At 40.7% G+C, this 113841-nt stretch carries 121 protein-coding genes and 5 pseudogenes (2 of these 126 only partly in view); 94 read left to right on the top strand and 32 right to left on the bottom strand.

Translation table 11 applies throughout. From position 1 onward, the window contains the following. On the bottom strand, nucleotides 1-162 hold the 5' end (the start) of the coding sequence (locus QFZ72_RS19785) for a GNAT family N-acetyltransferase (protein ID WP_307436763.1). 393 nt of this gene lie to the left of the window's left edge; only the first 162 of its 555 coding nucleotides appear in the window; it begins with the start codon at nucleotides 160-162; its stop codon lies off the left edge, out of view. A 292-nt stretch (nucleotides 163-454) separates the two neighbouring features. Here QFZ72_RS19785 and QFZ72_RS19780 point away from each other — a divergent pair. The 3 genes and pseudogenes from QFZ72_RS19780 (at nucleotide 455) to QFZ72_RS19770 (ending at nucleotide 3383) form a co-directional block, all read left to right on the top strand. Beyond that, nucleotides 455-824 (top strand): annotated as a pseudogene (locus QFZ72_RS19780) (hypothetical protein). 23 nt (nucleotides 825-847) lie between these two features. Continuing rightward, a complete protein-coding gene (gene comJ, locus QFZ72_RS19775; RefSeq protein WP_307436762.1) occupies nucleotides 848-1261 on the top strand; it encodes a competence protein ComJ in 414 nt (137 codons plus the stop codon). Nucleotides 1262-1472: 211 nt separating this feature from the next. Next, the gene (locus tag QFZ72_RS19770; protein ID WP_307436760.1) at nucleotides 1473-3383 is read left to right on the top strand and encodes a heavy metal translocating P-type ATPase; all 1911 of its coding nucleotides are present in this window, start codon (nucleotides 1473-1475) and stop codon (nucleotides 3381-3383) included. A 33-nt stretch (nucleotides 3384-3416) separates the two neighbouring features. Here QFZ72_RS19770 and QFZ72_RS19765 read toward each other — a convergent pair whose 3' ends face one another. After that, nucleotides 3417-3620, bottom strand: coding sequence for a hypothetical protein (locus tag QFZ72_RS19765; RefSeq protein ID WP_307436756.1), 204 nt, complete (start codon nucleotides 3618-3620; stop codon nucleotides 3417-3419). Between the two features lie 596 nt (nucleotides 3621-4216). Here QFZ72_RS19765 and QFZ72_RS19760 point away from each other — a divergent pair. Further along, entirely contained in the window at nucleotides 4217-6367 is a 2151-nt protein-coding gene (locus tag QFZ72_RS19760; protein WP_307436753.1) for a GDYXXLXY domain-containing protein, read from the top strand. Between the two features lie 86 nt (nucleotides 6368-6453). Here QFZ72_RS19760 and QFZ72_RS19755 read toward each other — a convergent pair whose 3' ends face one another. After that, the gene (locus tag QFZ72_RS19755) at nucleotides 6454-6789 is read right to left on the bottom strand and encodes a DUF3243 domain-containing protein (protein WP_307436751.1); all 336 of its coding nucleotides are present in this window, start codon (nucleotides 6787-6789) and stop codon (nucleotides 6454-6456) included. 234 nt (nucleotides 6790-7023) lie between these two features. Further along, nucleotides 7024-8544 (bottom strand): phytoene desaturase family protein, encoded by a 1521-nt coding sequence (locus QFZ72_RS19750; protein WP_307436748.1) that lies wholly within the window; start codon nucleotides 8542-8544, stop codon nucleotides 7024-7026. A 452-nt stretch (nucleotides 8545-8996) separates the two neighbouring features. Here QFZ72_RS19750 and QFZ72_RS19745 point away from each other — a divergent pair, with 452 nt between their 5' ends. Both QFZ72_RS19745 and QFZ72_RS19740 read left to right on the top strand, forming a co-directional pair. Further along, nucleotides 8997-10100 (top strand): M24 family metallopeptidase, encoded by a 1104-nt coding sequence (locus QFZ72_RS19745; RefSeq protein WP_307436745.1) that lies wholly within the window; start codon nucleotides 8997-8999, stop codon nucleotides 10098-10100. Between the two features lie 92 nt (nucleotides 10101-10192). Beyond that, entirely contained in the window at nucleotides 10193-10984 is a 792-nt protein-coding gene (locus QFZ72_RS19740) for a thermonuclease family protein (protein ID WP_307436742.1), read from the top strand. Between the two features lie 255 nt (nucleotides 10985-11239). Here the strand turns inward: QFZ72_RS19740 and QFZ72_RS19735 are convergent, their stop codons facing one another. After that, nucleotides 11240-11383, bottom strand: a complete 144-nt coding sequence (locus tag QFZ72_RS19735; RefSeq protein ID WP_307436739.1) for a hypothetical protein — start codon at nucleotides 11381-11383, stop codon at nucleotides 11240-11242. 223 nt (nucleotides 11384-11606) lie between these two features. Here QFZ72_RS19735 and QFZ72_RS19730 point away from each other — a divergent pair, with 223 nt between their 5' ends. Next, nucleotides 11607-12488 carry a TVP38/TMEM64 family protein gene (locus tag QFZ72_RS19730; RefSeq protein ID WP_307436736.1) on the top strand — a complete coding sequence of 294 codons (882 nt, stop codon included), beginning with the start codon at nucleotides 11607-11609 and terminating at the stop codon, nucleotides 12486-12488. Nucleotides 12489-12798: 310 nt separating this feature from the next. Here QFZ72_RS19730 and QFZ72_RS19725 read toward each other — a convergent pair whose 3' ends face one another. Continuing rightward, complete coding sequence (locus tag QFZ72_RS19725) at nucleotides 12799-13269, bottom strand: hypothetical protein (protein WP_373464612.1); 471 nt, start codon at nucleotides 13267-13269, stop codon at nucleotides 12799-12801. A 180-nt stretch (nucleotides 13270-13449) separates the two neighbouring features. Between QFZ72_RS19725 and QFZ72_RS19720 the strand changes: the two genes are divergently transcribed. The 6 genes from QFZ72_RS19720 to QFZ72_RS29580 all read left to right on the top strand — a co-directional run bounded on the left by QFZ72_RS19720 (nucleotide 13450) and on the right by QFZ72_RS29580 (nucleotide 15756). After that, the gene (locus QFZ72_RS19720; RefSeq protein ID WP_373464611.1) at nucleotides 13450-13677 is read left to right on the top strand and encodes a DUF1659 domain-containing protein; all 228 of its coding nucleotides are present in this window, start codon (nucleotides 13450-13452) and stop codon (nucleotides 13675-13677) included. A 33-nt stretch (nucleotides 13678-13710) separates the two neighbouring features. After that, a complete protein-coding gene (locus QFZ72_RS19715; RefSeq protein ID WP_307436727.1) occupies nucleotides 13711-13929 on the top strand; it encodes a DUF2922 domain-containing protein in 219 nt (72 codons plus the stop codon). A 99-nt stretch (nucleotides 13930-14028) separates the two neighbouring features. Further along, a complete protein-coding gene (locus QFZ72_RS19710) occupies nucleotides 14029-14178 on the top strand; it encodes a YvrJ family protein (protein WP_307436724.1) in 150 nt (49 codons plus the stop codon). 47 nt (nucleotides 14179-14225) lie between these two features. Beyond that, a complete protein-coding gene (locus tag QFZ72_RS19705; protein ID WP_307436721.1) occupies nucleotides 14226-15089 on the top strand; it encodes a cation diffusion facilitator family transporter in 864 nt (287 codons plus the stop codon). Between the two features lie 144 nt (nucleotides 15090-15233). After that, nucleotides 15234-15488, top strand: a complete 255-nt coding sequence (locus tag QFZ72_RS19700; RefSeq protein ID WP_307436719.1) for a hypothetical protein — start codon at nucleotides 15234-15236, stop codon at nucleotides 15486-15488. Nucleotides 15489-15669: 181 nt separating this feature from the next. After that, entirely contained in the window at nucleotides 15670-15756 is an 87-nt protein-coding gene (locus QFZ72_RS29580) for a putative holin-like toxin (protein ID WP_373464708.1), read from the top strand. Nucleotides 15757-16006: 250 nt separating this feature from the next. Here the strand turns inward: QFZ72_RS29580 and QFZ72_RS19695 are convergent, their stop codons facing one another. Continuing rightward, complete coding sequence (locus tag QFZ72_RS19695; RefSeq protein ID WP_307436716.1) at nucleotides 16007-16141, bottom strand: hypothetical protein; 135 nt, start codon at nucleotides 16139-16141, stop codon at nucleotides 16007-16009. A gap of 185 nt (nucleotides 16142-16326) precedes the next feature. On the opposite strand from QFZ72_RS19695, the gene QFZ72_RS19690 reads away from it, so the two are divergent. The 3 genes from QFZ72_RS19690 to QFZ72_RS19680 are packed head-to-tail and all read left to right on the top strand — an operon-like array spanning nucleotide 16327 to nucleotide 18725. After that, the gene (locus QFZ72_RS19690) at nucleotides 16327-16632 is read left to right on the top strand and encodes a hypothetical protein (RefSeq protein WP_307436713.1); all 306 of its coding nucleotides are present in this window, start codon (nucleotides 16327-16329) and stop codon (nucleotides 16630-16632) included. Next, nucleotides 16629-17810: a sensor domain-containing diguanylate cyclase gene (locus tag QFZ72_RS19685; RefSeq protein WP_307436710.1), complete on the top strand. Its 1182-nt coding sequence runs from the start codon at nucleotides 16629-16631 to the stop codon at nucleotides 17808-17810. Before QFZ72_RS19690 ends, QFZ72_RS19685 begins: the two co-directional genes overlap by 4 nt. A 36-nt stretch (nucleotides 17811-17846) precedes the next feature. Then, the gene (locus QFZ72_RS19680) at nucleotides 17847-18725 is read left to right on the top strand and encodes a putative bifunctional diguanylate cyclase/phosphodiesterase (RefSeq protein ID WP_307436708.1); all 879 of its coding nucleotides are present in this window, start codon (nucleotides 17847-17849) and stop codon (nucleotides 18723-18725) included. A 233-nt stretch (nucleotides 18726-18958) separates the two neighbouring features. On the opposite strand, the gene QFZ72_RS19675 is transcribed toward QFZ72_RS19680, so the two are convergent. Further along, nucleotides 18959-19768, bottom strand: a complete 810-nt coding sequence (locus QFZ72_RS19675) for an HAD family hydrolase (protein WP_307436706.1) — start codon at nucleotides 19766-19768, stop codon at nucleotides 18959-18961. A gap of 174 nt (nucleotides 19769-19942) precedes the next feature. Further along, complete coding sequence (locus tag QFZ72_RS19670; protein WP_307436704.1) at nucleotides 19943-20362, bottom strand: hypothetical protein; 420 nt, start codon at nucleotides 20360-20362, stop codon at nucleotides 19943-19945. Between the two features lie 137 nt (nucleotides 20363-20499). Between QFZ72_RS19670 and QFZ72_RS19665 the strand changes: the two genes are divergently transcribed. From QFZ72_RS19665 to QFZ72_RS19605, 13 genes are all read left to right on the top strand, one after another. Continuing rightward, the gene (locus QFZ72_RS19665) at nucleotides 20500-20889 is read left to right on the top strand and encodes a DUF6843 domain-containing protein (RefSeq protein WP_307436701.1); all 390 of its coding nucleotides are present in this window, start codon (nucleotides 20500-20502) and stop codon (nucleotides 20887-20889) included. A 310-nt stretch (nucleotides 20890-21199) separates the two neighbouring features. Next, on the top strand, nucleotides 21200-22042 hold the full coding sequence (gene glcT / locus QFZ72_RS19660) for a glucose PTS transporter transcription antiterminator GlcT (protein WP_307436700.1): 843 nt from the start codon (nucleotides 21200-21202) through the stop codon (nucleotides 22040-22042). Between the two features lie 225 nt (nucleotides 22043-22267). After that, on the top strand, nucleotides 22268-24367 hold the full coding sequence (gene ptsG / locus QFZ72_RS19655; RefSeq protein WP_307436697.1) for a glucose-specific PTS transporter subunit IIBC: 2100 nt from the start codon (nucleotides 22268-22270) through the stop codon (nucleotides 24365-24367). A gap of 99 nt (nucleotides 24368-24466) precedes the next feature. Further along, nucleotides 24467-24733 (top strand): phosphocarrier protein HPr, encoded by a 267-nt coding sequence (locus QFZ72_RS19650; RefSeq protein ID WP_029281636.1) that lies wholly within the window; start codon nucleotides 24467-24469, stop codon nucleotides 24731-24733. Continuing rightward, nucleotides 24733-26448, top strand: a complete 1716-nt coding sequence (gene ptsP, locus QFZ72_RS19645; RefSeq protein WP_307436693.1) for a phosphoenolpyruvate--protein phosphotransferase — start codon at nucleotides 24733-24735, stop codon at nucleotides 26446-26448. The genes QFZ72_RS19650 and ptsP overlap by 1 nt, the downstream gene beginning before the upstream one ends. A 5-nt stretch (nucleotides 26449-26453) precedes the next feature. Beyond that, nucleotides 26454-26852, top strand: a complete 399-nt coding sequence (locus QFZ72_RS19640) for an ATP-binding protein (RefSeq protein ID WP_307436690.1) — start codon at nucleotides 26454-26456, stop codon at nucleotides 26850-26852. 38 nt (nucleotides 26853-26890) lie between these two features. Beyond that, nucleotides 26891-27133 (top strand): transcriptional regulator SplA domain-containing protein, encoded by a 243-nt coding sequence (locus QFZ72_RS19635; protein WP_307436688.1) that lies wholly within the window; start codon nucleotides 26891-26893, stop codon nucleotides 27131-27133. A 279-nt stretch (nucleotides 27134-27412) separates the two neighbouring features. Next, nucleotides 27413-28441, top strand: a complete 1029-nt coding sequence (gene splB / locus QFZ72_RS19630) for a spore photoproduct lyase (protein WP_307436686.1) — start codon at nucleotides 27413-27415, stop codon at nucleotides 28439-28441. Between the two features lie 110 nt (nucleotides 28442-28551). After that, the gene (locus QFZ72_RS19625; protein WP_307436684.1) at nucleotides 28552-29337 is read left to right on the top strand and encodes an SDR family oxidoreductase; all 786 of its coding nucleotides are present in this window, start codon (nucleotides 28552-28554) and stop codon (nucleotides 29335-29337) included. Between the two features lie 77 nt (nucleotides 29338-29414). Beyond that, complete coding sequence (locus tag QFZ72_RS19620) at nucleotides 29415-29888, top strand: hypothetical protein (RefSeq protein WP_307436683.1); 474 nt, start codon at nucleotides 29415-29417, stop codon at nucleotides 29886-29888. Beyond that, nucleotides 29885-30385: a hypothetical protein gene (locus QFZ72_RS19615; protein WP_307436680.1), complete on the top strand. Its 501-nt coding sequence runs from the start codon at nucleotides 29885-29887 to the stop codon at nucleotides 30383-30385. The genes QFZ72_RS19620 and QFZ72_RS19615 overlap by 4 nt, the downstream gene beginning before the upstream one ends. 185 nt (nucleotides 30386-30570) lie before the next feature. Further along, complete coding sequence (locus QFZ72_RS19610; RefSeq protein ID WP_307436678.1) at nucleotides 30571-31446, top strand: NAD(P)-dependent oxidoreductase; 876 nt, start codon at nucleotides 30571-30573, stop codon at nucleotides 31444-31446. Continuing rightward, nucleotides 31434-31904 (top strand): GNAT family N-acetyltransferase, encoded by a 471-nt coding sequence (locus tag QFZ72_RS19605; RefSeq protein ID WP_307436675.1) that lies wholly within the window; start codon nucleotides 31434-31436, stop codon nucleotides 31902-31904. The genes QFZ72_RS19610 and QFZ72_RS19605 overlap by 13 nt, the downstream gene beginning before the upstream one ends. Nucleotides 31905-31937: 33 nt before the next feature. Here QFZ72_RS19605 and QFZ72_RS19600 read toward each other — a convergent pair whose 3' ends face one another. Then, on the bottom strand, nucleotides 31938-32702 hold the full coding sequence (locus QFZ72_RS19600; RefSeq protein ID WP_307436672.1) for a CAP domain-containing protein: 765 nt from the start codon (nucleotides 32700-32702) through the stop codon (nucleotides 31938-31940). A 384-nt stretch (nucleotides 32703-33086) separates the two neighbouring features. Between QFZ72_RS19600 and QFZ72_RS19595 the strand changes: the two genes are divergently transcribed. The 4 genes from QFZ72_RS19595 (at nucleotide 33087) to QFZ72_RS19580 (ending at nucleotide 38384) form a co-directional block, all read left to right on the top strand. Continuing rightward, nucleotides 33087-35204, top strand: a complete 2118-nt coding sequence (locus QFZ72_RS19595; protein ID WP_307436669.1) for a peptidoglycan D,D-transpeptidase FtsI family protein — start codon at nucleotides 33087-33089, stop codon at nucleotides 35202-35204. Between the two features lie 189 nt (nucleotides 35205-35393). After that, entirely contained in the window at nucleotides 35394-36053 is a 660-nt protein-coding gene (locus QFZ72_RS19590) for a carboxymuconolactone decarboxylase family protein (protein WP_307436668.1), read from the top strand. Nucleotides 36054-36108: 55 nt separating this feature from the next. Further along, nucleotides 36109-36282, top strand: coding sequence for a hypothetical protein (locus QFZ72_RS19585; protein ID WP_307436665.1), 174 nt, complete (start codon nucleotides 36109-36111; stop codon nucleotides 36280-36282). A 275-nt stretch (nucleotides 36283-36557) separates the two neighbouring features. Next, complete coding sequence (locus QFZ72_RS19580; protein WP_307436662.1) at nucleotides 36558-38384, top strand: PAS domain S-box protein; 1827 nt, start codon at nucleotides 36558-36560, stop codon at nucleotides 38382-38384. A 68-nt stretch (nucleotides 38385-38452) separates the two neighbouring features. On the opposite strand, the gene QFZ72_RS19575 is transcribed toward QFZ72_RS19580, so the two are convergent. After that, entirely contained in the window at nucleotides 38453-39604 is a 1152-nt protein-coding gene (locus tag QFZ72_RS19575) for an aminotransferase A (protein WP_307436660.1), read from the bottom strand. Between the two features lie 146 nt (nucleotides 39605-39750). Between QFZ72_RS19575 and corA the strand changes: the two genes are divergently transcribed. The 3 genes from corA to QFZ72_RS19560 all read left to right on the top strand — a co-directional run bounded on the left by corA (nucleotide 39751) and on the right by QFZ72_RS19560 (nucleotide 41622). Next, on the top strand, nucleotides 39751-40722 hold the full coding sequence (gene corA / locus QFZ72_RS19570) for a magnesium/cobalt transporter CorA (RefSeq protein ID WP_307436657.1): 972 nt from the start codon (nucleotides 39751-39753) through the stop codon (nucleotides 40720-40722). A gap of 71 nt (nucleotides 40723-40793) precedes the next feature. Further along, nucleotides 40794-40994 carry a hypothetical protein gene (locus QFZ72_RS19565; protein ID WP_307436655.1) on the top strand — a complete coding sequence of 67 codons (201 nt, stop codon included), beginning with the start codon at nucleotides 40794-40796 and terminating at the stop codon, nucleotides 40992-40994. Nucleotides 40995-41067: 73 nt separating this feature from the next. Further along, the gene (locus tag QFZ72_RS19560; RefSeq protein WP_307436652.1) at nucleotides 41068-41622 is read left to right on the top strand and encodes a TIGR00725 family protein; all 555 of its coding nucleotides are present in this window, start codon (nucleotides 41068-41070) and stop codon (nucleotides 41620-41622) included. Nucleotides 41623-41904: 282 nt separating this feature from the next. On the opposite strand, the gene QFZ72_RS19555 is transcribed toward QFZ72_RS19560, so the two are convergent. The 3 genes from QFZ72_RS19555 to QFZ72_RS19545 form a co-directional block, all read right to left on the bottom strand. Continuing rightward, nucleotides 41905-42201, bottom strand: coding sequence for a transporter (locus QFZ72_RS19555; RefSeq protein ID WP_307439878.1), 297 nt, complete (start codon nucleotides 42199-42201; stop codon nucleotides 41905-41907). 270 nt (nucleotides 42202-42471) lie between these two features. Then, on the bottom strand, nucleotides 42472-42669 hold the full coding sequence (locus tag QFZ72_RS19550; RefSeq protein WP_307436649.1) for a hypothetical protein: 198 nt from the start codon (nucleotides 42667-42669) through the stop codon (nucleotides 42472-42474). Nucleotides 42670-42999: 330 nt separating this feature from the next. After that, a complete protein-coding gene (locus QFZ72_RS19545; protein ID WP_307436648.1) occupies nucleotides 43000-43557 on the bottom strand; it encodes a PadR family transcriptional regulator in 558 nt (185 codons plus the stop codon). A 218-nt stretch (nucleotides 43558-43775) separates the two neighbouring features. Between QFZ72_RS19545 and QFZ72_RS19540 the strand changes: the two genes are divergently transcribed. Both QFZ72_RS19540 and QFZ72_RS19535 read left to right on the top strand, forming a co-directional pair. After that, the gene (locus QFZ72_RS19540) at nucleotides 43776-45023 is read left to right on the top strand and encodes an ATP-binding protein (protein ID WP_307436645.1); all 1248 of its coding nucleotides are present in this window, start codon (nucleotides 43776-43778) and stop codon (nucleotides 45021-45023) included. A 50-nt stretch (nucleotides 45024-45073) separates the two neighbouring features. Continuing rightward, complete coding sequence (locus tag QFZ72_RS19535) at nucleotides 45074-45559, top strand: DinB family protein (protein ID WP_307436643.1); 486 nt, start codon at nucleotides 45074-45076, stop codon at nucleotides 45557-45559. A 271-nt stretch (nucleotides 45560-45830) separates the two neighbouring features. Here the strand turns inward: QFZ72_RS19535 and QFZ72_RS19530 are convergent, their stop codons facing one another. Then, on the bottom strand, nucleotides 45831-47117 hold the full coding sequence (locus QFZ72_RS19530; RefSeq protein WP_307436641.1) for an NCS2 family permease: 1287 nt from the start codon (nucleotides 47115-47117) through the stop codon (nucleotides 45831-45833). Nucleotides 47118-47351: 234 nt separating this feature from the next. Between QFZ72_RS19530 and QFZ72_RS19525 the strand changes: the two genes are divergently transcribed. The 3 genes from QFZ72_RS19525 to QFZ72_RS19515 all read left to right on the top strand — a co-directional run bounded on the left by QFZ72_RS19525 (nucleotide 47352) and on the right by QFZ72_RS19515 (nucleotide 50353). Next, nucleotides 47352-48671, top strand: coding sequence for an MFS transporter (locus QFZ72_RS19525; RefSeq protein WP_307436640.1), 1320 nt, complete (start codon nucleotides 47352-47354; stop codon nucleotides 48669-48671). A gap of 209 nt (nucleotides 48672-48880) precedes the next feature. Beyond that, nucleotides 48881-49783, top strand: coding sequence for a chemotaxis protein (locus QFZ72_RS19520; protein WP_307436637.1), 903 nt, complete (start codon nucleotides 48881-48883; stop codon nucleotides 49781-49783). 21 nt (nucleotides 49784-49804) lie between these two features. Then, the gene (locus QFZ72_RS19515; RefSeq protein ID WP_307436635.1) at nucleotides 49805-50353 is read left to right on the top strand and encodes an HD domain-containing protein; all 549 of its coding nucleotides are present in this window, start codon (nucleotides 49805-49807) and stop codon (nucleotides 50351-50353) included. A gap of 70 nt (nucleotides 50354-50423) precedes the next feature. Here the strand turns inward: QFZ72_RS19515 and QFZ72_RS19510 are convergent, their stop codons facing one another. The 4 genes from QFZ72_RS19510 to QFZ72_RS19495 all read right to left on the bottom strand — a co-directional run bounded on the left by QFZ72_RS19510 (nucleotide 50424) and on the right by QFZ72_RS19495 (nucleotide 54593). Then, on the bottom strand, nucleotides 50424-50894 hold the full coding sequence (locus QFZ72_RS19510) for a YkyB family protein (RefSeq protein WP_252204913.1): 471 nt from the start codon (nucleotides 50892-50894) through the stop codon (nucleotides 50424-50426). 168 nt (nucleotides 50895-51062) lie between these two features. Then, on the bottom strand, nucleotides 51063-52475 hold the full coding sequence (locus tag QFZ72_RS19505) for an HD domain-containing phosphohydrolase (RefSeq protein ID WP_307439876.1): 1413 nt from the start codon (nucleotides 52473-52475) through the stop codon (nucleotides 51063-51065). 225 nt (nucleotides 52476-52700) lie between these two features. Beyond that, complete coding sequence (locus QFZ72_RS19500; RefSeq protein WP_307436631.1) at nucleotides 52701-53996, bottom strand: MFS transporter; 1296 nt, start codon at nucleotides 53994-53996, stop codon at nucleotides 52701-52703. A 99-nt stretch (nucleotides 53997-54095) separates the two neighbouring features. Next, a complete protein-coding gene (locus tag QFZ72_RS19495; protein WP_307436628.1) occupies nucleotides 54096-54593 on the bottom strand; it encodes a L,D-transpeptidase family protein in 498 nt (165 codons plus the stop codon). A 190-nt stretch (nucleotides 54594-54783) separates the two neighbouring features. Between QFZ72_RS19495 and QFZ72_RS19490 the strand changes: the two genes are divergently transcribed. From QFZ72_RS19490 to QFZ72_RS19475, 3 genes and pseudogenes are all read left to right on the top strand, one after another. Then, nucleotides 54784-56271, top strand: coding sequence for a Ppx/GppA family phosphatase (locus QFZ72_RS19490; protein WP_307439873.1), 1488 nt, complete (start codon nucleotides 54784-54786; stop codon nucleotides 56269-56271). A gap of 221 nt (nucleotides 56272-56492) precedes the next feature. Beyond that, nucleotides 56493-58604: an RNA degradosome polyphosphate kinase gene (locus tag QFZ72_RS19485; RefSeq protein ID WP_307436625.1), complete on the top strand. Its 2112-nt coding sequence runs from the start codon at nucleotides 56493-56495 to the stop codon at nucleotides 58602-58604. A 67-nt stretch (nucleotides 58605-58671) separates the two neighbouring features. Then, nucleotides 58672-59435: pseudogene (locus QFZ72_RS19475) on the top strand (putative bifunctional diguanylate cyclase/phosphodiesterase). Nucleotides 59436-59464: 29 nt separating this feature from the next. On the opposite strand, the gene QFZ72_RS19470 reads toward QFZ72_RS19475, so the two are convergent. Continuing rightward, nucleotides 59465-60325: a metallophosphoesterase gene (locus tag QFZ72_RS19470; protein WP_307436615.1), complete on the bottom strand. Its 861-nt coding sequence runs from the start codon at nucleotides 60323-60325 to the stop codon at nucleotides 59465-59467. A 181-nt stretch (nucleotides 60326-60506) separates the two neighbouring features. Here QFZ72_RS19470 and fadH point away from each other — a divergent pair. From fadH to QFZ72_RS19450, 4 genes and pseudogenes are all read left to right on the top strand, one after another. After that, nucleotides 60507-61272 (top strand): annotated as a pseudogene (fadH, locus tag QFZ72_RS19465) (2,4-dienoyl-CoA reductase). Nucleotides 61273-61392: 120 nt separating this feature from the next. Continuing rightward, on the top strand, nucleotides 61393-62610 hold the full coding sequence (locus QFZ72_RS19460; RefSeq protein ID WP_307436614.1) for an EAL-associated domain-containing protein: 1218 nt from the start codon (nucleotides 61393-61395) through the stop codon (nucleotides 62608-62610). 102 nt (nucleotides 62611-62712) lie between these two features. Further along, nucleotides 62713-62952 (top strand): hypothetical protein, encoded by a 240-nt coding sequence (locus QFZ72_RS19455; RefSeq protein WP_307436612.1) that lies wholly within the window; start codon nucleotides 62713-62715, stop codon nucleotides 62950-62952. A gap of 201 nt (nucleotides 62953-63153) precedes the next feature. After that, nucleotides 63154-63837 (top strand): DUF3993 domain-containing protein, encoded by a 684-nt coding sequence (locus QFZ72_RS19450; RefSeq protein WP_307436610.1) that lies wholly within the window; start codon nucleotides 63154-63156, stop codon nucleotides 63835-63837. A gap of 203 nt (nucleotides 63838-64040) precedes the next feature. On the opposite strand, the gene QFZ72_RS19445 is transcribed toward QFZ72_RS19450, so the two are convergent. Together QFZ72_RS19445 and QFZ72_RS19440 are read right to left on the bottom strand one after the other, a co-directional pair. Further along, nucleotides 64041-64286 (bottom strand): glutaredoxin domain-containing protein, encoded by a 246-nt coding sequence (locus tag QFZ72_RS19445; RefSeq protein WP_307436607.1) that lies wholly within the window; start codon nucleotides 64284-64286, stop codon nucleotides 64041-64043. A 10-nt stretch (nucleotides 64287-64296) separates the two neighbouring features. Continuing rightward, nucleotides 64297-65265: an MBL fold metallo-hydrolase gene (locus QFZ72_RS19440; RefSeq protein WP_307436604.1), complete on the bottom strand. Its 969-nt coding sequence runs from the start codon at nucleotides 65263-65265 to the stop codon at nucleotides 64297-64299. 203 nt (nucleotides 65266-65468) lie between these two features. On the opposite strand from QFZ72_RS19440, the gene QFZ72_RS19435 reads away from it, so the two are divergent. The 6 genes from QFZ72_RS19435 to QFZ72_RS19410 all read left to right on the top strand — a co-directional run bounded on the left by QFZ72_RS19435 (nucleotide 65469) and on the right by QFZ72_RS19410 (nucleotide 69843). Beyond that, the gene (locus tag QFZ72_RS19435) at nucleotides 65469-65705 is read left to right on the top strand and encodes a YkuJ family protein (protein WP_101564785.1); all 237 of its coding nucleotides are present in this window, start codon (nucleotides 65469-65471) and stop codon (nucleotides 65703-65705) included. A gap of 14 nt (nucleotides 65706-65719) precedes the next feature. Then, nucleotides 65720-65869 carry a hypothetical protein gene (locus tag QFZ72_RS19430; RefSeq protein ID WP_307436598.1) on the top strand — a complete coding sequence of 50 codons (150 nt, stop codon included), beginning with the start codon at nucleotides 65720-65722 and terminating at the stop codon, nucleotides 65867-65869. A gap of 686 nt (nucleotides 65870-66555) precedes the next feature. Beyond that, nucleotides 66556-67074: a ribonuclease H-like YkuK family protein gene (locus tag QFZ72_RS19425; protein ID WP_252204927.1), complete on the top strand. Its 519-nt coding sequence runs from the start codon at nucleotides 66556-66558 to the stop codon at nucleotides 67072-67074. A gap of 74 nt (nucleotides 67075-67148) precedes the next feature. After that, nucleotides 67149-67340: an antirepressor AbbA gene (abbA, locus tag QFZ72_RS19420; RefSeq protein WP_307436595.1), complete on the top strand. Its 192-nt coding sequence runs from the start codon at nucleotides 67149-67151 to the stop codon at nucleotides 67338-67340. 469 nt (nucleotides 67341-67809) lie between these two features. Then, nucleotides 67810-68256 (top strand): cyclic-di-AMP-binding protein CbpB, encoded by a 447-nt coding sequence (gene cbpB, locus QFZ72_RS19415; RefSeq protein ID WP_307436592.1) that lies wholly within the window; start codon nucleotides 67810-67812, stop codon nucleotides 68254-68256. Nucleotides 68257-68328: 72 nt separating this feature from the next. Beyond that, nucleotides 68329-69843 (top strand): MDR family MFS transporter, encoded by a 1515-nt coding sequence (locus tag QFZ72_RS19410; RefSeq protein WP_307436590.1) that lies wholly within the window; start codon nucleotides 68329-68331, stop codon nucleotides 69841-69843. 23 nt (nucleotides 69844-69866) lie between these two features. Here the strand turns inward: QFZ72_RS19410 and QFZ72_RS19405 are convergent, their stop codons facing one another. Both QFZ72_RS19405 and QFZ72_RS19400 read right to left on the bottom strand, forming a co-directional pair. Further along, nucleotides 69867-70259, bottom strand: a complete 393-nt coding sequence (locus QFZ72_RS19405) for a VOC family protein (RefSeq protein WP_307436587.1) — start codon at nucleotides 70257-70259, stop codon at nucleotides 69867-69869. Next, nucleotides 70260-71003 (bottom strand): sulfite exporter TauE/SafE family protein, encoded by a 744-nt coding sequence (locus QFZ72_RS19400; RefSeq protein ID WP_307436583.1) that lies wholly within the window; start codon nucleotides 71001-71003, stop codon nucleotides 70260-70262. It abuts the gene before it with no gap. Between the two features lie 120 nt (nucleotides 71004-71123). Here QFZ72_RS19400 and QFZ72_RS19395 point away from each other — a divergent pair, with 120 nt between their 5' ends. From QFZ72_RS19395 to QFZ72_RS19365, 7 genes are all read left to right on the top strand, one after another. Next, nucleotides 71124-72002: a transcriptional regulator CcpC gene (locus QFZ72_RS19395; protein WP_307436579.1), complete on the top strand. Its 879-nt coding sequence runs from the start codon at nucleotides 71124-71126 to the stop codon at nucleotides 72000-72002. 117 nt (nucleotides 72003-72119) lie between these two features. After that, on the top strand, nucleotides 72120-72596 hold the full coding sequence (locus tag QFZ72_RS19390; protein WP_373464610.1) for a flavodoxin: 477 nt from the start codon (nucleotides 72120-72122) through the stop codon (nucleotides 72594-72596). Continuing rightward, complete coding sequence (locus QFZ72_RS19385) at nucleotides 72586-73482, top strand: exo-alpha-sialidase (RefSeq protein ID WP_307436574.1); 897 nt, start codon at nucleotides 72586-72588, stop codon at nucleotides 73480-73482. Before QFZ72_RS19390 ends, QFZ72_RS19385 begins: the two co-directional genes overlap by 11 nt. 17 nt (nucleotides 73483-73499) lie before the next feature. Further along, nucleotides 73500-73958, top strand: coding sequence for a flavodoxin (locus tag QFZ72_RS19380; RefSeq protein WP_307436572.1), 459 nt, complete (start codon nucleotides 73500-73502; stop codon nucleotides 73956-73958). A gap of 79 nt (nucleotides 73959-74037) precedes the next feature. Then, nucleotides 74038-74748, top strand: coding sequence for a 2,3,4,5-tetrahydropyridine-2,6-dicarboxylate N-acetyltransferase (gene dapD, locus QFZ72_RS19375; RefSeq protein ID WP_307436569.1), 711 nt, complete (start codon nucleotides 74038-74040; stop codon nucleotides 74746-74748). Nucleotides 74749-74819: 71 nt separating this feature from the next. Further along, nucleotides 74820-75947, top strand: coding sequence for an N-acetyldiaminopimelate deacetylase (locus tag QFZ72_RS19370; RefSeq protein ID WP_307436566.1), 1128 nt, complete (start codon nucleotides 74820-74822; stop codon nucleotides 75945-75947). Between the two features lie 56 nt (nucleotides 75948-76003). After that, nucleotides 76004-76246: a YkuS family protein gene (locus QFZ72_RS19365; RefSeq protein ID WP_307436563.1), complete on the top strand. Its 243-nt coding sequence runs from the start codon at nucleotides 76004-76006 to the stop codon at nucleotides 76244-76246. Nucleotides 76247-76414: 168 nt separating this feature from the next. Here the strand turns inward: QFZ72_RS19365 and QFZ72_RS19360 are convergent, their stop codons facing one another. Next, complete coding sequence (locus QFZ72_RS19360; protein WP_307439871.1) at nucleotides 76415-77227, bottom strand: mechanosensitive ion channel family protein; 813 nt, start codon at nucleotides 77225-77227, stop codon at nucleotides 76415-76417. A 376-nt stretch (nucleotides 77228-77603) separates the two neighbouring features. On the opposite strand from QFZ72_RS19360, the gene QFZ72_RS19355 reads away from it, so the two are divergent. Then, entirely contained in the window at nucleotides 77604-78146 is a 543-nt protein-coding gene (locus tag QFZ72_RS19355) for a peroxiredoxin (RefSeq protein ID WP_307436560.1), read from the top strand. Nucleotides 78147-78215: 69 nt separating this feature from the next. Next, nucleotides 78216-78671, top strand: coding sequence for a TlpA disulfide reductase family protein (locus QFZ72_RS19350; RefSeq protein WP_307436558.1), 456 nt, complete (start codon nucleotides 78216-78218; stop codon nucleotides 78669-78671). 312 nt (nucleotides 78672-78983) lie between these two features. Here the strand turns inward: QFZ72_RS19350 and QFZ72_RS19345 are convergent, their stop codons facing one another. Continuing rightward, the gene (locus tag QFZ72_RS19345) at nucleotides 78984-79976 is read right to left on the bottom strand and encodes an NAD(P)-dependent alcohol dehydrogenase (protein WP_307436555.1); all 993 of its coding nucleotides are present in this window, start codon (nucleotides 79974-79976) and stop codon (nucleotides 78984-78986) included. A 657-nt stretch (nucleotides 79977-80633) separates the two neighbouring features. On the opposite strand from QFZ72_RS19345, the gene cspD reads away from it, so the two are divergent. The 3 genes from cspD (at nucleotide 80634) to QFZ72_RS19330 (ending at nucleotide 82101) form a co-directional block, all read left to right on the top strand. Beyond that, on the top strand, nucleotides 80634-80837 hold the full coding sequence (cspD, locus tag QFZ72_RS19340; RefSeq protein WP_070878053.1) for a cold-shock protein CspD: 204 nt from the start codon (nucleotides 80634-80636) through the stop codon (nucleotides 80835-80837). A 154-nt stretch (nucleotides 80838-80991) separates the two neighbouring features. Next, complete coding sequence (locus tag QFZ72_RS19335) at nucleotides 80992-81609, top strand: acetate uptake transporter (protein WP_223441783.1); 618 nt, start codon at nucleotides 80992-80994, stop codon at nucleotides 81607-81609. A gap of 96 nt (nucleotides 81610-81705) precedes the next feature. Further along, nucleotides 81706-82101 carry a cytosolic protein gene (locus QFZ72_RS19330; RefSeq protein ID WP_307436549.1) on the top strand — a complete coding sequence of 132 codons (396 nt, stop codon included), beginning with the start codon at nucleotides 81706-81708 and terminating at the stop codon, nucleotides 82099-82101. Nucleotides 82102-82137: 36 nt separating this feature from the next. Here the strand turns inward: QFZ72_RS19330 and QFZ72_RS19325 are convergent, their stop codons facing one another. After that, a complete protein-coding gene (locus tag QFZ72_RS19325; RefSeq protein WP_307436546.1) occupies nucleotides 82138-82428 on the bottom strand; it encodes a DUF6509 family protein in 291 nt (96 codons plus the stop codon). Nucleotides 82429-82715: 287 nt separating this feature from the next. Here QFZ72_RS19325 and QFZ72_RS19320 point away from each other — a divergent pair, with 287 nt between their 5' ends. The 11 genes from QFZ72_RS19320 (at nucleotide 82716) to QFZ72_RS19270 (ending at nucleotide 96278) form a co-directional block, all read left to right on the top strand. Then, nucleotides 82716-83606, top strand: coding sequence for a nitrilase-related carbon-nitrogen hydrolase (locus tag QFZ72_RS19320; RefSeq protein WP_307436543.1), 891 nt, complete (start codon nucleotides 82716-82718; stop codon nucleotides 83604-83606). A 66-nt stretch (nucleotides 83607-83672) separates the two neighbouring features. Further along, nucleotides 83673-84989, top strand: coding sequence for an NAD(P)-dependent oxidoreductase (locus QFZ72_RS19315; RefSeq protein WP_307439869.1), 1317 nt, complete (start codon nucleotides 83673-83675; stop codon nucleotides 84987-84989). A 198-nt stretch (nucleotides 84990-85187) separates the two neighbouring features. Further along, nucleotides 85188-86474 (top strand): NAD-dependent dihydropyrimidine dehydrogenase subunit PreA, encoded by a 1287-nt coding sequence (preA, locus tag QFZ72_RS19310; RefSeq protein ID WP_307436539.1) that lies wholly within the window; start codon nucleotides 85188-85190, stop codon nucleotides 86472-86474. Nucleotides 86475-86492: 18 nt separating this feature from the next. Further along, entirely contained in the window at nucleotides 86493-87911 is a 1419-nt protein-coding gene (gene hydA / locus QFZ72_RS19305; RefSeq protein WP_307436536.1) for a dihydropyrimidinase, read from the top strand. A gap of 43 nt (nucleotides 87912-87954) precedes the next feature. Beyond that, nucleotides 87955-89430 (top strand): NCS1 family transporter, encoded by a 1476-nt coding sequence (locus QFZ72_RS19300; protein WP_307436532.1) that lies wholly within the window; start codon nucleotides 87955-87957, stop codon nucleotides 89428-89430. 15 nt (nucleotides 89431-89445) lie between these two features. Further along, nucleotides 89446-89661: a hypothetical protein gene (locus QFZ72_RS19295; protein ID WP_307436529.1), complete on the top strand. Its 216-nt coding sequence runs from the start codon at nucleotides 89446-89448 to the stop codon at nucleotides 89659-89661. A gap of 126 nt (nucleotides 89662-89787) precedes the next feature. After that, nucleotides 89788-91410 (top strand): PucR family transcriptional regulator, encoded by a 1623-nt coding sequence (locus QFZ72_RS19290; protein ID WP_307436527.1) that lies wholly within the window; start codon nucleotides 89788-89790, stop codon nucleotides 91408-91410. 579 nt (nucleotides 91411-91989) lie between these two features. Continuing rightward, entirely contained in the window at nucleotides 91990-93453 is a 1464-nt protein-coding gene (locus QFZ72_RS19285; RefSeq protein ID WP_307436524.1) for a CoA-acylating methylmalonate-semialdehyde dehydrogenase, read from the top strand. 18 nt (nucleotides 93454-93471) lie between these two features. After that, nucleotides 93472-94836 (top strand): aspartate aminotransferase family protein, encoded by a 1365-nt coding sequence (locus tag QFZ72_RS19280; protein ID WP_307436523.1) that lies wholly within the window; start codon nucleotides 93472-93474, stop codon nucleotides 94834-94836. Nucleotides 94837-94948: 112 nt separating this feature from the next. Next, on the top strand, nucleotides 94949-95704 hold the full coding sequence (locus tag QFZ72_RS19275) for a DeoR/GlpR family DNA-binding transcription regulator (RefSeq protein WP_252204952.1): 756 nt from the start codon (nucleotides 94949-94951) through the stop codon (nucleotides 95702-95704). A 13-nt stretch (nucleotides 95705-95717) separates the two neighbouring features. After that, nucleotides 95718-96278 carry a maltose acetyltransferase domain-containing protein gene (locus QFZ72_RS19270; RefSeq protein ID WP_307436520.1) on the top strand — a complete coding sequence of 187 codons (561 nt, stop codon included), beginning with the start codon at nucleotides 95718-95720 and terminating at the stop codon, nucleotides 96276-96278. A 46-nt stretch (nucleotides 96279-96324) separates the two neighbouring features. On the opposite strand, the gene QFZ72_RS19265 is transcribed toward QFZ72_RS19270, so the two are convergent. Continuing rightward, complete coding sequence (locus tag QFZ72_RS19265; RefSeq protein WP_307436519.1) at nucleotides 96325-96735, bottom strand: VOC family protein; 411 nt, start codon at nucleotides 96733-96735, stop codon at nucleotides 96325-96327. 284 nt (nucleotides 96736-97019) lie between these two features. Here QFZ72_RS19265 and QFZ72_RS19260 point away from each other — a divergent pair, with 284 nt between their 5' ends. From QFZ72_RS19260 to QFZ72_RS19210, 12 genes and pseudogenes are all read left to right on the top strand, one after another. Next, nucleotides 97020-97190: a DUF6440 family protein gene (locus tag QFZ72_RS19260; protein WP_307436516.1), complete on the top strand. Its 171-nt coding sequence runs from the start codon at nucleotides 97020-97022 to the stop codon at nucleotides 97188-97190. Between the two features lies 1 nt (nucleotide 97191). Continuing rightward, the gene (locus tag QFZ72_RS19255) at nucleotides 97192-97767 is read left to right on the top strand and encodes a GrpB family protein (protein WP_307436513.1); all 576 of its coding nucleotides are present in this window, start codon (nucleotides 97192-97194) and stop codon (nucleotides 97765-97767) included. Nucleotides 97768-97794: 27 nt separating this feature from the next. After that, a pseudogene (locus QFZ72_RS19250) lies at nucleotides 97795-98327 on the top strand (flavodoxin family protein). A 228-nt stretch (nucleotides 98328-98555) separates the two neighbouring features. Then, nucleotides 98556-100310 carry an ABC transporter ATP-binding protein gene (locus QFZ72_RS19245; protein ID WP_307436510.1) on the top strand — a complete coding sequence of 585 codons (1755 nt, stop codon included), beginning with the start codon at nucleotides 98556-98558 and terminating at the stop codon, nucleotides 100308-100310. A 9-nt stretch (nucleotides 100311-100319) separates the two neighbouring features. Continuing rightward, complete coding sequence (locus tag QFZ72_RS19240; RefSeq protein WP_307436507.1) at nucleotides 100320-102140, top strand: ABC transporter ATP-binding protein; 1821 nt, start codon at nucleotides 100320-100322, stop codon at nucleotides 102138-102140. Nucleotides 102141-102280: 140 nt separating this feature from the next. Beyond that, entirely contained in the window at nucleotides 102281-102988 is a 708-nt protein-coding gene (gene yknW / locus QFZ72_RS19235) for a YknW family membrane protein (protein WP_307436505.1), read from the top strand. Continuing rightward, nucleotides 102985-103308 (top strand): efflux RND transporter periplasmic adaptor subunit, encoded by a 324-nt coding sequence (locus tag QFZ72_RS29810; RefSeq protein WP_307436502.1) that lies wholly within the window; start codon nucleotides 102985-102987, stop codon nucleotides 103306-103308. Before yknW ends, QFZ72_RS29810 begins: the two co-directional genes overlap by 4 nt. Nucleotides 103309-103323: 15 nt before the next feature. Further along, the gene (locus tag QFZ72_RS29805; RefSeq protein ID WP_483862267.1) at nucleotides 103324-103455 is read left to right on the top strand and encodes a hypothetical protein; all 132 of its coding nucleotides are present in this window, start codon (nucleotides 103324-103326) and stop codon (nucleotides 103453-103455) included. Next, complete coding sequence (locus tag QFZ72_RS29800) at nucleotides 103413-103658, top strand: RND family efflux transporter (RefSeq protein ID WP_307436499.1); 246 nt, start codon at nucleotides 103413-103415, stop codon at nucleotides 103656-103658. Before QFZ72_RS29805 ends, QFZ72_RS29800 begins: the two co-directional genes overlap by 43 nt. Nucleotides 103659-103831: 173 nt before the next feature. After that, nucleotides 103832-104290, top strand: a pseudogene (locus QFZ72_RS19220) (ABC transporter permease); the annotation flags it as partial. 143 nt (nucleotides 104291-104433) lie between these two features. After that, nucleotides 104434-104571, top strand: coding sequence for a hypothetical protein (locus QFZ72_RS19215; RefSeq protein WP_307436495.1), 138 nt, complete (start codon nucleotides 104434-104436; stop codon nucleotides 104569-104571). Then, nucleotides 104572-105171 (top strand): YdcF family protein, encoded by a 600-nt coding sequence (locus QFZ72_RS19210; protein WP_307436492.1) that lies wholly within the window; start codon nucleotides 104572-104574, stop codon nucleotides 105169-105171. Nucleotides 105172-105254: 83 nt separating this feature from the next. On the opposite strand, the gene QFZ72_RS19205 is transcribed toward QFZ72_RS19210, so the two are convergent. After that, nucleotides 105255-105893 carry a LysE family transporter gene (locus tag QFZ72_RS19205; RefSeq protein WP_307436489.1) on the bottom strand — a complete coding sequence of 213 codons (639 nt, stop codon included), beginning with the start codon at nucleotides 105891-105893 and terminating at the stop codon, nucleotides 105255-105257. A 222-nt stretch (nucleotides 105894-106115) separates the two neighbouring features. Here QFZ72_RS19205 and lepB point away from each other — a divergent pair, with 222 nt between their 5' ends. After that, nucleotides 106116-106667 carry a signal peptidase I gene (lepB, locus tag QFZ72_RS19200; RefSeq protein ID WP_307436487.1) on the top strand — a complete coding sequence of 184 codons (552 nt, stop codon included), beginning with the start codon at nucleotides 106116-106118 and terminating at the stop codon, nucleotides 106665-106667. 68 nt (nucleotides 106668-106735) lie between these two features. Then, entirely contained in the window at nucleotides 106736-107674 is a 939-nt protein-coding gene (locus QFZ72_RS19195) for a DUF4349 domain-containing protein (RefSeq protein ID WP_307436484.1), read from the top strand. A 261-nt stretch (nucleotides 107675-107935) separates the two neighbouring features. Here the strand turns inward: QFZ72_RS19195 and QFZ72_RS19190 are convergent, their stop codons facing one another. Continuing rightward, nucleotides 107936-108196 carry a hypothetical protein gene (locus QFZ72_RS19190; protein WP_307436483.1) on the bottom strand — a complete coding sequence of 87 codons (261 nt, stop codon included), beginning with the start codon at nucleotides 108194-108196 and terminating at the stop codon, nucleotides 107936-107938. 196 nt (nucleotides 108197-108392) lie between these two features. On the opposite strand from QFZ72_RS19190, the gene QFZ72_RS19185 reads away from it, so the two are divergent. Beyond that, entirely contained in the window at nucleotides 108393-110012 is a 1620-nt protein-coding gene (locus QFZ72_RS19185) for an ABC-F family ATP-binding cassette domain-containing protein (protein WP_307436480.1), read from the top strand. Nucleotides 110013-110584: 572 nt separating this feature from the next. After that, nucleotides 110585-111499, top strand: coding sequence for a ketopantoate reductase family protein (locus QFZ72_RS19180; protein WP_307436478.1), 915 nt, complete (start codon nucleotides 110585-110587; stop codon nucleotides 111497-111499). A 40-nt stretch (nucleotides 111500-111539) separates the two neighbouring features. On the opposite strand, the gene QFZ72_RS19175 is transcribed toward QFZ72_RS19180, so the two are convergent. Next, a complete protein-coding gene (locus QFZ72_RS19175) occupies nucleotides 111540-112454 on the bottom strand; it encodes a CobW family GTP-binding protein (protein ID WP_307436476.1) in 915 nt (304 codons plus the stop codon). A gap of 273 nt (nucleotides 112455-112727) precedes the next feature. Here QFZ72_RS19175 and QFZ72_RS19170 point away from each other — a divergent pair, with 273 nt between their 5' ends. Beyond that, a complete protein-coding gene (locus QFZ72_RS19170; RefSeq protein ID WP_307436474.1) occupies nucleotides 112728-113588 on the top strand; it encodes a DegV family protein in 861 nt (286 codons plus the stop codon). A gap of 56 nt (nucleotides 113589-113644) precedes the next feature. Here the strand turns inward: QFZ72_RS19170 and QFZ72_RS19165 are convergent, their stop codons facing one another. Continuing rightward, nucleotides 113645-113841: the final stretch of an aminopeptidase gene (locus QFZ72_RS19165; RefSeq protein WP_307436471.1), read on the bottom strand. Its footprint extends 1033 nt past the window's final position; the window shows 197 of its 1230 coding nt (coding positions 1034-1230); its start codon lies off the right edge, out of view — the gene reads right to left on this strand; the stop codon is at nucleotides 113645-113647.

Here is a 113841-nt window from a genome sequence, read left to right as displayed (position 1 = left end):
TTTTTGTTTTTCAAAATCTTTTCTTGTCATTGTACCTACAGGGAAATAGGGGGCATCCCATTTTTTCCATTCAGGCTCTGCCTGTCCATATATAAACTCCCATAATAATGGGATATCCTCCGGTTTTAATCTTCTCAATGTCACTTTTTTCTCATGAAGCATCCTATAACCAACTCCTTTATTAAGACTTTCTATATCTTTTAATGGATTCCTTTTCCTTAATAGCTATTAAAAGTGAAGAGAACCATTTCTTTTGCTCTATACTGATTGAATTCTCTTTAAAGCATCAGGAATAAAAGATTTCTTCATCCATAAGTAGGGTGCCTATGAAACTAGATTTACAAAACTGACATTCAGTCTTAACAATCGTTTTAAATAGGCTTAAACTGCTCTTTTCAATCATGAATTATATTGAAGATGAAGGAAAAAAACACATTGGAGGATAAATTTAGGAATGGGAAAAATGGTAATTGGACTCATTCTTGTTATAATGGCACTCGCAGGTTTAATTGAGGGACAGGCTCCCGGGAAAGCTGCTGCTTATTCGGCCTATGATGAAATCTTATATTTTCCTATGGATAGGTATCCTGAAACATCATGTCAGTGACGCGATTGCTGCCGGGCATTCCGATGTGTGTACGATTGAACGTGATGGAGCAGAGGAGAGAAGGGAAGAAAGCCTTGCCGGAATCTCTGCTAAGACTGGATACGATCGTGATGAATGGCCGATGGCTATGTGCGAAGAAGGAGGAGCAGGTGCGTGGGTCGGCAATCAGCTCGAGGATTATCCTGACGGCACAAGGGTTTTATTTAACACTGACTGAATTTCGTGATGGAGTGTGAGTAAATGAAGGAAATAAAAAGAAAAGATGAAATTCTTGTATCCTATCAGCAAATAATCATTTCCAATATTGGCATCAGTCCTCCGCATTTTGAATGGTCGGTGCAGGATTATAAAAAAGGATATGCTGCCGATGAATATGCGGTTTCATTTGCTGCATTGTCCAATTCATCTGCAGAAATTCAAGTTGTACAAGATCAGCCCGAGCTGAATTCCAAACATGAATTTACATGCAAAGTACCGTTTCGAGTCGTAAATGGTGCTGTTGAAATCAAAAGTATTTTATCAAAAAAATCAGTCTATGAAATTTCGGCTGGAAACTACTATATAACCTTTTTGGCTATACCGCTTGAAGAAAAAACAAAAAATGGGCTTTACCGCGTCAAATATATATTCCAATTTTCAAAGGCTGGTTTATGATCAGTCTTTTTTTTGTGTTCTTATTGATAATAATTATTAAATAAAAATAATAATAATTTTTGATTGAGTTTTGTGTACGTTTTGGTATAATGAGACATATACTGATTCAACAAAGCGGATTTATAGTGGTTTGCTGCTGTTTATCAGCAGTATTTATATTTTTATAATGCTTAATGAAGATGATTATTTTTCTCAATTAGGGAGGTATACCATGCTTGTAAATGAAAATGCACTTCATCGTGAACATGATGAGAATACAAAATTTGATAGACTAAAAGAATACGGGGAATTGATTGCTGCCATTGTCTCTGGAATCCTTATTTTGATAGGATGGGCCATTCAAACAAATCAGGGGGACTCAGCTGCAGCTGTCGCTTTATTTATATCAGCTTTTTTAATCGGCGGATATGCGAAAGCAAAAGAAGGAATTGAGGAAACACTTGAAGAGAGAAAGCTGAATGTAGAATTGCTGATGGTCTTTGCAGCCATTGGTTCAGGAATCATTGGATATTGGATTGAAGGCGCCATTTTAATCTTTATTTTTGCATTAAGCGGGGCGCTTGAAACCTATACACTGAACAAAAGCCAGCGTGAGCTTTCGGCACTGATGGAGCTTCAGCCTGAGGAGGCTTCCCTGCTTAAAGATGGCAAAGAAATAAGAGTTCATGTCTCTTCGCTTGAGATTGGAGACTTGATTGCTGTAAGGCCAGGTGAACGAATTCCGACAGACGGTGAAATTGCATCTGGAACAACAAGTATTGATCAGGCAGCAATAACAGGTGAATCCATCCCTGTTGAGAAAAAGGCGGAGGACACTGTTTTCGCCGGCACAGTCAATATTAATGGTTCTATAACAGTAAAAGTAACAAAAAACAGCGATGAAACCCTTTTTCAAAAGATTATTAAGCTCGTTCAATCTGCTCAGTCAGAAAAGTCGCCCTCACAGCAATTTATTGAGAAGTTTGAAGGAACTTATGTAAAAGGTGTATTAATTGCCGTTGCATTGATGATGGTTTTGCCGCATTATCTGCTGGGGTGGAGCTTCAATGAGAGCTTCTACCGGGCGATGGTTCTGATGGTGGTGGCCTCACCATGCGCCCTGGTCGCATCCATAACGCCTGCGACTCTGTCAGCCATCTCTAATGGTGCAAGAAATGGCTTGCTATTCAAGGGCGGAGTTCATTTAGAGAGGTTAAGCAAGCTGAAGGTAATCGCTTTCGACAAAACAGGGACGCTCACAAAAGGGGAACCTGTTGTGACAGATGTGAAAATCAGCAAACATGCAGATGAAGCTGAAGTGTTCAGTGCGGTGCTGTCAATTGAAAAGCAGTCCAATCATCCGCTTGCAAAGGCGATCGTATGCTATATCGAAAAGAAATATCCCTCTCTTCATCCCGAAATGCTGGATATACAGGAGCAATCAGGTTTTGGTGTAACGGCCAAATGGAAGGGTGAAATGTGGAGTGTAGGAAAACCCGTCGCGGAAAATGAGGAAGAGAACGAGATGACGGCATTTGGCTTTGAGAGAGCACATGAGGGGAAAACCATTGTCTATGTGAAAAATGAGAGCGGGATCGCGGCCGTTCTGAGCCTTCAGGATGTGCTTAGAACGGATGCCGTTCAAGCGATTGATGAGCTCAAAAAAGCGGGAATTCACACGGTAATGCTGACAGGGGATAATGAGTCCACAGCACAATCCGTGGCAAGTGCTGCAAGAGTAGACCAATTTATTTCGGAATGCCTGCCTGATGATAAAGTGGCAGAAGTGAAGAAACTTAGGAAGAAGTACGGTCATACAGCAATGATCGGGGATGGCATTAATGATGCTCCAGCACTGGCTGCGGCGAGTGTCGGAATTGCCATGGGCGAAGGGACGGATGTTGCCCTTGAAACGGCGGATGTTGTCCTGATGAAAAATGATTTGACCAAACTGAAAAAAGCCATTGAAGTCTCTAGAAAAATGGATAAGATTGTGAAACAGAATATTATTTTCTCAATGTCAATCATTGCACTGCTGATTTGCTCGAATTTCCTGCAGGTGCTCGATTTGCCGCTTGGTGTAATCGGACATGAAGGAAGCACGATTCTTGTTATCCTGAATGGACTGCGGTTATTAAGATGAAAAAATGGACGAAAGGGATCTTTCGTCCATTTTCTATGTCGTTCTCTCCCCTGTGGATTCTTCATCAGGTCTTTTACTCACAATCACATAAGCTGCAGTAATACAAATGAAGCCTATGATCCACCCGATCAATGAGCTATAGTAAAACCAATCTGATAATTGAATAAAAATAAAAGGTGATGCAAAACCGATTATACATAAGATGAGGACTATATTTCGTTTCATTACTTTCAGCAATGCAAACATCTCCTTAAGTAGGTAAAGAACGGATTCCCATATTCATTATACCTAAAAAGAAAACACATGGAAAATCAAGATTTCCTTTTTTGGAAAAAAAGTGCAGCTTGGCGTTTAAGAGCTTTCTATTTCAAAATATGAAACCTGAATAGTGTCTGATAAATTTGAAATAGAGCCCGAAAAAAAGTGAAGTGTGCCCGAAATAAAGTTTGGAGTGCCCGATAAACAAAGATACGAAGGATAAAACCCGAAGAGTACCTGATAAAAATCCTTTTACCTCTTTTGTCACACGGTAATTAAAAAATTTCTTGGCGTTCAGAGAAAGGAGACCCCAAAAAATAAAAATAAAAATTTCACCTCATCAGTTCAGCTTAAATCCGCTGCTCATAAAATGGAATATAAGTAAGTTAATGGTGTGGAGGGGATGAAAACAAGCTTAAGGACGAATAAGATAAGCCTGTTCGAAAAAGAAGTCACTGCTTTCAAGGAAGAATCTCTTTTTTTATACCAGATAATAGGAATCGCCTATATGACTAGTAAAAAAATGATAAGATGAAAACAGCAATCAGTTCTTTAGGGAAAGTACGGTGATCATATTGAGCAAACTCATTCCGCTGGGGTATCTCAGTGCAATCATTTTTGTTTTATCGGGCATTCTTTATTTTTTTGCTTCCAATTGGAGCGGTTTTGAACGATTGGAAAAGGTGGGTCTTGCAATTGGTATGATGGTTTTATTTTACGGAGCAAGCTTTTTGAGCGGAAAGATTTTGTCCAATCGGGAGGCTCTCCCAAAATGGCTGCTTGTCGGCGGGGCAATCTCTTTCGGTGCTGCTGCAGCTTTGATCGGGCAAATATATAATTCGCATGCTGACAGTTATCTATTATTTTTCATCTGGATGGTGCCTTCGATTGCGCTCGCTGTTATTACGCGATATCAGCCGTTTACCATTCTTAGCTATGGGCTATTGCTGCTTTCATATTGGTTTTACATGTTTCCGACAAGTGTATCCATCAATCGTTCTGATTTTGAAGAATGGCTCATTTATCTTGGCATGGTCATCCTTAATGCCGCCATATTTGGCTTAGCTAATTTCTTAAAGCTAAAACCTCTGGAATATGCAGCTTTTACAGTCATTCATCTCTTTTTGATCATCATGTCATTTTACGAGGTGTTTGAACCTTATAGTTCCTGGATGAACATCGTGTACTTGTTTGTCATTATTCTTAGCTACTTCCTGTTTATGAAAAAAGACAGCTATCATACGCTGACAATTATTACGTTTGTGATGCTGGGCGTTTTTGCCCTTTCTAAATATGCAGAACTCAGCATAAGACTTGCCGATAAAATCGGACCATACAGCTTTTATTTGTTTTCCATTCTTGGGACACTGCTCTTTTTGGGAGGCGGTATTTACCTTGCAGTCCGTGTTGCGAGGATAGCGCCTGATGACTCGCTGATGTATAAAGTGTTTAAAAATATTCTGATTGTGATTATAACCTTCACTTCGTCTCTCTTGCTTTCGTTCAGCCTGGGCGGATTATTGTTCCTTATCTTTCAGTCAGAATATAGCCTTGCGGTGTTCAGTCTTCTATTCATAGGCACAGCCGTTTTTTGGAAAAAGCTCTATACAGCAGCACGGTACACATTATTTATTACAGGGATTTTAACAGCATTTGGAGTTCTTTTCATGCTTAATGCCGGCACAGCCATTCTCTTTATTGCGGTCAGTTTTGTGATGATCCTGATCGAACGGGAAAAATTTCTTCAGTTTCTCGCCTATTCTTTTATGCTTGCGAGCTTCATCAGTCTATTTTCTGTGCACTTACAATGGATGGAGCATTTCCGCCTTGTTTTAGCCCTCTTATCCATTGTTCAATTCTTGCAGATGCTAGTGCCAATTGATAGAGTGAGACAGCTGAGCAGCTTCTGCCTCTTTTACGGATTCCTGCTTCTTTATCCGGCCGCCTTCTGGGGTACAGATTGGCAGGAAACGCTTGTCTATCAGATTCTGTATTTTGGATTTAGCGCAGTCATGCTTGCCCATTATCATAAAAGAGATGGGCTTGTGAAGAGAAATATAACCTGGGTATTTTTTATCCTCTTTTTCATCGGCCTGTATTACGATTTTGCCTGGAAGCTGCTTCACAAATCGCTGACCTTCCTGCTCCTTGGCCTGCTGATTTTTGCAGCAGTGAGATTCGTTGATAAAGAAAAACCTGCAGGAGTAAAGGTTTTTACAAACAGAACCTGGGCTTTGATAGCAGTAGTTTTTACCCTTCAGCTTGCTTTTACAGGTTACCAGAGCTTTTTAAATGAAAAAGCGCTGGATAAAGGGAAAGTAGTTGTGCTTGAACTTGAACCGCTTGATCCAAGGTCAATGCTTCAGGGAGATTATGTACAGCTGAGATATGAAGCCGCAAGATACGAACCGGAAGATGGCGTTAAAACCGGATCTGTCATCACCGTTAAAGTGAAAAAAGACAGCAAGGGGATTTACAGGCCGACTGGAGAAACGGCAAAAGGAAGAGCAGCGGAAACTTTCAAAGAGCCTGAAGTGGATGAAGCCTATCTGACTGGAAAATACAATGGCTATGACGGCATCATTCTTGGAATCGAATCCTTTTTTGTAGAAGAGGGAACAGGGATGGAACTGGAACGACATGCAAAATATGCAAAAGTGATAGTCTCTGATGAAGGCAATGCACTGCTTGTAGATGTGAAAAGCGATTTATCTTCGCTGAAATAAAAAAAATCCATCCGCTGCTGGATGGATTTTTTCTATGAAATTAGAATTTTAGTATCTGTCTGCACTAAACAGGCAGCTCTGCTTTTCTAGTTTGATTCGTTCGTCAGTTTAACGAGCATATGTGCAAGAAAATGTCTTTCCTCATCATTGCCGACTTTCCAAAGTTCATTTAATAGATTCTCTTCGCTGTTGCGCGGTTCAACGTTATTAGCCAGATAGTTTGCGACTTTCTCAGCGCCTTTAGCAAGCATTTCATCGCTTAAACCTAAACGCTTGCCTGCTTCAACTTTTTCCCCTAAGTACGATTTGAACTCTTCGAAATCCCGAAGGATCGCTTCCATTTTCTCATTGTTCAAGGAATCTAGCTTCTTCTCAATCTTTTCTGTCTGAATGGATTCGTCTTTTACTTGATGGTTTGACATTTTTTCTTGCACCTCCTGATAAAGTTATTTGTTACATTCCCGTTCTGAGAGGAGGTAAACCTTTCCAAAGAGTTGAATGTGCTTTATGAAACGATTACCTGACCAGCCTTTCGGAAACTCAATACCGGAACAGTTAGTGAAGCGGGCATCATGTGTCGTTTCGTTCAGCTGAATTTCTTTTGTTTGGACGGAGGATGGATCATTAAGCAGGGTGAACTCCTTCTTTTGCAGTCATTATGATATTTCCTTATCTTCTTTAAAGTGTTTCAGTACCTTCTCATTTTCAGAAATTAAATCAGCTGTAAGCTGGCCAGACAGAGTAACCATTGGTACTCCGCCGCCCGGGTGGGTGGACCCTCCTACAAAATAAAGGTTTTCAAGCATGCTGCTTCTGCTCGGAATTTTGAATCCGCCATTTTTCTTGCGGTCGGCGGCAACACCGTAGATCGATCCTCCATTGGATCCGTACAGGCGCTCTAAATCATTAGGCGTAAAGGTGTATTCGAACTCGATATGGTTTCTTAAATCAGGAATTCCCATGCGCTCAAGCTTTGATAAGATGAGCTCGCGATATGTTTCCTTTCTGAATTCCCAGTTTTCTCCCTCTTTTAGAGGTGGAACATGAGTCAGCACAAACAGATTTTCTTTTCCTTCAGGAGCCTGTACTGAGTCTGATTTTGATGAGATGCCGACATACACAGTCGGATCATCAGCAAGCTTGCCTTCACCAAAAATCTGCTGAAACTCCTTCTCAGGACTTTCTGAGAAAAAGAAGTTGTGATGCGCAAGGTTATCATATGTCCGGTTGACGCCGAGCAGCAACACAAGACCTGATACAGTTGGTTCAAACTTTTGCAGCTCAGCTATTTTCTGGTGCGATTGGGGGTTTTCTTTTAAAAGAGTGCGATACGCAGGAATTGCCTCAAGATTGGATACAACAAGATCTGCTTCAAGAATTCTTCCATTCAGAAGCTCAACACCGGCAGCTTTTTTTCCTTTTGTGAGAATGCGCTCCACTTTTGTATTGAGCATGATTTCTGCCCCAAGCTCGTGAAGAAGTTTATTCATGGCAAGAGCAATTTTATACATGCCTCCCTCGACATAATGAACGCCAAGTCCAAGCTGCATATGCGTGAGCTGAGACAGGACAGCAGGTGCATGATAGGGGGAAGAGCCTATATACATAATCAGGAAGTTGAAGAGCTGCCTGATTTTTTTATTTTTAAAGTGTTTTCTGGTGACGCCATCCATTGATTTCAATGGTTCCATCTGCAGCAGTTCTTTCACACTGTGCAGGGAACGAAGATCGTTAAGTCCCGAAAGGCTTTTCTTGTAAAAGCTTTTCATGCTGTACTCATACATTTTACTGCAAGACTGCAAGTAATCAAAGAATCCGTTTGCATCTTCCTCTGAAACTTTCTTTAATTCCTCAAGCATAGCGGGCAAATCGCTTGTTAAATCAATCGTTGTTCCGTCTTCATAGAATGTTCTCCAGCCGGGCTCGACTCTTTTAATGGTGAGATAATCCGCAAGGGTGCGGCCAGCACTTTTAAACAATTTTTCAAGCACCCACGGCATCGTTAGGATGGAAGGTCCCGTATCAAACGTGTAGCCGAGTCCTCCGCGCATGTTTAATTTGCCGCCAACGCGCTCTCCTTTTTCAACAACTGTTACCTCATATCCGTCTGCGCAAAGTCTGATAGCTGCAGAGAGGCCACCCAATCCGCCTCCAATGATAATCACTTTTTTTTTCAAAAGAATGCCTCCTTATGAGATTTTCCATTCATGTCTAAACTGCTAAATAGGTGTACTCAGCAATCCATTCTGCCCTTTTGGATTTTTTCTATAATCAGAAAAGCGGAACCGTGATTTTATCAACTAAAACGGAAATCATTGATTGGAAACGCGTAAACCAGATGGAGAGATTTCTCCTTGAGACGAAAAGTGTGGAACATCTCACTGGCTGCAGCTGGTGCCTTGTTTATTCTTCTTTATTTAGAACACGCCTGCGGCAGACATGATTAATGTCCTGTACGCTTTTGCGTTTAAAATTCCGTTTATAATGATTCAGCGCTATAACCGCGTCAGGCAAAAGCAATCTGCAAAAAAAGACGGATTTTTCCGAAGAAGTCCATCAGCATTCTTTAAGTTCTGATAAATTTGGCGTATGATAGAGAGGACTTATGCAGATGAAGGAGAGAGAGTGCATGCAAAAAGAAAGATTAACGAAGCTTACTGACTGGCTGAAGCAGCAGGATACAGATGCTGCGTTTATTTCATCAACTGAAAACATTTTCTACTTAACAAACTTTCACACAAATCCCCATGAGAGATTAATGGGTTTATTTATTTTTAAAGAAAAAGAGCCGTTTTTTATTTGCCCTGGAATGGAAGTTTCACAGGCGAAAGCTGCAGGTTTTGACGGAGAAATTATCGGATATGCCGATCATGAAAATCCATGGGACAAAGTAAATGCAGCCATCGTAAAAAGAGGGCAGCAGGACGTTAAAAAAGCAGCTGTTGAAAAAGACCTTCTTTCTTTTGCCCGCGCTCTAGAGCTTCAAAACATTCTGACTGGGGCAGAACTTGTTTCAGCGGAGGAAATCATGAATCAATTGCGTCTGATCAAAGACGACAAAGAGCTTGAGATTTTAAAGCAGGCAGCAGAGCTTGCAGATTTTGGCGTTGAGGTAGGCGTTCATGCTCTGCAATCAGGCATCAGCGAAATGGACGTCCTTGCAAAAATTGAATATGAACTAAAACGAAAAGGTATTCGTGAAATGTCCTTTTCTACAATGGTTCTGTTCGGAGAAAAATCAGGACAGCCCCATGGCAATCCTGGCTTGACTGCATTAAAATCAGGGGACTTCGTTTTATTTGATCTTGGCGTCGTGCTTGATGGCTACTGCTCTGATATTACGCGTACGTTTGCGTATCAATCGATCAATGATAAGCAAAAAGAAATCTATGATACAGTGCTAAAAGCTCAATTAAAAGCGCTGGATGCAAGTAAACCAGGCACTAAAATCGGAGAATTGGATCAAATCGCACGGGATGTCATCTCTCATGCAGGCTACGGCGATTTCTTCCCGCATCGATTGGGACATGGCCTTGGCATTAGCGTGCACGAATTCCCGTCGATGAGCCATACGAATAATGACATGCTTCAAGAAGGCATGGTTTATACAATTGAACCAGGCATTTACATCCCTGAAATCGGCGGCGTCCGCATTGAAGATGACGTGTATATTACAAATATTGGGCATGAAACACTGACAAAGTTCCCGAAAGAGCTTCAGATCATCAAATAGTGAGAAAAATAAATAGAGCAGCATTGAATCAGACCGCACATTCGAGCTATCGTGCGGTTTGATTTTTTGATGAATAAAAGGGGAAAAAGAAAATGAAAAAATGGTTCCTGCTGATTTTAGCAGCCTTTATGTTAGCGGGATGTTCAGAAACAGCGAATGATGAGACACCTGCTGCTGAAACTGAAAAGAAGAATATATCCTCAAAAGATGTGAGTCCATCTGAGGAAGCAGTTCCGGCTGAATCCGAAATAGAAGCAGATTCTAAGAATGAGAATTTCATTCCTGCCAAGGTAGTCAGGGTCATCGACGGAGACACAGTCAAGGTCCTTGTAAATGGGAAAGAAGAGACGCTGCGCCTGCTGCTCGTTGACACACCGGAAACCGTTCATCCAAACAAACCTGTACAGCCGTATGGACCTGAAGCAAGCAGCTTTGCAAAAAGCACACTTTCTGGCAAAGAGGTGGAGCTTGAGCTTGATGTTGGAGAACGTGATAAATATGGAAGGCTCCTAGTCTATCTTCACGCTGACGGGAAGATGTTCAATAAACTTCTTATCGAAAAAGGACTTGCGCGTGTGGGGTATGTTTATGCCCCGAATACGAAGCATGTAGATGAGTTTTATGAGCTTCAAAAAGCTGCTCAGAAAAAGGAGATTGGCATCTGGAGCATAGAAAATTATGCCGCAGAGGACGAAGGCTTTAAGGATGCGGAAAAAAAATCAGAACAAACTGAAGCTTGCACAATCAAAGGGAATATTTCTTCATCAGGAGACAAGATTTATCATCTGCCTGAAGGACAATATTATGATGCAACAAAGGAAGAAGAAATGTTCTGTTCCGAGGATGAAGCGGCCAATGCGGGATACAGAGCCTCTAAAAGATAAAGCGGGAGATGATCCCGCTTTTTTTATATTATGCTGATTGGTGTTTAAACGGCTTTGGTTCATGTCTGCCGAATAAGTAGCCCTGAACAAAATCAATGCCGATATCCATTAATAACTCATTTATTCTTCTTTATTCACACTCTCGCCGAGAACTTGAATATTCAATTTGCACCCTAAGTTAATGACGTTTAAAAGGAAGTCCCTAATAGAGTGCGTATGATACCCTGAAACATGAAAAATCTGTGTTTTGGGTACTCAAAGAGTGCGTATGGTACCCGTGAAACACGCAAGTTTCTCACGGTTTTCATCGCAATCCGAAATATCATTCCGATCGGTTTTTACATAATCAGGATAAAATTCACGCAGAATTTCAAGTGTGGCAAAGCCTGCGGGTTTCATTTTTTTTCTTCCTCAATAAAGGTAAATGATTTATCAATGATCTTGCGAAGCAAGAAGACTAGAAACCAAATCACTTGCTGATTTGGTTTTTTTATACTGTTTCAGGAGAAATCTAAGCCTGAAGTCTTACTTTCAGTTAAACCCCAGGTGTGTTTTCTAATGAATCCTTTGCCATTAAACTTAATCATACAACTGAAATTTACTTAAAAGGAGATAGAATGCCGTGATTTTTGGAATGAAACTGTCTGAATTGTGGACGCATTTATTGATGGGCGCGTTTGCAGCCGTGTGCGTGTTTGTGTTTTTGCCATCGCTGCTGACAATTTATAAAGGCATATTTACAGCCATTTTAATAGTCATTCTGTCTATTAATCTTGTCTTGATTATCATGAAGAAAGCCGACTATTTAAAACTTACGAGGCTCGCCTTAGTGTACTTGAGCATTTTTCTGATTATAGTCTGTCTGATTTTTTATACAACAAAGTTTTTGGTTCTGACTGATGCAAACGGCATGGAGAGCGTTTTAGGCGGAAACACCCTCTTAGGCAAACTCCTTTTTCTCCTTATTTGTTTCCTCCAGCCAATCGTCCTGCCCTTGCCTGAAGCTGTAACGGTTCCTGCAGGCAGTGCAGTTTTTGGCTCATTTACCGCAGCTTATCTGAGTTTTTTCGGAATGATTTCCGGAATAGCTGTCATGTTCCTCATAGCTAGGATCGGCGGACAAAAACTTGTTTTAAAATTAGTAAAAGAAAAGCACTTGCGCAGCTACCAGGAGTATGCGGGAAAAAATGAAACGGCCATTCTTTTCCTCCTGTTCATTATCCCGATTCTTCCAGATGAAATCATTTGCCTTGGAGCGGGGATAGGCGGAGTTTCTTTCAGCAGATTTATCCTGATTGCTTCGCTATCAAAACTAATGACAGCCTCATCTCTATCCTATTCAGTCGAATTGGCCAAACACCTCTCCCTGACCGGACAGGAATTAATCCTGGCTGTGTCACTTGCTGCTGGTGGATTCATTATTTTATTAATAGGAGTAAAATGGATTTTAAACAAAAGAAAAAAGAACAGCAGCATTCTTTATGAGAAAAACGCTGAAAAATAGAGCGTTTTTTTGTGTGATGGGCCAATAACCAAAACGAGAAAAGCACATGCTTGTTCTGTTAATGAAGCCTGAACAGAACACATGTGCATGGTTTATTCTATATAATTAGTCGTTGTATGTAAATTAGTGCAGGTTATTTTGATTCCGCCCGTCTTGGGACACTTAAACAACGTAGGCCCTGCCTCTCATACGTCCTTGCGGTTCCAAGCCCGCGCCAGCTAGAGTAAGTGTAAATCTCAGATGTGCCCGAATCATTGCCTCTAAACTTTATTTACCCGATTTTCAGGTGTTAAAACGTCTGGTAAAGAGTTTATCTTTTTTGAATGGTGCGAACTCTCAAAATAATATATCGGATGAGAAATCCGGTCAGCAATCCTGGAATAAGGGAAAGCATCGGCAGCCAGATCGGTCCAAAGAGTACTCCGAACAGCTTGAGTTTTGGAGAGTACATTAACCCGACCGTGACAAAATAAGCCCCGAATACAAAAGGCAAAAAGGACAGGGGAGGAGCGGGACCATCTGCATTTTTGTATGCATCATACATCGCAAACATGTATATGCAAGGATAAAACATAAGCCATCCAAATTCGACCGTTTGAATGGCCGCATCAATTTTACCTAAGAAACTAAGCATGATGACCTGATTGAAATGACTATACGTATTAATCAGCAGTTCCAGTAATATAAACAGGATTCCTTTAATCAGCTGACGGTTCAGAAGCTGTCCAAACCCAGGGAATGCTATGCTCCACAACAGGACTTCTAGTTTACTTGTTTTCACATTCATACCTACCTATCAGGATTTGTGTGATTTCCATATGAACGAATCAATCTTATGTTATTTTTTGTAAAAATCCCGAAGAACATACTATAAATTTAAGGCATGCCAAACATACAGAAAAAAGTTCTGAATTTCTGCTACTTTAATGATCGCTTCCTTGTATAACGTATACGAAAGGAGGTGATCAGCTTGGCAGAAACAATCATTCTTGATTCACAGCTTCGCCTTGTATTCGATATGGGCATGGATGAAAAAGGAGAACAGGTATATAAATACAAGAATTACAACAATGTGAAAACATCAGCAACCGCTGAACAGCTGCTGCAGGCAGCATCCGCAATTACAGGTCTGCAAACACAAACCTTATCTCATGTAGAACGAAACGATTCTCATCAGGTAACAGCTTAATCACTAAAACATGCAGGAAAGGAGGGAATATAAATGGCGAAAACGCTGGAGCTTCAATTTTTAAATGAAGAGGGCAAGCAGGTGAAAATCAACATCGATTCTCCAAAAGAACCGATTGTTGAGAGTGATGTGTCAAATGCAATGGACCTTATCTTAGCTTCAAATGCTTTTACATCTCCGGGCGGAGACTTTATCAGCAAAAAAGGAGCACGTATCGTTGAAAGAAATTTAACAGATCTTACAATCGGATAAAGCAAATGAAGGTCAGATCTCCAATTGGGGGATCTGGCCTTTCATCTCTGAATGAAGAAGGAAAATGAACATAAAAACTGGAAAAGGAGGAAACCTATAATGGAACAGTGGATTCAATTAGTAAGTGAAGTCGGATTTCCGATCATGGTTACTCTCTTCCTGCTGCACAGGATTGAAAGCAAACTGGACACTCTGAATGCGTCTATTCAAATGCTCCCGAAGCAGTGGAAAAGTAATCAGTCAAACTAAACTTCTCTGCTTATGTAATGGATCTATAAAATGGGGAAGTGAAATTATTGGACGTTTATCAAGATTTAAAAAAAGGAGAACGCGGTGCCTGGCTGAGCATCGGTGCTTACATCCTTCTTGCAGCAGCCAAGCTTGGCATTGGCTATGTGTATTCTTCACAGGCCCTCCTTGCAGATGGTCTGAATAACGGATCAGATGTCATTGCATCAGCTGCCGTTTTAATCGGGCTGAAAATTTCTCAAAAGCCGCCTGACCTTGATCATCCCTACGGGCATTTTAAAGCAGAGGCCATTGCTGCCTTGGTTGCTTCATTTATAATCATGTCTGTCGGTATTCAGGTTTTGTTCGAAGGGTTTAAATCCATCATAGAGCCAAAGACAGAATCACCCAATTTGATCACTGCATGGGCAGCCATCATCAGTGCGATTATTATGTATGGGGTTTACCGATACAACAAATCATTGGCAAAAAAGATCAATTCCAAAGCACTGATTGCAGCAGCCCATGATAACCGCTCCGATGCCCTCGTAAGCGTAGGCGCTTTTGCAGGAATTGTCGCGTCTCAATTCGGCATAGCCTGGTTTGACACCGTTACGGCGATTACAATCGGATTCATTATTTGCAAAACGGCATGGGATATTTTCAAAGAAACAGCTCATTCCTTAACAGACGGTTTTGATGATCAGATGCTGAGGAACTTTAAAGCAACTGTTGAGTCAACGCCAGGAGTCGACAGGATCAAGGATATAAAAGCACGATACCTTGGAAGTAGTGTCCTTGTAGACGTAGTTATCGAGGTTCACGCAGGACTGAATGTAAGCGAGAGCCACGAAATTACAGATGAAGTGGAAAAAAGAATGGAAATAGAACATCGTATCTCGCATGTACATGTCCATATCGAACCATCCTGATGTAACAGATCAAGCTAAATGGCTTCCTAAACCGGAAGCCATTTTTTCTTTTAAAAAGTTCCAATAACTCGACATAATCATACAAAGGGGATCTGATTCAATTGGCGAAGTAATATATATGAGAAAAAAAAGGAGGGTATGAAAATGCCTGAGAAGGAAAAGGTCATGAAAATCAAAAAGTACAGTGATGATATTCTCCGGAAGGTGCTGCATGATGAATACGCCCCAGACGGTGATTCGTTAAAAAATGTGGTGGAGCTGCTTTCGCGATCTGTCTATGATTTATCTGAAATGTATCTAAATGATCAATGCAATCATGAAGAAACCCTCAAAGGCACATTGGCAAAAATGAAAATTGCATGTAATACTGTCGAACAAAACCGAGTTAAAACGACTTAACAAAGGACACCTTGAGTGTTCTTTTTTTATATTTAGAGCTTTGGCGGTCAAAGACAATAATTGTAGGAGAAATGGCTCAAAATACAAACGTATGTTCCTGTTTTGTTCGTTTAGTGATATAATGGACGGGCAGGTCAATCTTTAATGGATCAGTGTGAACCCCTAGGAAAGGGGGGATGGCATGTTGACAATCTTTGAAAGTTTAGTTGTAATGGTTTCTTTTGCTACGTTAATTGTGGCAGTGCTCGGCTTTGGGCAAAAAAAATAGACCTCGGCATAACAGAGAGGTCACAGTAAACCGTTTGCGTATTAAGCTGATCCGTTCTAGTGCTGCTTGACTGCTTTGGCTGTAGATGTGGCATCATCTGCAGCTTTACGGAATTAGTATATCATAAAAAGGCAGGGAAATACTTGTCATAAAATCGATTTTATAAAAAACGTCTTGAAATGAAGCCCAAGCTAAAAGAAAAAAGACGGTCAAAAGAACCGTCTTTTACTAGCTTACAAGTATGTAAACCTTATTTTTGTTTGTTCGCTTTTTGCTGATTCATTTCTTGAGAAAACTCAGTATCAGCTTGCTGGTTTTGCTGTTGTTGATTTTGCTGCTGCTGTTGCATGTTTTGCTGCTTGTTGTTTTGGTTGTTCTTGTTCATCGCTCATTCCTCCCTTCATGGAAATTTCCTTTCGTTCGATAGTCTGCATCAAACAGAGAATTTTTAAACATATATTTTGCTATTTTTTGTCATTGCACACAGAAGATAGTTTTTTAGAAAAAAATTGAAATCGCCCTTGAACATCTTAAGATTTGTTCGATATAAGAGATAAGGGGGAATTTTGATTGTTTAACTTGAATGCAGATTTGTTTTTGATGTTCCTTGTACTTATTCAATCGGTTATCAGTTATCATCTGACGCCGGTGTTCACAAATATATACAGTCGTAAAACTCAAGATAAACAGCCCACAATCATGATAATGCTTAGTTTAACCCTTGGATTCTTGTTCTGGCTGACTCACCTGCTAGCCATTTTTTCTGTTCATTTAAAGTATACAGTAGAGCAGCCGTTCCTTTACTTTCTGATTAGCTATGCAATTTGCAGTTTTGTCGCTTTTTCTCTATTAGAACTGGCGGAATCCCGCCTATGAGCTCAAAAAGTTATTTTGTTAAGGGATGCGGCATGTCACTTGGTATAGTTTTCGTTGATTTTATTGGGTATGCAATTTTATTTCAGGATAAAATTGAAGTGAAGCCGCTTTTGATCCTTTTTGCATTGCTGCTTTCTGCGGCTTTCAGCTTTTCCGCGCTAAGACTTTTATTGATCGCTTTAGAGGACGGCTTATTAAACCAGCGCCGCGCGAAATACTACCGCACAGCGGGAAGTATAATTGGCGGAATATCGCTTGCCGGCATTCCGTATGTTGCTATGACCTCCGTCCTTGACTATCAATTTGCAGACGGCGGACACTATCACTATTTAATTCCGTTTCTATTTGTCTTTTTATTAAATCTCATTCTCACATTTATCCCTGATCTTTACAGTCATACGATGATGAATGAACAATCGGAGCGGATTAATGAAAAAGAAGAGCGTTTCCGCTCTTTGTTTCATCATAGCCCGGATGGAGTGATATCAACTGATCTGCAGGGAGTCATCACTTCCGTTAACAAGGTAGCAGCAACGATGACTCAGCTGACGGAAAAGGATTTGATCGGGCTAAGTTTTTTAACCCTAATTAAAGAAGAGGGCCATCAAAAAGCTTTATTTTACTTTTCTGAAATTGTAAAAGGGTCCTTCAGCGAAAATGAGCTCTCTGTATCGCTGCAGGGGAAGAATGGAGATTCTCTAGATGTTTTAATTACGGCGGTGAGACAAGTAGTCAATCATAAGGTTATTGGTGTCTATTGCGTCGTGAAAGACATCACCGAAAGTAAAAAAGCTCAGAACCGCATCAATTATTTAGCCTTTCATGATGAACTGACAGGACTTCCAAATCGCAGATACTTCATTCAGAAGCTTTTAGAATTAAAATCAGGAACCCAGCCGTTTGCGATATTAAATCTTGATTTTGACCGCTTCAAACGTTTGAATGATTTATTCGGACATGCATTTGGGGACTTGGTGCTGGTGAAGATAGCAGAAAGACTTACATCCGTTCTCCCAGAAAGTTCAATTCTGTCCAGACTTGGCGGAGATGAGTTTAGCATCATATTGCTTTTGAATGAGATGGAGAAAGCAAATGAAACAGCAAATGATATTGTGCACCATTTCCGTTTTCCGATGAAAATCAGGGAAAATGACTGCCTAGTTACAACAAGCATTTGAATTGCCCATTTTCCTGCACACAGCCGGGACTCTGAAATGCTGATGAAATATGCAGATATTGCGATGTATGATGTGAAAATGAACGGCTCAAACAGTTACGGTATCTACAAGCCTGAAATGAATGATAAACTGATTGAAAAAATCAGGATCGAAAATGAATTGCGTAAAGCTCTTCAATATAAGGAACTCAGCGTTTATTTTCAGCCAAAGTTCAAGGAAAATCTGGCTACTGTCATAGGTGCAGAAGCCTTGGTCAGATGGAAGCATGCTGAACTTGGTTTTATTTCACCTGCAACTTTTATTCCGATTGCAGAAGAAACCGGTTTAATATTCGAGCTTGAACGGTTTGTCCTTGGAGAAGTTGCAGGCCATGTACAGGCATGGGAACGGCAAAACTTAAATTTCGGCAGAATTTCTATTAATATCTCACATCTGCATTTATATCAGGATGATTTGATTCAAACGATTGATGAAATCCTGTCTTCTTATCAAATTCATGCATCGAGTCTTGAGCTTGAAATAACAGAAACCGCTATGATGGATAATGAGCTGGAGGCGAATATGAAATTATCTATGCTCAGGAGCAGGGGAATTGAAATCAGCATGGATGACTTTGGAACCGGCTACAGCTCTTTAAGTTATTTGCAGAAACTCAGCATAGACCGGCTGAAAATTGATCAATCCTTTATAAGAGAAATGGAACAGCATAACGGTAACGAGGCGATTGTCTCAATGATTATCTCAATGGCCAATCATCTTGAGCTGAAAGTGATTGCTGAAGGGGTTGAAACAAAAACTCAAAAGGATCTTCTTGCTAAATTAGGATGCCTTGAATTTCAGGGATACCTGGGCGGAAAGCCGATTCCCGCAGAAGAATTTTCTGATATGTATTTATCAGGCAGTAAAGCCGTATAGGCATAAAGCAGAAAAAGGGCGAATAGATCGCCCTTTCAGGCTGTAGACAAAGTCGGCAGCTATTTTCTTTATCTAGATGAGGTTCAAGATATAGTATGATTTTTTTGAATAGATATCAATATATGCAAAATTCAAGAAACAAAAACCCCTTTTTCTTCAATAATTTCTCTAGAAAAGGGGTTTGTCTACACTCTGAAAGGGCGAATAGATCGCCATTTTTTGTCATGCTTAATTTAAACCTTTGAATGCAGCTGCATTTTATTCATTTCTGCTACTTTTTTAATGGCTTCACGAACAGTTGCTGCTGTGTAGGCAGCTTGCGCTTTCACTTCAGGAAGGGCATCTTCCATTGCAAAGCTGTTCGGGGTCATTTTAAACATGGGAATATCATTGAATGAATCACCGATGCAGGCAACCTCTTCAGGCTTAATTCCAAGGTGTTCAATAAGCATCTTTAGTGCGTTGCCCTTGCTTATGTTTTTAGGCATGACATCAAGACACTGCTTGTCAGATATGTATGTCTCGATTGTATCAGGATGTCTTTCCTGCAGCGTTTTCTGCAGATCGGAAATTGCTTCATATTCACCCAAAATAGAAATTTTAGAAGCCTTGACATCTTCTCCCAAGGCATTAAGGAGATTGACGTTCTCTTCTATTGGAGAGAACATTCTCGATTCAATACCTGTAATGACTTCATCTCGGCGTTCTGTATAATTTTTGCTGTAGTCTGCAATGATTGTGATAAAGTCTGTAGAACGAACTTGTTCAAACACTTCTTTAGCAATCACATTATCAAAGGTCAGTGCATGCAGAGATTCATCATTATCTGTATTGATAAAAGCTCCATTTTGACTGATGCGGTGGTACTTTTCACCAATCATCGTCAAAATTTCGCCAATCTCCACATCCATTCTGCCTGATGCTAAACATACATCCACACCATTTTCCTTTAATTCTTTAAGAGCGGCAATATCCTGCTCCGTCACCTTTTTTTCAAAACTTAATAATGTTCCATCAAGATCACTTACAAATAGTTTTATCATTTCTGATCTCCTCCTTGATGAATCTCTCTGCGGGCGGGGTTTTCCCTGACCTGTCTCATTATAGGGTTAGATACCCGCAGGTGCAATTGTTTCGACCGGGTCAGTTCGGGATTAGAGAAACCTAATCGGGCTTCGCCGGTGAGTGGCGAAGCCCGATGAACGGCAAAACATTTGCTACTGAATCCTAAGAGTCTGAATCAGATTCTTAGGATCGTATGACATTTCAAAAAATAATGGTTTGTTTTCGTCTGTAAACAAAATGAGTCTAGGAGAATCCTTCTTGCTGTAGACAATCATTCCTTCTGAAACGATGCCGTCATACCATTTGTTTTTCACTTTAAGAGACGCTGTAGGCTGTATTAATATCAAATACCCCTTCTTGGGCAGTGGATTCACTTTTACTGTGATTCCCTTCATTGACTCAATCGCCGTTTTAAGTTCATTTGTAAAATAAGCTGAAGAGGGAACATCTTTAACGACGTCGCCCGTTTCAACATCAATCACTTTGACGGACTTTATTTCTGCACTTCCTTCATTAATGGGCAAATTGAGAAAAAGGATCAGGAGACAGATACTTATTTTTATTATCTTCATATAAACACCTCATGCTTACTTTCCCCAATTATATGAAGTCATCATCTGGTATAAATTACAAGGCTGAATGTGAAACGGATAGATTCAGAACAATGGTTGATGCTAACGAATAACAATTGTGGATAGGAGGCATTTTGATGAGGACATTCATATTATTACTAACTGCTGTTTTGTTCCTTTCCGGGTGCAAGCAGCAGGATCAGTCTCAGCGTACATTTTTAATTCCTGAAGGCTATACCGGTTGGGTAACGGTTCATAACGATCCTTCTGCAGAAGAAAATGTAAAAGAGTACAATGTGAACAAAGAAGGTCATGCATCCGTGAATGAAAAAAATATCCATGATGGCTGGGCTGCGACAAACTATTTCTACTTGGATAAAGACGGGGACAGAAAAGAACTTTCTCCTGGAAAAATGATTCACGGGGCATCAAGCGGGGATGAAACAGGAAAAGATGGAGCAGCATATTTTTTTGTTGGAGATAAAAAGAAGTTCGAGACGACCGAATATGTTCCTGAAGATCGATAGTATTTCAGAAATCTTTAATTGGTGAATCACAGGTATTATTTTCTTTGTTCACAATATCGGGGAATGATTAAAAAACGTTTCAATTAATCTGGAGAGTACCCGAATGAATTTGAAAAGCCCGCGAATCAATGTTGAAACAGCCCGAATTAATTTTCAAATCGGGAAAATTCTATGGGGAATTCTAAATTAAGTAAGAATGTTTCTGACCGATCTACAAGTCTTTCAGTCGATCAGCATTTCGCAGTTGACGTAATCACATGCTATTATGTACGATATGAAGCATTGAGAGATAAAAGGAGCTGAGGATTTCGTGAAGGAGTCCTTTACAATAAAAAAGGTTTTAAATAATAATGTGCTTATTGCCGAGCATGATTCATACGAAGAGGTTGTTCTGATTGGAAAGGGTATAGGATTTGGCAAGAAACGCGGAGAAATGATGCAGGAGGATTCGTATGAGAAGATGTTTGTGCTTACGAATCAAAAAGAGCAGGAACAATTTAAGATGCTCCTTCCTTTTGTCGATGAAGACATGATTGAGGTTGTCAGCGATGTCATTCACTTTATAGCAGAGCGGGTGAAGCTGCCTTTAAATGAACATATTCATATCGCGCTGATTGATCATATTACATTTGCGATTAAACGGCTTCAAAAAGGGATGGACATTAAAAATCCGTTTCTGATTGAGACAAAAACGCTTTATCCGAATGAATTCTTAGTTGCTGAAGAAGTTATCCATATGATTAATGACAGGCTCAAAGTGAACTTGCCGGAAGGGGAAATTGGTTTTATTGCCCTTCATATCCATAGTGCCATCACAAATAAGCCGATTGCAGATGTGAACCAGTTTTCTCAGCTGATTAATCAATTGGTAGGAGTGATTGAAGACTCTATGAAAATAAAAGTGAATCATGAAAGCGTCAATTATCTGCGGCTTGTCCGCCACTTAAGATACACGATTGAAAGGGTTCTCTCAGGTGAAACGGTTGAAGAACCAGAAAAGTTTACTTTATTGTTGAAAAAAGAATATCCGCTATGCTACAATACATCTTGGAAAATGATAAAAGTGATGCAGCAATTTCTGAAAAAACCAGTCTATGAAGCTGAGGCTGTATATCTCACATTGCATTTATACCGTTTAACAAATAAAACTTAATGAGAAAAGTACCTTACGTGTTACTGATACGATCAGGCATGAGTGAACAAGTACGTGTTGAAACCGGCTAATAGGGGGAATATACCCTTTGTGCACGGTCGTCCTTGTTGCACCATGCTTTTTTTGTTGTTCTTTTTAGGTCTGAAATGTAAACGCTTGTAATTTGCTTTCATGTTTTTTTTGCTTGCTGCTTACACAAACTATTTTTACAAGGAGGTCAAACACATGTTTAAAAATTTATTTGGAGTACTCCAAAAAATTGGTAAAGCTCTTATGCTTCCAGTTGCGATTTTGCCTGCTGCAGGTATCCTGCTTGCATTCGGTAATGCGATGCAAAATCCGGAGCTCACTTCAAAAGTACCATTCTTAACAAATGAAATCGTTCAGCTTGTTGCAAAAGTAATGGAATCTTCTGGTGATATTGTCTTTGCAAATCTGCCGCTTCTATTTGCTGTCGGTGTAGCAATTGGCCTTGCCAATGGAGATGGGGTTGCAGGTCTTGCAGCGATCATCGGATACTTAATTATGAATGCAACAATGAGTGCTGTGCTGCTTCAAACAGGGAAAATTCCAAGCGATGCTGTAGAGCTTGCACAATTCTTCCAGCAGCTTCATCCTGAATATGCAAGAGTTCTCGGAATGCCAACCTTGCAGACCGGAGTCTTTGGCGGTATTATCGTCGGGGTTCTCGGTGCATACATGTACAACAAATTCTTTAAAATTGAATTGCCACAATACTTAGGTTTCTTTGCAGGAAAGCGCTTCGTTCCAATCATGACAGCTGTTTCTGCAGTTGCATTAGGGTTACTTATGCTATTTATCTGGCCGCCGGTTCAAAATGGATTAAACGCCTTCTCAACAGGGCTGCTTGAATCCAATAAAACATTAGCAGCGTTCATATTCGGTTTAATTGAACGTTCATTAATTCCTTTTGGTCTTCATCATATTTTCTACTCTCCTTTCTGGTATGAGTTTGGGAACTATACAACTCAAGCAGGAGAAATCGTCCGCGGAGATCAGCGTATCTTCATGGCTCAAATTAAAGACGGCGCAGAATTAACTGCAGGTACATTTATGACAGGTAAATTCCCATTCATGATGTTCGGTCTTCCTGCCGCTGCTCTTGCGATCTATCATGAAGCAAGACCTGAAAACAAAAAATTCGTTGCAGGTATCATGGGTTCAGCTGCTTTAACATCTTTCTTAACTGGGATTACAGAGCCGCTTGAATTCTCATTCTTATTCGTAGCACCTATTCTATTTGCAATCCATGCTGTCTTTGCTGGTCTGTCTTTCATGACGATGCAATTGCTTGATGTGAAAATCGGGATGACATTCTCAGGCGGAGTCATTGACTACTTCCTGTTCGGTATTCTTCCAAATAGAACCGATTGGTGGCTTGTTATTCCGGTAGGTTTAGTATTCTCTCTGATTTATTATTTCGGATTCCGTTTTGCGATCCGCAAGTTCAACCTTAAAACACCTGGACGCGAGGATGCTGAGGCAGAAACAGAAGATGATAAAGCAGGCGAAAATGCTGGAGATCTTCCATATAACATTCTTGAATCTTTAGGCGGAAGCTCAAATATCAAGCACCTGGACGCATGTATCACCCGCCTGCGTGTAACGGTTAATGATGTGAAAGCAGTCGATAAAAACCGCTTAAAACGTTTAGGAGCAGCAGGTGTCCTTGAAGTTGGAAACAACATTCAGGCAATCTACGGTCCTAAATCGGATAACCTGAAAACACAAATTCAAGACGTGATGTCAGGCAAAACGCCTCGCCCGGCAAAACCTGTTTCAGCTGAAAAAGAAGTGCAGGAGCAAGTTGAGGACGTTGTTGCAGGACCTCTTAAAAACGAGGTAAGCGAATTTTCATTTGTTTCTCCTTTAACAGGTGACATTCATCCAATCACTGAAGTGCCTGATCAAGTGTTCTCAGGAAAAATGATGGGTGATGGTTTTGCGATTACTCCTGCTGACGGCACGATCGTTTCACCGGTTGACGGCAAAATATTAAATGTATTCCCTACTAAGCACGCAATTGGCCTTGAATCAGAAAGCGGCAACGAGATTTTAATTCATGTCGGAATTGATACTGTGAACCTTAAAGGGGAAGGCTTCGAAGCATTTGTTAAAGAAGGTGACATTGTCACTAAAGGACAAAAACTGCTCCAAGTAGACTTGGAATTCGTTAAGCAAAATGCTCCTTCTATTATGACGCCGATTGTTTTCACAAATTTAAATGAAGGCGAATCAGTCGTAATTAAATCATCCGGCAGTGTGAAAGCAGGAGAAGAGAACATCATTTCTTTAGAAAAATAAAATGAATGAGGTCGCATCACTTGTCAATCATGTGATGCGGCTGTTATGATAAGATATTGTGTACTAGCTTTATTTAAATATGAAGGAGATTGATTAATTATGGCAGAGAAAACGTTTAAAGTAACAGCAGAATCAGGAATCCACGCACGTCCGGCTACAGTGCTTGTTCAAACAGCAAGCAAATTTGATGCAGATGTGAACTTAGCATATAACGGCAAAACAGTGAACTTAAAATCAATCATGGGTGTTATGTCTTTAGGTATCGCTAAAGATTCAGAAATCACGATTTCTGCAGCTGGTTCAGACGAAAACGATGCAATCGCAGCTCTTGAAGAAACAATGAAAAAAGAAGGCTTAGGCGAATAATGCTTGAATTAAAAGGGATTGGAGCTTCAGCTGGGATCGCGATTGCAAAAGCTTACCGCTTAGAAGAACCAGATCTGACAGTATCAAAAAAAGAAGTAGCAGATAAAAATGCTGAAGTCCTTCGTTTTGATGAAGCCATCCAAAAATCAAAATCAGAGCTTGTAAAAATTAAAGAGCATGCATTCAGAGAATTAGGTGCAGACAAAGCTGAAATTTTTGAAGCTCATATCTTAGTTTTAAGCGACCCAGAATTGCTTAACCCGGTTAAAGATAAAATCAGCAGTGAAGCAGTTAACGCTGAATTTGCAATGAAAGAAACGGCTGATATGTTTGTAAGTATGTTCGAGTCTATGGACAACGAATATATGAAAGAGCGTGCAGCTGATATCCGCGATGTTACGAAACGTGTGATCGGACACTTGCTTGGCGTTGAGATACCAAACCCGAGCATGATTTCTGAAGAAGTGATTATCATTGCAGAAGATTTAACACCTTCTGACACTGCACAGCTGAATCGTCAGTATGTTTTAGGTTTTACAACTGATATCGGCGGCAGAACATCCCATTCAGCCATCATGGCTCGTTCAATGGAGATCCCTGCAGTAGTTGGAACAAAAACAGCTACAGCTGACATCAAAAATGGCGACATCGTCATCGTTGATGGAATTGATGGAGATGTCATCGTAAATCCTTCTGAGGATGTAATTGCAGGCTTTGAAAAGAAAAAAGCTCAATACGAAGTGCAAAAAGCGGAGTGGGCGAAACTTGTAAATGAAGAAACGGTAACAAAAGACGGACAGCACGTTGAGCTTGCAGCCAATATTGGCACGCCTGATGATGTTCGCGGCGTTCTTGAGAACGGCGGAGAAGCAGTTGGTCTATACCGTACAGAATTCCTTTACATGGGACGCGATCAGCTTCCGACAGAAGATGAGCAGTTCGAAGCATATAAAGCTGTGCTTGAGCGCATGGAAGGCAAGCCGGTTGTTGTCCGCACCCTTGACATTGGCGGAGACAAAGAGCTTCCATACTTGAATCTTCCGAAAGAAATGAATCCATTCCTAGGTTTCCGTGCGATTCGTCTTTGCTTAGAAGAGCAGGATATTTTCCGCACTCAATTGCGTGCATTGCTTCGTGCAAGCACGTTCGGCAACTTGAAAATCATGTTCCCGATGATTGCGGTAGTGGACGAGTTCAGACAGGCTAAAGCCATTCTTTTAGAAGAAAAGCAAAAGCTTGTCAATGAAGGTGTTCAAGTTTCAGATCACATTGAAATTGGAATGATGGTTGAAATTCCTTCAACTGCTGTTCTTGCAGATCAATTTGCTAAAGATGTTGACTTCTTCAGCATCGGAACAAATGACCTGATTCAATACACAATGGCTGCTGACCGTATGAACGAGCGTGTTTCATACTTGTATCAGCCTTATAATCCTGCTATTCTTCGTCTTGTGACGCTTGTTATTGAAGCAGCTCACAAAGAAGGCAAATGGGTAGGAATGTGCGGAGAAATGGCTGGCGATCCGCTTGCGATTCCATTGCTTCTTGGTCTAGGACTTGATGAGTTCTCTATGAGTGCAACATCGATCCTTCCAGCACGTTCTCTTATTAAAAACCTTTCAAAAGAAGAAGCAGCAAGCTTCAAAGAAGAAATTCTTTCTATGAGCACAACAGATGGAGTTGTTGAGTTTGTGAAAGCGAAATTCAATCTTTAATTGAAATGAAAAAGACCTGCTTAAGCAGGTCTTTTTTTAAGTGCAAAGGGGAACTTCCCGCAGTTAAAGGGGATGAAAATCAGCTTAAACAGGTGCTGATCAATCTGTTGAAAAATGCGTTTGATGCCATGAATAAAGGCGGAAACATTATTGTGGACGCTCAAGCTAAAAATGACATCGTTATAATCACGATCGCAGATCAAGGGCCAGGCATTCCGGCTGATTTAATAAGCCAGGTTACGAAACCTTTCTTTACGACAAAAGAAAAAGGAACTGGTTTAGGCTTGGTCATAACGGAAAAAATCATCCGGCAGCATAATGGAAACATAACAATCACAAGCCAAATAGGCGAAGGAACAACGGTCATCATCTCTTTTCCTGTATCACATTCCTTAATAAGGTGAAACTAACATCATCAAGCGTAAAAGAAAGGTGATGAAAATTGGAAAAGAAAGACGTAAATGCAGGAGACAAGGTGTACGTCATCTACCGCAATCCGCATGCAGCAAATGTAGCCAATATCCAGCAGGCTGAAATCGTGGAGCATCCGAATCACCCTGGTGAAAACGCCCTATTTATTCATGATTCCTATCATTTATTAGATGAAGAGGACGCAATCTTCCCTTCTTATTCAGATGCAGAAGCGATGTACAATAAGCTGTTTGATTATGAACAATATGAGTAGAAAACTTCGCAGCTTGCTGGCTGCTTTTTTTTTTGAAAGTGCCTGTGTTGGGACACATTTGGAAAAACGGATTCGTCCAAAAACAAATCCGGACTTCTCGGGTGAATCTATATCTGTCTGGGCTTTTCATTGTGTCCAGCTTTACCTCCTAACTCCTCGGCCAGAACGGAGCTGAACAGTCGGTTCCGCTTTTCTATATAGGTAAATTTTAAAAAGGATATGAAGAATGCTGATAACAAAGGTTAAAGGTATACCGCTTTAGTTAAAGGAAGTGTATTCATGGTTAAACCATTTGTGCCGCAGCTTGTCTATATTGAGCCTAGAGCGCTTGAATATCCGCTTGGGATTGAGCTGAAAGAGAAATTTGAAAAAATGGGGCTTGAAATCAGAGAAACGACTTCACATAATCAAGTGAGAAATATACCGGGCAATAACCATCTGCAGCAGTACAGAAATGCAAAATCCACTCTTGTGGTAGGAGTTCGAAAAACACTGGACTTTGATTCTTCAAAACCATCTGCTGAATATGCGATACCGCTTGCAACAGGCTGTATGGGGCATTGTCATTACTGTTATCTGCAGACAACTATGGGCTCTAAACCTTATATTCGCACGTACGTGAATACAGAAGAAATCTTTCAGCGGGCACAGGAATATATGGATGAACGCTCACCGCAGATCACCCGTTTTGAAGCATCCTGTACGTCTGATATCGTCGGGATTGATCATTTAACCCATTCGCTAAAAAGAGCGATTGAATTCTTCGGGAATACGGATATGGGCCGATTGCGCTTTGTCACAAAGTTTCATCATGTGGATCATTTACTTCATGCAGATCATAAAGGAAAAACACGTTTTCGCTTCAGTATCAATGCTGATTTTGTGATTAAAAATTTTGAACCAGGCACATCGCCGCTGAATAAACGTTTAGAGGCAGCCGTCAAAGTAGCGGGGGCGGGATACCCGCTCGGATTTATTGTGGCGCCTATTTATATTCATGAAGGATGGCGGGAAGGGTATTACGAATTGTTTTCGAAACTTAATCGGCTTTTGCCTGAAGAATCACGGGATGATATCACATTTGAAATGATCCAGCACCGGTTTACAAAGCCTGCCAAGCGCTTCATTGAAAAAAACTATCCAAAATCAAAGCTCGAGATGAATGAAGATGACCGCCGCTACAAATGGGGAAGATACGGAATCGGCAAATATATTTATCAAAAAGATGAGGTAGCTGATTTAAGAGAAACACTTGAAACGTATATTGATGACTTCTTTCCAAATGCGAAGATTGAATACTTCACTTAGAAAACAAGGTGTGCAGCCCTTGTTTTTTCTATTTTCTGAATCCTTATTTAAGCAAAATACAAGTAAGACTGTTACTATAATAATGAGAAAAAATAAGGGGAGTGTTAGCTATGGAACTCGGATTAAAAGGAAAAGTGGCTCTAGTTGCAGCATCAAGTCAAGGATTAGGCAGAGCTATTGCTGAAGAGCTTGTAAAAGAAGGCGCCAACGTCATGATAACAAGCAGAAACCCTGATAAGCTACATAAAGTGAAAAATGAGCTTTCTGAAAAAGGTACTGGCCTCGTTGAATATAAAGCATGCGATTTATCAAATGCAGATGAGATCAGCCAGCTGGTGGAAGAAACGGTGAAACGTTTTGGAACAATTGATTTACTTGTGAATAATGCAGGCGGGCCCCCTTCAGGACTATTTGAGCAAATGAGTGATGAAGACTGGCAAAAATCGTTCGAGTTAAACCTTTTAAGTCATGTGCGTCTTATTCGATCTGTTATCCCCTATATGAGAGCCAAGGGAGGAAAAATTGTAAACATCGCCTCCTCCTCAGTAAAAGAACCAATACCAGGTTTGGTTTTATCAAATACGTTCCGTCTTGGAATTGTCGGTTTAACTAAAACACTGGCATCAGAACTTGCCCCTTATCAAATCTTGATCAACACAGTGGCACCGGGCAGAATTTCAACGGACAGAGTCGCTTCTCTAGATCAGGCAGCAGCAGATAAGAATGGCATCAGCGTCAGTGAGGTGGAAGAAGAAGTGAAGCGGAAAATTCCTGCAGGACGCTACGGGAAACCATCCGAGTTTGCTGCCTATGTTCTTTTCTTGCTCTCAGATGCCAACAGTTATATGACAGGGCAGACACATCTGGTTGACGGAGGAATGGTGAAATCTGTTTAATAAGTGTTAATTTGTATAGGATTTGCTGCCCGGAAGAAAACTAAATCAGATAATCCAATACTGAGGGTGGCATATATATGGCGGTCGTACTCGCTGTGATCTTTTTATGGCTTACAATACACTTGTACGTTTTCTTTCCAAAAAAAATGAATGGTCTTGAATCCATTTTTGTTTTTATGATTCTATCTATTGTAAATAACAGCTATTGTTCCGTCATTATGGAAAATCTGGAGTGGGCTAAAGCATATGAGACACCAACTGCACTGACGGTTATTATTTTGCAGAGAATTCTTATCATCCCCACACTTTTTCTTATGATTGTCCATGTTTATTTCAGGCTGAAGAAATCGATCGCAAAACTAATTCTGCTGTTCTTTTCTATTTCATTAATTTTCGCAATGGAAGAACTTTGCGCCTATTTTCAGATTATGAGTTATCTGGAGAATAGATGGCTGATACCAATTCTGCATTCGTCCTTTTTATACTTTTCCGGAGTCACTGCACTCATTGTGTTTCGCCCAATCTTAAAAAAGGGGGTCACAACACGATGATGGGCATGATGAACGAATTATATATTGTGATCACTCTTTTTACGGCACTCTGGATATCAGTAAAGCTTCCAAAAATATTTCCGCCTGCAATAACTTTGCTGATCTTTACTTTCAGCGCTTTTATAGCACTCACTGCGGATCATATTTTAGACCTTCCTCCTTATGATATTTATGATGTGAATGATTCTCCGGAATTTGAGGTTTGGGATTTTATTTATTACAGCATGTATGGTTTTTTTGGCAGCTTTTTTCTCTATCTTTACCAGCAATGGAGAATCAGGGGCATGATTACAATTGTTTATATAATCCTCTGGTCCATGTTTTCTGTTTTTTATGAATGGGTTGCTGTATTAGTCGGCATTTTTGATTTCAGCAAAGGCTATAAAATGGAATATTCCTTTCCGGTTTATCTGTTTATTCAAACTTTCTTTATCATTTTTTTTCATTTTGTATTGAAAGAATATGATAAGCTTAAAGAAAAGTCTTCCATCGTTTAGATGGCCTTTTGAGAAATGAATTAGTATAAAGTTTTGCACATTTATGGCAAGCGTAATCGCCCAGCTCTTCGGCCAGAACAAATCCGCAGGAAAAGTCAAACCCGGACTTTTCCGCCGGGTTCTTATCTGTCATGCCTGAGGTATACGGGCGCTTGCGCTTTTCTAGTAAGAAAGGAAGATGAAAAATGACTGGAGAAAAAGGTGTAATCGGTTTTATCGGGGTCGGAGTAATGGGGAAGAGTATGGCAGGGCATTTGCTCAAAGATGGTTACCCGGTTTTGGTTTATACAAGAACGAAAGAAAAGGCAGCTGAACTGATAGAGGCTGGTGCAGTTTGGATGGAGACGATTGAAGAGGTTGCATCCCAATCTGCCTATATTATTACAATGGTCGGCTATCCTTCTGATGTAGAAGATATTTATTTAAACGAAAAAGGTATTTTGAACTCTGCCAAGGAAGGTACATATGTAATAGATATGACTACTTCTAAGCCAAGTCTTGCAAAAGAAATCTATAAAGCAGCAAAGCAGCGTCATATCCATGCCTTGGATGCACCCGTTTCAGGCGGAGATGTAGGGGCAAGAGAAGCGAGATTATCCATTATGGCAGGCGGAGATCAGGAAGCATTTGACGCATGCATGCCGATTTTTTCTGTCATTGGACAAAATATAGTGTATCAGGGAGAAGCAGGAAGCGGTCAGCATACGAAAATGTGCAACCAGATTGCGATAGCAGCTGGCATGATTGGAGTCAGTGAAGCCATTGCTTATGCGGAACACGCTGGTCTCGATCCTGAAAATGTTTTAAAAAGCATTTCAGCAGGTGCAGCTGGCAGCTGGTCACTGAGCAATCTTGGTCCAAGAATGCTGAAAGAGGACTTTGAACCAGGCTTCTATGTAAAGCATTTCATAAAGGATATGGGCATTGCAATTGAGGAAGCTGACCATATGAAGATGGAGGTGCCAGGATTAACGTTAGCTCATTCACTCTACACAGAGCTTCAGAAAAAGGGTGAAGGTAACAGCGGTACACAGGCGCTGTTCAAGCTATGGAAATCGTAATCAGAAAGCTGCAGGACAATAGTGCAGCACCGATGGATCTCTTGCTCGAAGCAGATCCTTCCGAACAAAATGTAAATCAATATCTCAAAAAGGGGACCGTTTTTCTTGCGGAGCTTGAGAAGAATAAGGCAGGAGTTATGTTGCTGATGCCGATTTCGCCTGCATCTATGGAAATAATGAATCTTGCGGTGGATGTGAAATTCAGGGGAAAAGGAATAGCAAAAAAGCTTATTGCTCATGCTAAACAAGCCTGTGCGGATCAAAACATGGATTTCCTTGAGATTGGTACTGGAAACTCAAGCTTAGATCAGCTTGCCCTTTATCAAAAATGCGGATTTCGCATGCAGAAAATAATTGAGAATTACTTCATTGAACATTACCGGGAGCCCATTTTTGAAAATGGTATTCAGTGCATGGATATGGTCAGACTAATAATGAACATAAAAAAAGATAGCTAGAATATTCTAGCTATCTCGCAACTTGAAAACCTATTATTTACCGATGAACATTTGAGTCCAGTAGTTGCCTTCAGCTACATGGCCTACACCAATGTGAGTGAAGCTTGAGTTCATGATGTTTTTACGGTGGCCTTCAGAGTTCATCCATGCTTGTACTACTTCTTCAGGAGAAGCTTGTCCTTTAGCAATGTTTTCGCCAGCTGTGCTGTACTGAACGCCGAACTTCTTCATCATATCAAATGGAGATCCGTAAGTTGGGCTGTTGTGGTCAAAATAGTTCTTGCTTTGCATGTCTTTTGATTTTTCTTTAGCCACTTTGCTTAATTCTTCATCTAATTGAAGTGGTTTTAAGCCTTGCTTTTCACGCTCTGCATTTGTTAATTCAACAACTTTTTTCTCAAATTCACTTACAGCTGCCTGTGTTTGCTCTTGCTTTGGAGCTTCTTGATTAGAAGCTTCTGGCTTTGCAGGTGCTGCTGGTGCTGCTTCTTGTTTTGGAGCTTGTTGAGCTTCTGCTTGTTGCTCTTGCTGTGGTGCTGGAGCTGCTGCCTGACCTTGCTGTGCTTTAAATTGGCTTAATTGCTGCTCAATCATTTTTTGAAGCTCAGGATTGTTGATGTTCTTTAATAGATCCTGTGTTTGTGTTTGATTTAAATTGCAGTTTTGACCAGCAATTTGGTAAGCTTTGACCTGCATATTTGATTGCTGTGGAGCTGCTGCATCTGCTGATGGGCCCCCAGCATTAAATGTAAAAATAGTAGCTGCTGCCGCAACTGAAAGTACGATAGATTTCTTCATGAAAAAATTCCTCCTAAGAGTTTTTTTGGTGCCTCTCTTGCTACAACAACATCGTAACATACGATTTTCGTAACATATGAACCATTGCTTTCCATTGACAGAACACATTCTTTTAATCTATGAAGCTTACATTAAGTAAGCGTTAACAAACCTTTCGCATCACTAGTTTTATAGCGTAACAAATAAAATACTCCTCATTGGCTGCCATCAAAAAATCTTCCTATAAATATCCAGTTGTACTAACTTTTTCATTGAAATGTTTCTTGACAAAAATTTAACTCCCTTTTTTATGTAACAAGTATTACACAAGTGTTACAATAGAGTTTGAAATACGTTAAAATGATCTCATAACCAAGGATCGATTTTGAAAGGGGAATAAATTCGTTGACTGAGCCAAGTAATAGTCAAGCTGATCTGCGAAAATTGAAGAAAACGCGCTTAATCCGCATCAATGTTTTCTTTTTCTTTGTGTTTTTACTATTCGTAGCACTAATCATTCGGCTGGGTGTTGTTCAAATTGTTCAGGGTGAGGAATTTTCAAAAGAAGTCAGCCGCACTGAGTCAAACTATGCAAGCTTTCCTGCACCGCGCGGAAAGATGTATGACCGGAATGGAAATGTTCTTGTTGAAAACATTGGTGTTGAGGCCATCACATATACAGTAGAAAAAACAACGAAAGCATCAGATAAAATTGAAACAGCAAAAGTGCTTGCATCTCTAATAGAAGTTCCGACTGAATTTTTAAAGGACAGAGATTTAAAAGACTATTGGGTTGCTGCAAACCCGGAAGAAGCAGCAAAACTTCTTAAACCAAAGGAAAAAGAGAAAAAGGGGAGCGAAACGTATCAGCTTCAAATTGATCGTGTCCCTGAAGCAGAGCTTAACAAACTAAAAGGCAATAAAAACGAGCTTGAAGTAGTTGCCTTATACACACGCTTCTCAGCTGGGTATGCCTACGAACCTCAGATCGTAAAAGCTACGGATCTTACAAAAGGCGAGGAGCTGACAAAAGAAGAGCTGACTCGTGTAGCGGAAAATCTTGAACTCCTCCCGGGAATCGATGTGATTACCGACTGGAAACGTTCATATCCGAATGGAGACCTGTTAACCGGCATTTTTGGAAGTGTAACAACTCCCAAGCAGGGAATTCTCGAAGCGAGAAAGTCATACTATACAGCCCGCGGCTATGCGAGAAATGAACGCGTCGGCCGAAGCAATCTTGAATATCAATACGAAGATTATCTGAATCCGAGAAAAGCCAAGGTTCAATATGTAACCGACAGCAGCGGCAAAGTCATTTCAGAAACCATGATCGATGAAGGCCGCCGCGGATATGACCTGAAACTGTCATTTGATCTTGAACTGCAAAAGCAGCTGGATACTATTGTTGAAGAAGAGCTGAGAGTGGCTCGGGGGAAAACCGGCAATCATTTAGTGGACAGGGCATTCGCTGTTATGATGGATCCTAATACGGGTGACGTTTTAGCGATGTCAGGGAAGAAGTACAGCTTTGAAGAAGGAAAAATTAATGATTATATAATTGGGAACTTTACTTCACAGTATGAAATTGGGTCTACAATAAAAGGTGCGACTGTATTAGCCGGGTATCAGAATGGAATGTCGCGTGGAACTGTTTATAATGATACCCCGTTATTAATAAAAGACACTAAACCAAAAAAATCAGTACGTAACATGGGTCCTGTTAGTGATATAACAGCATTGAAAAGAAGTTCCAACGTATATATGTTCAGAGTTGCTTACGAAATAGCAGGTGAAAATTATATTCCTAATTCTACATTCAATGCTTCTTCTGAAGACTTCCAAAAAATGCGCAATTATTACAGTCAGTTTGGATTAGGAGTACCAACGGGCATTGACTTACCTAATGAGTCAATTGGCCAGCAGTCTGTTCCTCCAGATGCGGGGATTCTTCTGAACATGGCAATCGGCCAGTTTGATACGTATACACCTCTTCAAATGGCACAATACGTTTCTGTTATTGCCAATGGAGGCTATCGTGTTGAGCCGCGGATCGTTACGAGCATTCATTCTCCTGTTGAGGATGAGGAGCTTGGCTCTATTGTAACGGAACATGAAAGCCGAATTTTAAACCGCATCAATAACTCAGAAGAAGATATCAGACAAGTTCAGAGAGGATTTGAAGCTGTTACGCAAACAGGCGGTACAGCAGCAGGTATTTTTGGTGAGTATGATGTTGCAGGGAAAACAGGAACATCACAAACCAGTTATTACGGCGAGCAAAGCAAACGTGCATACTGGGGAACGGAAACAAATAACTTGGCTTTTGTTGGTTATTATCCTGCATCAAAGCCTGAAGTTGCCATCAGTGTAATTGTTCCTTATACCGGTAAAACAGCTTCCCATCCTGTAAACAAATACATTGCGAAAAGAGCAATCGAAGCGTACGCGAACCTGGAACCAAAAGATCCAAATGCTGAAACAGAACAGTCTGCAGAAACTGCGGAAAATACAGAAGAATAAATGCGAGACTGAGCTTTCCTTTATAGGAAAGCTTTTTTTATGAGATAAGCTAGTTCCAGCTCCTGACTTCTCCATCAGAACGTAAAAAGTGATACCTGAACTTTTCTGTCGGATCTATTCTGCTTTTCTTATGAGTAACAATTTATATAGAAGGAAAAAATACTTCCATAACCAGAAAAGAGGGATAAAATGGGGATTTACTCAATTGAAAACATACAGCTCATAAAGAATTTTCCCGAGTTAGCGCCGGAGCTTTATCAATCGTATATTGCCTTCAGCAAAGCAGTTTTGAATGAGGGGCATTTATCCAGAAAAGAAAAAGAAATTATAGCAGTTGCTGTTTCACATGTGACCGAATGTCCTTATTGCATTGATTTTCATACAAAAAAAGCGAAAAAAGCTGGAGCATCTCTGGAGGAATTATTTGAAGCTGTCATGGCTGCAGCTGCAATCGAAGCAGGAGGTGCTTATGCTCACCGCACTCAGATGCATCGTGCTTATGATGGAGAGCTTGCTGAATCTTTTTATAGCAGGGATGATTTATCAAACATCAATACTTTGACGGATCTTTCTCCTGAAATACAGCAGACAGCAAGGGCGTTTTTTTCAAAAGCTTCAAAGGAAGGTAAACTCACCGCAAAGCTGAAACAATTAATATCAGTTGCTGTCGCGCATACATCTGAATGTCCTTATTGCATCGCTTCACATACAGCTGAAGCCAAAAAGGAAGGCTGTTCAAAGGAAGAGCTGGCGGAAGCAATTATGACTGCTGCCCTTCTCCGGTCAGGCGGCGCTGTAACACATGCTGTTAATATGCTGCAATCTTATGAGCAGGGCAGTGAAGAATAGCCTCATCAAGAGATGAAAAGACTAAGAACAATCTTTGATTAGGAGTGAGCTCAGGATGTCCAAAACGAACAAAAACGATGCAGATCAAAAGAATAAAAAAGGGTTTGATTCAAGCAAAATCGACTCTGAATTCAGCGGGGAAATCGGCAGCGCTGCAGCCAACCATGCTCATAAAGAAAAAGCAAAAAAAGAAAAGGCAGCCAAAAATTTTGGCGAATATAAAGAATAATCGAAAGCCGGGACAATCCCGGCTTATATTATTTTTATGCTTAACTTGAAAAAAATTAACTTTTTAAGGAAATTAAAAAGGAATTTTGAATAAGAAAATCGAATTTTGTTAAGTAAAATCGAACGTTCTGTAGACGAAGACCAACCTCCAGATAAGCTGATCTGTTCTTAATTCCTCGTCATTGCCGCATTACGCTCATTTTAGCCGTTCCATCCATCCCACCAGTAGGCAGGTACGTTTATCAAATGTGAAAAGGACATAAAGGGGGGCAATGCATGAAGCAGGAGACAGAAAGCGCATATCAAGTATTGCCGCAGGCGGAATTATTTGCAGTTATGAACGATAATGGAAGATTTCAATTCATGTCTTTGAACAGTGAAGAGCATTTGGGCTTTACCAGTGCAGAATTCATTGGAACTTCCTTGAAGGATTATGTCCATAAAGATGATTTATTTTTAGTTGAGAGCTATTTTTACAACGAACACCATCTCCATCCATGCACGTTTCGTTTTTTATTGAAGAATGGAGCGTTTATTTGGCTTGAAGCAACCGTTGATTTTATCAAATCGACTTCAGGGAAAGAAAATCAGATCATCCTTAAGATTAGACTGCTTAAATCACACGAGCAGGAGTTCTGTTCAAAGCCCGTTCAAATAAATAATCCGCTTTTAATCGATGAGGCAAAAGAAATAAACATAAACGCAAGTGAATTGCTTATGAGAATGCCATGCCCCTTATTCATCTCGCAAAAAGGTCAATTATGCTATGTGAATCAGGCTTTAATTGATTTGTTAGGGGGAAGCTCAAAGGAAGATCTGCTTGGGAAAGACGTGCTGGATATTATCGATCATGATTATCATGAAATTGTTAAAAACCGCATTCAAAGAATGCAGCGGGGGGCGTATGTCGGCCAGATCGAACAAACATGGAGAAGGCTTGACGGGTCTCCTGTTGAAGTCGAGATAAAGGCAGCACCAGCTGTTTTTAATAATCAGCCTGCAGAACTTGTTGTTCTTCTTGATATTTCTTCAAGGAAAAAGTTCCAGAAAATCCTGCAAAAAAGCCGAGAGCGGTATCAGCTCCTCATTCAAAATTCCATCGATACGATTGCCGTCATACACCGGGAAAAATGGGTATTTATTAATGAATCGGGCGTAAAGCTTTTTGAAGCAGATGATTATCCGGATATGCTCGGAAAAAACATCTTTTCCTCTCTCGATCCGGAATATCATGAGCAAGTAAAAGAAAAATTGCAAAACATAGTTCATTTGAGAACGGATGTTGAAGTAACAAAGCAATCATGGCATACATATAAGAGCAGGACAATCTATACGGAAATGGTCTGCATCCCAACCACATATTTTGGCGAACCTGCTGTTCAGGTTATTTTAAGAGATATCTCGGATCGTAAAAAAGCAGAGGAGTTAATGCTTCGTTCAGAAAAATTGTCCGTTGCAGGACAGCTTGCAGCAGGAATAGCCCATGAGATCCGGAATCCGCTGACAGCAATCAAAGGGTTTCTGCAGCTCATGCGTTCTGAAGGAAAAGGGGAGATGACCTACTTTGACATTGTCTTCTCCGAATTAAACCGGATCGAACTCATCTTAAGCGAACTGCTTATGCTTGCCAAACCTCAGGAAAGAGTCTTGAAGCAAACAAATTTATTAACACTGATTCAGGATGTTGCAACTCTTCTTGAAACACAGGCTATCATGAATAATGTCATGATTGTACATCAGCACCCGCAGGATCAGATGAGCATCAATTGTGATCAGAATCAAATCAAACAAGTCTTTATCAATCTAATAAAAAATGCAATAGACTCCATGCCTAATGGCGGGAAAGTGACGCTGTCCTCCAGGCAAGAAGGTGATTATATACTCGTGAATGTAAAAGACGAGGGTGAGGGTATTCCGGCTGAAGTGCTGAAAAAAATTGGCGAGCCATTTTTTACAACGAAGGAAAAGGGAACAGGTCTTGGCTTAATGATCACATATAAAATTATTGAAAACCACAAAGGCAGCATGTCCATTGAAAGCGAGTTTGGACGGGGCACTGTCTTCACATTGAAATTGCCATCGGCTGAAGCCGAAAAAAACTAGCCAGTGATGCCCTCAGGGCATTCGCTGGCCAGTTTTTATTTTAGGACTTATATAACTCGGGTAACAGTCTATCTAAATGATGACAGATACTTTTCCATACGATTCAATGCCTGCTCAAGCTGTTCATAGCTGCAGGCATAGGAAATCCGGATAAATCCTTCCCCGTATTTTGAAAAGGCGGTTCCAGGAACAACCGCAACTCCTCCATCTTTTGCCAAAGAATAAGCAAAATCAAACGAAGAAACATTGAATTGCTTGATGCTCGGAAAGATATAAAAGGAACCATCGGGTTTAACGGTTTGCAGACCCATGCTTACCAATCTTTCATACACATAATTCATCCGTTTTTCGTACTCTTCATTCATTGGAACAGCATCATTGATCCCATCAGTAAGTGCTTGATATGCAGCTTTTTGAGAAATAGAAGAAGCGCAGGAGACATTATACTGATGCACTTTTAAAACATGCTTCGCAATAACAGCAGGAGCATATAACAGACCGATTCTAAACCCTGTCATACTGTGGGATTTGGATAATCCATTGATGACGATGGTCTGTTCGGGCAAGAATTTGGCAATTGAATGATGTTTCCCGTTAAAAACAAGCTCACTGTAGATTTCATCCGATAGAACAAAGATATCCCTGTCCCTGATGACATCGGCTATTTTCTTCAGCTCATCCTCGTGCAAAGTCACACCCGTCGGATTAGAAGGATAAGGAAGGACAATGCAGCGGGTTTTTTCCGTTATTTTCAGTTTGATCAGTTCAGCCGTTAACCTGAAATCATGGTCAGCTGTATCAACATGAACAGGTACTGCTCCGCAAAGGGAAATAATCGGTTCATACCCAGGGTAAACAGGGCCCGGCAGGATTACTTCACTGCCTTCTTCTAGGATTGCCCTGAAGGAAATATCTATGGCCTGACTGGCCCCGGACGTCACGATAATTTCTTTTTCCGGATCATAAACTAAATCATATTTCACTTTAACAAAGTCAGCAGCTGCCTTCCTGAGTTCTAAATACCCCGCATTGTGAGTATAGGTCGTGAAATTTTCATCTATTGCTTGAATTGCTGCTTTTTTTACATGAGCAGGGGTGAAAAAATCAGGCTGTCCGATTGTAAGCGAAATTGTGTCCTCAAATTCAGAAACCATATTGAAAAACTGCCGAATCCCCGAAATTTGAATGTTCTTCACGTTTTTATTAATGAGATGTTCCATCTTGTTCATCCTTTTTATATGTAGTTCTTTTACCATCATACACAATTATTCCGCGTATATCATCCTTTCTTTATCTGTTTAGGAACATAGATTAGGGGGAATAGAAGAAGAATAAAATTCATAGCAAACAGAAAAGATGTGACATAATGATACGTACACTTGCCGTTCAATCAACTGGAACAGTCATTTATGACCTGCCGCTAAAAGAATTAAAAAATCCTGACATCAAATGGTACTGGGTAGACTTTCAGGACCCGACAGCAGAAGAGACGAAGCTGTTAAGCAAGTTTTTTAAATTTCATCCGCTTGCCATTGAAGACTGTGTGGAATTTGTTCAGAGACCAAAAATAGATACATATGATACCTACCTATTTGTCGTCATGCATTCGATTCAGCAAAAAACATTAGAAGCTGAAGAGCTGGATCTTTTTGTAGCAAAAAATTACGCCGTTACCTTTCATAAAAGATCGATTCGTGATTTAAATAATATTTGGTTCAAACTAAAAAAAGACTCTCTTCTTCAAGAGGGCGGGCCATCACTCTTAATGCATCAGCTGATGGATCACCTTGTGGATGAATATTTTCCGCCTGTTTACAAGCTTGAAGATCAATTAAACGAGATAGAGGAAAACACAAAAGACTTGACTATCAGCGAATTAATGGAAGGCGTTTTTGATACCCGAACAGATTTGTACATGCTGAGAAGAACAATCATCCCAATGCGCGATTTATTGTACCGCATCATCAGCTCAAGCAGCTTAAAGGCCTATATTAAAGATGAAATCTACTTTCAGGACATATATGATCACCTTTTGAAACTAGTCGAAATGATTGATGCCAACCGTGAGCTCAGTGCGGATATTCGCGACAGTTATCTATCAATCAGCTCTGACAGAATGAACAGAGTCATGATGACGCTGACTGTGATTTCGTCCATTTTTCTCCCCCTCACGTTTATTGCAGGGCTCTATGGCATGAATTTTCAATATATGCCGGAGCTGACCGGAAAATATAATTACTTTGTTGTTGTCGCCATTATGGTATTCATTGCAGCCGGCATGATATACTTCTTTGCAAAAATGGGCTGGTTCAGGTATCACAAAGGCACTAAACTATAAAGCTGACGTCATAATTTTAAGATCGTAAACGAATTCTTTTCTAAAGAATACAAAGCAACCGGAGTGATCCCATGCAAATTGATGAAAGCCTGCTGACAGATGAGGAAAAACAGATTGTAAAAAAATTGAACCAGGAGATGTTCTTTGCTGTATCATATGAACATCTTATCTTTTATAAAAATGAAATCAATTCGATTCTGAATCAAGCATCAAGAAGAAATTCGTTTCTGACGAAAATGAAGGAAAGATTGAATGAACCAAGCTGCCTCTAAGGCAGTTTTTTTTTGAGAAAAGATCAGGTCAACATAGTATAATAAAGGAAATGAATCAAAAGGCGGGATGAGCGTGAAGAGAATTGCTGTAATCGGCCAATCTGGAGAAATTCCCGAAGACATTCAATTAATAAGTGAAGAGGTTGGAGCAGAAATTGCATTGAGAAATGCAGTGCTGCTGACTGGCGGCGGCAGCGGCGTGATGGAGGCAGCATCGAAAGGGGCAAAAGAGGCCGGCGGACTTGTTATCGGCATTCTTGCGGGAGATGAAACACACGTTGCGAATGACTATCTGGATGTACCCATCACAACCGGCTTGTCCTTTGATTACCGAAGCTTAATATTAATTCATTCATCAGACGCCATTATTATGATTCGGGGCGGAAACGGAACGCTTGGAGAACTGTCAGCCGCATATATGAACAAAAAGCCTGTTGTCGTCATCGAAACATCCGGCGGATGGGCGACCAAAGTAAAAGAAGTGGCCTTTGAAGGCGCCTATCTTGATGAGAGAAGAACCGTAGAAATTCACTACGCAAACACCGCAAAAATGGCCGTAGACAGAGCATTCTTGCGAATTGAACATCCTCTAGATGAAGGGAAGAATACCGGAATCATTGGAGATTAAAAAATCAGACCCGTGCGGTCTGATTTTTTGTATTTTCCGCTTTTCTCATTGTCCAGTTTCACCTCCTAGCCCCTCGGCCAGAACAATTCCCAAACCCGGACTTTTCGGGTGAATTCTTATCTGTCTGTCGGAGCTAACCAGTCGGTTCCGCTTTTCTTATTGTCTAGCTCCACCGCCCAACTCCTCGGCCAGAACGGATCCGCCAGTAAAGGCAAAAAGCGCCTTTTCTGTCGGATCCTTATCTGTCTGCCTGCGCTAAACGGGCGGTTCCGCTTTTCTTAGTTATCGGCAAGAAAATGAAGCAATTCGCTGAGTATCTATGCCGAAGTAGTCCCATCTGAATTGGCGTGGTCTCCATCTGTATCCTGCAACAGATGTTCTGCCTACAAAGGTTGGGTAAAACCAAAAACTTCTGCCGTTGTTCAGCCATACGTATGTATACCTGAATAAACAGCCCCTGATTGCTCCTGGATCAACAGCATATAGGGAAGGTGATTGCTGGGGAATATAACTTGGCGGCGGTCCTGTTGGTCCCTGCCCCTGTCCTCCTCCAAATCCAGGCGGGGGCCCTGGCGGCATTCCGCCTCCCTGTCCAAAACCTCCGGGACCAAATCCGCCTCTTGGTCCAAATCCTCCGCCTGGCATTCCACTGAAAACTTGACGATCATATGGATAATACATATTCACATTCCTCTCCTCATTTGCCTACACAAACACAATATGCATGAATGTATAAGGGAGTGATTGTGTAATATCACAAGAAAAATTTGGGGACCTTGCAATTTAAATCTGCAAAAAAACCCTTCAATGTTTGATTCATTGAAGGGTTTTTTTATATTTCCGCTTTTCCTAATACCCAAAATCCCAATCCATCTGTTCCTGCCAGACGGTAAATTGAATTTCAGAGCACTTGATCTCCCGGTCATTTATTTTATAGCTGTTTGTACTGCAGCCTGATTGCTTTTTTAGTTCTGCATATTTTTCTTCAGGTACATCCTCTAAGATTGTTATTTCTTGATTTTGATGAAACAATAAAACGGTTCCCACCGAAAAAACACCTTCTTTTAAATTGATAGAACGAGCTGAAAACACAGGTTGTATTTTACCATGTTTGCGGCCGTGACCCTAACAAATATAAGAAGATGTCATAAAATCGCCAAATCGAAATCGTTTACAGGAAATTTACAGTTGTTTTTTCATCTTATAGTTGATAAAAAAAATTGGGACGTCAGTAAATCGCTTCAGTTTGAGTAATGATCTTTGTTTTTAGGAGCGGGTGCATTCAGGTGCATGACCGAATACTCTTTTCGGTTGACTTCATGCACTGTCCCGATATAAAGATTAACAATGGTGAACAGGTCTTTTGGTTCGAATAATCTAATTTTCATCATCAACACCAAGTGTTTGCAGTTTTTCTGCACGGGCATCAGCTATCAAGTTCTTCAGCCATGTCAGCTCAGCTTCTCCGTGAAGAATGGACCCTTTAATTAAATGGATCACAGCCCTTGGCAATTGTTTATAAAAGTCTAAAATGCTTGAAAGCTCTTGAACTCTTTTTTCGGTCAAAGCCATTCTTTTTTCAAGTATATCTGCTATTTCCTGGGGATTTCCATGCAAGGCAAAAGCAACGCCCGTAAAAAGGGGATGATATAAATTGGAGTCGCTGGATAATTCCTCAAGAATCAGCTTGTGAAACAGCTCTTTCCCTGAGTCGGTAATCTGGTAAATTGTTTTATCCGGTCTGTTTGTATCCTTGATCACATCGACTACCTTTATATAATCATTTTTGTACAGCTGCTCTACTGCGTAATAGAGTGATCCTTTTTGCAGTTTCATAAAATGATCCATATGTCTTTGTTCCATCGTTTGTTTCATTTCATAAGGATGGGCATCCCGTTCCAATAAAAGACCGAGAATAACTAATTTCATAGACATCGTGTACCCTCGCTTTAGCGAAGCTGATGCATCTTTTTCAGCTTACTTATATTATATAGTCTAGTTTGATCATTCAGCACTATTTTACTCTGTGGTTCATGTTTAAAATGACAGGGAAAGGAAAGATTATGAATGTTTATTATAATTCTTTCAATTTTTTATAATATCCTGTAGAATAAAGTGTTTGAAAAAAATATTTCCTTTATGGGGGAAACTAAGTGTTATCTATTATCAAACCTCTGCTTGTTAATATTACGATATTATTTTCACTGACCTTTAATGCAAACCTTTTTTTCCCTTTTAATACAAAACTGAAGGCATCTGTAATACAAAGGGTCATATACGGATTGATCAGTGCTTTTGGGGCCTTGCTCTGTATGGCCTATCCCATAGAAACGCTTGGAGAGACTTTTTTTGATTTAAGAATGGTCTTTGTCCTGATTACAACCCTTTATTCAGGCTGGATTTCAGGTGGAATTGTCCTTATTGTAACATGTCTTGCAAGATATTTGATCGGGGGAGATTTCTACCTGATCGGCATCGTTATCACTCTTACAGCATATTTAATGGGGCTCTTGTTCAGAAAGTATTTTTTTCAGTCAGAATTGAAATACATAAGCGGGACGATTATAGTTGTTGTCTATTTTCTTTTCTATATTTCAATCATCTATACGTATATTAACTTTCTGGAATTTCAATTTTATTTAGTCTACTTTTTGGCGTTTTATCTTTCCTACTTGTCTATGATTTTTATCATTGAAAGTTTGATTAAAACCAATAAGCAATTCGATGAAATGGTTTATGTGGATAAACTGACGACAATTGGCCAGATGGCAGCTGCCATTGCTCATGAAATCAGAAATCCAATCACAACGGTCAGAGGATTCATTCAATATATCCAGCAGGATACAAAAGATGATAATTTAAAGAAATTTTCTCCCTTAATTCTGGATGAATTAGACCGGACCAATAAAATCATAACTGACTATTTACAGCTTGCAAAACCGCATCATCATGAATTGACAAAAATAGAAATCGATCGTGTTTTAGAAGACATTATTCAGCTTTTAAAACCGCTTGGATCTTATTCAAATGTAACTTTATCTTATCAAAGCGAAGAAAAAAGCTCTGTATACGGCGATATTGCACTTTTGAAGCAATCTTTAATGAATGTGATTAAAAATGGAATTGAAGCCATGGATCATGGCGGCGAGATTCAAATTACTAAAAAAACAAATTATATGAACGGTACAGTGATCATTGTCGTTAAAGATACAGGAAAAGGCATGACAGAAGAAGAGCTGCAGCATTTAGGCCTTCCATTTTATACGACAAAATCAAAGGGCACAGGTCTGGGTTCAATGATTACGAATCGGCTCATCCGTGAAATGAAGGGCACGGTTGAATATGAAAGTGAGTTTGGAAAAGGAACAACTGTGACAATCAGCCTTCATTTGTTTCAGTAAGGAAGGAGATACGTACGTTCGCGGAGAAGTGAGCAGCAGGAGGGATATTTATGAGAACAATTGAAGAAATGAAACATCATTATAAAAACTTTGATTCCTGGGTGCTGTCATTAAAACAGCTGAGTCATGAAGAATGGCTTCAGCCTATTGATGAAGGGAAATGGTCTTCTGCAGAAATCATCTCTCATTTCATTGCCTGGGACAGGTTTACGTTAGATCAGAGACTTGGAAAGCTTATGAGAAATGACGTACTGGATCCTTTTCCTGATTTTCAAAGTGTGAATGATCGGGCAGCGGAATATGCAAAAAGCGGTGTGACAAAGAATGAGATGATTGATGAATTTATTGAGGTTCGCTCTGCTGCAGTTGAGGGCTTTCTTAAATTTGAAGGGGAAGTACATCAGTTTCACTTTAAAATTGGGAATCATCCATTTACGATTGCAAGCTATATGGATGATTTTATAGGACATGATCTCCACCATAAAGCTCAGATTGTCGCTTTTCTTGCAAAAAACGAAAGCTGCGGGATTCGATGACAAACTTTCTGGTTCAGGCGCTAGCAGCTGCCGGTGCCATTTTTTTGTTCAGTGCTGTATTGGTTTTGATGAAAATAAAAAAATAAGCAATAAGCAGAAGAAAACCGCTCAAATCGATGAGCGGTTTTTTCTGCGGACGATTCCGCTTTTCTATTGTCCAGCTTCATCGTCCAACTCCTCGGCCAGAACAAATTCCCCCAAAAAGTCAAACCCGGACTTTTCGGGGGAATTCTTATCTGTCTGTCGGAGCTAAACGGACGATTCCGCTTTTCTATATTGTATGTGTAATGAAATTTGCAAGGAACAGTAACGCGATAACGTATAAAGGCAGCGCTACTTCTCTTGTACGCTTCATGACCATTTTTAAAATTGGGTAAGCAATAAATCCAAAAGCCATTCCATCTACAATGCTGTAAGTGAGTGGAATGAGAGCGATAATCAGGAATGCTGGAAAGCTTTCCGTAAAATCTTTTAAATCGATGTTTTGGATATTCTGAATCATCAATCCGCCGATTAGAATTAAAATAGGTGCAATGGCACTGTCTGGAATCATTTTGATATAAGGCAAAAAGAACAATGAACTTAAAAACAGCAAACCGGTTGTTATCGCTGTTAAGCCCGTTCTGCCGCCTGCTGAAATTCCAGCCGCTGTTTCCACTGTGCTGACAGTAGGACTTGTGCCGAATAGCCCTGCGGTAATGGCAGATATCGCATTTGCCCGAAGTGAGCCTTTGTATCTGTCAGGTCTGTTAATCATGTTAACATGTCCGTGAACAAGTCCGATGTTTTCAAAAACGATGACCATCGTCAGTGAGAAAGTCGCTGTCCAAAAGGCAAGATCCGTTATTTTTTCAAAAGACATCGCGCTAAATACTTCAAAATATGCGCCGATTGAAAATTGAGATGCTGCACCTTGTGTGCTGTTATTAATTAACCCAAATCCTGCAGCGATGGCTGTACCAAGCAGAATGCTGATTAAGAAATTGCCTGGAATGTTTCGTGCAAATAAAGTAATCGTAATAAGCAAAGTAATCAGTGTGACAATCACATGGGGATCAGTAAAATCGCCCAATTTCACAAATGTCGTGTCGCTGCCTGTTACAATGCCGCCTTTTTGGAGACCAATAAATGTAAGGAAAATACCGATTCCAACAGTTATGGCTTCCTTCAGCGAATTTGGAATAGAAGCGCTGATAATGCCTGAGAGCTTTGTAAACGCAACGATGGCGAAAAGAATGCCGGATACAAAGACAACTGCAAGTCCTTCCTGCCATGAAAGTCCCATCGATCCGCAGATTGTGTACGTAAACAGTGCATTAACACCCATTCCGGGAACAAGAATGATGGGAGTATTTCCAATAAAACCCATCATAATGCATCCTGCAAATGAAGTTAAGATGGTTGCAATGATACCTGCTTCAATCGGTATACCGGCATCAGCGAGAATCGCTCCATTTACGACAACAATGTACACGATTGTAAAGAAGGAAACAATTCCTGCAAGCAGCTCTTTTTTGACAGTCGTGTCATGTTGCTTAAGCTGAAAGTACTTATGCAATTTTTAAAACCTTCCTTGTAAAGTAACCCTCGACCCAACCCGTACAATCGGCAGAAGCCGATTCACATATAGCATTATATCAAGCCGGGGGACTTTGTGCATTATCTTTATTTGTTATTTTTTGAAAGCCGGCAACTGCTTTCATTTTAAATATTTGTAAAAAAGCAGGGAGTTTCTGTTCAGGTAAAGAATTTACTATGAGTACTAACTAAACCAAGGTATGGGGGAACTCGTATGGCGCAATTAGAACAGCAGCCTGATGCGTTAAAAAAACACCAGAGAGCGTGGCATCTTTATTTTTCCCTGCCCATCTTGTCATGGGCGCTGTATGATTTTGCAAACACAATCTTTTCTTCAAACATAACGACCATCTTTTTTCCTTTTTATCTGCAGGAAGTGATAGGTGAAAATGAACGCTTGGATCAAATTGCAAGCACATTTATTTCGTATGCAAATGCGGCTGCAAGCTTTTTCCTTGTTCTTTTTTCACCGCTGTTCGGCGTGATGATTGACAGATCTGGCAGAAAAAAACGATACATTTTTCCATTTACTCTTATTGCTGTTGCCTGCACTATTTTAATGGGGATCTTCGCAATGACACGTTTTCCCCAGACCATATTTGGACTCCCCCTGGCATTAGTGTTTGTTATTTTGCTGTTTATCATTGCGAAATTTTTTTACCATTCAAGTTTGATTTTCTACGACTCAATGATCTCGGATTTAGGTACACAGAAAGAAATTCCTTTAATTTCAGGTTTTGGAGTTGCTGTGGGGTATGTTGGGACACTCGTTGGACTTACTGTGTATCCATTTATAGGAGACTCAGGCTATCATCATGCGTTCATACCGACAGCCATGATGTTTCTCATTTTTTCCCTTCCATTATTTCTATTAGTAAAAGAAGAGCCGGTTTTGCAGGATCAGAAAAAGTCCTCGTTCATAAGCGGCTATAAAGAAATTTATCAAACATTTAAAGATATCCGGACACACCGTGCGGCTTTTTTGTTCATGATTGCGTATTTCTTTTTAAACGATGCGATCGCTACAGCCATTACGATGATGGCAATTTATTCAAAAGCAATTGTCGGTTTTTCATCAGGCGAGTTTATTCTTCTCTATCTTGTCTCGACAGTCGCAAGCATTGCAGGTTCATTTATCTTTGGATATATTACGAAGTCCGTTGGCACGAAAAGAAGCATTACGGTGGTCGCCCTTGTTCTCCTGATCGCTCTGGCATTTGCAGCGTTTGCTTTCAATCCGCTCATGTTCTGGATAGCTGGAAGTTTATTTGGGGTCGCCCTTGGTGCAATGTGGGTCACATCGAGGACCTTTATAGTTGAACTGACTCCAAAGGAGAAGAGAGGCCAATTTTTTGGGCTGTTTGCTTTTTCCGGCAAAGTGTCATCTATTGCAGGACCTCTTCTGTACGGGACGATTACGCTAGTGCTTGCTGATTACGGTGATCTTGCAAGTCGAATTGCCATTGGATCTCTTATGATCCTAGCTTTAATCGGGCTTGTGGTTCATTCATTTGTTCCGCATGAGAATAAGTAGCTGATTCCATTATAATCACCGCTGTCTATATATGGATGGGAGAGACACTCAAAAAGGTGTGATATCCAATGGCTGGAACCCGCTTGGGTGTTGATTCTGCCAAAAAGCTTGAGTGCGTCTCAAGCTTTTCCCTGTTTTTCTTTATAAAAAAGAAGTCAGTCCGATAATAAACCTATAACGGATATTTTTACGGAGAGAGGGAGAATACAATGCAGCAAACGGACATCTTATTAGAAAGCGGCACAAATGAACTAGAGATCGTCGAATTTACAGTTGCAGGGCTGAAATTTGGCATTAATGTGATAAAAGTAAAAGAAATTATTCAGCTTCAAAGCATGACAAAAGTGCCCCACGCTCATCCAAACGTGGAAGGGATAACTGAGCTTAGGGGAGAAGTACTGCCGGTCGTAGATGCGGCAAAAGCGCTTGGTCTGGCTCAAACTCAAAATCCACAATCAGATAAGCTGATTGTAACTGAGTTCAATCACCAAAAAATCATTTTTCATGTTCACAGTGTGACACAGATTCACCGGATTTCATGGAGTTTAATCGAAAAGCCCTCCATGCTTTATCAAGGTCTTGAAAGTCAAATAACCGGTGTAGTGAAATGGATGGGAGAGATGATTCTTCTGCCTGACTTTGAAAAAATCATGGTTGAATTAAATCCGGAATCAGGCATCCATATTGATCAAGTGAAAAAACTGGGCAAACGTGAACGCTCTGCAAAAAGAATTGTGATCGCGGAGGATTCTCCTTTACTGAGGGGTCTCCTTCATGATACCTTGCAAGAGGCAGGCTTTATGAATCTTGAGTTTTTTGAAAATGGGAAAGATGCATATGAGTACCTCTATTCACTGTCTGAAGAGGGCAGGAAAATAAAAGAAGAAGTTCAGCTTGTGATTACGGATATTGAAATGCCGCAAATGGACGGGCATCATTTAACAAAACGAATAAAAGAAAACAATAAACTCGCTGAACTGCCGGTCATCATCTTTTCCTCTTTAATCACAAATGACTTAAAGCATAAGGGCCAAAAAGTTGGAGCCGATGCTCAAGTCAGTAAACCTGAGATTGCTGAACTGGTTACTTTGATTGATCAATATATTCTTTAAAAATTGCGCAGGTGAATTACAATGAATTTAACGGATAAAGCAAAACGTTTCGCAGAGGGAGCACATGAAGGGCAGGTCCGCAGGCTAGACGGGGGACCATACTACACACACGTGGAAAACACAGCGCTTATTCTCTTTAAAGCGGGATTTAGGGAAGAGGTTGTTGCAGCTGGATTTTTGCACGACACCGTGGAAGATACGGCCACATCAATAGGGCAAATCAAAGATATATTTGGCGGGGATGTAGCCTCTCTTGTTGCTTTTAATACCGAGGATAAATCACTGACATGGGAAGAACGGAAGCAGCATACCATTCTGTCAGCCAGTCATGCGGGCATCGAGGAAAAAGCGATTTTAGCTGCAGATAAGCTGGACAATCTTCTGAGCCTTCTGAAGGAACACAGAAAGCATGGCGATGATATCTGGAGAATGTTTAACCGCGGAAAAGACAAGCAGGCATGGTATCACCGTTCCATTTCTGAAAATCTTTTTAAGAACCTTGAACCAAAAGAGATCCCGAGTTTTTTCTTTGTTTACAAACGCCTTGTTAAGGAGTTTTTCAGCGAATAAATGATATGAATGCACTAACAGAGAAAAGGAGCCTGATCCGTAAATGGATCAGGCTCTTTTCGTTATAGGGTCAGTAGCTTTCGCCTAAACGTTTAAAAACAGGTTTTTTATATGTAGGAGAAGGTTTTTTAGGAGCTGATCCAGTTGGCGATGTTTCCTTTATGCCGACATATTGCTGCAGCAGCGCTTTAGCCTTTGCTAAAGGTAAATGTATTTTTGGGTTCCGGTACGTTTGATTCAGTGAACCAAGATGTGGGAGGTTTTCGAAGTCATCTTTTGTGGGAGGCATATGGAAATAATATTCTCCTGCAGAGACAAGTACATCTGATTGCTGTTTGCTGTTTTTGGGATTATTGGAAAAGTGAAGACCTTCCTTTTTTGCCCTTCCCTCAGTAAGCAGTTTATGAAGTGCACGCTTTTTAAGAGTATATAAAAACTTAGGATCCGGAGCTGTTTTTGCATGGCGGTTAACAATATAAATCGCTTTTGCAATATTTTCAGTTGTCGGCTTTAATGGCTGGTTTCGATTATGATCGTCCATTCTTTCTCTCCTTTGCAGGTTATGTATGCTTAATCTAAATTATACGTTTTCATGTGTAAAATGCAACCTATTCAAAAAAAGCGGCCATTCCCTTTTGAATACGAAGGAGTGCTCAATTTATTACGGGGCAAGAGAATCTAGTAAAAGCGGCTGCCTCCCTCACGCCGTTTAAACTGATTTTGATTCTCTTTGGCAGTCCATTACATTCAGAAAAAGCTCTGCAAACACCGGATCCCACTGTGTTCCTTTTCCTTCTTTGATAATGGACAGCGCTTTTTCAGCCGGCATACCGCGTCTGTACGGCCGGTCAGATGTCATGGCATCATACGCATCTGCAACGGCCATAATTCTTCCGTAAAAAGGAATATCATCGCCCCTGAGCCCTTCAGGATAACCCATGCCGTCATATCGTTCATGATGATACTTAACACCAGGGATAAGCGGTTCCATCATTTCCCCAGGCTGAACATTTGATAAGATGCCTGCACCTATGACAGGGTGCTTCTTAATTTCTTCGAATTCCTCATGAGTTAATCGTCCATCTTTCAGCAAGATGCTGTCCCTGATGCCGATTTTGCCTAAATCGTGAAGAAGGGCGGATTTGCGGAGGGTGTCCAGGCTTTCTTCGCATAAGCCTGCTTCTCTGCCGATTAAGACAGAATACTCTGCAACGCGGACTGAATGGCCGGCTGTATATGGATCTCTTGCATCAAGTGCTAATGAGAGAGTTGTATACAGGCTCTCCAATAGCTGACTGTTAATTTGATCTCTTTCTCTAAGCCCGCGGATCATTTTATTAAAGCCCGCTATCAATTTAGAAAATTCATCAGAATACACTTCATTTCTATAGGAAAGGTGTCCTTGTTCAACCTCTGACATGCCGAACTGGAGCTTCTCGATCGGTTCAGATATATTTTTGAACAATAAAAAAGCACCGAATACCGCGAACAAGACAGATACGATTAAGATGATAATCGCCCAGCTCCAATATTCGGATAAAAGAGGTACCGCATTTTCCTGAAAACGAATTTGTGTCGCAAGCGTAAATAAGAGGAGAGGAAAGACCCCAATATAAATCGCGCTGTACAGCACCTTCTGCTGAATGGATATATGAATTTTTGCTTCTGATGTTAAATCTGCGCCGTGAAGCATCAGCGCTTTGTTTCGAAGAATGATCAACAATGGCCTGACCGCTTTTGAAGATAAGAAAAACTCAATAATGCCGTGCATTCCGGCAATCAGGACCGCGCCAACTGCTGCGAGGAGAGTATAGTATAGCGGCAAGCTAAGCAACTCCATCTGGATAAACACTGCTGCCAGCAGGACAGCAGGGATGGATAGACCGAAGAGATGAGGTCCGAAAATCCGGCACACGGTCAGCGATGGAAACCGATGTGCTTGCCAGAAAGCATTCTCAATGGCTTCAATTGAGAGATCGCCATTTTTAAATACCTGCCTGATGGGATTTATATGCTTTCTGAATACAAACCATTCACAAAGCACCATGCAAACAATGGATATACTTAGTATAAACAGCAGAATCCCTATTTCAAAAGAAGAAATGACTAAAGTGGAAAACATGGACAAAGAGCCGATTCCAAAGACAGCAATGAAAGATCCAATGAAATAATTGATCAGCAGTTTTTTTAAGAATTCTTTATATGTAATCAGACAGGGACACAACCTTTAAAGTTAGACTCACCTAATATATCGGCCATTAATCCGAAAATTTAACAGTCTGCATATGAAAGGGGTAAAAGAGGGAAAACAAAAAAGACAGCAAATGCTCAAGTGCATTGCTGACTTTTAAGAGATATGAACTTGTCCTTTTCTTGTTGAAGCAAGACGAGTTCTTTTAGCTTGAGAATATTCGAGCTCCCTGCTCAGCTTCGGCAGGGTGAGCGCGTAAAATAAGAAGACCAGAAGAATAACGGTTGCCATGCCGTAATAGAGATACTCAATATTGCTGATGATTTTCGGGAAAAGCACGGCAATCAACCCAAGCGTAATCGATTGTGCGAACATCATGAGAGGATCTATCCAGCCGCTGACCCGTCCCATCAGCTTAGGATGCACAATTTTCGGCATCCAGCCGCCAATTGCTATATTTATAGGACCAATGCATGTCCCAATAATAAAAACAGTAGCTAAAAAAATACCCATATGATCTGTCAAACCTAATATATAAATCAAGATGGCGCAGAGGAAAATCGGGTAAATCATCATCTGATGAGGTTTAATTTTAGAAGAGATCAATGTCCCGATGCCGCTTCCGGCAAGAAGGCCAATCCCAAGAGAAATCGCAAAGTATGAAGCATATTTTTCATAGTTATCAGGAGACAATTCATACTTCATCGTAAAGATTGGCAAAATGGCAAATGCTCCATTTACAAATCCAAAAACAAAAAATCCAAAAATCAGAGAAGCTAATAGCTTATTTCTCGCAATATAGAGAATTCCATCCTTGAAGTCTCTATACGAGGCCCCAATGCTGAAATCTTTCCATTTTAATTTTCCATTTGGCAGCCTTGCCTCTATTGGTATTTTACATCTGCGAATAAGAATAGCAGAAATCACAAAACTGAAAAAATCAACTGCTACAGCACCTTGAAGTCCTATTGTTTTATAGGCAAGGGCTCCGAGTCCAACACCAAATACCATGAAAATACTGAACAGCATTTGATTCAGGCCCGCTGCCTGTGCATATTGTTCTTTGTTTAAAATGCTTTGAACAAGACTTGCTTCTGCAGGATAGAAAAACTTGGTAACGGCACTCCGCAGAAATAATAAGAAAAACACGAGCGGAATAGAATTCAAGAATAATGAGCCAAAAAGAAGGACTGTAAGAATGGCTCTGATCCAATCACAATTTTCAGCTACTTTTTTTCGGTCAAATCTGTCTGCAACCACCCCGACTAAAAAGAAAACGAATAAAGTCGGCAGGGAATACATAAGCTCCGCCATGGTTGCGAAAGAAGGCTGATGGCTGAACCGGTCAAGCAAATAAAAGGCAAAAGCCATATTTCCGATCGTCGTGCCCATTTGTGAGGCCAAGGCAGCAAAAAAGAGCTTGACAAAATTTCTGTTTTCAAAGATTTTCATAACGCAGCCCCTTATTTTGCAGGATATCGGTCACAGTAGTTATTATAATAGAAAAAAGTATATATTAACATGAAGTTTTTGTGAAAAAATTACTGGTGCTTAATTGGGACGTATGATAACCCTTGTACCGTTTGGAACAATCGAGCCGAGTTCAAGAACATCTCTGTTTTGCATCCGGATACATCCCCTTGAGACTGCTTTGCCGATGGAGCTTGGATCATTTGTGCCGTGAATCCCATAATGAATTTTAGACAAACTCATCCAGAGCACGCCGAAGGGGCCGCCTGGGTTCGGTTCGCGGTTTACTATGACAAAATCACCGACAGGTGTGCCGCTCAATATTTTTCCGACAGCAATCGGATAAACTTTCATTACTTGTCCGCTGCGATAAAGAGTCAGCGTTCTCTTTCCAACTGATACTGAAATCGAGTAGGGTATTGAAGCAGGCTCAGGCAGCCCCGGGATGATAATAGGCTGGCCGGCAAGCAGCAAACTGGGATCAGCAATCTGGTTCGCCCTTATAAGAACTGCAGGACTGATCCGGTAATTAAGCGCAATTGTGTTAAGTGTTTCACCGGGTTTTACTAGATGAATCATACATAAATCACCGCTTTAACATAATTTTGACTGTCTGTGCTCTACAGCTTATGTCTGGACAGTTTGTTTGTTTCCCGGCCGCGATAGATGCGAGAACGGACTGCTGTGGTATAATTTTTTGTATATTCAGAGGAGTTGAACAGATTTGATTAAAGAAAAATATGCCATTATCGATATTGGTTCTAATACAATGAGGCTTGTCATTTATCAGCGCGATAAAAGCCAGCGTTTAAAAGAAGTTGAGAATGTTAAAATTGCGGCACGGCTCCGTAATTATCTAAATGATGACTCCTTCTTAAATGACGAAGGAATCAGCGTTTTAGTTTCATCTCTTCACAGTTTTCAGGAAGTCACAAGGCATCATGATCTTAAAAATGTTAAATGCGTTGCTACCGCGACAATCAGACAATCAGAAAATAAAGAGGCCATTTTGAAGAAGGTTCAAGAAGAAACAGATTTTTCAATCCGCATTCTGTCTGAATATGAGGAAGCCTATTACGGGTTTTTGGCGGTTGTCAATTCCACTCAGATTAACAGCGGGATTACAATTGATATCGGCGGGGGAAGCACGGAGATTACATACTTTGAAAATAGAAAACTCATTCATTATCACAGTTTTCCGTTCGGAGCTCTTTCCCTGAAAAAATATTTTGTGAAGCAGGAGATTCCGACTGAAAGAGAATTGGCTGTGTTAAATCAGTTCCTTGCAAGGGAATTTCATTCGCTGCCATGGCTCGCAAACAAGGAATTGCCGATTGTTGCAATCGGGGGAAGTGCCAGAAACATTGTGCAAATACACCAAGCAATGCAGGAATATCCTCTGGCAGGGGTTCACCTTTATGAAATGAATTATAGGAATCTGACAGATGTCCAGCACTTTTTATCTACTTTGTCTCTTCATGAACTTCAAAGAGCGGAGGGGTTATCAAAAGACCGTGCTGACACGATCATCCCTGCTGCTCAAGTTTTTACAGTCTTGTATGAGGTCGTGCGTGCCGACAATTTCATTTTAAGCAGAAAAGGGCTTAGAGACGGGGTTTTTTATGAGGACTTGACTGGAGGGACTGGATCGGCCATTTTTCCTAGTGTCATTGAGGAAAGCTTTCATGAACTGCTCAGTGATTATGATATTGATCTTCACCATGTCCAGTATGTAACCAAAATTGCTCTGAAACTGTATTCAGACCTTGCTGAAACAGGATTGCTCGCGTACTCGGATGATGATATTCTTTTAATCAGAAGAGCATCGTTTGTCTATAATCTTGGCCAGTATATTGATTCAGAATCCAGCAGCCAGCATACTTTTTACTTAATTGCCAACAGGACAATAGATGGCCTTCTCCACAAGGAAAGGCTGCAGCTGGCGCTGATTGCTTCTTTTAAAAGCAAGTCAGCATTTAAACAATATGGAGAGCCTTATAAGCACTGGTTCTCTAAAGTGGAACAGCGGAATATGATGCTGCTCGGCGCGATCATCAAGCTTGCCTACAGCTTAAACGCAACGAGAAGAGATATCGTAAAAACGCTGAACCTTGCTGAAGATGATGATCGTGTAAAATGCACAGTCATCTGTGACGGGAATTATAGTCCTGAGGAATATCAGGCAGAAAAGCAAAAGAAGAATTTAGAAAAGATCTTGAAGAAAAACATTGTGTTTCATTTTCAGAATGAAAGCTGAGAGCCTCCTCTCCGTCAGAGTGGATCCGCCGAAAAGGTCAAATCATGACTTTTATGGCGGATGCTCAAACTGGCTAATCTACCCTTAATGCCTTCACTTTTCTTGATATATATTTACAAAAACCACATAAAATATTTACAATGAATTTACATCTCCATCTTTTACAAGTGCTATCATAACAGGTGAATCCAAATGACTAATTTAAAAGGGTGACTTTTCACATGAGCACATTAAACATCGATCAGACATTGCTTGGTAACCCTCTATATTACAACAACCGCGAATTGAGCTGGCTTGCTTTTAATAAAAGAGTATTAGAAGAGGCCATTGATGAACGAAATCCCCTGCTTGAACGGCTGAAATTTCTTGCGATTTTCAGCTCCAACCTCGACGAGTTTTTCATGGTGCGGGTCGCAGGACTTAAGGACCAGGTAAAAGCAGGCTTCAGCAAACCCGAAAACAAAGCGGGACTCACCCCCAAGCAGCAGCTGACACAAATTGCCGAACAAAATCACTCGCTTGTTGAGCTTCAAACCCGCACATTCAATGAGCTGATCTTGCCTGCTTTGAAAAATGAAGGCATCACGTTTGCTACGGTCAGCAGTTTATCTCCTCAACAAAAAAAAATCATAGAAAAGTATTTTGACGAACATATCTTTCCTGTTCTAACTCCAATGGCTGTTGACGCATACCGTCCATTTCCTATGCTTCTGAACAAGAGCCTCAATCTTGTCATAAAACTGGAAGATCAAAACGAATCAATTGAATACCGTATGAAAACCGCTATAGTTCAAGTGCCCGCTGTTTTAGAGCGCTTCGTTTCCATCTCTCCTTCAGGAAGAGGACATGAGTATGTTCTGCTGGAAGATATTATTGCCCATTATATTTTTAAACTTTTTCACGGATTTGACGTTCTTTCAGTCACCCCGTTCAGAATTACACGCAATGCAGATATGACAATACATGAAGAAGGCGCCAGGGATCTCCTTAAGGAAATTGAAAAGGAACTGAAGAAAAGAAAATGGGGAGCAGCCGTTCGCCTGGAAGTGAGAAAGGATTTCTATGATTCTCAAATGATGTCATATCTTCTTGAAGAATTAGAGATTCATAAAGGTGATGTTTATGAGATTGACGGGCCGCTCGACTTCACTTTTTTATTTGGGTTTTATAAAGAGCTCAGCGGGGGCTTTGATCATCTTACATATGAAACATTCATACCTCAGCCTCCTAAGGATTTATCCTCAGATGATGATATCTATGAAGTTGCAGCGTCACAGGATTTATTTTTGCACCATCCTTATGAATCATTCGAGCCTGTTATTGATTTTGTTCTGGATGCGGCAGATGATCCTGATGTGCTGGCCATCAAACAAACTCTCTATAGAGTAAGCGGCGGTTCGCCAGTTATTGAGGCGCTGAAACGGGCAGCGGAAAAAGGAAAGCAGGTGACCGTGCTTGTTGAACTGAAAGCCCGCTTTGATGAAGAGAACAATGTTCAATGGGCAAAAGAACTTGAAAAAGCTGGCTGTCATGTTATTTACGGGATGACATACTTAAAAACACACAGCAAGATCACATTGGTTGTGAGGCGGAAAAATAACCGCATCGAGAGATTTGTCCATTTAGGAACAGGCAATTACAATGACCAGACCGCAAAAATCTACACGGATATGAGTTTAATCACTTCTAATCATAAATACGGAATAGACGCTACCAACTTCTTTAATTATTTAAGCGGTTATACAGAAAAACCGGAATTTCACCATATTTCAATTGCTCCATTTGACATTCGAAGCGACTTTTTAGAGCTTGTCGATCATGAAATCGATTATCATAAGCACCATGGTAATGGAAAAATCATTGCTAAAATGAATTCTCTTACAGACAAAGTGATTATCATGAAGCTGTATGAAGCATCAAATGCAGGTGTCAGCATTGACCTGATTGTAAGAGGCACTTGCTGTTTAAGGCCAGGCATTAAAGGTGTAAGCGAAAATATTAAGGTCCGGAGTATTGTAGGAAGATTTCTCGAGCACAGCAGAATCTATTATTTTCATCATAATGGTGAGGGGAAAATGTACCTCTCCTCTGCAGACATGATGACCAGAAATATGGAAAAGCGGGTTGAAATTTTATTCCCTATCTTTGACGGCAGCATTAAATCAAGAATTTCAAACCTCTTATCCATCATGCTGACAGATAATGTAAAGGCGCGCGAACAAGATTCTTCAGGGAACTACCGTTATGTCTCAAGAATAGCAGATGAACCTGAAATAGACAGCCAGGCAATCCTTGCCCAGCTTTCATACCGGGTATCGGAAGACGAAGAATAATGAAAAAGAGTGCTTAAATGACGTCAAGCAAAGAGGGCGCGGCCGTTTTCAGACTTATTATTCCGGAATGAACCAAAATTCAAGCAGTCTGCTTGCAATTGAAACGGGACTCAGGCAAGCGCTTGAAAACAACGAATTTTCACTATTTTATCAGCCTCAAGTTGATTTGAATACGAAGGAAACCAAGAGCTTTGAAGCTTTGCTGAGATGGAATCATGAAGAAATGGGGTCAGTTCCTCCCTCTGCTTTTATTTCTGTTGCCGAGGAATCCGGACTGATGATCCCAATCGGCGAATGGATCATAGAAGAGGTGTGCAAACAGCTGGCAGAATGGAGCTTGAAGGGCAACAGCCGAGTAAAAGTCCTAAGCAATTTCAGCAATACTATCTTGCAGACATGATTCTATCTCTGTTTCATACTTATCAAATTCAGCCTCATCAAATAGAATTTGAGATTACAGAGGGTGCCCTGCAAAATCCGCATGAAGCACTGAAAACCATTCAGAGATTAAAAGGTCTTGAAGTATCTATTTCTATTGATGACTTTGGAAAGGGAAACTCATCCCTGCGCTATCTTAAAACGTTTCCGATAGATACTTTAAAAATTGACCAATCGTTTATAAATGATGTCATAAAGGATGAAAAGGATGCAGCTATTATCACAACAATCGTTCATCTTGCAGAAAGCCTTTCACTTGAAGTGGTTGCTGAAGGAATCGAAACACAAGAGCAATATGCTTATTTAAAAGCATTAAATTGTCAAAAAGGCCAGGGATATTTCTTTTCCAAACCATTGCCACCTGATGAAATTGAGCAAAGATATCTTAAATAAAAAAGGCGCTGGTTTAAAACCATGGGCCTTTAGCTTTTTATTAACGTAAAAACAGTAATTTCCGGCACTGAAAAAAAGCGATAAGGAAGTCTTGTGGTACCAAGGCCCCGATTCACATAAAGCTTCATTGAGTCCACATCATACAGTCCTTCGGTATATACTGATGCGAAGGGAGGCGTGATCAGGGGGCCATAGAACGGAAGCTGTACTTGGCCTCCGTGACTATGTCCTGATAACTGCAGATCAACAGAAAACTGTTTTGCCTCAAGCGCTGCATCAGGCTCATGTGCCAGCAGAATGGTAAAGAGCCTGCTGCTTGCATCCGTAAACGTTTGATCAAAGTCAGGCCTCCCAAGCATCATATCATCTATTCCCGCAACAAAAACGGAAGATCCATCAAGCAATGAGATCCGTTCCCCTCTATTTTTCAGCAGTTTAAAATTTGAATCTTTCATGATGGTTTCATATACAGCAGTCCCATATCCGCCATGATCATGGTTCCCATAAATGGCATACTTCCCAAGCGGAGCTTTCAATCTCCTAAGGACAGGCGAAATCTGATGCAAATATCCGTACTGATTGGGTTTATCTATAAGATCACCTGTGAAAAAAATGACATCTGGAGACAGCTGGTTTATTTTATTTACAATCTTAACGAGCTGATTGATTGAATATTCTTCACTGAGATGGATGTCGCTGAATTGGACGATTTTCACCCCTGAAAAAGAGGATGGCAGCTTTGTGCTGCTAATTTCTACTTCCGTTGTTTGGATAAGTCTGGGTTCAATGTATCTGGCGTAGCCATAGCCTCCAAAGGCTGCAAGCAAAGTGCCGGCTAAAGATGCAAACAATCCTTTCAGGAAGGCTCTTCTTGTAATATCTTTTGTCACAGCGGCTCCTCCTCCGTGATATTTCTTTAGTAAACCATTGAATATACAGATGAATGTACAGAAATTTTAATCGGAATTTAGTGTACTCTTTTACTATTACTAAATAATAGTTGAAATAGTTAGAAAATAGAAGGATTATATGATAAAATATGAATGGTCATTCATTTCGGGGGTGTAGTTGATGAAGGATAAAGTAATGATTGTAACAGGCGGATCAAGCGGGATGGGGAAAGCGATGGCAGAAAGTTTTGCCAGACAGGGTGCAAATGTTGTGATTACCGGCAGAACAATTGAAAAATTAGAGGCTGCCAAAGAAGAGATGATAGGTTTAGAAGGAAAGATTATTCCTTTTCAAATGGACGTTCGTGTACCAGAAATGTCAGAGGAATTGATCCGGAAAACAGACGAAGCATTCGGACATATTGACGGTCTTGTCAATAACGCAGCAGGCAATTTCATTTGCCCGGCAGAACAGCTTTCCGTCAATGGATGGAACTCAGTCATCAACATCGTGCTGAATGGGACGTTCTACTGCAGCAGTGCAGCGGGCAAGTATTGGATTGAGAAACAGCAAAAGGGAGCCATTCTTAACATGGTTGCTACATATGCATGTGGGAGCAGGCGCGGGAGTCATTCATTCTGCTGCTGCAAAGGCAGGAGTGCTTTCTATGACAAGAACGCTTGCTGTGGAATGGGGAAAAAAATATGGAATCCGCGTAAACGCGATAGCTCCGGGGCCTATTGAAAGAACAGGCGGAGCAGATAAGCTCTGGCAGTCAGAAGAAGCTGCAAAGAGAACGCTTCAAAGTGTGCCACTTGGCCGATTAGGCACACCTGAGGAAATCGCATCACTCGCATCATTCCTCTTATCAGATGCTGCCGGGTATATTAATGGCGAATGCATTACAATGGATGGGGGCCAATGGCTGAATCAGCATCCTTTTTAATATCTTAAAGAAAATGGATTCTCCTTTTCAGCAGGGGAATCCATTTTTACTTGAGCGTCCGAACCCATGCAAATGTGGTATAATCATACAAAAACAGAGAGAGAAAGTGGGGAATGGCATATGGATCCTTTAGATATTATGACAAACTTAGAGCACGTAAGACCGTTCTATCAAGCCATTTTCAGCGCAGACGAACAAAAGGTGATCGGGTATGAAGTACTTGGGAGAATCCAAATGGAAAAGGAAATTAAAAGTCTAGGGCCTTTTTTTAAGGATGAAACCATTCCCGATGAATACCGATTAGAAGCAGATAACTACATCTTACATATGGCACTTGATTCTTTTCTTTTAACTAATGATGACACGCTTATTTTTATTAACCGTGATGCCAATTTATTAATGCTTGACCACGGAGAAAGCCTGCTGAACCAATTATTTGAATGGAAAGAAAAAGGCGGAAACCTTGAGAGAATTGTCATTGAAATAACTGAGCACACGTTTACAGGCGACATTCGGCAGCTGACGCATGTATTCACTTATTACCGTACATACGGCATTAAAATAGCTGTGGACAACGTTGGAAAAGCAAGCAGCAATCTTGACCGGATCGGCATACTGATGCCGAATATCCTGAAAATTGATCTTCAGCCCCTCAGATTAACTTCACCCCTGCAGACGTATCAAGACGTTTTATACTCCATTTCTCTTCTGGCGAGGAAAATAGGGGCTACTATCCTGTATGAAGAAATTGAGGTCAATTTTCAATTTCAATATGCCTGGAAAAATGGAGGCCGCTACTTTCAAGGGGATTACCTTCAGACTCCTAAAGAAGAATTAATTGAACCATATATGATAAAAGAAAAAATGACCCGGGAATTTCACGGTTTTATCCAATATGAAAAAAAGAAGCTTCAGCAATTTTATGAAATCTCAGAAGCGTTTCATCAAAAAGTGCACCTGTTAATTTCAAAAGAGAATAAGCCGGGCATTCAGTTTGATGAGCTGATCACGAAGCTTTCAAATGAACTTTCAGATTGCTGCTTCCGGATCTACATTTGTGACGGCGACGGATTTCAGCAATCAGGAAATATTCTGAAGATTGACGGAGCATGGCAATTTCAGCCTCACTATTACATGAAAAACTGGAGCTGGAGACCTTATTTTCTTGAAAATATCATGAAAATGCAAATCAGAAAAAAAGGATTTTTCAGTGATTTATACAGCGACATCGAAACAGGCGAGAACATTCGGACCTTCTCCTATCCAATCGATCAGAAGCACTATCTATTCTTGGATTTGCCGTATTCATACCTCTACGAAAATGAAGCCCTTTTGTAATAATTTTTATGCGTTGTGTCATTCTAATAAGAAAAGCGGAATAACCACTAGTGTATCGGAAAGACCGCTTCGGATAAGTTCTTATAAAGAAGGAGTGACACAATGGATAAATTCACGATGGCCCTCGCTATTCTCGCTTTTATGATTGTCGCGGGAGGACTTCTCTATACGTTGAGCGTGGGAAGACTGGTAGATGCAAGGAAAAGTGAAATAGATACTCCAATAAATGAAAAGATTCAAAAGCATCCGTATCTTCGAAATCCAGTTTTTCTGACTTGGATCTTTTTTTTAGGGTTTTTATTACTTTTTATTTTTTATCTGGCCTTCACAAGATCCTGGTAAAACAGCGGCATTTGCCGCTGTTTTTTTATTGATTTGAAATTTCAGGATTATCCTTTTTTTATAAGGGTAATGAATAATATAAGAGAAAATGTCAGAATATGATGGTATTTTGTGGATGAAAGTTGAGTTGAAACAACAATTAGTCTGATAAAATTTAGAGACTAAGACATACGATGCGAAAAAAAGGTGGGAGGATAAAAAATGAAATTCATTTCAAGCACATTCGCCGCACTTATTCTGTTTTATGGTTTTGGACATGCAGGCTCTGCACAGTCATCGTTTGATCAAGAAGAGGCAGCTGACCTGACAAGGGAGGCTGCGCAGACCCAGCTCACTCTCACGGAAAATGAGCGCTCCCTTGAAGAAATCGAAAAAACATTAGATCCATACTTTACGGATAAATTTATTGATGGGTATATGAAAGAAAATGTTCACAAAGGTGAAGATAAATATATCGTGTACGGCAGTGATTTCACACCATTTGGCATTCCATTTTTTAATTACGAAGAAAACATGAAGTTCGGAAGTGAAAACAGGAAGCTAAAGCTTTATCAATTTTTCCCGGCTGAAGAAGAAGGACCTGTCAGCTATGATGACCATTTTGAAACAGTTGAATTTATTGAGGAAGACGGAACCTATAAAATTTCCTCCATTCATTCCTCTGAAGAAGAGCCGAAAGCTGAAGAAATTGAAGAAAAAAAGGAAGATGATTCAGCGATTAATGTAAGCATGCTTTTCTCGAACACGCTTACGGACTTAAAAGAAGCGGAACCTTTTCAAGATTATAAGGAACTTTCCTTTTTGCGGACATCCTATTTTGAAGCCAAAAACTTTTTAACCGATAATTATCAGCCGCAAACTGATTTTGCCTATTACGGGGAGTAATACACAGGGACATCTTGTTTCTGTTTTTTTTTTTGACTTAAATTCTAAAAGATCTTTGCACCGCCGATTCCTGAATTAAATGAAGTTCCAGAATAATTCGCTCCGGGAATTTCAAAAGAAGATTTTGATGAAATTGCAAAAAGTCTAATGCGTTCAGCAGCATATAAAAAACCGGACATATCGGTGTCCGGCTTTTAAACGTTTTATGAAAGGCCAAGCAATTTTTCAAGCTTTTGCAGGTCAAAACCTGCGACAATCTCTCCATCTACTGTAACTGTGGGGGTTGAATATGACTTCAACTCCTGAACCAATTTGTTTCTTGCTTTGGAATCTTTCGAAACGTCAAATACGGTATAGTCAATCTCAAGATGATCTAAGTATTGCTTTACAATCTGACATGGCGGGCAGTCAGGCTGTGTATAAACTTCAACACGTTTACTCTGTGACATAGAGACTCCTTTATGTACCTGATTTCATTTTTTTATAACATGCATCAACAAGACCCATGGCACAGACCGATAAATCTAAACCTAATATATTATACACGCGGTGAGACCTGGGAATTCCCTGTTGATCAAGGTAGGAAAATACTTGATTTTGAAGCTCTATTTTAACATGCTCTACAGCATTTTCTAAAGAAAAAGGTTTGGTGAGATCCATTCCTTTTTGGGCACATTCGATGAAAATAGGAAGCCATTCTCTCATCGCGTTTATGGCGTGCTTGGGATTTGTACTGACGCCGTAGTGACTGAAATTAAGGGCATTTAGTTTCATGCTTTCATAAAAGGCAGCTGATTTTTCCATTGCTTCAGGATCGAATTGGTTCGGTGAGGTAGAAGGCAAATAAAATTCAAGACCATCTGGCAGCAGCTCCTGATAAAAAATTCCGATTGTATCACCTGTGAACATGCTGTTGCTTTTATGGTCAAGAATACTGAAGTGATGATTGGCGTGTCCCGGTGTATCATAAAAGGCAAGGACAGAATCGCGGCCAATCCGGAGTGATTCTCCGTCCTCTTTTATTACGATGCGATCCTCTGGAATCGGTACAATCGGTGAAAACAATTCTTCAAATTTATCTCCGTACACCGCTTTTGCCCCTGCTATTAAACGCGAGGGATCAATTAAATGTTTTGCGCCTTTCGGATGCACAATCACTTTTGCTTTGGGACAGCTTTCAAGCAGTAAACCCGCGCCCCCAGCGTGATCGAGATGAATGTGAGTCACGATGATATTGGATATATCTTCAAGTTTTATTCCAATTTCCTTTAACCCATTTTTAATATGTGGGACAGAAGGACTTGATGAAGGCTCAAAAAGTGTGATATCCTCTTCAAGTAATACATAGGAACTTGTCCGACCCGTCATCCCTAAATCATGACTATCAATGATTGCTAAACGTTCATCAATTTTGGTTACAAGCGACATTTATCTTTAACCCCCTTGTGATCGATAAAAAATTTGTTTCTCCCATCACTACCATTTTAAATTTGCAGTCTCCTAATGTAAAGAACGATGCGAATATTCTGACTTATTTTCAGTCTAAAATGGATGGATAGAATAAAGAAGGACGCACAAACTAGAGGCGAAGGCGGACCTCAAGTTGACTCACTCTGTTGGAGGTGATACTAATGTCACAGCTTTTAGGTATCATTACTAGACTTCAAAGTCTGCAAGAAAACGCGACTTCAAATGAACCCAACCAGCGCTTCTTTGAAGTAGAGGGTGAAAAACGTTGCAGTGTTAAATACTTTGATAAAACCGATACGTTCGAATTAGAAGTATTTCAAAAAGATGAAAAGCCTCAATCTTATCAATTTGACAATATCGATATGATCGCAATTGAAATTTTTGATTTGCTCCAATAAATAGGAGGGAACTGATGAATACGAAACCAAGCGTCATTTGTCCAAATTGTCATGAGCAGCAGCCTCTTGAGGAAGTGCTGACTGCCCAGTCCAATCAAAATGTCATTTATTCGTGTTCCAACTGCAATTATCATATGCGTAATATTCAAACGAAAAAAGGTTAAAGCAGCCAAATTTATTGGCTGCTTTTTTCTTTAATAGAAAATTATAAAATAATCGCTCTGTAGTTAATTGTTGGATAAAATGTTCGTACATAAATATGAGGAATGATATTGCCCATTTTGATGGGTATCTTTATAAAGGGTGCCAAATCAGGAATCAAAACGGTGAATGGAGCAAAAAAAGTGCATCTTGGCAGAAAAAAATGTATCAAAACGGTGAATGGAGCAAAAAAAGTGTGTCTTGGCAGAAAAAAGTGCATCCAAACGACGAATGGTGGCAAAAAAACGTCTTCCTGCCTAAAAAAGTGCATCATAGAATATCAACATAATTAGCAGATTTTCCAAGCCCAGCTTAAGAAAATTCTCACTAAGAAATTTTTTAAATAAATCTTTTACTTTTCATAGTGCAATCCAACGAAGTCGTCATCATATTTTTAAAAAAAATTTTTAAAAAATCGAAACTTTCACGATGAAACGGGCGTCTTATAACTAAATGGAATTTCAGAAAAGAGGGCGATGTAAAAAGCTCCATGATAAGAGGGAAAGGCTATAATACGGATTCCAGTTTAAAAATGGAAGAGTGAGGAAAAAATATACTATAAAATTTACGCCAATTTTACTCAACACTCCAAACAGCCAAGCATATAATATGTTGTTTCCGTATTCTTTTCTTGAAAAGGAGCTGCCATATGACTGATCACTTTATCTTTTATAATGTGTCTGAAGGAAGTATGTCATTTGAAGCTATGATTGAAAGAATTAAAACGTTCATTTCAAATGATCCGCGTTCTGAATATATATTGTCCATCGGAACGGATTCTCAAGTGCATCAGCACGATACCAAGTTTATAACAGCAGTGCATGTTCACCGTGTTGGAAAAGGGGCATGGGGCTGTTTGAAAAATACGGTCATCCCAAGACCGATTGATAGCCTGCATGAAAAAATTTCAATGGAGACAACATTAAGTCAGGAACTTGCTTACGCTTTTACAACAAGCTATCTTGCAGAGCTTGCAGAAATTCTGATTCCTTTTTCAGATGAAGGGGCAGATCTGCTGTTTGAAATTCATCTTGATATTGGGAGAAAAGGACTAACTAAAGACCTGATCCAGGAGATGACAGGAAGAATTCAGGCGATGGGAATAGAAGCAAAAATAAAGCCTGACTCCTATACAGCATTCAGCTATGCCAATCGATTCACAAAGTAAAGAATGTGTCGGAATTTGCGGTTGACGCAAATCGGAAAAATTGATTACTCTAACTAATAAGGGGGCAATAAAAAATGAATTCTGCAGTTGAAATACTCTCATTAGACGATCAAAAATTTTTAGTGGAGCTTTTGCTTAAACAGCAATATGCACTGGAACTGATCAGCAGCGAAATTTACGAAATCGAGAGCGGCACCAAACAAACAGATAACGCAACGTATCAGAAGCTTGTAAGCTTGTATGACCGAATCAGATTTGAACTATAGAGATACATATGTTTGATACTCTGCGTTAGAGTATCTTTTTTTGTGATATAGTATAGGGTGTATGCGTTTTCATGAAAATGGAATTGCTAGTCGGTCACTATTATGCGGAGTTAATTTTAAAAGTCTTGAAATCATGTTCGAAAGTCTTGGAATTAAATTCGAAAGTCTCGGAATTAAATTCGAAAGTCTTGGAAATAAATCCGAAGTCTAGGAATTAAATCCGAAGTCTAGGAATTAAATCCAAAAGTCTAGGAATTAAATCAGAAAGTCTTGGAATTCATCACGAAAGACCTGAAATAAATTTCAGAAAGGCATAGGATTGAACATGAAAGGATCCGAAATAATTAAAACCACTTTCTGTCTGTCGGAGTAAGCGTATCCTTTGTGGTAAAATAAAAAAGAGATGTTTCAAAAAAGACAAGAAGGGGTATTATTGTTCGGTCTGAACTTTTTTAGAGAGGAAGAACATATGATTAGTCTACATACAACCAAATTATTAAATGATTCAACAATAGAAGAGTATATGATACCTGTTGATAAAGTTGCACATGTGCAAGTGGGGAATAATCTTGAGCACGCACTGCTGGTTCTGACAAAAACGGGATATACAGCGGTACCTGTGCTTGATCCTTTTTTCAAGCTTCACGGGCTGCTCGGCACAAATATGATGATGGATGCGATTCTTGGCCTCCAGAGAATCGAATTTGAAAAACTTGAAGAAATGAAAGTCGAAGAAGCGATGAATTCTGATATTCCGCGTCTGTTAATGAATGATCCTTTGTCAAAAGGATTAGATTTAGTCATCGACCATTCTTTTGTCTGCGTAGTGAACGCGGAAGGTGTGTTTGAAGGGATTTTGACAAGACGCGCCATTTTAAAAGAACTGAAAAAACAAATGAAAATCAAAGACAGATAATAGATAACGCTTTAGAGAAGGAGAGCATGCCTCCTTCTTTTGTTTTTGCTGTCCCCGAGGGAGGGAAATCATATGACACAGGCAGTACTTGAAAAAGAACAAATCAAAAAGCAATCATCTAACATGAAGCGTCCCTTCGTTCTTGCGGCTGTCATGCTTGCTATGTTTATGGCAGCAATTGAGGCGACAATTGTTTCCACCGCCATGCCTGCGATTGTAGGCGAGCTTGGAGGCTTCTCTCTATACAGCTGGGTTTTTTCTTCTTATTTGCTGATGAATGCCGTTACGGTTTTAATTTATGGAAAGCTTTCTGATTTATTCGGGCGAAAGCCAGTATTGATATTTGGAATTTCCGTTTTTTTAGTTGGCTCCATTTTTTGCGGATTGGTGAATTCGATGGAATGGCTGATTGCAGCGAGATTTGTCCAGGGATTTGGTGCAGGAGCTGTCATGCCGGTAGCGTCAACGATTGTAGGGGATATTTATTCGAAGGAAGAACGGGCTAAGATACAGGGGTATTTATCCAGCGTTTGGGGAATCTCAGCAATCATGGGCCCGGCAATAGGAGGATTGCTCGTCCAATTTGTCAGCTGGCGATTTGTGTTTTGGATTAACATTCCGCTTGGGCTATTGGCGATAGCTGGATTGGTGCTGTATCTCCATGAAGATGTGGAGAGGAAAAAGCATTCGATTGACTACAAAGGCGCTTTCCTCTTATTTGCGTCTATAAGTACAGCAATGGCCGTCCTTGTTGAAGGCGGTATCAGATGGCCGTGGCTGTCTGCTCCCATTCTTTTTCTGACTGCTGCAGCCATTCTTTCTTTTGTCCTATTTATTCGACAAGAAAATCGTGTAAAAGAGCCTATGATGCCTTTTGAAATTTGGAGAGAGAAAAGCATCTTTATAGCGAATATGACATCGCTGACTACTGGGGTCATGCTGATTGGCATTTCGTCCTTTTTACCTGCATTTGTTCAGGCAGTAATGGGCCAAACGCCAATAGTCGCAGGTTTTACACTGACAGCAATGTCGATTGGATGGCCGGTTGCAGCCACCGTATCGGGAAATCTGCTGTTGAAAATTGGTTTTCGGACAACCTCTGTTATTGGGGGAATCGCCCTGATTGCAGGAAGTCTTGTTTTTTTAAATTTAAGCCCTGATGACGGCCCATTGTGGGCAGCCCTAGGGTCGTTTATTGTCGGGATTGGCATGGGAATGACGACGACAGCATTTATTGTCTCCATTCAAAGCACAGTCAGCTGGGAGCAAAGAGGATCAGCGACAGCTGCAAATATGTTTATGAGAACGCTTGGCAATACAATTGGAGCTGCCCTTTTAGGAGGGATTCTAAATACAAGGTTACAATCCTATTTTAACAAACAGGGAATCAATGAATCGGTCAACTTGGATTCCGTGAATCAGCTGTTAAGCTCTGAATCTGCATCCATGCTTTCAAACGAGGCTATTCAGGCGTTAAAAGCCGGTTTGACGCAATCCCTTCACAGTGTTTACATGGTTGTTTTTGCGTTTGCACTCATCAGTTTTCTGCTGGTTTTAATTTTGCCTAAAGAAAGAAAAAAAGCGTAGGAGGGGAAACCTCTTATGCTTTTTTATATTGAGCTGTCCACTCCGCTTCTCTGTATTTGAAGCAGCTCAATTCTATTTCCAAAGGGATCAAAAAAAGAAAGCCGCTGAATTCCGGGAATCTCTGTTTCTTCTTGAATCTTGATTTTATATTTTTCGAGCAAGCATCTTGAAGCTTTCAGATCCTCTACCTGAAAGGCAGGATGACGTTTGCCCTTTGCCCCTTCCATTTCCTCGAGTCCAATATGAAGCTCTGCGTTTCCGGCTTTGCACCAGAACCCTCCATTTTTTAAAAGAGAATCGGGTTTATTTATTTCTTGGAAACCCAATTTTTCTAAGTAAAATTCACGTGCTTTTTCTTCTTTTTCAAATGGTGCACACAGCTGGATATGATGCAGCTTTACGATCGATAAACTCATTCACTTTCCCTCCTGAAAAATAAGATTATAAAATAACTGGATGATGATCAGAACGGTAATCAGCCGTATCAGCAAAGAAGCGTGGGAAAAACTGAGCTTACTCGCAAATCCCACCGCAAGCTGTGCTCCAATAATGCTTCCGGCCGCAAGACTCAGTGCGATCGTCCAGTTCATGATTCCGGCCATTGCATATGTGGCAAATGCGCCAGAACAGCTTAAAAACGTTTGAAATCTCGTAAACGCAACGGATTTAATATACGAAAAACCCTGATGAAGGAATGTGTACATCAGAAGAGTGCCCTGACCTGGTCCGAACATGCCGTCATAAGCGCCAATCCCAAAGACTAGAGGATAGAGTCTTTTTTTAATTTTGCTCTCCCCCGAGTTTTGCTCCTTGGGCTTTTTAAAAAAATTTAATCCCAATGCGAAGATCAGCAGAAAAAGAGCGATGTAGGTCATCATGTTCTCATTAATCCTGCTCGTGAAATAAGCTCCGGCAATTCCTCCTGATAGTGTAAAAGGGGCTGTATACAAAATCTCTTTGAAATGAATTTCCCGTTTCTTCAGCAGCACATAAAAGCTTGAAAAGGAGCTCAAAGTATTGGCAAATTTATTTGAGGAGATGATTGTATGAACAGGCAAGCCGTAAAGCAGCATGAGCGGCATATTGATCATGCCTCCGCTGCCCGCAAGAGTTCCGATAAATGTCGCTGCAATTCCAATGAAAAAAATCGGCCATTCCATATTGTCATCACATCCCGATAAAAATGTTTTTCTAAAATTAGTATATTCTTCCTTTAATGATTATGAAATGTTGAAAAAATTAGCTTATAATATAAGAAAAACTTATCAAGGAGAATATAGATGCAATTAACCGAATTAAGAATGCTTGTTGTTCTGTCAGAGGAAATGAATATGCGAAAAGCATCTGAACGGCTGTTTGTCTCTCAGCCTGCGTTGTCTCAAAGACTTCAGTCGATTGAGAAATCATGGGGGTTTCAGATTTTCATCCGCTCTCAAAAAGGACTCACTCTCACTCCTTCTGGAGAAAAAATTGTGGCCTTTGCAAAAGAAGTAACAAAAAAAGAAGAGAAACTGAGAGAAGAAATATCAGAGCTTGAAGGAGAGGTTCATGGAACGCTCAAGATAGCTGTTGCGTCAATTATTGGGCAGCACTGGCTTCCTAACATCTTAAAGCAGTATGTCAGTAAATACCCGCATGCAAAAATATCGCTCATAACAGGCTGGAGCAGTGAAATTTTAAAAAGCATGTACGAGGATCATGTTCACATCGGAATCATCAGGGGAAATCCTGAGTGGAAAGGCGTTAAACAGCATTTACTAACAGATACTCTGTATTTAGTAGATACTGAAATTCAGAAGGTTGAGGACCTTATTAAAACAGAAAGACCTTTTATTCAATTTAAAAGCGATTCATCTTACTATCAGGAAATTCAGGATTGGTGGCACAAACATTTTCAAAGCAGTCCAAAACGCACCATTGTTGTGGATCAAATCGAAACTTGCAAACAAATGGCCTACAATGGCATTGGCTACGCCATACTGCCATCCGTCACACTGCTTGATGATGAACGGGATATTTATAAAATACCGCTGCTGAATGAACAAGGCGAGCCAATTGTCAGGGATACGTGGCTGCTTGGATTTGAATCCTCTTTTAAGTTAAAGCAGGTTCAGGCATTTCTTGATGTTTTAAAAGAGAATAATAAAGCAATTCATTAAGCAGCTTGCATCTGAAGTTGCTTTTCTTTTTGCAAATCATCATTGACAATGAGAATCAATATCATTTATAGTTAATTGTGAAAATGAAAATCATTATCAATTAAAGAGGTGGCTTTTTTGAAAAAAACTCTTATTATATATGCGAGTATGTCAGGAAACACAGAAGATATTGCTAAACTGATCGGAAAAAGACTGCAAGAAGACGAGATGGATGTTACATACGAAGAAATGGATGTTTGTGATAGCGAAAGTATCAAGGAATACGATTATATACTTGCAGGATCTTATACATGGGGGGATGGAGATCTTCCTTATGAAGCAGAGGACTTTTACGAAGAACTCTCTGACGCTGATTTTACAGGCAAAAAAATCGGGTGCTTTGGTTCGGGAGATCACTCATATCCGAAGTTTTGCGAGGCGGTTGACATCTTACATGGAAGATTTACAGAAACGGGGGCGGATGTTTTTACAGACTTGCTGAAGATAGAGGGTTCCCCTGAAACGGATGAGGACATTTCTGAATGCATCAGGTTTGCTGAAGTCTTTTCTAAATGGTGTGCAAAAAGCGGGAGGGTGGCATTGAATGTTACATAGAGGGGCAACTGCAGTCGAAAAAGTAGCGGGTAACGGATATTTTGTTTCAATAAAAAATGAAGGGCTTTATTTTTTTGACGGCCATGAGCACTGGGAAAAGCTTCTGAGAATTGATAAGAAAATCCGCAGCTTAAAATTGCTTGGTTCATATTTGTTCGGAGTCGGTGAAGAAGGCTTTATTTTCCGATTGAATACACTGGATTTCACGAGCACTGAAGCATACCTGCCCACAACAGCAGCCATTTGGTCGATTGCAGGTGATGATCACGGAACTGTCATTATTCATGGGAAACATACTATTTATCTTTCAAGTGACAGCGGGAGGTCATGGAAGGGCATCAAGCCGTTTAAGCACTTTACGTCAAAGCCTGTTATCAGATCTCTCTATCTTCACGAAAATCAGCTTTTTATCGGCACACAGATTCATGCAGCGCACGGAGGTTTGTGGAAATATGATTGTAATCTCGGCTCCTTTTCAAGAATTAAAAAGGAGGTTTATTCCATGATTTCTTCAATAGCGGTTGATAAAAATAGAAACCTTCTTATCTGCAGAGGCTCTGCAAAAGGGCAAGCAGGAAGTATTGAAATGGCAAACTTAAATGATGGGAATAACCTTAACTGGGTCAGCTGTCAAAATATTTACAGCGAAGAAGCCTTTTTGGATGTTTTTTGTGATGAGACGATCACGTATGCCGCGTCAAGCCAGGATAAGTATGGCTTTTCCAGAATATATGCATTAAATGAAGATACCATGGCTCTTTTTCCTGCAGAAACAATAAAAGGACATGCGTTCAGGGTTGCAGGCAGCGGACGTACTTTTTTTGCAGCAGGACTTCATGAAAGCAAAAAGGGTGACTTGTACGGTTATTCAGCAGTGGTTCATTAAGAAAGGGGATTGAATAAATGGGGAAAACAGCAATTATTTATGCAAGCATGTCAGGCAACACGGAAGCCATTGCCGATTTAATTGAAAAAGGATTAAAAGAAACGGGCGCAGAAGCAGAGAAGTTTGAAGCAATGGATATTGACGGCTCTGCTTTCTCAGAGTACGATCACTTATTAATTGGTGCTTATACATGGGGAGATGGGGATCTGCCTGATGAAATGCTGGATCTTTATGATGAGATGGACGATTATGATTTTTCGGATAAAACCATCGCTTTATTTGGTTCAGGCGATACAGCTTATGATATTTTTTGCGGTGCGGTTGATCTGCTCGCTGAAAAAATTCAGCAAAATAACGGCTCTCTTGCAATCGAAAGCCTCAAAATTGAGTGTTTTCCAGGTGGTAAGCAGGAGGAAGCCTGTATAGAGTTCGGCCGTCAGTTTGCACAATGTGTCAAACTTTCTGTGCACTCATAAATTATGCAGACAATCAGCTTGTCAACAAACACTTCCTTTGATACAGTAATGAAGTACATAGTCTGAAGGAGGAATACATATGAAAATGATGGATGCAAATGAGATTATTTCATTTATTCAAAATAGCACGAAATCGACACCTGTAAAAGTTTATGTAAAAGGTGACATTGAAGGTATTGATTTTGGATCTTCTACAAAAACGTTTTTAAATGGAAACAGCGGGGTTGTTTTTGGAGAATGGACTGAAATTCAAGAGGCTTTGACAAAAAATGAGGCAAAAATTGAAGACTTTGTTGTGGAAAACGACCGACGCAACTCTGCGATTCCTCTGCTTGACATGAAAGGCATCAAAGCCCGTATTGAGCCAGGCGCGATCATCCGTGATCAAGTGGAAATCGGCGATAATGCTGTTATTATGATGGGTGCTTCTATTAATATCGGTTCTGTCATCGGTGAAGGTACAATGATCGACATGAACGTAGTCCTTGGCGGACGCGCAACCGTCGGCAAAAACTGTCACATTGGCGCAGGTTCTGTACTTGCGGGAGTAATTGAACCGCCTTCAGCTAAACCTGTTGTCATTGAAGATGATGTTGTAATCGGAGCTAATGCAGTTGTCCTTGAAGGCGTTACGGTCGGAAAAGGAGCGGTTGTTGCTGCTGGTGCGATTGTGATCGATGATGTTGCCCCTTATACAGTGGTAGCTGGTACACCTGCACGAAAGATTAAAGATATCGACGAAAAAACAAAATCAAAAACAGAAATCAAACAAGAATTAAGACAGCTATAATACAATTTTCTGTTTTTCGGCGTGGATGACTTTCATCCACGCCTTCTCTATAGGTATAAGGGGGAAGCATTATGGATCAATTACCAGCATTAATTAATATTCGAAGGGATCTCCACCGTATCCCTGAACTTGGCTTTCAGGAGTTTAAAACACAGGAATATCTGTTGATTTATTTAGGCTCCCTGCCTTCTGAAAGACTGGAAATCAAAACGTGGAAAACAGGAATATTTGTAAAAGTAAAAGGGATCGATCCAGTGAAAACAATTGCCTATCGCGCGGATATGGACGGGCTGCCGATTATTGAAGAAACGGAATATTCTTTTCAGTCAGACCACCCAGACCGCATGCACGCCTGCGGGCATGATTTTCATATGACTATTGCCCTTGGCATTATCACTTATTTTGTTCAAAATCCGGTAAGAGACGATCTCCTTTTTATTTTTCAGCCTGCTGAGGAGGGGCCAGGCGGAGCTGAGCCGATGCTACGCAGTGATATCATGAAAGAGTGGAAGCCGGATCTTATTACAGCTCTTCATATTGCGCCTGAATATCCGGTAGGAACAATTGCAACTCGTCCTGGACTGCTTTTTGCCAATACATCTGAGCTGTTTATTGACCTAAAAGGCAAGGGCGGACATGCAGCATATCCTCATACGACTCAGGATATGATCGTTGCAGCTGCATCACTGGTCACACAGCTCCAGTCTGTAGTGGCTAGGAATGTTGATCCTCTGGACAGTGCAGTCATTACTTTCGGAAAAATTACCGGCGGGACAGTACAAAATATTATTGCAGAGAATGCAAGACTCGAAGGCACCATCCGCACGCTCTCTGTAGAATCAATGGAAAAAGTGAAGGAGCGGATTGAAGCGCTTGTCCATGGTCTTGAAATCGGCTACTCATGCAAGGCGGTTATTGATTATGGCTCGATGTACCACCAAGTATATAACCATCACGAGCTTACGGAAGAATTTATGGACTTTACGAAAGTAAATACCGATACAGAGGTTGTATTATGCCGTGAAGCCATGACAGGCGAGGATTTCGGATATATGCTTGATGAAATTCCTGGCTTTATGTTCTGGCTTGGAGTGGAATCCCCATATGGACTCCATCATTCCAAGCTGCAGCCAAAGGAAGAAGCGATTGAAGCGGCAGTTCAGCTAATGTGCAAATATTTTCTGTATAAAGCAAACTAAAATCAAAGAATAAACGTCCCTTCCATGTGACACATTAGTGATAGGAGGTGGATGTAATGCCAAAAATAGGTGTTGAACAATCATTATCAGATGTAACAGCTGCTCTTCAGGAAAAAGGTTATGAAGTTGTTCAATTGCGAAATGAAGAAGATGCTAAAGGCTGTGACTTCTGCATCATCACAGGGCAAGACTCCAATGTCATGGGGATCAGCAATGCGGTGACAAATGGTTCTGTATTCAGTGCAAGCGGTTATACGGCAGATGAAATTTGCCAGCATGTTGAGAGCAGAATGCGATAGCACACAAATAAAAAAGCTGCCGGATGGCAGCTTTTTTTAGCAGGAATTATTAATTTTCGCTTTATTCTGTCCAGCTCCGCCGCCCAATACCTCGGCCAGAACGGCACCGGCAGTAAAGGCAAAAAGCGCCTTTTCTGTCAGAGCTAAACAGGCAGTTCCGCTTTTCTTTTAATGTTGTACTTCATGCGCCTTTTTCTCTACAAAAACCTGATGCGGAAACGGTATCTCAATACCATGGGCATCAAGTGTTTCTTTTAATTTTTTGCGGAGATTTCTCTCAACACCCCATTGCATCATGTTTTCTGTTTTGGCAATGATGCGGATCACAACATCTGAAGCTCCTAAACCCTGAACGCCAATGACGCTTGGTCCATCAACGATCGCCGGATCTTCCGCGGCAATGCGGTCGCACGCTTCCTGAAGGACGGCGATGGCTTCATCTATATTATCATCATATGAAATTCCTATATCTACGAGCACCCTCATATTTCCGCGCGAATGATTGCTTAAGCTGATAATTTCACGATTCGGCACAAAGTTCAGAGTGCCGTCAAAGCTTCTGATCTGAGTCGTCCGCAGTCCAACCTGTTCAACAATTCCTGAGTATCCTGCAGTCGTAACGTAGTCCTCCACATCAAGCTGTTTTTCAAGAAGTAAAAAGAAACCTGTTACCACGTCGCTTACAAGCCCCTGAGCCCCAAAACCGATGGCAAGACCGACAACACCGGCACCGGCAAGCAGTGCAGTCGCATCATATTCAAATACCTCGAACACCATAACGACAAAAATGAAAATCAGAATATAAGAAAAGAGATTTAATGTTAAGCTTTGAAGTGTTCTTGATCGGCCGATTGAAATGGACTGGCGCTCCTGCACACGTACAAAGGTCTTATTAACGATCCTTGTGCCAATCGCTCTCACCACGACAAAAGCAATCAGGATCCCAATCAGCTTTAAAGTGATAATTCCAGCAGTTGTCATAAGGCCTGCCCAATTGATTTTGTTCAGTAAATCAATAAATTCCAATGTACAACATCCTTTCTGTGCAATTAAAAGCAAGACTAATTATTTGGTTACCCTCTGATCTGCATGTTAAACTTAATTTGTTGAAATGAATCGCATTTTGCAGATATTTGATGATTGATTTTGCACAGAAAAGGGAATACCAATTGATGTATTCATTTTTACTCAGTCTATATTAAATTAATTATTATTTAACATTGACTAGAAATATAGTTTGCTCTATAATGGTCAATGTGAAAAAGAATTATGTCGACAGTTGAGAAAATCATTTGATTATTCTCAATTAAGCTGATATCGATATCAGATATCAAAATACATTTTGGAGGGATACATAATGGCAGAACGCATGGTAGGAAAACAAGCTCCGCGATTTGAAATGGATGCTGTAATGGCTAACAAAGAATTTGGTAAAGTAAGTCTTGAAGAAAACTTGAAAAACGATAAATGGACAGTATTATTCTTCTATCCAATGGATTTCACGTTTGTATGTCCAACTGAAATTACATCTATGTCTGACCGTTACGATGAGTTCGATGACCTTGACGCTGAAGTAATCGGTGTTTCAACGGATACAATTCACACTCACTTAGCATGGATCAACACAGACCGCAAAGAAAACGGTCTTGGCGAATTGAAATTCCCGCTTGCAGCTGATACGAACCATGTAGTATCACGCGAGTACGGGGTGTTAATTGAAGATGAGGGTGTTGCTCTTCGCGGACTATTCATCATCAATCCAGACGGCGAGCTTCAATATACTGTTGTAAACCACAACAACATCGGCCGCGATGTAGATGAAACACTTCGTGTGCTTCAAGCATTGCAAACTGGCGGACTTTGCCCAGCTAACTGGAAGCCAGGACAAGCAACTCTATAAGTTTTAAATGAAAAGGAAGGTCTAACTCTCGGTTAGGCCTTTTTTAAACAAGTAATGGAGGAATTTACAATGAAATTACGCGAACAAATGCCGGAATTAAACGGTGCTGTGGAGTGGCTGAACGGTCAGCAGACAAAAGAAGATTTAATCGGGGAAAAACCTACGCTCATTCACTTTTGGTCTGTAAGCTGCCATCTTTGCAAGGAGGCAATGCCCCAGGTGAATGAATTCAGAGATCAGTACAAAGATAAGCTGAACGTAATTGCCGTTCATATGCCTAGATCAGAAGATGATCTTAACATAGAGGATATTAAAAAAGTAGCATCTGAGCATGACATCACTCAGCCGATTTTCGTTGACAGCGAGCACAAGCTGACAGATGCTTTTGACAATCAATATGTGCCTGCATATTATGTATTTGATAAAACTGGAGCTCTTCGTCATTTCCAGGCAGGCGGCAGCGGCATGAAAATGCTTGAGAAGCGCGTAAATCGCGTATTAACTGAAACAGAAAACGCAGAATAAGAAGAGTGCCCCTTAAGTTAAGTAGTTCCGATAATGTGGAGAAAAACCAATAACACTTTAATTCGCAGTAAAAATTGCCTATCAAATAACAAACATAAACGCTCAGAGATTATCGCTCTGAGCGTTGATTTTGCTGTTTTGCTTCAATTAAAGCAACCCGTTAGCTTAATGATAGCTTGACGTTATCTTAAATGAAAACTCACTTTTGTGTATCCGTGGTTTCCTAACCTATAAACATATTCCCTGTTATACAGATTTTCAATAAACCATCAAAAGAATTTCCTCTGCTCTAATCTTTGATAGAAAAGTGCTTCATTTATAGGATTTGTTGTTATGTTCCACAGTTATGACGACATTTCCCTTCTTGTGTCCTTTCTCGACATATCTATGGGCTTCAACGATCTCTTCAAACGCATAGGATCTGTCAATGACCACTATTAACTTTCCTGCCTCAACAAGTTCTTTGAGGAAGTTTAGAGCTTCGGAATTTTCAGGTGAATTTTGACTCAATATTAGTTTCTTGCTGCTTGTCAATTTAGTCCATAGCATTCGAAAACCTGGTAAAGGAACAGTGACATTTAGATAGGTTCCGTTCTTCTTTAGCGATTTCATACAAGCTGAAAACGAACTCTTGCCTACCGCTTCAAAGATAACATCATAAGTCTCGCCTTTATTCGAAAAATCTTCTGTAGTGTAGTCAATTACCTGATCGGCTCCCAGAGATTTTACCAATTCTAAATTCGTGGTACTGCAGACTCCTGTAACTTTTGCTCCGAGATGCTTGGCAATCTGTACTGCATAAGTTCCTACACTTCCTGAAGCTCCATAGACAAGGACTTTTTGTCCACTCTGAATGTTAGCTTTTCTAAGATAATACAATGCTGTACGTGCCCCAATGGGAATCGCTGCTGCTTCCTCATAAGTTATATTGGATGGTTTAATAGATATTGGTCCATCTTCAGGCAGACACTTATACTCTGCATATGCACCAAAACCCACTTGGGAAGCTGCAAAAACCTGATCACCGTCCTTAAACAGCTTGACGTCTTTGCCTACTGACTCAACTTCCCCAGCTAACTCCATCCCCAATGTAGTTTTTTTGGGTTGTCTAAAACCAAGTGTTACTCGAGCAGGCAGCCAAAAAGAGAGAGGAACTGTAAAACTCCGTACCCGAATATCTGCTGCTGTTACGGTTGCAGCTTTTACTTTTACCAGTATTTCATTATCCGTAGGAGCAGGTTTTTCTGCCTCTTTCAGTTGTAGAACGTCGGGGGGACCGTACTTTGTGTACACGATTGCTTTCATTTATCCTCCTCCAATTCGTTATATTCATTCATGTACTTAAACTATCCTGCCCGTAATTTTAAGTGCATTTCTTCATTATCTATATACTAATATATAACTACAGATTACCTTCACAATATTAAATAGAAGGCAGGATTAGCACCATAATTAGAAATCAATATAACAATCAAAATAGCAAGGGTATTAGAAATGGTGCTTCATTTCACATCTTCCAAAAAAGCTCAATCAATCCAAAATGTTGATTTTCTTTTTCTATCAATGTATAATAAAAAAGTTAGTTCATAATATAAATACCCTTCTACCAAGAAATAATAGAGATTCACATTCAATTATCCTTATTGGGTAATCTAGTTTTTTAAGTTCAAATCCTTTGATTTTTGTTAGCTCAATTCAAGCTGGCGCGGTCATCGGAGCCGCAAGGACGAGAGAGAGGTAGGGCTTTCGTTGCTTTGTGTTCACAGTTAAATAAATGAATGACCAATAGATATTGTCAGACTATCAGTCAAATCTTTTTAAGATGAATTCATATGGGGTTTAGCATTCACATGTTATAAAGGCTATCTATTCCTCTTATTGATACTCTTTATAATATGTGAATATTTTATTTACCATGTTGTAAATAGTAGGACATATTAAAAAATTTTTGGAGGTTTTCTTATGCAAGCAACTGGAAAAGTAAAATGGTTTAATTCAGAAAAAGGCTTTGGATTTATCGAAGTTGAAGGCGGAAACGATGTATTCGTTCACTTCAGCGCGATCACTGGCGAAGGGTACAAAACGTTAGAAGAAGGCCAAGAAGTTGAATTCAACATCGTTGAAGGCAACCGCGGACCTCAAGCTGAGAACGTTGTAAAATTATAATGAGCTAAAAAGCTGCCTAATGGCAGCTTTTTTTATTTTTTTTATTTAAAAAATGTAATCGTTTACTATATTAAATCCCCTAAAAACTCATTGACACCACTATCCCAATCCTGTATCTTGTTCAAGTATGTGTTTAAAATATAGGAGGTTCATCATGAACAATCAGAATGTACAACAAGTAAAAATGACAACCGCAGATCCTTCAGCGCTTGGACTTTTTGGACTTGCAATGGTTACACTCGTTGCTTCTTCGCAAAAGCTTGGGTTAACGGAAGGTCTTTCTTTTATTTTACCGTGGGCGATTTTTTTAGGGGGATTTGCACAGCTTTTTGCCTGCATCAATGATGCTAAGCACAACAACACGTTTGGAACGACTGCTTTCGGTGCGTTTGGCCTGTTTTGGCTTGGTGTAGGAGGTTCTTGGCTCATCCAATTAGGTGTATTCGGAGAAGAGCTTGCAGCAAGCGTTGATCCAAAACAGCTTGGCTTTGCTTTTGTCGGTTATTTAATATTCAGCTTATTTATGACAATTGGTGCCATGGAAACTCATAAAGTGTTATTTTTTATCTTTGTTCTCATTGATTTCTTATTTATCGGTCTATCTTTAAGCTCTTTCGGCATTATGCACGAAGCGACTCATATGCTTGCGGCGGTTTCTGAAATGCTGATTGCCCTCTTATCATTTTACGGGTCAGCAGCGGCTGTATTGAATGCACATTTCGGACGTGTTTTCTTGCCGATTGGAAAACCTTTTGGCATTTTTAAAAAGTAATGAAACGGCCCCTTTTTTGAAAAAGGGGTCTTCGTTTTGTTTTTCAGATGAAAGTGGTATACGATAGGGAAGAATCTAATACATAGGAGAGATATCATGAATCCATTTTCAGTAGAATTTCATAAAGAAGATCAAACAGATTCCATGACAGTCCAAAAGATGAACGAGGAAGATTTTCACCGCGTAACAGAAGGCGGAACACGTCATTTGTTCGAGCTTGATACAAACGTTGGTTTTTTCGTTTTCTTTGACGGGGAAGACAAAGACGGAAAAGAGTGGTACCTCGTTCTTCATTATGAAGAGGAGCAGGAAGATCCAAGCGCCTGCTATTCATTTGAGCTGAAGGATTTCTATCAATTCACTGCTCTTTATTTAAATGATCTGGAGTTTAATGAAGAAACGAACGAAGAGGAAGAAGCATATGGACCGATTCATCATCTGGCGCATCTTCTGTTTCGTATCGTTGAAGAAGGCAAAAAAATAGAAGCATAAAAAAGGAGCAGGCGAGTAATATTCGCCTGCTCTTTCTTAATTTTCCTCTGAATAATGCCCTTGGCAAAACTCTTTTATCATGGCTTCTTCTTCTTCATCAAGCTCAAAATCAAGGAATGTATTTGTTTCCTTTTCCATGAGATGATAAACAGAGATTCTTCCGCTGCTGTCATCCACTAAATAAATAACCTTTAATAGCAGACCCTTTTCCGTATAAAGTTCGTCGTCTTCATCAACATCCAGTTCTAAAAAGAATTCATAGCGATCCCCTGATAATATTCCGAATGGATCATGCAATTTTTCAACCGTGTAGGCTGCAATATTCAATATGTATCATTCCAATCTCTCAAGTTTAATTCACTTGTCCCATACCTATCCTAACGAAAAACCGGCGATAACACAAATTTTACATAAAAACAAAATAGATTGAATCTGTCTGCTCCCTGAAAAATGTTCACCTTTTTTACATAGTGCAAGAGAAATGAAAGAAACCTTTTAACAATATGTACAATGTAAACGGACGGAAATGAAAGTAAAATAGATGCAAAGATTGAATTTTTAATATTTTGAATATTTTTTATTATGAGAAGAATTGTTCCTAAGGAGGCTTTCCTATGTCAGACAAAGTTGTAATTGGATTAATTCAGGCAAGCAATGATGTAGATGGAAATGAGGCTGTCGAAGTTCACAAGGAAAAAGCCATTGAAAAGCATATCAAGCTTGTGAAAGAAGCAAGCGACAGAGGTGCACAGATTGTTTGTCTTCAGGAAATCTTTTATGGCCCATACTTCTGCACGGAGCAGAACACGAAATGGTACGACGCAGCGGAAGAAATTCCAAATGGACCGACTACAAAAAGGTTTCAGGAGCTTGCCCGTGAACTGGGCGTCGTAATTGTGCTGCCAATTTATGAACGCGAAGGAATTGCTACTTATTATAATGCAGCTGCAGTTATCGATGCGGATGGATCATACTTAGGAAAATACCGTAAACATCATATTCCGCATGTGGGAGTTGGCAAAGAAGGCGGCGGTTTCTGGGAGAAGTTTTACTTTAAACCGGGCAACCTCGGCTATCCCGTATTTGATACAGCTTTTGCGAAAATTGGAGTCTATATCTGTTATGATCGGCATTTCCCGGAAGGTGCAAGGCTCCTTGGGTTAAATGGAGCTGAAATTGTCTTTAATCCATCAGCTACAGTAGCGGGTCTTTCAGAATATTTATGGAGGCTTGAACAGCCTGCTCATGCAGTTGCAAACGGGTATTACATCGGGGCCATCAACCGGGTTGGTTATGAAGGGCCATGGAACATGGGTGAGTTTTACGGACAATCCTATCTTGCCGATCCAAGAGGACGCTTTGTGGCTGAAGGAAGCCGTGACAGGGACGAGGTCGTCATAGGTGAGATGGATAAAAAATTAATCCGTGAAGTCCGGGATACGTGGCAGTTTTATCGTGACAGACGTCCCGAAACGTATCAGGAAATGACGGCTTTGCTGCCTTAATCGCCGGAAAAGGAGGTTTTTACCTTGACTAGGGAAATTTCTTTAATCGATTTAGAGAGAAATTTTATGGAAGTTGAGCAGGCCCTGTCAAACAGGGAAGCGTTCGAGGAAGCCAATCGATGTTTATATTGCTATGACGCTCCTTGTATTCAGGCCTGTCCGACTGGGATTGATATCCCTTCTTTTATAAAGAAAATCGCTTCAGGAAATCTGAAGGGATCCGCCAAAACCATTATGACGGCTAATCCTGTGGGGGCAAGCTGTTCCCGTGTTTGCCCGACGGAGGAGCTTTGTGAAGGTGCGTGTGTACTTAATTCATCTACAAAGCCCATTATGATCGGCAACCTGCAGCGCTATGCGACAGACTGGGCGATTCATAATGAACAGATCCTGTTTCGGGCTGGTGAAAAGAATGGAAAGACAGTGGCAATTGTCGGCGGAGGACCTGCAGGATTATCAGCAGCAAGGGAGCTTGCTTTGCTCGGCTACAGCGTAACGATTTTTGAAGCTGAACAATATGCCGGTGGCTTAAACACGTATGGCATCGTCTCTTTCAGGCTTCCTCAATCCATTTCTTTTTGGGAAGTAGAGCAAGTGAAAAGTCTTGATGTTGAAATCAGGACAAATACACGGGTCGGAAAAGATGTCATGGCTTCCGAATTGATAGAGAACTATGATGCCGTTGTTCTCGCTGTAGGCATGTCTTCAGTTCCAAAGCTTGGCATTGAAGGCGAAGATGCAGATGGTGTCTACGATGCAATTGATTTTGTAAAAGATACGAAAACAGCAAAAACAATGGAGCTGATTGGGAAGAAGGCAGTTGTAATAGGAGCTGGAAACACGGCAATTGATGCTGCAACTTGCTCAGTCAGACTTGGTGCAGAGGATGTCAGCATTCTCTACCGCAGAACTCAGGCAGAAATGACAGCCTACGATTTTGAATATGACTTCGCCAAACAGGACGGTGTTGCATTCAAATGGCTTACTGCTCCAAAGCGGATTGTGACGAATGAGGATAACAGAGTAATAGGAATTGAATGCTTCAAAATGGAGCTTTCTGCAGGAAGTGATGGACAGCGACCGCGTCCTGTTGCCATTCCAGGCTCTGAGTTTATCATCGAAACAGATGCAGTCATCCGAGCAATCGGGCAATCTAGATATCTTGATTTAATCGAGCAATTCGGCGTAGAACACTCTGACGGGGTGGTGCGAATTTCAGAAGAATCTTATCAAACCTCAAACGAGAAGATTTTTGCCTGCGGAGATGTTATTTTCGGGAAAGGCCAGGGAGAAGCGATGGTTGTTTCAGCTGCTCAGCAAGGGAAGCTGACAGCTTATGAGATTCATAAAAAGATATCTTTTGAAGAACTGAAGCTTGCCTAAATGATACTTGATCTGAACGGATCCGCCTTTAGAAACGGAAGAAGGCGGTTCCGCATTTCAAGTTGTCCAGCTCCACCGCCCAGCTCCTCGGCCAGAACGGCTCCGTCAGTAAAGGCAAAAAGCGCCTTTTCTGCCGGATCCTTATCTGTCTGTCGGAGCTAACGGGCGATTCCGCATTTCTTAAAAGGAGGTTCATTCATGGCTGATTTAAGAATTGATTTTGCAGGGATAAAGTCACCGAATCCTTTTTGGCTCGCATCCGCCCCTCCGACGAACTCGGGCTATCAGGTTCAGAGGGCGTTTGAGGCAGGCTGGGGAGGAGCTGTATGGAAGACGCTCGGGGATCCAATTTTAAATGTATCCTCCCGCTTTGCTGCAGTCAGTTTTAATGGGCAGCGTGTAGCCGGTTTTAATAATATTGAATTAATTACAGACCGCCCACTTGAAGTCAATTTAAAAGAAATCTATGAAACAAAAAAAAGATTCCCGAATCATGCCATTATTGTGTCGCTGATGGTTGAACCGAAGCAGGAGAAATGGCATGAAATTGTAAAGCGGGTGGAGGATGTCGGAGTAGACGGACTTGAGCTGAATTTCGGCTGTCCCCACGGCATGGCAGAGCGGGGCATGGGAGCCGCATCAGGTCAGGTGCCGGACCTGGTGGAGAGACAAACCTACTGGGCAAAAGAAGCGGCTAAAACCCCTGTGATTGTCAAACTTACGCCAAACATTACCGATATTACTGTGACAGCTGAGGCAGCCGTCGCGGGCGGAGCTGATGCCATTTCCATGATCAATACAATTAACAGCCTCGCAGGCGTCGACATTGATACGTGGAATACGATTCCGCACGTAGCCGGAAAAGGAGCCCACGGCGGGTACTGCGGCCCTGCAGTTAAGCCGATTGCTTTAAATATGGTTGCTGAATGCGCAAGAAACCCGCGGATTAACGTTCCTATTTCAGGCATTGGCGGAATCTCAAACTGGAAAGATACCGTTGAATTTATGCTGATGGGTGCAATGGGCGTCCAGGTTTGTACAGCCGCCATGCATCACGGATTCCGAATTGTTGAAGATATGATTGAAGGCCTGTCCAATTATTTAGATGACAAAGGCTTATCCTCCGTCATGGATCTGGTCGGCAAGTCTGTTCCAAGATATTCGGACTGGGGAGAGCTTGATTTAAACTATAAAGTTGTAGCGAAAATTAATACTGATGTCTGCATCAACTGCAATAAATGCCACATTGCCTGTGAAGATACATCCCATCAGTGCATTGACATGCTTAAGGATGAGAGCGGTCAGTCCTATCTGAAAGTGCGCGAGGAAGATTGTGTAGGCTGCAACCTTTGCTCAATCGTATGTCCAGTGGACGGCGCGATTGATATGATTGAGCTTGCAAATGAACTGCCTCCAATGACATGGAATAAAAGACAGGCAGTTATTGGTGCACTTAGAACATCGAGTGCTGACTTTGTGAAGTAAAGGGAGGGCGTGGATCTGATGAAAAAATTAATAAAAAATGGCATAATCGTCACGGCTGCTGATACGTATAAAGCAGATATTTTAGTGGAAGGGGAACAAATTGCGGCGATTGGCTGCAATCTGCCTGAAGAAGACGCAGAAATCGTTGATGCAAAGGGGTGCTACGTTTTTCCTGGCGGTATAGATCCGCATACACATCTTGAAATGCCTTTTGGCGGAACCGTCACAAAGGATGATTTTGAGAGCGGAACAATGGCCGCAGCCTTTGGAGGCACAACAACGGTTATTGATTTTTGTTTAACCGAAAAAGGAAAACCTTTGAAGGATGCCATTCAGATATGGCATGAAAAATCCAGGGATAAAGCAGTGATCGATTACAGTTTTCACTTAATGATTTCTGAAATAAATGATGACGTACTTGGCGAGCTTCCTGCTGTGATTAATGAAGAAGGCATTTCTTCATTTAAAGTCTTTATGGCTTACAAAAACGTTTTTCAGGCTGACGACGAAACATTATTCCGAACGCTTTTAACGGCTAAAGAACTTGGCGGTCTTGTCATGGTTCATGCTGAAAATGGTGATGTCATTGATTATCTGACTAAAAAAGCCCTTGCTGAAGGAAAGACAGACCCGATTTACCATGCCTTAACACGCCCTCCAGAAGTGGAAGGCGAAGCAACTGGCAGAGCTGCTCAATTAACAGGGCTTGCTGGTTCACAGCTATATGTTGTACACGTGTCTTGTGCTGACGCTGTTGAAAAAATTGCCGAAGCAAGAAGTAAGGGCTTTGATGTATGGGGGGAAACATGTCCTCAGTACTTGGTACTTGATCAAACGTACTTGGAAAAGCCTGATTTTGAAGGTGCAAAATATGTCTGGTCACCGCCTCTCCGAGATAAGAAACATCAAGATGTGCTGTGGAATGCGCTAAAAACGGGAGTGCTGCAAACTCTTGGGTCTGATCAATGTTCTTTTGATTTTAAAGGACAAAAGGATTTGGGAAAAGGAGATTTCACTAAAATTCCAAATGGCGGCCCTATTATAGAAGATCGTCTGAGTATTCTTTTTTCTGAAGGCGTGAAAAAAGGAAGAATATCTTTAAATCAATTTGTGGATATGACAAGCACCAAAACGGCAAAGCTATTCGGTCTCTATCCTAAAAAAGGAACGATTGCAGTCGGCTCTGATGCGGATCTTGTCCTTTTTGATCCCGCTGCAGAACGGACGATTTCTGCTGAAACTCACCATATGGCGGTTGATTATAACGCATTTGAGGGACTGCAAGTAACAGGAGAGCCAGTATCCGTTCTATCAAGAGGTGAATTCGTCGTACGGGATAGGAAATTTGCCGGCAGGGCAGGCAGAGGGCAATATCAAAAGAGAGCTAAATATGGAGAGCTGCTTGACACGAGCGAAAACGCAAAAATATCTATCTGAAAAATATCCAAAGATATAACCAATTGGAAGGGGATATGCGTAAGTGGCTAAAAATTATTTGAAGTCTCCTGATTTGCTGCCGATTCCTCATCACAAGAAAAACATTGGTTCGCTGGGCTTTGCTTTAATCTGGGTTGGGATGGCAGTTGTACTGGCTGCATTTGCTATTGGAGGAGCCGGTGTACAAAGTCTTCCACTTGGCTGGGTTGTTGCTGCAACCATCATCGGTTCGATAGCCCTTGGTCTTTTAATGACATTGACTGGCGATATCGGAGTTGAGCATGGGTTATCCTTTCCTGTTTATATGAGGGCTCCTTTTGGGACAATCGGGACACATATTCCTTCCGTTGTTCGGGGGTTTGTGGCTTCATGCTGGTTTGGCGTCAATACTTACTTTGGCGCGAGTGCAATGAATGCCATCCTTGCTACTTTATCTGGCTTTAATAATTGGATGGTTTGTTTCTTCATATTTGCAATCCTGCAAGTTGTCAATACAGCTCTTGGAATGAAGGCGATTGAACGATTTGCCGATCTGGCAGCGCCTGTTATCATCATTATTTCTGGCTGGATGTATTTTACACTTTCCGATCATGCCCTTCAGGAAGGCAGAAACGTATGGTCCTGGGTAGAAAATCCGGTAACCGGAGGAGCAGCTGTTACCGCTTTTATGGTAGTCATTATGTCCAACATGGGATTTTGGGGTACACTCGCTGCGGATATGCCATCGCTTTCCCGTTTTGTTAAAGCGCCTAAATTAGAAAAAAACTGGTTTAAGCGGAACAAAAGCCAAATTGCCGGCAATTTAATTGCCTATCCAATCGTTCAGACCTTTATGGTTGTGATTGGTGCTGTTTCTTATATCGCTGTGACGAACTATGATCCTGTTGTTGCCCTCCAGCAGTCTGCAACCGGCATTATTCTTGGTATCTTATTGGTTATGATTGTTTTTGCGCAGTGGTCGACAAATACCTCTGCCAATCTGATTCCTGCGGCTGTCATTTTCTCTAACGTCGGGGGGCCAAAGGTTCCTTTTTGGGCAGGTGTAGCCGTTGCCGGTTTTATTGGAATTGTCGTTCAGCCTTGGAGTTTATTTGGAGTTATTATTGGAATATTATTAATAGTTGGAGGAATCCTGTCTGCTATTTGCGGTATTCTAGTAGCTGACTATTATTTGATTCGAAAGCGCAGAGTGAATGTGAAGGACCTCTATGAACCCGAGGGTCAATACAAATATATGAAAGGAATAAACGTTGCCGGCTTTATCGCGTGGATCCTTGGCGGGGCAGCTGCAGCCGCTATCCCTTCCTACTCATTTATTGTAGGTTTTGCGGTCGGCTGCATCACCTATTACATCCTGGCTAAATATTGGTGGTTTGAGATCTATACCCAAGCTGAATTAAAAGATCCTGATGATCAAAAGTATCTTGGCATAACAGTAGGAAATGACTGGACAATCGATCTTGAAGATGAATCCGTACCGAACGTCGCAGTTGGCCCTGTTCAAACAGAGCAAATTTAAACAAGGAGGCTCCTTATGTCTGATTATCAGGAATACCTGTCTGAAAGAGATAAGATTGATTTTTATCTGGGTCAGGGCTACAAAATCACACGCGTAACTGAAAATTTAAGCGGTGCTTATCTTACATTCAGAAATAAGAAGGATCAGAACGATTCAGCTGAAATGCATGTGAAAACTGCGGATGCCAGAAAGTATTTTTCAGCAAAGCTGCTGTCTCAAAACTTCAAATGACACCGTTCGACAGAGGTAGGGCAGAATTTGTCCTATCTTTTTTGTGAGAAAAACTGACAAACGTATAGTGTTCAAACATGCCCTTCATTATAATAGACAGTAGCGACATCAAAAAGGGGTGTGCGAATGAAATCATACATAACGATTGATGAAATTTTAAATCGAAAGCATTTTGCCCAAACTGAAGTAATTGCTGGTGCAAGAGGATTGCACCGCCAATTGAAATGGGTCCATATTGTCGAATCGATCCAAATCAGCAATCTATTAAATGGCCATGAGCTGATTCTTACAACGGGTCTAGGCTTTAAAGATAATCCCCAAAACTTTGTTTCGTTTCTGAGACAATTGATCGAGAGGCATACTGCCGGTCTATGCATCGAAATGGGCACACACATTCACAGTATTCCGGAAGCAGTAATTGAACTTGCAGATCACCACCATTTTCCTATCATTTTGTTTCATCAAGAGGTTCCCTTTGTTGAAATTACTCAAGACGTGCATTCCCTCATCATCAATAAACAATATCAACTTCTCTCTGATTTAGAAAATTATTCTCAGCAGCTAAACAAGATGCTGCTTGAAATTGAAGACTATGAGCAAATCCTGAAATTTCTCCAGGCCTATTTAGAGGTTCAGGTTATTGCTGTATTAAGCGGAAATAAAGCTGATTTTTTCCCAGAGCCAAAGGGAAATGAAAAAGAAGCGCTGCTTTTGAAAATCAAGAATAGAGATGAAAACATAAAATCCAAGATCGCAAGTCAGAATGTACAGATTCTCGGCGAGACCTACGCCGAGCTGCTGATTATCGCTAACTGCCGCGAACTGAACGAATTTGATCTGCTCATTTTAGACAGAACCGCTAACGCATTTGCCCAGCATTTGCTGAGGGATTTATATGTAAAAGAAAAAAAGATGGCAGAAGAAAGCGAATGGCTGACAAACTGGCTTGAAGGCGAATACACGGATGAAATTATCAAAGAACAGCTTTCTTTTATTGATCCCAAACTTCATTTGAATGGTGGAGCAGTCTGTATTTGCAAGCTATCTCCTGATCTGTCGGGCCAGGCGCCAAACGTGGACAGCACCTATCTCAAGCTTTTGTTCAGAACGGTATTTGAACAATTTGGGTTTCATTTATTTACGGTTGAAGTCCGTCATCATCTCATTTTTATCGTGGGAAACAAACGGCACAAACAGGATTGGAAAGAGCGGATGGAAGGTGCCCTTTTAAGAATCCATTCAGGAAATGGATCAGAACGGATCAGAACCTCCTCTATTTCCACTGGTGTCGGGAAGTTTGCCGACAAACTTGGAAATATTCATCTAAGCTATCAAACAGCCAAAGAAACCCTTGCCCTGCAGGACTCCCTTTCAAAAGAAGGAAAAAGCTACTTTTATCAGGACCTGCATATGTATCGAATGATGTCATTGTTAAAAAAACACGGTGATCTCGAAGAAACGATTCATGAATATTTGGCGCCTGTGATTGAATATGACCGGAAATACAACGGGGACATGCTGATTACTTTAAAAACGTATTTAGCATGCAACGGATCTAAGCAAGAAACATCTAAAAAATTATTTATTGTAAGGCAAACCCTTTACCATCGTATAGAAAAGCTAGAATTGCTGCTTGGGGAAAACTTCATGAACTCAGACAGAAGACTTGCCCTCGAATTTATGCTCATGGCTCATGATTTTATCATGAATACAGAAGGGTCCATTCCGCTCCAGCATAAAATTGAATAGGAGAACAGAGTACTCTTTGGAAGAGTGCTCTTTTTTCTGCCTGGTTTGGTGAATCGAGTTGTTCACATTTGTACGGAATTAATTATAAAAGTCTCGGAATTACCATGGAAAGTATGGGAATTAATTGTGAAAGTCTTGGAATTAAGTATGAAAGTCCAGGAATTAATTAAAAAGTAGCCGTTTCCAATATGATTTCTTCATCAAAACAGTCGGTTCCACATTTCACATTGTCCAGCTCCACCGCCCAACACCTTGGCCAGAACGGCTCAAACGCCAGCAAGGCAAAAAGTGCCTTTTCTGTCGGAGCCTTATCTCTCTGCCTGCGCTAAACGGGCGTTTCCGCCTTTCTTGGTGTCCAGTTCCACCTCCTAGCCACTCGGTCAGAACAAATTCGCAAAAAAAGTCAAACCCGGACTTTTCTGGCGAATTCTTATCTGCCTGTCGGGGCTAAACAGCCGGTTCCACTTTTCAATCAAACTGTAGCGTTATTCCCCTCGTATCTTTTACATAGTGTCTAATGATTGCCGCTGCTTTGTGAGGGATAATGTACATAATTTTAGAATATCAGGAGGGATAACAATGACAGTTGCAAATGAAGCAGCCGCAATTAAAAATTTCATCAATGGAAAATGGGTGAGTGCGACGGGAAAAGAAGTGCAGGACGTAATAAATCCGGCAACAGGGAAGAAGATTGCATCCGTTCCGATCTCAACCGCCGAAGATGTAGACCAGGCGGCAAAAGCAGCAGCACAAGCATTTAAGTCGTGGAAGCTGATGCCGGTTCCTAAAAGAGCAAGAATTCTATTTAAATATCATCATCTATTGACAGAAAATCATGCGGAGCTTGCCAAATTAATTGTTTCTGAGAATGGCAAGGCCTATAAAGAGGCCTATGGGGAGGTTCAAAGAGGTATAGAGTGTGTCGAGTTTGCAGCTGGGGCACCAAGTTTAATGATGGGTGAATCCTTATCTGGAATTGCTGAAGAGATGGATTCGGAAATGTTCCGCTATCCGCTTGGTGTAGTCGGCGGAATCACTCCATTTAACTTTCCAATGATGGTTCCTTTGTGGATGTTCCCGCTTGCGGTGGCATGCGGAAATACATTCGTTTTAAAACCATCTGAGCGGACACCGCTGCTTTCCAATAAGCTTGCTGAGATGTTCACGGAAGCAGGGGCTCCAGACGGTGTTTTGAACATTGTTCATGGGAGCCATGACGTTGTAAACGGGTTATTGGAGCATCCGGATATTAAAGCGATTTCATTTGTCGGCTCACAGCCTGTCGCTAAATATGTCTATGAAAAAGCTGCTGCAAAAGGGAAGCAGGTTCAAGCCCTCTCGGGTGCAAAAAATCATCATGTCGTTATGCCGGATGCGGATTTTGATAAAGCGGCTCAGCATATTATCAGCTCTGCTTTTGGCAGCGCGGGCCAGCGCTGTATGGCTTGCAGCGCTGTTGTTGTCGTTGGATACGGCGATCAATTTATGCAGACCCTAAAGCAAAAAGCAGATGATTTGGTGATGGGAAATGGACTCGATGAAGAAGTGCTTCTGACTCCTGTAATCCGTGATACTCATCTGAATAAAGTCATGGGATATATTGAAAAAGGAATAGAAGAAGGGGCAACTCTTCTGCGTGATGGACGAAGAGATATAGAGAATCAAACAGAAGGCTATTTTTTAGGCGCCACGATTTTTGACAAGGTCACACCTGAGATGACCATTGCAAAGGATGAAATTTTTGCACCAGTGCTCAGTGTGCTTCGTGCGGAAAATTTAGATGAAGGCCTTGAATATATTCGAAAATCCCGCTATGGAAACGGCGCGACCATTTACACAAAGGATGCTCAGGCTATTCGCACGTTCAGAGAAGAGGCAGATGCAGGGATGCTTGGAATTAATGTAGGAGTGCCTGCGACGATGGCTTTCTTCCCATTTTCGGGCTGGAAGGATTCTTTCTACGGTGATTTACATGTTAACGGCAAAGACGGCGTAAACTTCTATACACGCAAAAAAATGATTACATCCAGATTTGATTTTTAATAGACAAGGAGGATGAATATGCAAAAGAGTACAGATATAAGAGATTCCCTGCAAAAAGATGAGGCATATCTTTGGCATTCTATGAAGCCATTCAATCCAGAGGCGACTATTCTTGCAGAGGAAGCAAAGGGCGCATGGATCAGTGATGCAAATGGGAAAAAGTATTTAGACGGCATGGCCGGTTTGTGGTGCGTAAATGCAGGCTATGGAAGAACAGAGCTTGCGGAAGCTGCATATGAGCAGCTGAAGAAACTTGCTTATTTTCCGCTGACACAAAGTCATCTGCCTGCTATTCAGCTTTCAGAAAAACTGAATGACATGCTTGGCGGAGACTATGTCATTTTTTTCTCCAACAGCGGATCTGAGGCAAATGAAACAGCGTTCAAGATTGCCCGCCAATATCATCAGCAAACAGGCAGCCATGAACGCTATAAAATTATTTCAAGGTACAGAGCCTATCACGGCAATACAATGGGTTCACTTGCTGCAACCGGTCAGGCGCAGAGGAAGTATAAATACGAGCCGCTGGCACCGGGATTTATTCATGTGCCGCCGCCGGACTCCTACCGTTATCCTGAAGAAGATCATGCAGCAGCGGCTGAACTAAAATCGGTTCAGGCCATCGATCAGACCATGACCTGGGAGCTAAGCGAAACGGTTGCTGCGATGATCATGGAACCAATTATAACTGGCGGAGGCATTTTGATGCCGCCTGAGAACTATATGAAAGGTGTAAAGGAAGTGTGCGAAAAGCATGGGGCTTTGCTCATTGTTGACGAGGTCATCTGCGGCTTCGGCAGAACCGGAAAAGCATTCGGATTCATGAATTACGGAGTGAAGCCGGATATCATTACGATGGCTAAAGGGATCACAAGTGCCTACTTGCCACTCTCTGCTACAGCGGTTAAAAAAGAAATCTATGAAGCTTTTAAAGGAACAGAGGAATATGACTATTTCCGCCATGTAAACACATTTGGCGGAAATCCGGCTGCCTGTGCACTTGCCCTGAAGAACATCGAAATCTTTGAAAATGAAAAGCTGTTTGAACGATCAAGCGAGGTAGGGGGACGCATGAAAGCTGAACTCACATCACGTCTCCAGCATAATCCCTTTGTTGGAAATGTAAGAGGAAAAGGTCTCCTGATCGGTATCGAGCTGGTTGAAAACAAAGATACGAAAAAACCGCTGGATGCGGGACTTGTGAATAAAGTGATTGCCTCTTGCATGGAAAAAGGGCTGATCATCGGGAAAAATGGCGCCACTGTAGCAGGCTATAACAACGTACTTGCAATATCCCCTCCTCTAAATCTTGAAGAAGAGGACGCCGTGTTTATCGTTGATACGGTTGTAGGGGAGCTGAATGGAATAACCGAAACGAATTAAACGGGAAAAACAGCGCATGGTTTATTGCGCTGTTTTTTTGAGTTTTCATATCACTTAAAAATGCTTAACAAAACACTTATAATCAGTTAAAATGATGATGGAGGTGAAGAGGATGTACCAAGAAGAACGTTTACTGAAAATTCTTCATGCTCTTAATGAAAAGCAAATGCTGTCAAATGATGAAATTTGTGAAATGCTGCATATCTCAAGGGATACTGCGAGACGAGATATTGTCAAGCTTGCAGAACAGGGGGCAGCGGTCAGAACACACGGAGGCATCGCACTGCCGATTATAAAAGAAGAAATACAGGCTTATAAAAACCGGCTAACTTCGTTTTCAAAGGAAAAGCATTTGATAGGGAAATACAGTGCAGGGTTGATTGGAAACCATGATCTCTGTTTCTTTGATGTCTCTACAACAATAAAGTTTTTGTGTGATCACCTTGAGACGCCTGCAACGATTTATACCCATTCGCTTGATAACGCGGAATCCCTTTCGGAAAATGAGAATGCAGATTTCCACCTGCTGGGCGGAAGATTAGACAGAACGCATCGTTTTTTCTATGAGCCTGAATTTCGGACGGCTATTGAAAGCATAACTTTTGATAAAGCATTTATCGGGGCCTGTGCCATTGGCGAAGACGGGATTTACTATGAGACAAAAGAAGACCGGATCATTAAAAAAACGGCTGCGGAACGCTCCAAGCAAGTCTTTTTGCTCGCGGATTACAACAAATTTAATCAAGAGAGCAAGTATCGTGCTTTTGATTTCTCAATGATTCATGTACTTGTAACGGACCGGAGACCTCCCGCAAAGTTTCAGGAAATCCTCAGGGAACACAATGTAAAAATTATGATCAGCAAATAAAGGAGCGAAATGGATGAAAACAGAAAAAGAAAAGATGTTAGACGGAGAACTGTATCTTGCAGGAGACGAAGAATTAATACGTGAACGTGTTCGTGCCAGAAGATTAACAAGGCTGTTCCACCAGACAATTGAAACGGATGACAATGCTCGAAAAAGCATCCTTAAGGAATTGTTTGGAACAACAGGAGAAAACATTTATATCGAACCTACATTCCGCTGCGATTACGGCTCAAACATCCATGTAGGCGCAAACTTCTACGCTAACTTTGACTGCGTTATTTTGGATGTGTGCAAGGTAACAATCGGAGCCAATTGCATGCTTGCGCCAGGGGTTCACATATATACAGCCACTCATCCATTAAATGCTGAGGAAAGAAACAGCGGAGCAGAATTTGGAAAACCTGTTACAATCGGTGACAACGTATGGATCGGCGGAAGAGCGGTCATTAATCCGGGAGTGACAATCGGAAACAACGCTGTCATTGCATCCGGTGCAGTTGTGACAAAGGACGTCCCTGAGAATGTTGTAGTTGGAGGGAATCCGGCAAGGGTTTTAAAACATATTGAGAATTGAAAAAAGAGGCCAGCGCGGCCTCTTTTTTTGTGGGAATCCCTTATACTTATTCGTAATTAACCTGCCAATGAATTCCGAATTTATCTGTTACTTGTCCATAAAGCTTGCTCCAGAATGTTTCCTGAAGATCCATGACTACTGTGCCGCCATCTTTAAGCTGATTAAAAATAGAGGTCAGCTCTTCTATGTTCTTGTTAACTAAAGCAAGCGTGATATTATTCCCTTCAACAAATGGCATTCCAGGAAAGACATCAGAAAACATCACATTGCTTCCATCAATGTTAAGCCTTGTATGCATAATCAAATCTTTCGCTTCCTCTGGCAGAGGATAATCAGGGCTGGGCGGTGATTCGCCGAACGTCATAAATTTAGGTTCTTCTGTTTTGAAAACCTTCGCATAAAACTCCACTGCTTCCCGGCAATTACCATTGAAATTAAGGTAAACGTCTACTGACATTTGAATCACTCCTGCGATTAAGTTTTTTTGCTGGAAATATTTATCATCTTATCATTTTTCTGGTTTAAAACAAATTCTCCCAAAGGAAATTTAATGAAGCTGTAACTTTTAACATAATGAAAAAGGTTCCATAGCATTTCTTGCTTATTTGTAAAAGTAAAAGCATGTATTATCCCCCGGGAAACTGTTAACCAAACATTCAAACTTCAAGATTCTAACAATAATATGATACGATGGATGTGAAATCTGCTCAGAAGTAAAAAAGCGAAAGAGGAGTGATCTGGATGGCAGCAAATAAACGCTTTGAAGTAACTCAGTCTCAAGGGACACTCGATGTAATAAGGGTCATCAAGGACACGGAAACTGGTGTTCAATACCTGCAGACGATCTCTGGCGGCGGAGTCGGGATTACCTTGCTTGTTGATGCTGAAGGCAAGCCATTGCTTGATAAATAAGATGAAGATCCATCTATCTGAATATAACCCTGACTGGAAAATGCAATTCCGCCAGCACGAGAAGAGACTGAAAATTGCCTTTAAAGATCCTTCTATTAAAATTGAACATATCGGAAGCACTTCTGTTGAAGGTCTTTCTGCTAAGCCGGTCATTGATATTTTAATTGGCGTGCCGTCAATTGAAGAGCTGTCTGGTGCAGTTGATGCTTTAGCTGATACCTCCTATATTTATAAAAAGGTTTACGATGAAGCTTTGCCTTTCAGACGATTTTTTATCGGGGTAAAAAAAGAATATCTGCATCTATATCCAAATATTATTGAAAAAGAAGAAGTCAACATTCCGCATCACCACCGAACTGCTCACATACATACAGTGCCCATAACCCATCAATGGTGGGAGGATCATCTCCTTTTTCGTGATCATCTTCGTACACATCCTGAAGATCGTGTGATGTATGAGGATGTAAAGCAGAACCTTTCAAAGAAGGATTGGAAAACAGGAAATGAATATGCATATGCAAAGACGGAGTGTGTCTTGCAGATTTTGAATAAAGCTAAACGAAATCACAATAATTAGAGGAAGTGTCAGAATGAAGTTTTAGCCATCTATGGCAGCAGCCGCGAGAATGGAAACTCTGAGAAATTAGCAAGGTACTTGTTAAAAGATATCAATCATACTCCAGTACATCTCAGGGAAATGACAATAAAGCCTATTACTGATCAGCGCCATGATCTAAATGGTTTTTAGCCAGTGGAAGATGATTTCAATGAATTGATTGAAGTTTTTCTAAAGCAGATGCTATTGTGTTTGTAACCCCGCTATATTGGTACGGCATGTCAGGAACAATGAAGGATTTCTTTGATCTCTGGTCACAGGCTTTGAGAGATGAACGGTTTTCTTTTAAAGAAAACGCAAAAGATAAGAAAGCATATGTAATAATTGCTGGCGGAGACTCGCCTAAGATCAAAGCATTGCCGCTCGTGCAGTAATTTCAGTACATTTTTGACTTTGTCGGCATGAAACTTAAAGGATATGTGATAGGCGAGGCAAATGCACCCGGGGATATTGAAAAAGATACAAAAGCGATTTCCGAAGCATTGGTCATGAATGACTGGCTTAAACATAATAATAGATAGTGTGTTTTTAAAGCATGGATCATAGATTCCATGTTTTTTTATGTTCTCAGCCCTATGACTGATAACCCTCATTATAAGGAAGGAGTCTGAATTCATTAATTAGCATTAATTTTATAAAAATTGCGTAAAATGACTAGAAATATATTTCGAAAGCCGATATATTAAGTAATACGTTGTAAATATTTTGAAAGTTGAAGAAAACAGCAAAGGCCAAAGGAGGGATTTTCGTTGGAAACATTTAAAAAACTAAGGGCCTTTTATATGCCTTACAAAAATGATTTTTTGTGGTCAATGGGTTTTTTGCTCATCATGACAGCCATCACAGTTGTGTATCCGATGGTGCTGCAGTTTACGATTGATGATGTCGTATTAAATGAACAGTTTTCTCTTGTGCCATGGATCGCGCTCGGGTTTGTCGGCATTATGACGGTAAAGGGAGTGGCGACTTATTTTCACCAGTATTTAGGGGATATGTTTGGGATAAAATCTGTATACAGAATGAGAAATGAGCTTTATGAAAAGCTTCAGCGCCTCCCTTTTCGCTATTATGACAATGCCAAAACAGGAGACTTGATGTCAAGGCTGACAGCAGATGTGGAAGGCTTTCGTTTTTTCCTGTCATTTGGGATTGCGGAGTTAATCCGCTTCATTATTCTGATAGTCATCAGTCTTTGCGTCATGTTCTATTATTCAGTTCCGCTGACATTCGTCACGATTGCAGCTCTGCCGTTCTTGGCCGTCGCCGTTTACCGGTTTGACAAGCGGGTGCACCCTTCCTTCAGAAGCATTCGTAAGTCTTTTGGGAAACTGAATACAAATGTTCAGGAAAATATCAGCGGCATTCATACCGTAAAATCATTATCCAGAGAGGATTTTGAAATTTCAAAGTTTAATTCCTCAAACAACGATTACAAACAGAAGTATTTAGATACATCCAATATATGGGCTAAATATTTTCCGCTAATGGAGTTCATCGGAAATATTTCAGTTGTTGCTTTGCTTGCTTTCGGCGGATATATGGTGATTAACGGCAGTCTTAAACCAGGTGAGCTTGTAGCTTTTTACAGCCTTGTCTGGTATATCATGTGGCCAATTATGAACTTGGGATTTGTCATCAACCTGTTCTCTCAGTCCAAAGCTTCCGGCGAGCGGCTGCTTGAAATTTTGGAAGCGGATGAAGAAATCAGTGATGCGGATCGTGATTTGTCCGCGGACAAATTATCGGGTCATGTCACATTTAAAAATGTTTCGCTTAAATACAATGATGAAGATGTGCCGGCATTAACAAATGTGTCATTTGATGCGCCTCCTGGAAAAACGGTTGGACTGATTGGAGCCACAGGTTCTGGGAAAACAACCGTCACCCAATTAATGACGCGTTTCTATGAACCGACATCAGGCCAGATCCTGCTTGATGGAAAGGATATTAAAGATCATTCTTTAAAATCCCTGAGAGGAAGTATTGGTGTTGTTCTTCAGGAATCCTTCCTTTTTTCAACAACAATTAAATCAAATATTGCCTATGGAAAGCCAAATGCAACAATGGATGAAATCATCGATGCAGCGAAACGCGCTCAGGCACATGAGTTTATTATGGAACTTCCTGAAGGGTATGACACTATGCTTGGAGAACGGGGCATGGGTCTATCAGGAGGACAAAAGCAGAGAATTTCCATTGCACGCGCGATTTGTGTTGATCCAAGCATTCTGATTTTGGATGATTCAACTAGCGCGGTTGATATGGATACTGAATTCCGTATTCAGAAAGATTTAAAAGCGGTGATGAAGGATCGTACGACTATTATTATTGCTCACCGGATTTCTTCTTTAAAGCACGCAGATGAAATCATCGTGCTTCAGGATGGCGAGGTAGCCGAAAGAGGAACACACGAACAGCTGCTTCATACAGACGGTTCTTACAAACGAATTTATGACATTCAATATAAAGATCAAAAAGCTGTTGTACAGTCAAATGCAGGGTAGGTGAAAAAGATGCAAAAGAAAGAAAAACAGGATTTAATTAAGCAGAGGTTCTACTACTCTACAGATCAAATCATAGAAAAACCTTTTAACTGGAAACAGATGGGGAGGCTAATGGGGTATATTAAGCCGTATTCGAAAAAACTTTTGCCCCTCTCATTTCTTACCGTTATTTTAACGACCATTGTCCGTTTAATTGTGCCGATTTTAATCGGTGTATACACGCTGGATAAAGCAATCGTTCAAAAGGATCTCGATCTGCTTTGGGTGCTGGTAGGGTCCATTTTTGGGCTTTACCTCGTTTCTTATGTGGCCAATACGCTCAGGATCAGGTGGATGAACATGCTTGGGCAAAATGTGATTTATGATTTGCGCAAGCATTTGTTTACACATGTGCAATCTCTGTCCCATCGCTTTTTTGATTCTAGATCAGCAGGATCCATTCTCGTTCGGATCATGAATGACATTAACTCTCTTCAGGAGCTTTTTACAAGCGGGGTTATCAATCTATTAATGGATTTCCTGCTGCTGATCGGCGTTATCATTATTCTGTTTACAATCAGTCCGCCTCTTGCTCTTGCGATCATGATTATCCTGCCGATCATGTTTTTTATCTCAACAAGCCTGCGAAAAAAAATCCGGAGATCATGGCAAACGGTACGCCTGAAGCAGTCCATGCTGAATTCACATTTAAATGAAAGTATACAGGGCATCCGGGTTACTCAAGCATACACTCAAGAAAAGGAAAACATCCAATTCTTTGATGGCATCAATACGGAAAACTTCAGCAGCTGGCAGGATGCTACTCAGAAAAATGCCGTGTTCCGTCCATTCGTTGAAATGACAAATGCCATCGGAACAGGTATCCTTATTTGGTTCGGTGCCTCATTAATTGCAAATGAATCGATTACTATTGGTGAGTTTGTTTCATTTGCTTTTTATCTGGGAATGTTTTGGGAGCCGATTTCAAGGCTTGGCCAAGTGTATAATCAGCTTCTGATGGGGATGGCATCATCTGAAAGAATATTTGAATTTTTAGATGAAAAGCCAATTGTATCAGAATCCGATGATCCGGTCGTTCTTTTAGATATGAAGGGGGATATCGAGTTTGATAAAGTCGAATTCTCCTATGATGGAAACCGCAAAGCATTAAAAGGGGTATCACTTCAAATCGCGTCTGGTCAAACTGTTGCACTTGTAGGCCATACAGGTTCAGGAAAAACAACGATTGCTAATTTAATCAGCCGCTTTTACGATGCAACAGGCGGTGAGGTAAAGATAGACGGCTATAACATCCGGGATTTATCAATTGGAAGCCTGCGGTCACAAATCAGTGTAGTCCTGCAGGATACTTTTATCTTCTCGGGAACGATCATGGAAAATATCCGTTTCGGCAGACCTGATGCATCAGACGAAGAAGTCATTGCAGCAGCTGAAGCTGTCGGGGCAGATGAATTTATTAAAGATTTAGTAAATGGCTATGAGACAGAGGTTGAAGAACGCGGCAACGTTTTATCTGTTGGAGAAAGACAGCTTCTCTCCTTTGCAAGAGCCATTCTGGCAGATCCAAAAATATTAATTTTGGATGAGGCAACAGCAAGTATCGATACAGAATCAGAAGTGAAAATCCAGCAGGCATTAAAAACGCTATTAAAAGGAAGAACTGCGATTATGATTGCCCATCGCTTATCAACTATTCGCGAGGCAGACAACATCATTGTACTCGATCATGGGAATATCATGGAGCAGGGAAATCACGGAGAGCTTATGAAGCAGCAGGGAATCTACTTTGAGCTTGTGAAGGCTCAATTCAGAATGCTTGATGCAGGGTAAGAACGAAGGGCCAATCAATTGCGGTTGGCTCTATTTAATGCTTTGAATAAATATATTCATAGAATAATAGAAATTGTGAAACGTATCTTTATAAGAATCGTATTACTTACAGAACATATAAAATTGGAGGTAATTGGATTATGGAACAGCAAACAAATCCGGCAGTAGGAGGAAACGCGCCGCAGCCCCCTAAACCGTCTTTATTCGGAATGATTATGAACCCGGGGGAGCAGTTTGAACGTATTCGTCAAAATCCTAAAGTGCTTGTAGGATTTCTTCTTGTCACGCTGATGGTATTGGCGGGGGCATTTCTATCATATGTCTATAGTGCGGAACTTACAGGGGAATTAACTTCAGAGCTTGGGGTAACAGAAGAAGAAGCGGCCATATTTGGCACAATTATGGGAATTGTTTCTATCGTTGTCGGAGGTATAGGAGGCATTATCGTTCTTTTGATAATGGCAGCTATTACTTTGGCCCTTACGAAAATGGTTGGTTCTGCCGTTAAATTCAAACAAATTCTTTCCATGACGATTTACATCGCATTTGTCACATCTATCGGAACGCTTTTAAACGGTCTTATTGCATTTTTAGTAAAAGAAGAAAATTATATGAATCCATACACTAGCTTAAACAGTATTGTTGATGCTGAAGGCGGCTTGGGCGGATTGCTCATGACGTTTGAAGTTTTCACGATTTGGGGAACGATTTTGACGGCAATCGGCCTTCAGCGTGTTGCAGGTTTATCTAAAGCAGCAGCCTGGACAATAGCAATCGTTTTCTTCGTCATCGGCGCGGTATTAGCCGCTGCTGGAGGGGTGCTTGAAGGGATGTTCCCTGCAGCATGAAGAAAAAAATCTGGATTTCAATCGGTGTCGTTTCAATCTTAGCTTTGCTTGTTGGTGTAAACGTCTATCGTGCGATGAGTAAAGAAGAGGTAACGGTCAGTACAGTGAAGCTTTCACAGCAGGAAATTGCTTCAAATGTCATGGTGCCAGGTACACTGAAATTCCAAAATGAACAGTATATTTATCAAGATCCTGAAAAAGGGGAAATTACTGAAATTCTAGTAAAAGAGGGAGAGACCGTGAAAGAGGGAACTCCCCTCCTTCGCTATGAAAATGAACAATTCTCACTTGAAAAAGAACAAAATGCTCTATCCATTTAATCAAGCTATCTTAAAATCAATCAGCTAGAAAATCAGCTGGATGATTTAAGTGAGAAAGAAAAGGATCTATCCAAGCAAGTTGGAAAAGAGGTTCATCAAGTACAATGGGAACGGAAAATGCGGCCGTACAATATCCGGTTGAGGTAGTCATTGAAGGCAGCGAAATGAAGGCAAAACCCGGCTTTAAGCTGATCATGGAAATTGAAACTGAAAAGCGCAATGTTCAGACGGTGCCTGTAGATGCTGTAAAACAGGATGGCGAGGACTATTTTGTCTATACAGTTGAAGACGGAAAAACAAAAAAAAGACCATTGAAATTGGAACGGCTTCTTCCGATTATATGGAAGTGAAAGAGGGCTTAACAGAGGATGATGCCATCGTTTCAAAGCCGAAAGATGATCTTCTCGGCGGGACGGAAGTGACGGTAAAATGATCCAGCTTTCCGGCATTACCAAAAGCTACAAGGTCGGAAAAGAATCATTCGACGTATTAAAAGATATCCACCGCTCTCTTGAATCAGAAGCATGAGAAAGAGGATGAGTATCAAGTCTTTAATATGGAAGAAATCGCTGAAGGGATTGGTCAGGTGACAAGAATTATGATATTAATCATCGGATCAATCGCAGGGATTTCACTCTTTGTCGGCGGCATCGGTGTCATGAATATTATGCTTGTATCCGTCACAGAAAGAACCCGCGAAATCGGCATCAGAAAAGCGCTTGGTGCGACTAAAAGACAAATACTCACTCAGTTTTTAATTGAGTCCATCACCCTTACGCTCATCGGCGGAATCATCGGCATCCTGCTAGGGGCTGGAGGGGCGTCGCTTGTTTCCGTTTTTGCAGGATGGCCTTCACTCGTTTCGTGGCAGGTTGTACTCGGTGGACTTGCATTCTCCATGATCATCGGCTTCATCTTTGGCATACTGCCTGCAAACAAAGCAGCACGGCTTGATCCGATTGATTCTCTAAGGTACGAATAGCGCAGCTCATCTCTTTAGATGAGCTTTTTTCTTTAGTAAGAAGGACTATTATTACTGACAAATATGCCTAATTTCTGCTGTGTCGTTTCCCGTCGCATGAAACATGAGCTTGTGTAAGGTGTTCGATAAGTAGAAGTAATTAGATGTATGGTCAAAAACCAGAGACAAGCGGTCAGAACAGGCGCTTCCGCATTTCTAATAAAAAACTCTTGCCCCGTGCTGTTGATGATGGTAAAAAGGGAATAGGTATTTCATGTGCAGATGAGATTGGAATGATTTGAATGAAGGTAGGAAAAATTGCAGCATTTCTGGTTAAAATGATGCTGCTTGCCGTTCTTTTGCTGTTGGTTTATTCTTCGGTCAGCATCTGGCATTTCGGCAATAAGCACGAATCGGTCAAAACTGATGCAGCCATTGTTCTCGGAGCTGCTGCATGGGGAGAGGATCCTTCGCCGGTATTTAGAGAACGGATCAATCACGCAATCCGGCTTTATAAAAAGGAAAATGTTGATAAGATTATCTTCACAGGCGGCAAAGCGATAAAAACAGACTTGCCTGAAGCGATTGTCGGAAAAAACTATGCCGTGGAGCACGGTGTGAAAGAATCCGATATTTTAATTGAGACAAGCTCAAGACTGACAGAAGATAATTTGAAATACGCATACGAAGCAGGAAAAGAAGCAGGATTGCAGTCATACACAATCGTAAGCGATCCTTATCATATGAAGCGGTCTATTCTGCTTGCAAAACAGATTGGGATGAATGTTTATTCTTCTCCTACTACGACTTCAGCGTATCAAACTTGGGAAACGAAATTGCCGGTGTATTCAAAAGAAGTGCTTTTTTATGCAGGATACCTGGTAACTTCGACATTTGAATAAAAGGAAGAACAAGAGGATTCATCCATGGATGAATCCTCTTGTTTTACTAAGTCCTGCTGTAAAAAAAAGCCCTGTTTCAGAACTCACATAACTAATTCGATCATTTGATTGAATAATTTCATACTAAAACCAAGCAAGATGATACCTGCAATAAAAGTAACGGCTTTCAGCGTTTTATCCTGAATAAAGTCACGGATAAAATGAACAGTAATTGCGATATTCAAATTCCAGAGGGTAACCCCTCCAATAATAAGCAGACTGTAAATCAGCAGATAAAAAACGGTATGATGCGGCCCAAGACTTGTCAGCGCAGTGCCATAAACACCAAGCCAGAACACAAAAATAAACGGGTCGCCCAGTGCTATCAAAAAGCCCGTCCAATAAGATCCTGCACTGCTTTTTTTTTCGTCTTCTTTCTTTATCATTTTTTCAGAAGACAGAGAGCGAAGTATACTGTTTATACCAAGCCTCGCTAATAGAAAACATCCGACTGCGCTAATAATTGCAGAAAACAGCGTGCTTTGAAGAAACGTCACGAGTCCAAGAAATATCCCAAACATTAATAGCATATCGACCGTGATGGCGCCGATTCCAACAAGCATCGCAGGCCAAAACCCTCCCATTATCCCCCTCTTGATCATCTCTAACTTAATCGGACCTATTGGTGCAGCTAAACTTATGCCAAGAACTATCGGCTTAACAATAAAGAGCAGGCTTTCCATCCGCATTCATCCGCCTTTCGATTCCCTGTCCATTAAGTGTATTCAGGCAGGGTGTTTTTATTGTTCATAAATTCTTCAGCTGTATAATAAATAGTAAAATTAAATGGCTTAGATGTATAAAAGGACGTGTAATTATTTCTTTTTTATTTGTGCAAAAAGGGTTTTGAATCTTCTGCGACTAACTACTTAAGGAGAAAAATTTCAGGCAAAGGGGGGATCAATATGAATAATAAACATAAGTCACACTCATTAATGGAATGGGGAAAGGCTATCTTGCTTGCTGCTTGCCTGGCTTTTATCATCCGTCTTTTTCTCTTTGAGCCATATTTAGTAGAGGGATCTTCAATGGACCCGACCCTTCATGACGGTGAACGCCTGTTTGTAAACAAATCCAGCTTTATGATCGGGGATGTGAGCAGGGGAGATATCGTCATCATTGATGGCGAGGAGAAGGATGTTCATTATGTGAAACGGGTTATTGGACTGCCTGGAGATACAGTAGAAGTTAAAGATCACAAGGTTATAATAAATGGCAAGGTGCTTGTGGAACCGTATTTGCTTTCTAATAAAAAGAAGGCAGAAAAACTCGGACTGCATCTGATGGATGATTTTGATGCCATTACTGTTCCTGATCATGAAGTTTTTGTTATGGGAGATAACCGCACAAACAGTATGGATTCAAGAAACGGACTTGGCAGCATCACGAAAGATCGCATTGCAGGCAAGGCAGAGTTTGTATTCTTTCCATTTGAAAAGATAAGAAAAACAAAATAATCTAGAGATGTAACGAAATGGAAAACACTCTCGTCTAATCGTTTATATAAAAGGGGAGTGGGTTGATCATGAAAAAGTTTGGAACTATTATCGTTATCCTATTACTTACATTTTTTAGTGCAGCTTGCAGCAATTCAGAAAGCAAATCAGATAAAAGTGCGGACAGCTCAGGCGGTGACTCATCCAAAGAAATAGCAGACTCTGATATGACAATGAACTCAGAAGGTGAGCACGCTGACAAAGCAGAAATTTCTTCACCTGAAAACAAAGCTGTGCCGTCTGCACCTGATAACCGCAAAGTTATTTACACAGCTGATCTGTCTATTCGAGTGAAAAACTTTAATCAGGCTGTATCGGCTTTTCAAGATGCGCTTGCCTCACTAGGCGGGTATGTCATTGAATCAAATACATATTCAAGTGAGGATGAAATGCCAAAAGAGGGGTCATTAACAGTCAAAGTACCTGAGGATAAATTCCAGAGCTTCTTAAAAATCGTTGAAAAAGGAAGCGTAAAAGTGAATCAGCAAACTGTCACAGGCCAGGATGTTACAGAGGAATACGTCGACCTTGAATCAAGGCTGAAAGCAAAAAAGGCCGTTGAAGAAAGACTTTTAAGCTTTATGAAAGATGCTCAAAAAACAGAGGATCTGCTGAAAATCTCCTCGGATTTAAGTGCAGTACAAGAGGAGATGGAACAGATTACAGGCAGAATCAACTACTTGAAAAACCAAACTTCTTTCGCAACGATCACGATGCAGATTTCTGAGGATAAGATTTCTGTGCCTGGACTTGAAAACGAAGAATTGAATACGTGGGAGAAAACGAAAAAACAGTTCATGGAAAGCCTGAACTCTCTGCTTGCAGCAGGTTCTGCCCTGATTGTCTTCACAGCAGGAAATATTCCTGTGCTGCTCGTCCTATTTTTAATCTGTTTTGCAGTGTGGCTTGGAATTAAGAAATACAGGAATAAAGGCAATTCAGCGCCTCCAACTGATATGGGAGAATGAATGATCCCTGGTTTTCTTTTTTCCACGGAAGGGTATTATGATTTTGGCGTCAATCGTAAGCGCATGGAGGAAATAAGAGAACGATTTACTAAAGAAACGCGCAGATTAAGAAAAGCAGATATCCGATGAGGAATGTCTGCTTTTTTAAGTAATAGGAAAGGTTGCACACTTGGTGGACAGCTCCGTCAAAATAGTCAAACCCGGACTTTTCAGTCGGATCCTTAACTGCCTTTCGGAACTGAACAAGGCGCTTGCGCTTTTCTATGTGTATATCAATGTCAGAACAAGCATCGTAACAAATACTGCACCGATAATTCCGAGTATTGATTTTAGAAAGGATACCTTAGCATCTATTTTTCCATATCGGGTTAAGATTTTTTTGCTGAAGTAGTGGACGATGAGATAAATGACGACTAGGCCGATGAAAAAAGTGACATTGCTCGTCTGAAACCCTGTAAAAGCAAGGAACAATCCAGTAAATAGAATATAAAGAGAATATTCTAGGAGTGTAAGTAATTTCATATGGGATAACCTCCGGGATGTAATACACATAATCCTACCATAAAAAAGCACCCTTCAAAACGTTTTGAATGTGAACATTAGATGGACTTTGCGGAAATGCCCGGAATATTTTTGCGGCAAATCTGCAATTATTATTTTTTTTCGCCAGTTCGTGTTATAATTTTGTAGATTATGTATAGATGGAGGACTAACTTTAATGATTACAGTAAGCAATGTGGGATTGCGTTATGGTGACCGCAAACTTTTTGAAGATGTTAACATAAAATTCACCCCTGGCAACTGCTATGGTTTAATTGGAGCAAACGGTGCAGGGAAATCTACTTTTATTAAGATTCTCTCAGGCGAGATTGAAGCACAGACAGGAAACGTGAGCTTAGGACCTGGCGAACGTCTGGCTGTTCTTAAACAAAACCACTTTGAATATGAAGACTATGAAGTAATGAAGGTTGTCATAATGGGCCATGCCCGTCTTTATGAAGTGATGCAGGAGAAGGATGCCATCTATATGAAAGCTGATTTCTCAGATGAAGACGGCATGCGTGCAGCGGAACTTGAAGGCGAATTTGCAGAACTTAACGGGTGGGAAGCTGAAAGTGAAGCTGCGATTCTATTAAAAGGACTTGGCATTACTGAAGAGCTTCATTCGAAAAAAATGGCTGACTTAACAGGCGGAGACAAAGTGAAAGTATTACTTGCTCAAGCATTGTTTGGCAAGCCTGACGTTCTTCTTCTTGATGAGCCTACGAACCACTTGGACATCAAAGCGATTCAATGGCTGGAAGAATTCCTGATCAACTTTGAAAATACTGTTATTGTCGTATCCCATGACCGTCACTTCCTTAATAAAGTATGTACGCATATTGCAGACCTTGATTATGGGAAAATTCAGGTTTATGTCGGAAACTATGATTTCTGGTATGAATCAAGTCAGCTTGCGAGCCGCATGGCTTCTGATGCAAACAAGAAAAAAGAAGAGAAAATCAAAGAGCTTCAAGCGTTTATCGCGCGATTCAGTGCAAATGCATCGAAATCAAAGCAGGCAACATCAAGAAAGAAATTGCTTGATAAAATTTCTCTTGATGATATCAGACCATCTTCACGCCGCTATCCTTGGGTCGGCTTTACACCTGAGCGTGAAATCGGCAATGATGTTCTGCGCGTTGACGGCATTTCAAAAACAATTGACGGAGTAAAAGTACTTGATAATGTAAGCTTTATTATGAATAAAGAAGATAAAATCGCTCTTGTCGGCCGTGATGAAATCGCGATTACAACTCTATTTAAAATTCTAATGGGTGAAATGGAAGCAGACAGCGGAACATTCAAATGGGGAGTGACAACTTCTCAAGCGTATTTCCCTAAAGACAACAGCGAATTTTTCGAAGGCGTAGAATCAAACCTTGTAGACTGGCTCCGCCAATACTCGCCGAACGACCAAAGTGAAAGCTTCCTTCGCGGGTTCCTTGGAAGAATGCTCTTCTCAGGCGAAGAAGTTCTCAAAAAAGCAAGCGTCTTATCGGGTGGAGAAAAAGTCCGCTGCATGCTGTCTAAAATGATGCTCAGCAGCTCAAACATTCTGCTTTTAGATGAGCCTACGAACCATTTAGACTTAGAATCAATTACTGCACTTAACAACGGATTAATCGCATTCAAGGGCGCAATGATTTTCACATCTCATGACCATCAGTTTGTTCAAACGATTGCAAATCGCATCATTGAATTAACACCAAAGGGCGTTATTGACAAACAAATGTCATATGATGAGTACCTTGAGAATGAAGATGTTCAAAAACAGCTTCAAACAATGTATGCATAGAAAAGCGAAGCCGGCTGTTTAGCCCAGGCATGGCAGATTTGTTCTGACCGAGGGGTTAAAAGGCGGTGCAATACAGCATAAAAATAGTGACTTTGCCTGTATAGTTCAGGGAGTCAGATAAGGATCCGGCAGTATAGGTGCTTAGCACCTTGGCTGCCGGATTTTTTTGATCTGAGAGCTTGGTGTTGAAGCAGGATGATTTAGGAAAGCGCATCATTCCAGTAATCGCCGTTGGCCAATCTAGCGGAAATCTTATCTTTATTAGCTGAAATTCTATTCTTTATCGCCGATTAAGTAAAATAATTAGCCGGATTTTTCATTTTTATAGCGAAACGATTTTTTTATTTAGCTAGTTGCTATCTGCAGTCTTTCTTATAAAGCCAAAATGATCTTTTTCTAGCTTAATTTAGACTGATCTAGCACAAATCAAAAACCTCCAATCGGCGGTTTTTATTTTTCCTCTATCCAGCTGTCAAGATGTATAAGAAGAAATCCTGCTTTTTTCGAGCAGGATTTTTTGTTTTTTCTTTATGGATTCTATAAACTTATGATGTAGGGAAGGGGATGGAAAAGTGAAAGTATTAGTTGTTGGAGCAGGAGCGGTTGGCGGATATTTTGGTGCTCGTCTTGCCGAAAAAGGGGAGGATGTCACATTTTTAGTCAGAGAAAAAAGGGCACATTTGCTGAATGAGCATGGATTACAAGTGAAAAGCATACACGGAGACTATCATTTTCATGCTAAAACATTGCTTGCAGGAGGTAAAAGGGAAGCATTTGATCTCATTCTGTTATCTGTGAAAGCTTATCATCTGGAAAAGGTCATGGAAGAATTAATTCCATTTGCGGGAAATCAAACACTCATTATGCCGCTGCTGAATGGCATCGCCCACTTGGACATGCTGCAGGAGAGATTTTCAAAAGATCGTGTTATCGGCGGTTTATGTTTTATTGAATCGACAGTAGATCAGGAAGGTGCGATCGTGCAGACCAGTCCGATCCATGAACTTGTCTACGGAGCCCTATTTGGGCAGCAGACGGAAAAAGTTGAAAAACTTAAAGCATTATTTGCTGGAGCAAATGCTGAAATTCGAAATAGTGACAGGATTCTTGCTGATATGTGGCATAAATATATGTTTATTTCAGGTTTGTCTGGTGTAACCACTCTGTTCCGTTCACCAATCGGGCCTATTCGCGAAAATGCATTCGGCATGAATGTTATTGAGAAACTCTTTTATGAAATCGGATCGATTATGCGTGCTGAAGGTGCGCCAATTGCTGACGGCATTGAAGATATTCAGCTTAAAAAAATACATAACATGACAGAGGGAATGAAGTCCTCCATGCAGAGGGATATGGAGAAACTGACAGAAGTTGAAGCGGATCATTTGCAGGGGTACCTTTTGAAGCTTGCCAATAAACATAAAATAGATGCGCCGATTTTATCCATGGTGTACTCAAATTTAAAGATATATGAGAATAATCGCTAAAAAGAACCGTCCTGCTGATACAGGACGGTTTTTAAATCAGCTATTGCTGCAAGTCATTCAGCTGATTCTTCAGCCACGCATGATCTAAATGTTCGCCGATAAAAACAAGCGTCTTTTTCATGTTAACAGGCTCTTTTAAGTAGAGCGGCATGCCGTATGAATACTGAAACAGATACGTATCCTCGGAATGTGTAAAGGAAAGGTAACCTTTTATGCGGTAGATTGTATCAGGCATGTTTCTCAGAAAATCCTCAAAAGCTTCAAAATCAATTTGCTCTGTAAAAGTATGAATATATGTTTTTAAATGCAGATCAAGCTGCACATGTGTTTTCTGATGCTCCTTCTGCTGCTTGCGGGTTAATTGCTGAAAATCGCTTAATCTTATATTGGCGTACTGAGTCAGCAGCACCTTGGAATCAGGAGCAATGTTCTGAATGTCAAAGACAAGAGATGCCTGTTCTGATTCTGAGAGATTGTCCACTTTATTTAAGAGGACAATGTCTGCATGATGAATTTGTTCCTGCAGCAGTTTTTGAAGCTGAATACTTAAGGCATGGCGATCGTGATAACGGGCGCCATCAACAAGGGTAACAATGGATCCTATCGCTAATTTTTCAGCAAAAACAGGCGATAAACAAGCATCCAGCACTTCAATTGGATGTGCCGCCCCTGTTGTTTCAATGTAGATGGCATCAAGATCGTATTGCGAGAGCATACCCTGTAGCTGTGCTTCCAGCTGGCCTTGCATTGTACAGCATACACATCCATTCAGAAGCTCTTTTAAGGGAATATCATCTGAGACAGCGTCCGAATCGATAGAAACTTTCCCGAGTTCATTCATAATTACGGCAATTTTGCGGTTCTTGTCTTGTTCTTGTTTTAAAATATTTTTTAAAAGCGTTGTTTTACCCGCTCCTAAAAATCCGGATAATATGTATACTTCAACAGATTTCATCGTTATACGCTCCCGTTCAGGTTGATATGTCTCATCGTACATGAATTCTGCTTTTTCCGTCAATCTTCTTTATGAAATAAGAAAATTCAATGAACATGTGATTCACTCTATTGTTTATTCCTTTAGTTCGCTATAGAATGAAAACTGTTGACATTTTTCCTGGCAATCCAGCAGGAATTGGCAGTATGTGTGAATGAGAGGCTGTTTTTCGGGAGACTGATATAGAAACAAGGTCTTGATAAAGAGCCAGTGAATAGGCCTGGGGGTAAAGATTTGTTGAAAAAAATTGCATGGGTAACAGATAGTGTTTCTTGTATTTCAGAAGAAGCTGCTGAAAAATATGGAATATATGTTGTGCCGCTTTCCATCATTTTTAATGGGAATTGTTATAAAGACGGCATTGAACTTACAAATGAAGAATTTTATAAAAAGTTAAAAGCATCGAAGGTTTCACCAACAACAAGTCAGCCTGCTGTCGGTGATTTCGTCAAATTATATGAGAAGCTGAAACAGGAATACGAAATGGGGATCGCCATTCATGTTACTTCAAAAGTAAGCGGCACTCTGAATGCATCCATGCTTGCCGCAGAAATTGCAGGCTTTAACATGGTGCATATTGATTCTAAAATCGGTGCAAAAGCCTTGGAATTCATGATGCTCGAGGGCGTTCGCATGGATCGGGAAGGGTATTCGGGCGAAGAAATAGCCAAACATCTGCAGGAGCTTCCGGAGTGTGTAAGAGGACTTAACTTGATTGGCAGTCTCGAACAGCTTCACAAAGGAGGACGTGTATCCGGCGTGGGTATGGTGATCGGCAATCTGCTGCAAATTCGTCCGATTATTGAGTTTCAGCAAGGTGAATTAGTTCAGCTTGAAAAAGTAAGAACGACGAAAAAAGCTGAAAACCGCATTTTAGAAATTTTTAAAGAATCTTATGTAACAAAGGGTGTTTATGGAGCAGCTGTTATTCACAGCAATCTCTTCGAAAAAGCGAGAGAGTGGAAGGAAAGACTTTTACAAATCGACCCTGCATTAGCAATAGAAGTTGGAGATTTAAGTCCTGTAATTTCAGCACATGTTGGTGAAGGAACGATCGGACTGATGTGGTTTGAAAAGAAAACATCTGACAAATAAGCAGAAACCGCCTGGGAATCATCTCCAGGCGGTTTTTAAATCTTTTATGCGGTCGCTTAGATTGCCCAAGTGCCTTTTCTGAATAGAGGCTCGCTCGTGCCGTCTTTCAGAATGCCGTCAATGTCCATCTCTGCTGAACCGATCATAAAATCAACGTGAGTGATGCTTGAGTTGACGCCGTTTTTCTCCAATTCTTCGCGGGACATTTTCTTTCCGCCTTCAATACAGAAAGCATAAGCATTGCCGATTGCTA

Source organism: Bacillus sp. V2I10, from assembly GCF_030817055.1.
Lineage (GTDB): Bacteria > Bacillota > Bacilli > Bacillales > Bacillaceae > Bacillus_P.
The sequence above is the reverse complement of the archived record's forward strand: the minus strand, read 5'-3'. Positions and strand labels throughout refer to the sequence as shown.

Excerpts from the sequence above, each read along its gene's own strand:
- QFZ72_RS19275 (WP_252204952.1), top strand. The coding sequence starts at position 94,949 with ATGTACCAAGAAGAACGTTTACTGAAAATTCTTCATGCTCTTAATGAA.
- QFZ72_RS19675 (WP_307436706.1), bottom strand. The coding sequence starts at position 19,768 with ATGATAAAACTATTTGTAAGTGATCTTGATGGAACATTATTAAGTTTT.
- QFZ72_RS19455 (WP_307436612.1), top strand. The coding sequence starts at position 62,713 with ATGGATAAATTCACGATGGCCCTCGCTATTCTCGCTTTTATGATTGTC.
- QFZ72_RS19755 (WP_307436751.1), bottom strand. The coding sequence starts at position 6,789 with ATGTCAAACCATCAAGTAAAAGACGAATCCATTCAGACAGAAAAGATT.
- splB (WP_307436686.1), top strand. The coding sequence starts at position 27,413 with ATGGTTAAACCATTTGTGCCGCAGCTTGTCTATATTGAGCCTAGAGCG.
- QFZ72_RS19265 (WP_307436519.1), bottom strand. The coding sequence starts at position 96,735 with ATGTCAGTAGACGTTTACCTTAATTTCAATGGTAATTGCCGGGAAGCA.
- QFZ72_RS19280 (WP_307436523.1), top strand. The coding sequence starts at position 93,472 with ATGCAAAAGAGTACAGATATAAGAGATTCCCTGCAAAAAGATGAGGCA.
- QFZ72_RS19425 (WP_252204927.1), top strand. The coding sequence starts at position 66,556 with ATGACTGATCACTTTATCTTTTATAATGTGTCTGAAGGAAGTATGTCA.
- QFZ72_RS19740 (WP_307436742.1), top strand. The coding sequence starts at position 10,193 with ATGAAAAAATGGTTCCTGCTGATTTTAGCAGCCTTTATGTTAGCGGGA.
- QFZ72_RS19680 (WP_307436708.1), top strand. The coding sequence starts at position 17,847 with ATGCTGATGAAATATGCAGATATTGCGATGTATGATGTGAAAATGAAC.
- QFZ72_RS19610 (WP_307436678.1), top strand. The coding sequence starts at position 30,571 with ATGACTGGAGAAAAAGGTGTAATCGGTTTTATCGGGGTCGGAGTAATG.
- QFZ72_RS19520 (WP_307436637.1), top strand. The coding sequence starts at position 48,881 with ATGCAGCAAACGGACATCTTATTAGAAAGCGGCACAAATGAACTAGAG.
- QFZ72_RS19615 (WP_307436680.1), top strand. The coding sequence starts at position 29,885 with ATGATGGGCATGATGAACGAATTATATATTGTGATCACTCTTTTTACG.
- QFZ72_RS19515 (WP_307436635.1), top strand. The coding sequence starts at position 49,805 with ATGAATTTAACGGATAAAGCAAAACGTTTCGCAGAGGGAGCACATGAA.
- QFZ72_RS19440 (WP_307436604.1), bottom strand. The coding sequence starts at position 65,265 with ATGTCGCTTGTAACCAAAATTGATGAACGTTTAGCAATCATTGATAGT.
- QFZ72_RS19625 (WP_307436684.1), top strand. The coding sequence starts at position 28,552 with ATGGAACTCGGATTAAAAGGAAAAGTGGCTCTAGTTGCAGCATCAAGT.
- QFZ72_RS19525 (WP_307436640.1), top strand. The coding sequence starts at position 47,352 with ATGGCGCAATTAGAACAGCAGCCTGATGCGTTAAAAAAACACCAGAGA.
- QFZ72_RS19175 (WP_307436476.1), bottom strand. The coding sequence starts at position 112,454 with ATGAAATCTGTTGAAGTATACATATTATCCGGATTTTTAGGAGCGGGT.
- QFZ72_RS19315 (WP_307439869.1), top strand. The coding sequence starts at position 83,673 with ATGGAAGTTGAGCAGGCCCTGTCAAACAGGGAAGCGTTCGAGGAAGCC.
- QFZ72_RS19450 (WP_307436610.1), top strand. The coding sequence starts at position 63,154 with ATGAAATTCATTTCAAGCACATTCGCCGCACTTATTCTGTTTTATGGT.
- QFZ72_RS19605 (WP_307436675.1), top strand. The coding sequence starts at position 31,434 with ATGGAAATCGTAATCAGAAAGCTGCAGGACAATAGTGCAGCACCGATG.
- QFZ72_RS19430 (WP_307436598.1), top strand. The coding sequence starts at position 65,720 with ATGAATACGAAACCAAGCGTCATTTGTCCAAATTGTCATGAGCAGCAG.
- QFZ72_RS19580 (WP_307436662.1), top strand. The coding sequence starts at position 36,558 with ATGAAGCAGGAGACAGAAAGCGCATATCAAGTATTGCCGCAGGCGGAA.
- QFZ72_RS19505 (WP_307439876.1), bottom strand. The coding sequence starts at position 52,475 with ATGTTTTCCACTTTAGTCATTTCTTCTTTTGAAATAGGGATTCTGCTG.
- QFZ72_RS19335 (WP_223441783.1), top strand. The coding sequence starts at position 80,992 with ATGAACAATCAGAATGTACAACAAGTAAAAATGACAACCGCAGATCCT.
- QFZ72_RS29580 (WP_373464708.1), top strand. The coding sequence starts at position 15,670 with ATGTTGACAATCTTTGAAAGTTTAGTTGTAATGGTTTCTTTTGCTACG.
- QFZ72_RS19460 (WP_307436614.1), top strand. The coding sequence starts at position 61,393 with ATGGATCCTTTAGATATTATGACAAACTTAGAGCACGTAAGACCGTTC.
- QFZ72_RS19255 (WP_307436513.1), top strand. The coding sequence starts at position 97,192 with ATGAAGATCCATCTATCTGAATATAACCCTGACTGGAAAATGCAATTC.
- QFZ72_RS19555 (WP_307439878.1), bottom strand. The coding sequence starts at position 42,201 with ATGCCGCCAGGGCCCCCGCCTGGATTTGGAGGAGGACAGGGGCAGGGA.
- abbA (WP_307436595.1), top strand. The coding sequence starts at position 67,149 with ATGAATTCTGCAGTTGAAATACTCTCATTAGACGATCAAAAATTTTTA.
- QFZ72_RS19405 (WP_307436587.1), bottom strand. The coding sequence starts at position 70,259 with ATGAGTTTATCGATCGTAAAGCTGCATCATATCCAGCTGTGTGCACCA.
- ptsG (WP_307436697.1), top strand. The coding sequence starts at position 22,268 with ATGTTTAAAAATTTATTTGGAGTACTCCAAAAAATTGGTAAAGCTCTT.
- QFZ72_RS19365 (WP_307436563.1), top strand. The coding sequence starts at position 76,004 with ATGCCAAAAATAGGTGTTGAACAATCATTATCAGATGTAACAGCTGCT.
- QFZ72_RS19600 (WP_307436672.1), bottom strand. The coding sequence starts at position 32,702 with ATGAAGAAATCTATCGTACTTTCAGTTGCGGCAGCAGCTACTATTTTT.
- QFZ72_RS19665 (WP_307436701.1), top strand. The coding sequence starts at position 20,500 with ATGAGGACATTCATATTATTACTAACTGCTGTTTTGTTCCTTTCCGGG.
- QFZ72_RS19640 (WP_307436690.1), top strand. The coding sequence starts at position 26,454 with ATGAAAAAGACCTGCTTAAGCAGGTCTTTTTTTAAGTGCAAAGGGGAA.
- QFZ72_RS19260 (WP_307436516.1), top strand. The coding sequence starts at position 97,020 with ATGGCAGCAAATAAACGCTTTGAAGTAACTCAGTCTCAAGGGACACTC.
- QFZ72_RS19590 (WP_307436668.1), top strand. The coding sequence starts at position 35,394 with ATGGGGATTTACTCAATTGAAAACATACAGCTCATAAAGAATTTTCCC.
- QFZ72_RS19575 (WP_307436660.1), bottom strand. The coding sequence starts at position 39,604 with ATGGAACATCTCATTAATAAAAACGTGAAGAACATTCAAATTTCGGGG.
- QFZ72_RS29800 (WP_307436499.1), top strand. The coding sequence starts at position 103,413 with ATGGGAACGGAAAATGCGGCCGTACAATATCCGGTTGAGGTAGTCATT.
- QFZ72_RS19270 (WP_307436520.1), top strand. The coding sequence starts at position 95,718 with ATGAAAACAGAAAAAGAAAAGATGTTAGACGGAGAACTGTATCTTGCA.
- QFZ72_RS19320 (WP_307436543.1), top strand. The coding sequence starts at position 82,716 with ATGTCAGACAAAGTTGTAATTGGATTAATTCAGGCAAGCAATGATGTA.
- QFZ72_RS19380 (WP_307436572.1), top strand. The coding sequence starts at position 73,500 with ATGGGGAAAACAGCAATTATTTATGCAAGCATGTCAGGCAACACGGAA.
- QFZ72_RS19545 (WP_307436648.1), bottom strand. The coding sequence starts at position 43,557 with ATGTCTATGAAATTAGTTATTCTCGGTCTTTTATTGGAACGGGATGCC.
- QFZ72_RS19400 (WP_307436583.1), bottom strand. The coding sequence starts at position 71,003 with ATGGAATGGCCGATTTTTTTCATTGGAATTGCAGCGACATTTATCGGA.
- QFZ72_RS19695 (WP_307436716.1), bottom strand. The coding sequence starts at position 16,141 with ATGAACAAGAACAACCAAAACAACAAGCAGCAAAACATGCAACAGCAG.
- QFZ72_RS19535 (WP_307436643.1), top strand. The coding sequence starts at position 45,074 with ATGAGAACAATTGAAGAAATGAAACATCATTATAAAAACTTTGATTCC.
- ptsP (WP_307436693.1), top strand. The coding sequence starts at position 24,733 with ATGCTTGAATTAAAAGGGATTGGAGCTTCAGCTGGGATCGCGATTGCA.
- QFZ72_RS19485 (WP_307436625.1), top strand. The coding sequence starts at position 56,493 with ATGAGCACATTAAACATCGATCAGACATTGCTTGGTAACCCTCTATAT.
- QFZ72_RS29810 (WP_307436502.1), top strand. The coding sequence starts at position 102,985 with ATGAAGAAAAAAATCTGGATTTCAATCGGTGTCGTTTCAATCTTAGCT.
- QFZ72_RS19240 (WP_307436507.1), top strand. The coding sequence starts at position 100,320 with ATGCAAAAGAAAGAAAAACAGGATTTAATTAAGCAGAGGTTCTACTAC.
- QFZ72_RS19685 (WP_307436710.1), top strand. The coding sequence starts at position 16,629 with ATGAGCTCAAAAAGTTATTTTGTTAAGGGATGCGGCATGTCACTTGGT.
- preA (WP_307436539.1), top strand. The coding sequence starts at position 85,188 with ATGGCTGATTTAAGAATTGATTTTGCAGGGATAAAGTCACCGAATCCT.
- QFZ72_RS19735 (WP_307436739.1), bottom strand. The coding sequence starts at position 11,383 with ATGAAACCCGCAGGCTTTGCCACACTTGAAATTCTGCGTGAATTTTAT.
- QFZ72_RS19330 (WP_307436549.1), top strand. The coding sequence starts at position 81,706 with ATGAATCCATTTTCAGTAGAATTTCATAAAGAAGATCAAACAGATTCC.
- QFZ72_RS19290 (WP_307436527.1), top strand. The coding sequence starts at position 89,788 with ATGAAATCATACATAACGATTGATGAAATTTTAAATCGAAAGCATTTT.
- QFZ72_RS19770 (WP_307436760.1), top strand. The coding sequence starts at position 1,473 with ATGCTTGTAAATGAAAATGCACTTCATCGTGAACATGATGAGAATACA.
- QFZ72_RS19370 (WP_307436566.1), top strand. The coding sequence starts at position 74,820 with ATGGATCAATTACCAGCATTAATTAATATTCGAAGGGATCTCCACCGT.
- QFZ72_RS19190 (WP_307436483.1), bottom strand. The coding sequence starts at position 108,196 with ATGAAATTACTTACACTCCTAGAATATTCTCTTTATATTCTATTTACT.
- QFZ72_RS19295 (WP_307436529.1), top strand. The coding sequence starts at position 89,446 with ATGTCTGATTATCAGGAATACCTGTCTGAAAGAGATAAGATTGATTTT.
- QFZ72_RS19345 (WP_307436555.1), bottom strand. The coding sequence starts at position 79,976 with ATGAAAGCAATCGTGTACACAAAGTACGGTCCCCCCGACGTTCTACAA.
- QFZ72_RS19195 (WP_307436484.1), top strand. The coding sequence starts at position 106,736 with ATGAAAAAGTTTGGAACTATTATCGTTATCCTATTACTTACATTTTTT.
- comJ (WP_307436762.1), top strand. The coding sequence starts at position 848 with ATGAAGGAAATAAAAAGAAAAGATGAAATTCTTGTATCCTATCAGCAA.
- QFZ72_RS19510 (WP_252204913.1), bottom strand. The coding sequence starts at position 50,894 with ATGGACGATCATAATCGAAACCAGCCATTAAAGCCGACAACTGAAAAT.
- QFZ72_RS19700 (WP_307436719.1), top strand. The coding sequence starts at position 15,234 with ATGCCTGAGAAGGAAAAGGTCATGAAAATCAAAAAGTACAGTGATGAT.
- corA (WP_307436657.1), top strand. The coding sequence starts at position 39,751 with ATGATACGTACACTTGCCGTTCAATCAACTGGAACAGTCATTTATGAC.
- QFZ72_RS19500 (WP_307436631.1), bottom strand. The coding sequence starts at position 53,996 with ATGAAAATCTTTGAAAACAGAAATTTTGTCAAGCTCTTTTTTGCTGCC.
- QFZ72_RS19210 (WP_307436492.1), top strand. The coding sequence starts at position 104,572 with ATGAAGGTAGGAAAAATTGCAGCATTTCTGGTTAAAATGATGCTGCTT.
- QFZ72_RS19620 (WP_307436683.1), top strand. The coding sequence starts at position 29,415 with ATGGCGGTCGTACTCGCTGTGATCTTTTTATGGCTTACAATACACTTG.
- QFZ72_RS19285 (WP_307436524.1), top strand. The coding sequence starts at position 91,990 with ATGACAGTTGCAAATGAAGCAGCCGCAATTAAAAATTTCATCAATGGA.
- QFZ72_RS19710 (WP_307436724.1), top strand. The coding sequence starts at position 14,029 with ATGGAACAGTGGATTCAATTAGTAAGTGAAGTCGGATTTCCGATCATG.
- lepB (WP_307436487.1), top strand. The coding sequence starts at position 106,116 with ATGAATAATAAACATAAGTCACACTCATTAATGGAATGGGGAAAGGCT.
- QFZ72_RS19495 (WP_307436628.1), bottom strand. The coding sequence starts at position 54,593 with ATGATTCATCTAGTAAAACCCGGTGAAACACTTAACACAATTGCGCTT.
- QFZ72_RS19215 (WP_307436495.1), top strand. The coding sequence starts at position 104,434 with ATGTATGGTCAAAAACCAGAGACAAGCGGTCAGAACAGGCGCTTCCGC.
- yknW (WP_307436505.1), top strand. The coding sequence starts at position 102,281 with ATGGAACAGCAAACAAATCCGGCAGTAGGAGGAAACGCGCCGCAGCCC.
- QFZ72_RS19715 (WP_307436727.1), top strand. The coding sequence starts at position 13,711 with ATGGCGAAAACGCTGGAGCTTCAATTTTTAAATGAAGAGGGCAAGCAG.
- QFZ72_RS19385 (WP_307436574.1), top strand. The coding sequence starts at position 72,586 with ATGTTACATAGAGGGGCAACTGCAGTCGAAAAAGTAGCGGGTAACGGA.
- QFZ72_RS19490 (WP_307439873.1), top strand. The coding sequence starts at position 54,784 with ATGAGGCTTGTCATTTATCAGCGCGATAAAAGCCAGCGTTTAAAAGAA.
- QFZ72_RS19185 (WP_307436480.1), top strand. The coding sequence starts at position 108,393 with ATGATTACAGTAAGCAATGTGGGATTGCGTTATGGTGACCGCAAACTT.
- QFZ72_RS19395 (WP_307436579.1), top strand. The coding sequence starts at position 71,124 with ATGCAATTAACCGAATTAAGAATGCTTGTTGTTCTGTCAGAGGAAATG.
- QFZ72_RS19350 (WP_307436558.1), top strand. The coding sequence starts at position 78,216 with ATGAAATTACGCGAACAAATGCCGGAATTAAACGGTGCTGTGGAGTGG.
- QFZ72_RS19650 (WP_029281636.1), top strand. The coding sequence starts at position 24,467 with ATGGCAGAGAAAACGTTTAAAGTAACAGCAGAATCAGGAATCCACGCA.
- QFZ72_RS19360 (WP_307439871.1), bottom strand. The coding sequence starts at position 77,227 with ATGACAACTGCTGGAATTATCACTTTAAAGCTGATTGGGATCCTGATT.
- QFZ72_RS19445 (WP_307436607.1), bottom strand. The coding sequence starts at position 64,286 with ATGTCACAGAGTAAACGTGTTGAAGTTTATACACAGCCTGACTGCCCG.
- QFZ72_RS19205 (WP_307436489.1), bottom strand. The coding sequence starts at position 105,893 with ATGGAAAGCCTGCTCTTTATTGTTAAGCCGATAGTTCTTGGCATAAGT.
- QFZ72_RS19585 (WP_307436665.1), top strand. The coding sequence starts at position 36,109 with ATGTCCAAAACGAACAAAAACGATGCAGATCAAAAGAATAAAAAAGGG.
- QFZ72_RS19670 (WP_307436704.1), bottom strand. The coding sequence starts at position 20,362 with ATGAAGATAATAAAAATAAGTATCTGTCTCCTGATCCTTTTTCTCAAT.
- hydA (WP_307436536.1), top strand. The coding sequence starts at position 86,493 with ATGAAAAAATTAATAAAAAATGGCATAATCGTCACGGCTGCTGATACG.
- cbpB (WP_307436592.1), top strand. The coding sequence starts at position 67,810 with ATGATTAGTCTACATACAACCAAATTATTAAATGATTCAACAATAGAA.
- QFZ72_RS19410 (WP_307436590.1), top strand. The coding sequence starts at position 68,329 with ATGACACAGGCAGTACTTGAAAAAGAACAAATCAAAAAGCAATCATCT.
- cspD (WP_070878053.1), top strand. The coding sequence starts at position 80,634 with ATGCAAGCAACTGGAAAAGTAAAATGGTTTAATTCAGAAAAAGGCTTT.
- QFZ72_RS19565 (WP_307436655.1), top strand. The coding sequence starts at position 40,794 with ATGCAAATTGATGAAAGCCTGCTGACAGATGAGGAAAAACAGATTGTA.
- QFZ72_RS19435 (WP_101564785.1), top strand. The coding sequence starts at position 65,469 with ATGTCACAGCTTTTAGGTATCATTACTAGACTTCAAAGTCTGCAAGAA.
- QFZ72_RS19745 (WP_307436745.1), top strand. The coding sequence starts at position 8,997 with ATGCAAAAAGAAAGATTAACGAAGCTTACTGACTGGCTGAAGCAGCAG.
- dapD (WP_307436569.1), top strand. The coding sequence starts at position 74,038 with ATGAAAATGATGGATGCAAATGAGATTATTTCATTTATTCAAAATAGC.
- QFZ72_RS19355 (WP_307436560.1), top strand. The coding sequence starts at position 77,604 with ATGGCAGAACGCATGGTAGGAAAACAAGCTCCGCGATTTGAAATGGAT.